The 114033-nt window shown below is 67.4% G+C and carries 105 protein-coding genes, 1 tRNA gene and 4 pseudogenes (1 of these 110 only partly in view); 65 read left to right on the top strand and 45 right to left on the bottom strand.

What is annotated here, in order from left to right:
• Positions 1-86: 86 nt before the first annotated feature.
• Both ABH933_RS39360 and ABH933_RS39365 read right to left on the bottom strand, forming a co-directional pair.
• A pseudogene (locus ABH933_RS39360) lies at positions 87-1178 on the bottom strand (IS1380 family transposase); the annotation flags it as partial.
• Between the two features lie 118 nt (positions 1179-1296).
• Entirely contained in the window at positions 1297-2838 is a 1542-nt protein-coding gene (locus tag ABH933_RS39365; RefSeq protein WP_429426791.1) for an APC family permease, read from the bottom strand.
• 196 nt (positions 2839-3034) lie between these two features.
• Between ABH933_RS39365 and ABH933_RS39370 the strand changes: the two genes are divergently transcribed.
• The 8 genes from ABH933_RS39370 to ABH933_RS39405 all read left to right on the top strand — a co-directional run bounded on the left by ABH933_RS39370 (position 3035) and on the right by ABH933_RS39405 (position 13449).
• The gene (locus ABH933_RS39370) at positions 3035-3628 is read left to right on the top strand and encodes a TetR/AcrR family transcriptional regulator (RefSeq protein WP_429426794.1); all 594 of its coding nucleotides are present in this window, start codon (positions 3035-3037) and stop codon (positions 3626-3628) included.
• Positions 3629-3820: 192 nt separating this feature from the next.
• Entirely contained in the window at positions 3821-5047 is a 1227-nt protein-coding gene (locus tag ABH933_RS39375; RefSeq protein ID WP_429426796.1) for a Glu/Leu/Phe/Val dehydrogenase dimerization domain-containing protein, read from the top strand.
• Positions 5048-5291: 244 nt separating this feature from the next.
• A complete protein-coding gene (locus tag ABH933_RS39380) occupies positions 5292-7340 on the top strand; it encodes an acetate--CoA ligase family protein (protein ID WP_429426798.1) in 2049 nt (682 codons plus the stop codon).
• A 21-nt stretch (positions 7341-7361) separates the two neighbouring features.
• Positions 7362-8174: an SDR family oxidoreductase gene (locus tag ABH933_RS39385; RefSeq protein WP_429426800.1), complete on the top strand. Its 813-nt coding sequence runs from the start codon at positions 7362-7364 to the stop codon at positions 8172-8174.
• A complete protein-coding gene (locus ABH933_RS39390; protein ID WP_429426801.1) occupies positions 8171-9763 on the top strand; it encodes a thiamine pyrophosphate-binding protein in 1593 nt (530 codons plus the stop codon). Before ABH933_RS39385 ends, ABH933_RS39390 begins: the two co-directional genes overlap by 4 nt.
• Before the next feature lie 2 nt (positions 9764-9765).
• Entirely contained in the window at positions 9766-11175 is a 1410-nt protein-coding gene (locus ABH933_RS39395) for an aldehyde dehydrogenase family protein (protein WP_429426803.1), read from the top strand.
• Positions 11176-11254: 79 nt separating this feature from the next.
• On the top strand, positions 11255-12415 hold the full coding sequence (locus ABH933_RS39400; protein WP_429426805.1) for an acyl-CoA dehydrogenase family protein: 1161 nt from the start codon (positions 11255-11257) through the stop codon (positions 12413-12415).
• 23 nt (positions 12416-12438) lie between these two features.
• Positions 12439-13449, top strand: coding sequence for a DMT family transporter (locus ABH933_RS39405; protein ID WP_429426807.1), 1011 nt, complete (start codon positions 12439-12441; stop codon positions 13447-13449).
• 270 nt (positions 13450-13719) lie between these two features.
• Here the strand turns inward: ABH933_RS39405 and ABH933_RS39410 are convergent, their stop codons facing one another.
• The 3 genes from ABH933_RS39410 to ABH933_RS39420 form a co-directional block, all read right to left on the bottom strand.
• On the bottom strand, positions 13720-13944 hold the full coding sequence (locus tag ABH933_RS39410; RefSeq protein ID WP_429455246.1) for a hypothetical protein: 225 nt from the start codon (positions 13942-13944) through the stop codon (positions 13720-13722).
• A 572-nt stretch (positions 13945-14516) separates the two neighbouring features.
• Complete coding sequence (locus ABH933_RS39415; RefSeq protein WP_429426812.1) at positions 14517-15140, bottom strand: Uma2 family endonuclease; 624 nt, start codon at positions 15138-15140, stop codon at positions 14517-14519.
• Positions 15141-15150: 10 nt separating this feature from the next.
• On the bottom strand, positions 15151-15651 hold the full coding sequence (locus tag ABH933_RS39420; RefSeq protein ID WP_429426815.1) for a DUF6194 family protein: 501 nt from the start codon (positions 15649-15651) through the stop codon (positions 15151-15153).
• Between the two features lie 231 nt (positions 15652-15882).
• Between ABH933_RS39420 and ABH933_RS39425 the strand changes: the two genes are divergently transcribed.
• Positions 15883-17235, top strand: coding sequence for a cytochrome P450 (locus tag ABH933_RS39425; RefSeq protein WP_429426817.1), 1353 nt, complete (start codon positions 15883-15885; stop codon positions 17233-17235).
• 114 nt (positions 17236-17349) lie between these two features.
• Here ABH933_RS39425 and ABH933_RS39430 read toward each other — a convergent pair whose 3' ends face one another.
• Entirely contained in the window at positions 17350-17478 is a 129-nt protein-coding gene (locus ABH933_RS39430; protein ID WP_429426819.1) for a hypothetical protein, read from the bottom strand.
• 116 nt (positions 17479-17594) lie between these two features.
• On the opposite strand from ABH933_RS39430, the gene ABH933_RS39435 reads away from it, so the two are divergent.
• Both ABH933_RS39435 and ABH933_RS39440 read left to right on the top strand, forming a co-directional pair.
• Entirely contained in the window at positions 17595-18167 is a 573-nt protein-coding gene (locus tag ABH933_RS39435) for a TetR/AcrR family transcriptional regulator (protein ID WP_429426822.1), read from the top strand.
• Positions 18164-19579 (top strand): MFS transporter, encoded by a 1416-nt coding sequence (locus ABH933_RS39440; RefSeq protein WP_429426824.1) that lies wholly within the window; start codon positions 18164-18166, stop codon positions 19577-19579. The genes ABH933_RS39435 and ABH933_RS39440 overlap by 4 nt, the downstream gene beginning before the upstream one ends.
• Positions 19580-20723: 1144 nt before the next feature.
• Here the strand turns inward: ABH933_RS39440 and ABH933_RS39445 are convergent.
• The gene (locus tag ABH933_RS39445; protein ID WP_429426826.1) at positions 20724-20999 is read right to left on the bottom strand and encodes a hypothetical protein; all 276 of its coding nucleotides are present in this window, start codon (positions 20997-20999) and stop codon (positions 20724-20726) included.
• A gap of 24 nt (positions 21000-21023) precedes the next feature.
• Here ABH933_RS39445 and ABH933_RS39450 point away from each other — a divergent pair, with 24 nt between their 5' ends.
• Entirely contained in the window at positions 21024-21581 is a 558-nt protein-coding gene (locus ABH933_RS39450) for a hypothetical protein (protein WP_429426829.1), read from the top strand.
• A gap of 62 nt (positions 21582-21643) precedes the next feature.
• Here ABH933_RS39450 and ABH933_RS39455 read toward each other — a convergent pair whose 3' ends face one another.
• The 9 genes from ABH933_RS39455 to ABH933_RS39495 all read right to left on the bottom strand — a co-directional run bounded on the left by ABH933_RS39455 (position 21644) and on the right by ABH933_RS39495 (position 30911).
• Positions 21644-22717, bottom strand: a complete 1074-nt coding sequence (locus tag ABH933_RS39455) for a prenyltransferase (RefSeq protein ID WP_429426831.1) — start codon at positions 22715-22717, stop codon at positions 21644-21646.
• Entirely contained in the window at positions 22704-23435 is a 732-nt protein-coding gene (locus ABH933_RS39460; protein WP_429426834.1) for a methyltransferase domain-containing protein, read from the bottom strand. The genes ABH933_RS39455 and ABH933_RS39460 overlap by 14 nt, the downstream gene beginning before the upstream one ends.
• Before the next feature lie 81 nt (positions 23436-23516).
• Positions 23517-24842: a glycosyltransferase family 4 protein gene (locus ABH933_RS39465; protein ID WP_429426836.1), complete on the bottom strand. Its 1326-nt coding sequence runs from the start codon at positions 24840-24842 to the stop codon at positions 23517-23519.
• A 50-nt stretch (positions 24843-24892) separates the two neighbouring features.
• Positions 24893-25741, bottom strand: a complete 849-nt coding sequence (locus ABH933_RS39470; protein WP_429426838.1) for an LLM class F420-dependent oxidoreductase — start codon at positions 25739-25741, stop codon at positions 24893-24895.
• Between the two features lie 15 nt (positions 25742-25756).
• Positions 25757-27229, bottom strand: coding sequence for an FAD-dependent oxidoreductase (locus tag ABH933_RS39475; RefSeq protein WP_429426840.1), 1473 nt, complete (start codon positions 27227-27229; stop codon positions 25757-25759).
• Positions 27230-27311: 82 nt separating this feature from the next.
• Entirely contained in the window at positions 27312-27710 is a 399-nt protein-coding gene (locus ABH933_RS39480; protein WP_429426843.1) for a carboxymuconolactone decarboxylase family protein, read from the bottom strand.
• On the bottom strand, positions 27707-28588 hold the full coding sequence (locus ABH933_RS39485) for an NAD(P)-dependent oxidoreductase (protein ID WP_429426846.1): 882 nt from the start codon (positions 28586-28588) through the stop codon (positions 27707-27709). The genes ABH933_RS39480 and ABH933_RS39485 overlap by 4 nt, the downstream gene beginning before the upstream one ends.
• Before the next feature lie 76 nt (positions 28589-28664).
• Positions 28665-29417 carry an SDR family oxidoreductase gene (locus ABH933_RS39490; protein WP_429426848.1) on the bottom strand — a complete coding sequence of 251 codons (753 nt, stop codon included), beginning with the start codon at positions 29415-29417 and terminating at the stop codon, positions 28665-28667.
• A gap of 24 nt (positions 29418-29441) precedes the next feature.
• Positions 29442-30911 (bottom strand): aldehyde dehydrogenase, encoded by a 1470-nt coding sequence (locus ABH933_RS39495; protein WP_429426851.1) that lies wholly within the window; start codon positions 30909-30911, stop codon positions 29442-29444.
• Between the two features lie 366 nt (positions 30912-31277).
• Between ABH933_RS39495 and ABH933_RS39500 the strand changes: the two genes are divergently transcribed.
• From ABH933_RS39500 to ABH933_RS39535, 8 genes are all read left to right on the top strand, one after another.
• A complete protein-coding gene (locus ABH933_RS39500; RefSeq protein ID WP_429426854.1) occupies positions 31278-32483 on the top strand; it encodes a cytochrome P450 in 1206 nt (401 codons plus the stop codon).
• Positions 32484-32571: 88 nt separating this feature from the next.
• Positions 32572-33396: an SDR family oxidoreductase gene (locus ABH933_RS39505; RefSeq protein ID WP_429426856.1), complete on the top strand. Its 825-nt coding sequence runs from the start codon at positions 32572-32574 to the stop codon at positions 33394-33396.
• Positions 33396-33593: a ferredoxin gene (locus tag ABH933_RS39510; RefSeq protein ID WP_429426859.1), complete on the top strand. Its 198-nt coding sequence runs from the start codon at positions 33396-33398 to the stop codon at positions 33591-33593. Before ABH933_RS39505 ends, ABH933_RS39510 begins: the two co-directional genes overlap by 1 nt.
• A gap of 40 nt (positions 33594-33633) precedes the next feature.
• The gene (locus tag ABH933_RS39515) at positions 33634-34185 is read left to right on the top strand and encodes a nuclear transport factor 2 family protein (protein ID WP_429426862.1); all 552 of its coding nucleotides are present in this window, start codon (positions 33634-33636) and stop codon (positions 34183-34185) included.
• On the top strand, positions 34179-35471 hold the full coding sequence (locus ABH933_RS39520) for a hypothetical protein (protein ID WP_429426865.1): 1293 nt from the start codon (positions 34179-34181) through the stop codon (positions 35469-35471). Before ABH933_RS39515 ends, ABH933_RS39520 begins: the two co-directional genes overlap by 7 nt.
• 34 nt (positions 35472-35505) lie before the next feature.
• Positions 35506-37116, top strand: coding sequence for an acyl-CoA synthetase (locus ABH933_RS39525; protein ID WP_429426868.1), 1611 nt, complete (start codon positions 35506-35508; stop codon positions 37114-37116).
• A 110-nt stretch (positions 37117-37226) separates the two neighbouring features.
• On the top strand, positions 37227-37919 hold the full coding sequence (locus ABH933_RS39530; protein ID WP_429426871.1) for an acetoacetate decarboxylase family protein: 693 nt from the start codon (positions 37227-37229) through the stop codon (positions 37917-37919).
• On the top strand, positions 37916-38683 hold the full coding sequence (locus ABH933_RS39535; protein ID WP_429426873.1) for an SDR family NAD(P)-dependent oxidoreductase: 768 nt from the start codon (positions 37916-37918) through the stop codon (positions 38681-38683). The genes ABH933_RS39530 and ABH933_RS39535 overlap by 4 nt, the downstream gene beginning before the upstream one ends.
• 40 nt (positions 38684-38723) lie before the next feature.
• On the opposite strand, the gene ABH933_RS39540 is transcribed toward ABH933_RS39535, so the two are convergent.
• On the bottom strand, positions 38724-39545 hold the full coding sequence (locus tag ABH933_RS39540) for a crotonase/enoyl-CoA hydratase family protein (RefSeq protein ID WP_215915370.1): 822 nt from the start codon (positions 39543-39545) through the stop codon (positions 38724-38726).
• 135 nt (positions 39546-39680) lie between these two features.
• On the opposite strand from ABH933_RS39540, the gene ABH933_RS39545 reads away from it, so the two are divergent.
• The 4 genes from ABH933_RS39545 (at position 39681) to cutA (ending at position 44546) form a co-directional block, all read left to right on the top strand.
• On the top strand, positions 39681-41279 hold the full coding sequence (locus ABH933_RS39545; RefSeq protein WP_429426875.1) for a succinic semialdehyde dehydrogenase: 1599 nt from the start codon (positions 39681-39683) through the stop codon (positions 41277-41279).
• 238 nt (positions 41280-41517) lie between these two features.
• Positions 41518-43212: an FAD-dependent oxidoreductase gene (locus ABH933_RS39550; protein WP_429426877.1), complete on the top strand. Its 1695-nt coding sequence runs from the start codon at positions 41518-41520 to the stop codon at positions 43210-43212.
• 88 nt (positions 43213-43300) lie between these two features.
• Positions 43301-44134 (top strand): SAM-dependent methyltransferase, encoded by an 834-nt coding sequence (locus ABH933_RS39555; RefSeq protein WP_429426879.1) that lies wholly within the window; start codon positions 43301-43303, stop codon positions 44132-44134.
• 82 nt (positions 44135-44216) lie between these two features.
• Positions 44217-44546, top strand: coding sequence for a divalent-cation tolerance protein CutA (gene cutA, locus ABH933_RS39560; RefSeq protein ID WP_429426881.1), 330 nt, complete (start codon positions 44217-44219; stop codon positions 44544-44546).
• Between the two features lie 49 nt (positions 44547-44595).
• Here the strand turns inward: cutA and ABH933_RS39565 are convergent, their stop codons facing one another.
• On the bottom strand, positions 44596-45318 hold the full coding sequence (locus tag ABH933_RS39565) for a carboxymuconolactone decarboxylase family protein (RefSeq protein ID WP_429426883.1): 723 nt from the start codon (positions 45316-45318) through the stop codon (positions 44596-44598).
• 90 nt (positions 45319-45408) lie between these two features.
• On the opposite strand from ABH933_RS39565, the gene ABH933_RS39570 reads away from it, so the two are divergent.
• Together ABH933_RS39570 and ABH933_RS39575 are read left to right on the top strand one after the other, a co-directional pair.
• Positions 45409-46032, top strand: a complete 624-nt coding sequence (locus ABH933_RS39570) for a TetR/AcrR family transcriptional regulator (protein ID WP_429426885.1) — start codon at positions 45409-45411, stop codon at positions 46030-46032.
• Positions 46033-46117: 85 nt separating this feature from the next.
• On the top strand, positions 46118-46579 hold the full coding sequence (locus ABH933_RS39575; protein ID WP_429426887.1) for a phage tail protein: 462 nt from the start codon (positions 46118-46120) through the stop codon (positions 46577-46579).
• Between the two features lie 233 nt (positions 46580-46812).
• Here ABH933_RS39575 and ABH933_RS39580 read toward each other — a convergent pair whose 3' ends face one another.
• From ABH933_RS39580 to ABH933_RS39615, 8 genes are all read right to left on the bottom strand, one after another.
• Positions 46813-47547 (bottom strand): SDR family oxidoreductase, encoded by a 735-nt coding sequence (locus ABH933_RS39580; protein ID WP_429426888.1) that lies wholly within the window; start codon positions 47545-47547, stop codon positions 46813-46815.
• A gap of 44 nt (positions 47548-47591) precedes the next feature.
• On the bottom strand, positions 47592-48461 hold the full coding sequence (locus ABH933_RS39585) for an ABC transporter substrate-binding protein (protein ID WP_429426890.1): 870 nt from the start codon (positions 48459-48461) through the stop codon (positions 47592-47594).
• Between the two features lie 23 nt (positions 48462-48484).
• Positions 48485-49240 (bottom strand): SDR family NAD(P)-dependent oxidoreductase, encoded by a 756-nt coding sequence (locus ABH933_RS39590; protein WP_429426892.1) that lies wholly within the window; start codon positions 49238-49240, stop codon positions 48485-48487.
• Entirely contained in the window at positions 49237-49809 is a 573-nt protein-coding gene (locus ABH933_RS39595; RefSeq protein ID WP_429426894.1) for a TetR/AcrR family transcriptional regulator, read from the bottom strand. The genes ABH933_RS39590 and ABH933_RS39595 overlap by 4 nt, the downstream gene beginning before the upstream one ends.
• Positions 49810-50003: 194 nt before the next feature.
• Positions 50004-50900 (bottom strand): NAD(P)H-binding protein, encoded by an 897-nt coding sequence (locus ABH933_RS39600; RefSeq protein WP_429426896.1) that lies wholly within the window; start codon positions 50898-50900, stop codon positions 50004-50006.
• A 14-nt stretch (positions 50901-50914) separates the two neighbouring features.
• Complete coding sequence (locus ABH933_RS39605; RefSeq protein WP_429426897.1) at positions 50915-51439, bottom strand: DUF302 domain-containing protein; 525 nt, start codon at positions 51437-51439, stop codon at positions 50915-50917.
• Positions 51436-52194 (bottom strand): hypothetical protein, encoded by a 759-nt coding sequence (locus tag ABH933_RS39610; protein ID WP_429426899.1) that lies wholly within the window; start codon positions 52192-52194, stop codon positions 51436-51438. The genes ABH933_RS39605 and ABH933_RS39610 overlap by 4 nt, the downstream gene beginning before the upstream one ends.
• 261 nt (positions 52195-52455) lie before the next feature.
• Positions 52456-52689, bottom strand: a complete 234-nt coding sequence (locus ABH933_RS39615; RefSeq protein WP_429427018.1) for a nuclear transport factor 2 family protein — start codon at positions 52687-52689, stop codon at positions 52456-52458.
• Between ABH933_RS39615 and ABH933_RS39620 the strand changes: the two genes are divergently transcribed.
• Positions 52675-53037 (top strand): hypothetical protein, encoded by a 363-nt coding sequence (locus ABH933_RS39620; RefSeq protein ID WP_429426901.1) that lies wholly within the window; start codon positions 52675-52677, stop codon positions 53035-53037. The two genes, ABH933_RS39615 and ABH933_RS39620, sit on opposite strands and share 15 nt — an antisense overlap.
• A gap of 9 nt (positions 53038-53046) precedes the next feature.
• Positions 53047-53331 carry a MepB family protein gene (locus ABH933_RS39625; RefSeq protein ID WP_429426903.1) on the top strand — a complete coding sequence of 95 codons (285 nt, stop codon included), beginning with the start codon at positions 53047-53049 and terminating at the stop codon, positions 53329-53331.
• Positions 53332-53353: 22 nt separating this feature from the next.
• Here the strand turns inward: ABH933_RS39625 and ABH933_RS39630 are convergent, their stop codons facing one another.
• A complete protein-coding gene (locus ABH933_RS39630) occupies positions 53354-55663 on the bottom strand; it encodes a LuxR C-terminal-related transcriptional regulator (RefSeq protein ID WP_429426905.1) in 2310 nt (769 codons plus the stop codon).
• 180 nt (positions 55664-55843) lie between these two features.
• Between ABH933_RS39630 and ABH933_RS39635 the strand changes: the two genes are divergently transcribed.
• Positions 55844-56173 carry a hypothetical protein gene (locus ABH933_RS39635; RefSeq protein ID WP_429426906.1) on the top strand — a complete coding sequence of 110 codons (330 nt, stop codon included), beginning with the start codon at positions 55844-55846 and terminating at the stop codon, positions 56171-56173.
• Positions 56174-56471: 298 nt separating this feature from the next.
• Here ABH933_RS39635 and ABH933_RS39640 read toward each other — a convergent pair.
• The 3 genes from ABH933_RS39640 to ABH933_RS39650 all read right to left on the bottom strand — a co-directional run bounded on the left by ABH933_RS39640 (position 56472) and on the right by ABH933_RS39650 (position 59288).
• Positions 56472-56545: transfer RNA gene (locus tag ABH933_RS39640), tRNA-Pro, on the bottom strand.
• Positions 56546-56601: 56 nt separating this feature from the next.
• On the bottom strand, positions 56602-57534 hold the full coding sequence (locus ABH933_RS39645; protein ID WP_429426908.1) for a hypothetical protein: 933 nt from the start codon (positions 57532-57534) through the stop codon (positions 56602-56604).
• Between the two features lie 791 nt (positions 57535-58325).
• Positions 58326-59288 carry a metallophosphoesterase gene (locus ABH933_RS39650; protein WP_429426910.1) on the bottom strand — a complete coding sequence of 321 codons (963 nt, stop codon included), beginning with the start codon at positions 59286-59288 and terminating at the stop codon, positions 58326-58328.
• Positions 59289-59434: 146 nt separating this feature from the next.
• On the opposite strand from ABH933_RS39650, the gene ABH933_RS39655 reads away from it, so the two are divergent.
• Positions 59435-59899, top strand: coding sequence for a GatB/YqeY domain-containing protein (locus ABH933_RS39655; RefSeq protein WP_429426912.1), 465 nt, complete (start codon positions 59435-59437; stop codon positions 59897-59899).
• A gap of 133 nt (positions 59900-60032) precedes the next feature.
• Here ABH933_RS39655 and ABH933_RS39660 read toward each other — a convergent pair whose 3' ends face one another.
• Positions 60033-62396, bottom strand: a complete 2364-nt coding sequence (locus ABH933_RS39660) for a penicillin-binding protein (RefSeq protein ID WP_429426914.1) — start codon at positions 62394-62396, stop codon at positions 60033-60035.
• Between the two features lie 364 nt (positions 62397-62760).
• Between ABH933_RS39660 and ABH933_RS39665 the strand changes: the two genes are divergently transcribed.
• On the top strand, positions 62761-63084 hold the full coding sequence (locus ABH933_RS39665) for a WhiB family transcriptional regulator (RefSeq protein ID WP_153408015.1): 324 nt from the start codon (positions 62761-62763) through the stop codon (positions 63082-63084).
• A 93-nt stretch (positions 63085-63177) separates the two neighbouring features.
• Here the strand turns inward: ABH933_RS39665 and ABH933_RS39670 are convergent, their stop codons facing one another.
• Together ABH933_RS39670 and ABH933_RS39675 are read right to left on the bottom strand one after the other, a co-directional pair.
• On the bottom strand, positions 63178-64347 hold the full coding sequence (locus ABH933_RS39670) for an ArsA family ATPase (protein ID WP_429426916.1): 1170 nt from the start codon (positions 64345-64347) through the stop codon (positions 63178-63180).
• Entirely contained in the window at positions 64347-65393 is a 1047-nt protein-coding gene (locus ABH933_RS39675; RefSeq protein ID WP_429426918.1) for an ArsA-related P-loop ATPase, read from the bottom strand. The genes ABH933_RS39670 and ABH933_RS39675 overlap by 1 nt, the downstream gene beginning before the upstream one ends.
• Positions 65394-65520: 127 nt before the next feature.
• Between ABH933_RS39675 and ABH933_RS39680 the strand changes: the two genes are divergently transcribed.
• The 3 genes from ABH933_RS39680 to ABH933_RS39690 are packed head-to-tail and all read left to right on the top strand — an operon-like array spanning position 65521 to position 66998.
• Positions 65521-65685, top strand: a complete 165-nt coding sequence (locus ABH933_RS39680; RefSeq protein WP_215915397.1) for a DUF4177 domain-containing protein — start codon at positions 65521-65523, stop codon at positions 65683-65685.
• Complete coding sequence (locus ABH933_RS39685; protein ID WP_429426920.1) at positions 65685-66146, top strand: RidA family protein; 462 nt, start codon at positions 65685-65687, stop codon at positions 66144-66146. The genes ABH933_RS39680 and ABH933_RS39685 overlap by 1 nt, the downstream gene beginning before the upstream one ends.
• A 60-nt stretch (positions 66147-66206) precedes the next feature.
• Positions 66207-66998, top strand: a complete 792-nt coding sequence (locus ABH933_RS39690) for an MBL fold metallo-hydrolase (RefSeq protein ID WP_429426922.1) — start codon at positions 66207-66209, stop codon at positions 66996-66998.
• Positions 66999-67109: 111 nt separating this feature from the next.
• Here the strand turns inward: ABH933_RS39690 and ABH933_RS39695 are convergent, their stop codons facing one another.
• Together ABH933_RS39695 and ABH933_RS39700 are read right to left on the bottom strand one after the other, a co-directional pair.
• Entirely contained in the window at positions 67110-67784 is a 675-nt protein-coding gene (locus ABH933_RS39695; RefSeq protein WP_215915400.1) for a Crp/Fnr family transcriptional regulator, read from the bottom strand.
• Positions 67785-68084: 300 nt separating this feature from the next.
• Positions 68085-68327: a hypothetical protein gene (locus tag ABH933_RS39700; protein ID WP_429426924.1), complete on the bottom strand. Its 243-nt coding sequence runs from the start codon at positions 68325-68327 to the stop codon at positions 68085-68087.
• A gap of 286 nt (positions 68328-68613) precedes the next feature.
• Here ABH933_RS39700 and nth point away from each other — a divergent pair, with 286 nt between their 5' ends.
• From nth to ABH933_RS39720, 4 genes are all read left to right on the top strand, one after another.
• On the top strand, positions 68614-69294 hold the full coding sequence (nth, locus tag ABH933_RS39705) for an endonuclease III (protein ID WP_215915907.1): 681 nt from the start codon (positions 68614-68616) through the stop codon (positions 69292-69294).
• Positions 69295-69299: 5 nt separating this feature from the next.
• The gene (locus tag ABH933_RS39710) at positions 69300-69929 is read left to right on the top strand and encodes a TlpA family protein disulfide reductase (RefSeq protein ID WP_429427020.1); all 630 of its coding nucleotides are present in this window, start codon (positions 69300-69302) and stop codon (positions 69927-69929) included.
• A gap of 159 nt (positions 69930-70088) precedes the next feature.
• Positions 70089-70850, top strand: a complete 762-nt coding sequence (locus ABH933_RS39715) for an NUDIX hydrolase (protein ID WP_429426926.1) — start codon at positions 70089-70091, stop codon at positions 70848-70850.
• Positions 70851-70976: 126 nt separating this feature from the next.
• A complete protein-coding gene (locus ABH933_RS39720; protein WP_429426928.1) occupies positions 70977-72170 on the top strand; it encodes a MarP family serine protease in 1194 nt (397 codons plus the stop codon).
• Positions 72171-72398: 228 nt separating this feature from the next.
• On the opposite strand, the gene ABH933_RS39725 is transcribed toward ABH933_RS39720, so the two are convergent.
• The 3 genes from ABH933_RS39725 to acs form a co-directional block, all read right to left on the bottom strand.
• Positions 72399-73343 (bottom strand): alpha/beta fold hydrolase, encoded by a 945-nt coding sequence (locus ABH933_RS39725; RefSeq protein ID WP_429426930.1) that lies wholly within the window; start codon positions 73341-73343, stop codon positions 72399-72401.
• 22 nt (positions 73344-73365) lie between these two features.
• Positions 73366-73872, bottom strand: a complete 507-nt coding sequence (locus ABH933_RS39730; protein WP_429426932.1) for a phage holin family protein — start codon at positions 73870-73872, stop codon at positions 73366-73368.
• Positions 73873-74130: 258 nt separating this feature from the next.
• Positions 74131-76083: an acetate--CoA ligase gene (gene acs / locus ABH933_RS39735; protein ID WP_429426934.1), complete on the bottom strand. Its 1953-nt coding sequence runs from the start codon at positions 76081-76083 to the stop codon at positions 74131-74133.
• 356 nt (positions 76084-76439) lie between these two features.
• Here acs and ABH933_RS39740 point away from each other — a divergent pair, with 356 nt between their 5' ends.
• The 5 genes from ABH933_RS39740 (at position 76440) to ABH933_RS39760 (ending at position 82838) form a co-directional block, all read left to right on the top strand.
• A complete protein-coding gene (locus tag ABH933_RS39740; protein ID WP_429427022.1) occupies positions 76440-78101 on the top strand; it encodes a peptide ABC transporter substrate-binding protein in 1662 nt (553 codons plus the stop codon).
• 75 nt (positions 78102-78176) lie between these two features.
• Positions 78177-79103 carry an ABC transporter permease gene (locus tag ABH933_RS39745; protein WP_429427024.1) on the top strand — a complete coding sequence of 309 codons (927 nt, stop codon included), beginning with the start codon at positions 78177-78179 and terminating at the stop codon, positions 79101-79103.
• A complete protein-coding gene (locus tag ABH933_RS39750) occupies positions 79096-80049 on the top strand; it encodes an ABC transporter permease (RefSeq protein WP_429426936.1) in 954 nt (317 codons plus the stop codon). The genes ABH933_RS39745 and ABH933_RS39750 overlap by 8 nt, the downstream gene beginning before the upstream one ends.
• A gap of 8 nt (positions 80050-80057) precedes the next feature.
• Complete coding sequence (locus ABH933_RS39755) at positions 80058-81818, top strand: dipeptide ABC transporter ATP-binding protein (protein WP_429426938.1); 1761 nt, start codon at positions 80058-80060, stop codon at positions 81816-81818.
• Positions 81819-82097: 279 nt separating this feature from the next.
• A complete protein-coding gene (locus ABH933_RS39760; protein WP_429426940.1) occupies positions 82098-82838 on the top strand; it encodes an oxidoreductase in 741 nt (246 codons plus the stop codon).
• A gap of 534 nt (positions 82839-83372) precedes the next feature.
• On the opposite strand, the gene ABH933_RS39765 is transcribed toward ABH933_RS39760, so the two are convergent.
• Positions 83373-84152, bottom strand: a complete 780-nt coding sequence (locus ABH933_RS39765) for an HAD family hydrolase (protein ID WP_429427027.1) — start codon at positions 84150-84152, stop codon at positions 83373-83375.
• A gap of 488 nt (positions 84153-84640) precedes the next feature.
• Between ABH933_RS39765 and ssd the strand changes: the two genes are divergently transcribed.
• The 7 genes from ssd (at position 84641) to ABH933_RS39800 (ending at position 90654) form a co-directional block, all read left to right on the top strand.
• A complete protein-coding gene (ssd, locus tag ABH933_RS39770) occupies positions 84641-85729 on the top strand; it encodes a septum site-determining protein Ssd (protein ID WP_429426942.1) in 1089 nt (362 codons plus the stop codon).
• Positions 85730-86050: 321 nt separating this feature from the next.
• Positions 86051-87238, top strand: a complete 1188-nt coding sequence (locus tag ABH933_RS39775; RefSeq protein WP_429426944.1) for a TadA family conjugal transfer-associated ATPase — start codon at positions 86051-86053, stop codon at positions 87236-87238.
• Positions 87239-87686: 448 nt separating this feature from the next.
• On the top strand, positions 87687-88478 hold the full coding sequence (locus ABH933_RS39780) for a type II secretion system F family protein (protein ID WP_429427029.1): 792 nt from the start codon (positions 87687-87689) through the stop codon (positions 88476-88478).
• Between the two features lie 561 nt (positions 88479-89039).
• Positions 89040-89630 (top strand): type II secretion system F family protein, encoded by a 591-nt coding sequence (locus tag ABH933_RS39785; RefSeq protein WP_429426946.1) that lies wholly within the window; start codon positions 89040-89042, stop codon positions 89628-89630.
• Positions 89631-89738: 108 nt separating this feature from the next.
• Positions 89739-89894 (top strand): DUF4244 domain-containing protein, encoded by a 156-nt coding sequence (locus tag ABH933_RS39790; protein ID WP_429427031.1) that lies wholly within the window; start codon positions 89739-89741, stop codon positions 89892-89894.
• 23 nt (positions 89895-89917) lie between these two features.
• The gene (locus ABH933_RS39795) at positions 89918-90289 is read left to right on the top strand and encodes a TadE family type IV pilus minor pilin (protein WP_429427033.1); all 372 of its coding nucleotides are present in this window, start codon (positions 89918-89920) and stop codon (positions 90287-90289) included.
• Positions 90286-90654 (top strand): Rv3654c family TadE-like protein, encoded by a 369-nt coding sequence (locus tag ABH933_RS39800; RefSeq protein WP_308166282.1) that lies wholly within the window; start codon positions 90286-90288, stop codon positions 90652-90654. Before ABH933_RS39795 ends, ABH933_RS39800 begins: the two co-directional genes overlap by 4 nt.
• A 306-nt stretch (positions 90655-90960) precedes the next feature.
• On the opposite strand, the gene ABH933_RS39805 is transcribed toward ABH933_RS39800, so the two are convergent.
• Positions 90961-93348 (bottom strand): DEAD/DEAH box helicase, encoded by a 2388-nt coding sequence (locus ABH933_RS39805; protein WP_429426949.1) that lies wholly within the window; start codon positions 93346-93348, stop codon positions 90961-90963.
• A 435-nt stretch (positions 93349-93783) separates the two neighbouring features.
• Between ABH933_RS39805 and ABH933_RS39810 the strand changes: the two genes are divergently transcribed.
• From ABH933_RS39810 to ABH933_RS39820, 3 genes are all read left to right on the top strand, one after another.
• On the top strand, positions 93784-93990 hold the full coding sequence (locus tag ABH933_RS39810) for a cold-shock protein (RefSeq protein WP_011206895.1): 207 nt from the start codon (positions 93784-93786) through the stop codon (positions 93988-93990).
• Positions 93991-94292: 302 nt separating this feature from the next.
• Positions 94293-97169, top strand: coding sequence for a type I DNA topoisomerase (gene topA / locus ABH933_RS39815; RefSeq protein ID WP_429427035.1), 2877 nt, complete (start codon positions 94293-94295; stop codon positions 97167-97169).
• Positions 97170-97257: 88 nt separating this feature from the next.
• Positions 97258-98457: a DNA polymerase III subunit delta' gene (locus ABH933_RS39820; RefSeq protein WP_429426951.1), complete on the top strand. Its 1200-nt coding sequence runs from the start codon at positions 97258-97260 to the stop codon at positions 98455-98457.
• Between the two features lie 526 nt (positions 98458-98983).
• Here the strand turns inward: ABH933_RS39820 and ABH933_RS39825 are convergent.
• The 3 genes and pseudogenes from ABH933_RS39825 to ABH933_RS39835 form a co-directional block, all read right to left on the bottom strand.
• Positions 98984-99382 (bottom strand): annotated as a pseudogene (locus ABH933_RS39825) (MFS transporter); the annotation flags it as partial.
• Between the two features lie 116 nt (positions 99383-99498).
• The gene (locus tag ABH933_RS39830; protein ID WP_429426953.1) at positions 99499-99894 is read right to left on the bottom strand and encodes an NAD(P)H-binding protein; all 396 of its coding nucleotides are present in this window, start codon (positions 99892-99894) and stop codon (positions 99499-99501) included.
• A gap of 90 nt (positions 99895-99984) precedes the next feature.
• The gene (locus ABH933_RS39835; protein WP_429427037.1) at positions 99985-100782 is read right to left on the bottom strand and encodes an NADPH-dependent F420 reductase; all 798 of its coding nucleotides are present in this window, start codon (positions 100780-100782) and stop codon (positions 99985-99987) included.
• A 155-nt stretch (positions 100783-100937) separates the two neighbouring features.
• Between ABH933_RS39835 and mdlC the strand changes: the two genes are divergently transcribed.
• The 9 genes and pseudogenes from mdlC to ABH933_RS39880 all read left to right on the top strand — a co-directional run bounded on the left by mdlC (position 100938) and on the right by ABH933_RS39880 (position 110210).
• Positions 100938-102548 carry a benzoylformate decarboxylase gene (gene mdlC / locus ABH933_RS39840; RefSeq protein WP_429426955.1) on the top strand — a complete coding sequence of 537 codons (1611 nt, stop codon included), beginning with the start codon at positions 100938-100940 and terminating at the stop codon, positions 102546-102548.
• Between the two features lie 46 nt (positions 102549-102594).
• On the top strand, positions 102595-103134 hold the full coding sequence (locus tag ABH933_RS39845) for a cupin domain-containing protein (protein ID WP_429426957.1): 540 nt from the start codon (positions 102595-102597) through the stop codon (positions 103132-103134).
• Positions 103135-103279: 145 nt separating this feature from the next.
• A complete protein-coding gene (locus tag ABH933_RS39850; protein ID WP_429426959.1) occupies positions 103280-103696 on the top strand; it encodes a DoxX family protein in 417 nt (138 codons plus the stop codon).
• Between the two features lie 418 nt (positions 103697-104114).
• Positions 104115-104953: pseudogene (locus tag ABH933_RS39855) on the top strand (thiamine pyrophosphate-binding protein); the annotation flags it as partial.
• An 87-nt stretch (positions 104954-105040) separates the two neighbouring features.
• Positions 105041-105700 (top strand): thiamine pyrophosphate-dependent enzyme, encoded by a 660-nt coding sequence (locus ABH933_RS39860; RefSeq protein WP_429427038.1) that lies wholly within the window; start codon positions 105041-105043, stop codon positions 105698-105700.
• Between the two features lie 42 nt (positions 105701-105742).
• A complete protein-coding gene (locus ABH933_RS39865; protein ID WP_429426961.1) occupies positions 105743-106234 on the top strand; it encodes a hypothetical protein in 492 nt (163 codons plus the stop codon).
• Between the two features lie 163 nt (positions 106235-106397).
• Positions 106398-106748 (top strand): hypothetical protein, encoded by a 351-nt coding sequence (locus ABH933_RS39870; protein WP_429426963.1) that lies wholly within the window; start codon positions 106398-106400, stop codon positions 106746-106748.
• Between the two features lie 367 nt (positions 106749-107115).
• A complete protein-coding gene (locus tag ABH933_RS39875) occupies positions 107116-107859 on the top strand; it encodes an HAD family hydrolase (RefSeq protein WP_429426965.1) in 744 nt (247 codons plus the stop codon).
• Positions 107856-110210: a glycoside hydrolase family 65 protein gene (locus ABH933_RS39880; RefSeq protein WP_429426967.1), complete on the top strand. Its 2355-nt coding sequence runs from the start codon at positions 107856-107858 to the stop codon at positions 110208-110210. Before ABH933_RS39875 ends, ABH933_RS39880 begins: the two co-directional genes overlap by 4 nt.
• A gap of 32 nt (positions 110211-110242) precedes the next feature.
• On the opposite strand, the pseudogene ABH933_RS39885 reads toward ABH933_RS39880, so the two are convergent.
• Positions 110243-110521: pseudogene (locus tag ABH933_RS39885) on the bottom strand (helix-turn-helix domain-containing protein); the annotation flags it as partial.
• Between the two features lie 189 nt (positions 110522-110710).
• Between ABH933_RS39885 and ABH933_RS39890 the strand changes: the two are divergent.
• On the top strand, positions 110711-110890 hold the full coding sequence (locus tag ABH933_RS39890) for a YegP family protein (RefSeq protein WP_429426969.1): 180 nt from the start codon (positions 110711-110713) through the stop codon (positions 110888-110890).
• Between the two features lie 179 nt (positions 110891-111069).
• On the opposite strand, the gene ABH933_RS39895 is transcribed toward ABH933_RS39890, so the two are convergent.
• Complete coding sequence (locus ABH933_RS39895) at positions 111070-111303, bottom strand: hypothetical protein (protein WP_429426971.1); 234 nt, start codon at positions 111301-111303, stop codon at positions 111070-111072.
• Between the two features lie 558 nt (positions 111304-111861).
• Between ABH933_RS39895 and ABH933_RS39900 the strand changes: the two genes are divergently transcribed.
• Both ABH933_RS39900 and ABH933_RS39905 read left to right on the top strand, forming a co-directional pair.
• The gene (locus ABH933_RS39900) at positions 111862-113469 is read left to right on the top strand and encodes a LacI family DNA-binding transcriptional regulator (protein ID WP_429426973.1); all 1608 of its coding nucleotides are present in this window, start codon (positions 111862-111864) and stop codon (positions 113467-113469) included.
• Positions 113470-113824: 355 nt separating this feature from the next.
• Positions 113825-114033: the 5' portion of a WXG100 family type VII secretion target gene (locus ABH933_RS39905; protein WP_429426975.1), read on the top strand. It continues 121 nt past the right edge of the window; only the first 209 of its 330 coding nucleotides appear in the window; its start codon is at positions 113825-113827; the stop codon falls past the right edge of the window.

The raw sequence follows: 114033 nt of genomic DNA on the forward strand, positions 1-114033 counted from the left end.
CTCTGGGCCCTGCTCCGCGACGGACGACACTTCACCGCCACACCGCCAGTTGCCGTGCGAGAGGCCATCCCTGCTTGACATCTTCATTGAGATTCACAGCGGGCGCGGCGGCGGTGGCGCAGCTCCAGATCGGGGAGCTGACCTCGGCTGGTGTTGGTGACGAACGCGGTCAACCGCAACCCGTCACGATCGGTGAACCGCAGCTGAGCACCGGGATGCGGCCTCTCCTTCCTGATGATGAGCCGCATGCCGGGCGGCCATCCGGTCAACTCGGTGATACCGGTAGCTTCGACGACCCGGGCGCCGTCGCGGACCTCGCCGTCGGCGTCGTAGGCCGGTGTCCAGTCCGCAGGCCAGAGGTGAGTGTCGATGGCTGCCACGATGTCGTCGGTGAGGGTGAACCCGCTCGAGTACTGCAACCGGCGGCGGTGGCAGTAGTCGAGGAATTCGTGGGTGCCGCCTCCGGAGTCGGTGCGCACCAGCACTTTCCGTCCGACCCGCCACGCCGGCCGCCACGGCAGCTGGGAGAGGGCATCGTGGAGGACTTGTTTGTGGTCGGCGGCGGTATTACTCCCGGCATTGCCCGGCCGCAACATCGCTGCGGCGGGATCGCCGGTGCCGGTGGCGCCGTGGTCGATGAACGCCCACAACGGGTGGAACCCGAAGCCCCGCTTGAACGTCGGGGCCGCGTTTTCCTTCTCCGAATGCGCGTCGGTCAAAGTGGCATCGAGATCGATGGTCAGCGGATGCTCGGCATCGATACCGTGTCCGGGAGCGTGCTCGGCGGCCAGCGCCCACGCGTGTGCGCGTGCCTCGGCGCGCGCAGAAGCGATGGCCGACAACACCTTCGGCGTGTCAGCCGCCAGAACAGCAACCAGACGCGACACGGTCGGATCCGACGCCACCAGCCCGAAAACGCCCGGATCGGCCCGCAGCACCGCCAGATCCGACGCACAGTCCCCGCCGACCGCCAGCGACGCCGCCAGATCCAGCACGATCTTGCCCGGATCGTGCGTGGCCAACCGCTTACGCCACGGCGCCAACGCCTTCGACAAGCCCTTGACCAAGCCGACCCGCTCAGCGGTACGCACCAGCAGCACCGACCCGGCCTGCGACACCACCCCCGAACCGTCACCGTCCACAGCCAACGCCGGATACGGCGAGATAGACTTCCGCACCGGAAGGGTGCTCCTCACTCGCGATGATTTTTCCCTCAGCAAGAAGAATTATCGCAGGTCGGAGCGCCCTTCTTCATGTCCCGTGCACGCTGTCACCAATTTCGGTGAATCCGTGGTCTTAGTGATGGCTCGTCGCCTCGAACTCCGACCGCTTCTGGTACCGGCCGATCAGGTAGAACACGACACCGATTCCGAGGAAGAGCACAAGCGGCACAACCTGGGTCACCTCGTAGGCCATGCGCTGACTGGTGAAACCGGCAGGAAGCGAATCGTTCGGAGATCCCTGGGATCCGAACCAGCCGACGCCGATCCCCGGCCACACCAGCTGGCAGAACGCAAACATTGCAATCACCGTTGCGAGTGCCGAGGCGACGTATCCGCCGATCGTTCCTCCGGGGATCTCGAAGGGGCGGGGCGTGTTGGGGAACTTCTTGCGTAGCACCGGCAGCGCGGGAAACACGGCCATGTAGGCGATGACCGTCATCGAGATGGCGAGGTTGAGGCCTGCGCTGAAGTACTGGCCGGTGTCTCCCCCGGTGAGGTTCAGTGCGGCGACCATGACGATCGTCGCGAGGATCCCGGACAGCACGTTGATACGGACGGGTGTGCCGAATCGCTTCGAGATGACGCCGAAGTACGCCGGTCCGGTGCCGTCTGCGCAGGCGACCGCCTGAGCGCGGCTCTCGCCGAGCGCCCAAGCCACTCCACTTGTGAACAGGGCGATGATGAGGCCGAGGGCGCAGACAAGGCCGATTGCCTGGCCGGCTCCGGTCAGTTCGGACGTCCCATCAGCGTTCACGTGGCCGCCGTAGATCGTGAACACGGCCTTGCACGCATCGATGAAGCCGCCGAGGTGACTGACCTGTGCCTGCGGAAGAACAACCAGGATGCCGGCGATCGGGGCAGCAACCATGAGGAAGGAGGTGAGGCCCGATCGGAGCACACCCAGTGGGATGCTGCGTTGCGGATTCTCCATCTCTTCGGCTGCCGAACTCGAGACTTCAAAGCCGACGAACGTGAACACAATCAGGGGAACCAGGGCGACGAAGCCGAGGTAGGTCGGGCTGAAGTCTGAGAAGTGCAGCGGCTGAACACCGTTGATGATCCCGTACGCAAATGTGGAGATGAAGAAGAACCCCAGGAGCACGATCCGAGCAATGGCACCGAATGTGGGCACCCATTTGCCGACCTCGAGCGACACCGAGGTCGACAGGATGCCCGCCCAGATGAAGATCAGTCCGGCGATGTACTTCCACGCGCCGGGAAGCGGGTGCACGAATGTCTCGAACGTGGCCATGCTGACCACGCAGAGTGTCCCGCCGACCCACACGGGGTTCGACAGCCAGTAGACCAGCTGGGCGACGCCAGCGACGAACCGGCCGAAGGCCAGTCGCGTCCAGGTGTATTGCCCTCCCTCGATCGGGTACGTCGCGCTCAGCTCCGCAACAATCAATCCGTACGGAACAAAGAACAGTGCGGTAAGGATCAGCAGCCAGGTGAATGCCTCGTGTCCCGCCGCGGCGATTGAGCCGATCGCGTCGAGGCCGACGAGCGAGCACAGCAGGAGGAAGAAGACGTCGAACCGTCTGAGCCCGCGTTTGAGCTTCGCCTTCTCCTCGACAAGTTCCTCAGTGGAATCGATGGTTGCCGTATCGAACACGATGATTCTCCTCGAGATCTAGAACTCGCAATGGTGCAACCGCAAGAAGCACTACCAGCTTCGTCTACGGGACCGGCCGTCGGCTGACTGTGCAATCAGTCAACGTGGCTACTGTGCGACCTGGATCACATCTCTGTCAACCCCCAATCCGGGACACCTCCCACTGAAGGCCTGAACCGGCGCGTAACTTGGCCGTGTGGGAAGCCCGAAGAAAGACACCAGAGACCGGCGGCGCGAGATCCTCGCGACCACCCTAGACCTCGTCACTGCGTCCGGAATCGAGCGTTTGCGAGCGACGGACATCGCGGAGGCGCTGGGCATCAGCACGGGGCTGATCTTTTACCACTTCAAGACGCTCGAGAACGTCGTCATCAGTGCGTTCAAGCTCGCATCCGAGCGCGACCTGGACAACCTCGAGTCCGTTCTGGCCGCTACCGACGGGACCGTCGAGCACCGCCTCCGGATAGTGCTGCACGAGTACGGGCCGACCGGCGTTGCCATCGGCTGGAGTTTGTGGATCGAGGCCTGGTCCGCCTGCCTCCGATTGCCCGCGCTACGTGAGGTGACCCAGCGGCTGGACATGCGGTGGCGGGAGGTGGTCACGGATCTGATTCGAGAAGGTGTGGCCAACGGCGAATTCACCGCAGGCGATCCTCGGGGCGCCGCCTGGCGGCTGACCGCGATGCTCGATGGGCTCGCCGTGCAGCTCGTGGCGCTCGACGGGGCAGTCTCCCGAGAAGACCTCTCCACCTGGATCGATCACGTGATCAAGTCTGAACTGGGTCTCTGACTCCAACCTGTTGGCGGAACGTTCTCCCTCTGCGTCACCCCTGCCCGATCCCGCCGAGCTCGTGGATCCAGCGCCGGATTTCGATGACGGCACGAATCTCTTTGCTGTCACCCCTTGACGGTGGCGGGCGTCACCTCGATACTGACTGAGCAATCAGTTAGATCGGATCGTGAATCGCGACAGGAGCCCGCCATGTCATTGACCCTCCCCAACGCCATCGGATCGACCATCGTCACCAACACCTCTGACGAACCATTCTTCGAGGTCACATGGCATGACCCCGACAGCGAAGCTGTGGGGTACCTGGTGATCGATCGCCTGGTGCGGGGCATCTCCAGCGGCGGCCTCCGAATGCGTGCCGGCTGCTCGCTGAACGAGGTTCGCGGGCTCGCGCGTGGGATGACCCTCAAGGAAGCCATCCACTACGAGGACAGCGCCAAGTACGTGCCGCTCGGCGGCGCCAAGGGCGGCATCGACTTCGACCCCTACCACTCCGACGCCGAGAAGGTGCTCGGCCGCTACTTGAGTGCCATGGCTCCGCTCATCGAGAAGCGCTGGACCATGGGAGAGGACTTCGGTGTTCGTCAGGAGTCGGTCGACCGCGCGATCAGTGAGATCGGGCTCTCGAGCTCCGTACAGGCCGCGTACCAGGTGATCGACGACCCCGCCGCGGCCGATTCCCGGATGAAGACCGCATTCGCCACGATCGTCGACGGCGTCAAACTTGACGAACTGGTCGGAGGATTCGGCGTCGCCGAGGCTGCTCTTGCCGCGATGGAGCGCACGGGCTTGGATCCGAAGTCGACCCGGGCCGTAATCCAGGGCTTCGGATCCATGGGCGGAGCGACGGCGCGATTCCTGGCCCGGGCCGGGGTGCGGATCGTCGGCATCGCCGACGTCCATGGTGTCGTCACGAACCCGAACGGGCTTGACGTCGAAAAGCTCCTCCTCACCCGCGACGCCACTGGTGGTGTGGACCGCACACAGCTCGGTGCCGACGATACGGAACTCTCCAGCGCACAGTGGCTTTCGGTGCCAGCGGAGGTGCTCATTCCCGCCGCCACCTCGTACTGCATCGATGAGTCGAATCACGGTGACGTACAGGCGAAGCTCATCGTCGAGGCCGCGAACATGCCAGTGACGCCCGCGGCCGAGGAAGCGTTGATCGCACGCGGAGTCACCCTCTCGCCCGACTTCCTCGCCAACTCCGCCACCAACTCCTGGTGGTGGTGGGTGCTGTTCGGGGACATCGACGGCACCGCGCAGCAGTCCTTCGACAAGATCAGCGCGCGTATCCGGGACCTCAGTGCGCAGATGTTCGACTACTCCGACCGTCATTGCGTCAGCCCGCGCGCCGCAGCTTTCGCCCTGGCCTCACAGCGGATCGAGCTGATCTCCCTGCAATTTCCCGCACTCTGATCATTGTGGCTGCGGAGTCGCTCAGAAACTAGCCGTTGCGGGTCCACGCACCCGCAACTGACGCCTCGTCGTCGCGTATACATCGGTCCCGCTGACCCTGGACGCGGTCGCCGCGGGCGAAGGGGGGAGCGTCGACGGAAATATCGACGAAGTGGCCGTTCTCCCTGATACCCAAGACAATTCCACGGCTGCCTCCGCCTAGTGCGCACGCCGTCCACCGACATCCACTCAGGAGCTAGTTGCTATGGCATTACCCGTGCCGCCGCAGACCGACACCGATCTGCGGGTCTTTCGAGACCCTGCCTCGGTCGCCGTCGTCGGCGCCACTTCCGACCCGGCCAAATGGGGGTACTGGCTAGCCAAGGGGGCGCTCCGCGGCGGCGACCGCCGCGAGGTATACCTGGTGAACCGGTCGAGGGCCGAGATCCTCGGCGAGGCGAGCCACAGCTCGCTCGGTGAACTCCCCAGTGCGCCCGAGCTTGTCGCTTTGTGTGTGCCGCCGCACCACATCGGTTCGGTTGTCGACGAGGGCTTGGCCCTGGGCGTGCGGGGCTTCCTCGGCATCACCGCCGGGGTACCCGACGAGCGGGCGATCGCGCGACGCATCGCCGACGCCGGCGCACGGGTCGTCGGCATGAACAGCCTGGGCATCTACGACAGCTCCACCGACCTGCAGCTGGCCTGGGGTCAGTTCACTCCCGGCCCGATCGCGGTGATCTCGCAGAGCGGTCAGCTCGGGTCCGAGATCGCGATCCTCGCGGCCCGCGCCGGCCTCGGCGTCTCGCGTTTCGTGTCCATCGGCAACCAGGTGGACGTCACCGCCGACGAGCTACTCGGCGACCTCATAGAGGACGAGCGCACCAGGGTGGTGGCGCTGTACCTGGAAAGCTTCTCCGCGGGAACCGTACTCATCGAGACGCTCACCCGGCTGCGGGAGGCCGGCAAGTACACCATCCTGCTCACCGTCGGTGGCAGCGAGGCCAGCTCACGGCTCGCCCGCTCACACACCGGCTCGCTGACCTCCAACCTGGACGTGGTGGACGCCGCTGCCCGGGCGGCGGGCGTGGTCCGGGTCAACACCCCGAGCGAGCTGGTCGACGTGGCGCGGATGCTTCTTGCGACCTCGCTTCCCGCGGGCAACCGGGTGGCCATCGTCGGCGACAGCGGCGGGCAGACCGGCATCGCCGCGGACGTCGCCGCCGCCGCGACCCTGCGGGTGCCCGCGTTCTCCCCCGAGTTAGAAGCCCAACTCGCGCAACTCCTCCCGGACGGCGCCTCGTGCAGCAATCCGGTGGACCTCGCGGGGTCCGGCGAAAAGGACCTCGCCTCGTACTCCGATGTCGTCTCGCTCCTGCTGTCCTCGGACGAGGTCGACGCCGTGGTACTCACCGGATACTTCGGCACCTACGGCGTGGACACCCCGTCCCTGGCAGACCGGGAACTGGAGATCGTCGACGCGATGGGCACCGCGGTAACCCACACCCGAAAGCCGCTGCTGGTCCACACCATGGTCGACGGAAACCCCGCGACCGAGGCCATGCGGACCCACCTAATCCCCAGCTACGGGAACATCGAGACCGCGATACGGTCGCTGGCCGACGCCGACCGGCTCGCCCACGCCGGTCGCGAGCTGACGAGGCCCGTCGAACGCACCGACCACCTCGGCACCGGATACCTGAACGCCCAGAAGCTGCTGGCGGACGCCGGGATCCGATTCCCCCGAGGTGTTCCGGTGTTGCGCCGCGAGGACCTCGAGACCGCCGACGCGCAGCTCACCGCCCCGTTCGTGCTGAAGGCCAGCTGGCTCGACCACAAGAGTGAGGTTGGCGGCGTCAAGGTCGGACTCAGCGACATCGACACCGTGACCGACGCATTCGACACGATGTACGCGGCTCTCGGCGAGGGCGACTACGTGCTAGAGGAGCTCGACACCCGCCCGCACACCGTGGAGATCCTGCTCGGCGCGCGCCGCGACCCGGACCTCGGCCCCATAGTGGTTGTGGGTGCGGGCGGCACCGAGGCCGAGGTGTACCGGGACGTGGCCGTCGAGATGGCCCCGGTGAGCACCGGCACAGCGCACGCCATGCTCGAGCGCCTCAAATGCGCTCCACTGCTGCAGGGTTGGCGCGGCAGGCCCGCCGTCGACGTCGAGGCGCTCGCTGCCGCGGTCGCCGCGGTGTCCGAGCTGGCCGCGTCCCATCCCCACATCTCCGAGATCGAGATCAATCCGCTGCGCGTCGGCCCGGACGGCGTGCTCGCCGTCGATGCGCTCATCGTCGAAGACCACCGCTGACTCCCCAGACAAGGAATGTTCATGAGAGCACCAGACATCAGGTCCGAGTTCGCCGATCACGTGGCCGTGGTCACCGGCGGCGGCTCCGGCATCGGGCGCGCCATCGCCGTGCGCTGGGCCGCCGCGGGCGGAACCGCGGCCGTGCTGGGGCGACGCGAAGAAGCGCTCAATGAGACCGTGGCCCTGGCCGAGCAGGCGGGCGGCAAGGCGCAGGTGATCACCTGCGACGTCCGCGATCCGGGCGCGGTCGATGCCGCCATCGACTCCGTCGTCGACCGCAACGGCCGCCTGGACGCGCTGGTCAACAACGCGGCAGGCAACTTCGTGGTGCCCGGCGAGAACCTGTCTCCGAACGGCTGGAAGGCCGTGATCGACATCGTTCTCAACGGCAGCTTCTACTGCACCCGCGCGGCGTCGCGGCACATGCTGCCTGCGGGCAAGGGGTCGATCCTCAACGTGATCGCGACCTACGCCTGGCACGGCCATCCCGGCACCGTCCACAGCGCCGCGGCCAAGGCGGGCGTGGTCGCGATGACCCGCACACTGGCCGTCGAGTGGGCTGCACGCGGGGTCCGCCTCAACTGCATCGCCCCCGGACCCACAGAGACAGATGGCGCCGGAGCCGCGCTGTGGCCCACAGAGGAGGCCAGGGCCCGGGTGCTCTCCAGCGTTCCAGCGGGCCGGTTCACCACCCCGGAGGAGGTGTCCGAGTCCGCGGCGTACCTGCTCTCGGACCGTGCCTCCTACGTGACCGGCGACGTGCTCGTCGTCGACGGCGGCCAGTGGCTCGGCAAAGCCATCTATACCGACCCCACCAAGAGAGCCCAAGCATGACAATCGCTTTTCAGTCCGGCGGGCAGGCGCTCGTCGCGGCGCTCGTCGGGCACGGCGTCGACGTCGTCTTCGGCATTCCCGGCACCCACAACCTGCCGATCTATGCGGCCCTCGCCGATTCGGGCGTGGTGCACGTATCGCCCCGCCATGAGCAGGGCGCCGGATACGCCGCGGACGGCTACGCCCGGGTCAGCGGCAAGCCCGGCGTCTGCATCACCACCACCGGCCCGGCGATCCTCAACGCCGCCGCCGCCGCGGCGCAGGCATATTCGGACTCGGTTCCGGTGCTGTTCATCGCGCCGGGTCTGCCCCTCGGGCATCCCAGTAACGGCAACGGCTACCTGCACGAGGTGAAGAACCAGCTCGGTGCAATGGATTCCATTGTGGGGCACAGCCAGCGGGTCACCAGCGTGGAGGAGATCCCGCTCGCCGTGGCACAGTGCTTCGCCGCGATGACCGCGGGACGTCCGCGCCCCGCGTACCTGGAGATCCCACTTGATCTGCTCGATGCCAGCGCGGAGGTGGAGGCGGTCGCCCCCGTTGAGGGCGCCGTCGCCGCGCCCGCCCCGGATGCGCTCCGCCGCGCCGGCGAGCTGATCGCCTCGGCCCAGCGCCCGCTGATCATCGCCGGCGGCGGTTCCTCCGCGGCGGCCACCGAGCTGCGCGTGTTCACCGAACGCCTGGGCGCCCTGGTGATCACGACCGCCAACGGCAAGGGCGTGCTCTCCGAGGACCATCCGCTCTCGCTCGGCGCCGGCCTGCACCATCCGACGGTCGCCGAACTGGTCGCGGACAGCGACGTCGTCATCGCCGTCGGCACCGAGCTGGCCCCGTCGGACCTTTGGATCGGACCGCTGCGCGCCGACGGCAAGCTGATCCGCATAGACATCGATCCGACCTCGGTGTCGACCAATGCCCAGCCGACAGCAGCTCTGGTAAGCGATGCGGCTGAAACTCTCGCCGCGCTGGGTGACTACATCGACCCGTCATCCGGTGGCGGGCAGGAACGGGCCGCCTCCTGGCGCTCGCGGCTGCGGGCCGACGCGCAGCGCGAGGGCAAGCGCTACCTCACGCTGTGCGCCTCGCTGGACAAGGCGCTCGACGAGGGCGCGATCCTCGCCGCGGACAGCGCGATGGCCTGCTACTACGGCGCGCTGTCGAATCTTCCGTTGCACCGGCCCCGTGCATTCCTTTACCCCACCGGCGTCGGAACGCTCGGCTTCGGCCTGCCGGCCGCGATCGGCGCCAAGGTCGCGGCCCCGGACCGCCAGGTCGTCGCGATGCTCGGAGACGGCGGCGTGATGTTCACGATTGCCGAGCTGGCCGCGGCCGCAGAGGCGAGGCTGGCGATCCCAGTCATCATCGTCGACAACGGCGGCTATGGCGAGATCCGCAACGAGATGGTCGACCGCAACGAGGCCGTTCACGCGGTGGAACTCGGCGCACCCGACTTCCCCGCGCTCGCAAGGGCCCTCGGCTGCCACGGCGTTGCACTGGACTCCCCGACTCAGGTGGGGTACGCGGTCACCGCGGCACTGTCCGCGGACCGTCCCACCCTGATCCATGTGCGTGAGGGCGACGAGGAGTAGTAATGAACTGGATGCGTAACACCGTCCTCATCGGCGGTAAATGGCAGGAGTGCCCCGAGGTCATCGCGGTATACAACCCGGCGACCGAGGAGATCATCGGCCAGTCCGCCGCCGGCACCGTGGAGGACGTGGATGCCGCGGTGCGCGGGGCCCGTGCGGCCGGAACCAATTGGGGACGCAGCACTTCCGCCGAACGGGCCGACGTTCTCGATTCGCTGCACACCCGCCTGCGGGCCGACCGGCAGCAGCTGATCGACGCCACCGTGGCCGAGGTCGGCGCGCCGGTGGCCGTGGTCGAGGAGGCGCACGTCGACCTCGCGATCGAGCTGATCGGCTCCTTCGCGAGGATCGCCCGCGAGGATCCCCTGCATACGATCGTCGGTAGCTCGACGGTGCTGCGGCGCCCTGCCGGGGTGATCGGCTGCATCACGCCGTGGAACTACCCGCTCTACCAACTCGCGGCGAAGGTCGGCGCGGCCCTTGCAGCGGGGTGCACCACGGTGATCAAGCCCGCCGAGTTGACCCCGCTGACCACCTACCTGTTCTGCGACGCCGTGCTCGACACCGAGCTGCCGCCCGGTGTGGTCAACCTCGTTCCGGGACGGGGCGCCGTGATCGGATCAGCCATCGTCGCGCATCCGGGCGTCGACGTGGTCTCGTTCACCGGCTCGACGCCGGTCGGCCGCCAGGTGGGCCGGGTCGCGGGCGAGCAGCTCAAGCGTGCATGCCTGGAGCTGGGCGGCAAATCAGCGAGCGTGGTTCTGGACGACGCGGACCTCAACGCCGCCGTCACCGCGAGTGTGGAGTCCGCGATGCTCAACAGCGGTCAGACGTGCAGCGCCTGGACACGACTCCTCGTGCCCCGCAGCCGGTATACCGAGGCAGTCGAGCTGGCCGCGGCACACGCCGACGCGATGGTCGTCGGCGACCCACTGGACCGGGGCACGCAGCTCGGTCCCGTGATCTCCGCCAAGCAGCGACGCTCGATCACGGACGCCGTCGAAGGCGCGGTCACCCGTGGCGCCCGGATCGCGGCGGGTGGCACTGAGCGGATCGCCGAGCGCGGTCACTTCCTGCAGGCCACGGTGCTCGCCGACGTGGACCGCGCGGATCCGGTGGCTCAGGAGGAGATCTTCGGTCCGGTTCTCGTCGTGCTCCCCCACGACGGCGACGAGGACGCGGTCGCCCTGGCCAACGACAGCGTGTACGGCCTCGCCGGCGCAGTGTGGTCGGGAGATCGCGACCGCGCCATCGCCGTCGCGGGCCGAATGGACACCGGTCAGGTTGACATCAACGGTGCCGACTTCAATCCCGTTGCGCCGTTCGGTGGTTGGAAGACCTCCGGGCTGGGCCGCGAACTCGGACGCATGGGCGTCGAGGAGTTCACCGAGCTCACCGCAGTCCAGCTGTGACCTCTACGGGACGCCGCCCGCAGATTCATCGTCCCCTCCCTCGTTGATCAACTAGCTAGCCAACCAAGAAAGGCCCATCATGACTACCACGCAGTACGACCCCTGGCCCCTGACCGCCGAGCAGCGCGAGATCGTCAAGCTGTGCCGCGACTTCGCAGAGAAGGAGATCCGGCCCCGCGGCCGCGAGGTGGACGAAGCCGACGTCGTCACCCCCGTCGACATCTTCAAGAAGGCCGCCCAGGTCGGGATCACCGACTTCATGATCCCCGAGGAGTTCGGCGGCGGCGGTTTCACCGACGTATTCACCCAGTGCCTGGTGCAGGAGGAGCTCTGCTGGGGCGATCCGGGCATCGGGAACCTGATTTGTTCCAACGGCTTCTTCTCCGACCCGGTGATGGCCCTCGGCAGCGACGAGCAGAAAGAGAAGTGGCTGCGCCCGCTCACCGGCACAGACCCGGTGATCACCTCGGTCGCCACCACAGAACCCGGATCCGGATCGGACGCCGCGTCCATCATCACCACCGCGACCAAGGTCGACGGTGGATACAAGATCAACGGCCAGAAGGCATGGATCTCCAATGCCGGCGCCGCCGATCAATACGTGGTTTTCGCCAAGACCGACCGCAACGAGCGCTCGAAGGGCGTCACCGCGTTCCTGCTTCACAAGGACACGCCCGGATTCTCCTGGGGCGAGCCGATGAAGAAGATGGGCCAGCGCGCGATCGTGTGCCGCGAACTGTTCTTCGATGACGTGTTCGTGCCCGAGGAAGACAGGCTCGGCGAGGAGGGTCGGGGCTTCTACGGGTTGATGAAGACCTTCGACATCTCCCGCACCGTCCTCGGCGCTGCGGCCGTCGGTGCCGCCCGCGCCGCGTACGAGTACGCCCTCGACTACGCCCGCACCCGCAAGCAGTTCGGCAAGCCGATCATCGAACATCAGGCCGTCGCATTCCGGCTGGCGGACATGGCAACCCGGATCGAGACCTCCCGACTGATGGTGCTCAACGCGGCCCGTGTCATCGATGGCGGCGGCGACTCAACGGGCTTGGCTGCGATGGCGAAGCTGACCGCCTCGGAGACCGCGACGTTCGTGACCTGGGCGGCAGTGCAGACCCTCGGCGGCTGGGGTTACTCCCGGGAATTCCCCGTCGAGCAGTGGTCGCGCGACGTCCGGCTCGAGGAGATCGAGGAAGGCACCTCCGACATCATGCGACTCGTCATCTCCCGGAACCTCGGGTGACTCGCCGCCCAAGCACCGGTGGGGTGGTACGACCCGACGACCAGCGCGTCGCCGGTGCTTGGGCGAGCGGGGTCGCGTCGGCTGTCGCCTACGGTCTGACACCGACCGTCGCGGTGCTCGCGTACGGCGAGGGAGTATCCCCTGCTGTGCTGGTTACGCTGCGCGGTCTGTTCGGTGCCGTCCTCATCATGTCTTTTGCGGCGGTCACCGGCCGCCTCCGGGATCTCCCACAGCGCGCCGCGCTGGGCCTGACCTTCGTGTGCGGAACCATCTCCGGGCTGCAGATCCTCGCCTACTTCGCTGCGGTGCGCTCCATCGGCGCACAGGTGGCCATCGTGCTCGTGCACATCTATCCGATATTCGTGCTGCTATTCGTGTGGTTGGCCACCAGGAAGCGGATCGGGATGCCGGTGATCGCGTTGTGCGCATCGATGATGAGCGGAATCGCACTGGTCGCCGGGTCCGGCTCGGCCACCATCACCGCCACCGGGGCGGGGATGGCCATGCTCAGCGCGGCCTGCTACGCGGTGTACCTGGTACTCGGCGAGGGCTGGGTGCGCCAGGTCGGCGCGGTCGTCGCCGCTGGGCTGGTGACTGTCGGGTCCACGATCGCGATCGGAATCATCGCGGTCGCAACGCATCAGGACTCCGCGCTGTCCTTCGGCGGTTGGCGCGCGGTGGCGTTGCAGGGCCTGTTCCTGATCCCGATCGGCGTCGGCGGGGCGTTCTACGCCGTACGCCGCCTCGGATCGGTCCCGATGAGCCTCATCGGTCTGCTTGAACCCATCGTCGGCGTCATCACCGCCGCGATCGTGCTGTCCGAGCGGCTTGGCCTGTTGCAATGGGCGGGGGTAGCCGTGATCCTCGCGTCCTGCTCGCTCCTGCCGTGGGCCACGAGATGGCGCAAGAGGCCGCACTCCTCGAATCACACCGAACGCCCAGCTACGGTTCCCATTGACAACACGACACGTCCAAGGACTTGTGATCCCAGCGTTGAAGCTGACACCGAGCTAGATCCTGCAGGCCCGTTGTAAGGTCGTGACCCACTCCGCCAGCGCGGCCAAGGCCAAACGCTGCGACCGTCCTCGAACACACATGTTTGGACTTAGCATCCCGATCCGCGATCGGGTGCTGTAGCTGATGCTGTACGAGACAGCACCACACGCCGATGCGGTACTGGCGTTCAACATCGAGGACTGCGATCTCGACAACCGCCGCGCCAAAATGAACTTCGGTCGGGTCCTCACGCGCTCTTTGTCCACGGTGGAGAACACTCCGCACGACGGGACGCCGCCACCGTTTCCTCATCGGTGGCCAACTTCACCAGTCGGGTGCTGCCAGGCTGCTGGGACACGCCGACCGCCCGTGCACGAAGCATCCACGGCCGTTTCGCCGATGATCCAGTTTTTCGCGGCTAGGGTGTTCGCGCGGACCTGGTTGATCGGGTTGTGGCTGCGTTCGTTGTCGTAGATGTCGGCGATCCGGCCGTCGTCCATCCGCCACAGCCCACTGGGTGCCACCACCAGCACCCGTCCTGGCGGGTATGAAATCCTTTGACCTCCACCGCGATGCAGCGTTGTGGTGTCCAGATCAGCCCGTCGATCTGACGGGTTGACACCTCAGCAGGATGTACACGTGCACATATGCACCCGTTCGACCGGGTGAGGCCGAGGACACCGCTTGAACACGTGAACCAAGGACGTTCTCGTCGACTCCGGTGCGCTGGCGGCGCGGACCAGCGACCTGGAATAGCGTGCGACCCAAACAACCTGGACCTGGTCGGGTGATGCGCTGCCCAGCTGGTAACGTCCTGATGGCCCACTCCTGACCGCGAAATATCGAGGCTAATACCTGTCCGGCCGGGCGAAGCATGCGGAGCATCCCGTCACGATAACGGCCTCGGCCGCGCTGCGATGCCCGATCTCGGGGACCCGCGTGTGTATTCGGTTGTCGGCGAACAGGGTCGGGTCCCCCTGGGTATGGCATGCCGAAACCGCATGGCGCTGCAGCAATCCGACGACACCAATCTGCGCTACCCGTCATCAGGAGGGCCTCCTGAACGACGCTCGTGCCGGCCGCGGGCGTGCGACCGAAGGGCGAACTACAGCACGAGATCGGTCAACTGATCCCAGTCGATGTGGATGCGGATCGGGAGGTCAACGGCGAATGCGGTGCCGGACTTGAGCACGCGAGCGAGTCGGTAGTGGCCGACGCTGTGATCGAGTCCATAGGTCTCGATCGAGGTCACATCGGTGTCCGACACGCTGACCAGCCAGTACCACGGAATTCCGGCTGCGGCGTACTCGCCCATCTTCTCGAGCCGATCCGTCTTCACGTTGCTCGGTGAGATGATCTCGACCGCGATCTTCAGATGGTGCGCAGGCACCGGACGTACTTCCGGTGGCACGCACTCGAACAGTGCGACATCGGGGCGCCGGATGGTCGCGCGCGGCACCTCCCACAGCACCACATCGAAGTCCTGGTTGGTATCCAGGCAGGCAGACGGATCTTCGGCCATGTACTCCCGAGCCGCCGCTTCCAGCATGCCGTGCAGGCGGAGCGCGGCCTTCTGGTGTGCGCGACTCGGCGATTCACATCGAACGGCGTCCCCGTTGACCACCTCGACCAGACGGCAGAACTCCTCGGGGAGTTCGCGCCAGATGTCGAGGGTGATCGGCTCCGGCTGAACGTTCTCCGGGCGCGCCCAATCGAAGATCGGTGACATGCGTCGAATTCTAGAGGTCGCCACGTCGGATGGGCTGAGAGTTACCGCTTGCGGATCCGCGGGCGGCTCGGTGGCGGGCGCGGTCGTGGGCGATGCGGAGCAGGTCGCGGGTTGCCGCTTCGGATTCGAGGCCCGGGTTGACCACCGCGAGCCATCCGGCTGAGGCGTAGGTCGGATGGGGGAGGACGGTGTCGTCCCGGGCGTGATCGATGTCGGCGTGGGCTGCCTCCCGCGGGGTGCGTCCGGTGCGGCGGGCGAATTCCGTTGTGCCCGCGGCGATGTTCACGCGGAAAGTGCCGGGGCGGTCCAGGCGTGAGGCGGTGTCGTCGGGGTAGTTCTTGGTCACGATCGTGGCGAAGGGCTGGGCGGCGCTCGGGGTGGCGCCGTCGGCCGTGTAGTAGAAGAAGGTGTCGCCCCAGGCGATCTCCGGGGAGCCGTCGCCCGGCTGCGGGCGCATGACGAGGACGTCGCCGAGGCCGGCGACGAATTCGATGATGTTATCCATGGTCATGGTTCCAGACTGTCATTGAGTCACCCAGTGAGGCTTGCAGCTCATCTCTCGCCTACTCGAGATGAAACCCTCAATCCTTGGTTGGGCCCGACTCGTCAGCGTCACCCAACCCGGCCGCCCTTCGGTGCCGTCGGTGACCGGTCGGAGTGCCCTTGCCACGATTCTCCCTCCGTAGTACCGTCCAGACAGATGTCCATACGGGTGGATACCGTAGTGCGGAAGGGTTGTGCGATGACGCTGGTCAAGCCGCGGCAGGTGTCCGGGGGAGGGCACGAGCACGGGCATCTGGAGGAATTCCGCACCGATCCGATCGCCCTGATGCGGCGGGTGCGCGAGGAATGCGGGGATGTCGGCTCGTTCCGGCTGGCCGACAAGGACGTCATCCTGCTCACCGGGGCCGAGGCGAACGAATTCTTCTTCCGCGCAGGCGATTCCGATCTGGATCAGGCCGCGGCCTATCCGTTCATGAAGCCGATCTTCGGCGACGGCGTGGTGTTCGACGCCAGCCCCGAGCGCCGCAAGGAGATGCTGCACAACCAGGCGCTGCGCGGCGAGCACATGCGCGGGCACGCGGAAACCATTGCACGCGAGGTCGATTCGATGCTCGCCCGCTGGGGCGAGGAGGGCGAGATCGACTTGCTGGAATTCTTCGCCGAGCTGACCATCTACACCTCCTCGGCCTGCCTGATCGGCAAGAAGTTCCGCGACGAGCTCGACGGCCGCTTCGCGCACCTGTACCACGAGCTCGAACAGGGCACCGACGCGTTGTGCTACGTCGACCCGTACGCGCCCATCGAGAGCTTCCGCCGCCGCGACGCGGCCCGCGCCCAGCTGGTCGAGCTGGTGCAGGAGATCATGGACGGCCGCATCGCGAATCCGCCGCAGGGCGAACAGGATCGGGACATGCTCGACGTGCTGGTCTCGATCCGCGACGAGGCCGGGCAGCTACGCTTCTCGGCCAGCGAGATCACCGGCATCTTCATCTCGATGATGTTCGCCGGGCACCACACCACCTCGGGCACCGCGGCCTGGACGGTGATCGAACTGCTGAGCCACCCCGAGCAGATGGCGGACGTGGTCGCCGAGCTCGACGAGCTCTATTCCGACGGTCAGAGCGTGAGTTTCCATGCGCTGCGCCAGATTCCGCGCCTCGAGGCGACGCTGAAGGAGACGCTGCGGCTGCATCCGCCGCTGATCATCCTGATGCGGGTGGCCCGCGACGAATTCGAGGTGTGCGGAAACCGCATCGCGCCAGGCGATCTCGTGGCGACCACGCCCGCGATCTCGAACCGCATCGCGACGGATTTCCCCGATCCGGACCACTTCGATCCGGGGCGCTACATCGATCCGAACCAGCAGGATTTACTCAACCGCTGGACCTGGATCCCCTTCGGCGCGGGCCGGCACCGCTGCGTCGGCGCGGCCTTCGCGACGATGCAGCTGCAGGCGATCTTCTCGATCTTGTTGCGGGACTGGGAGTTCGAGATGGCGCAGCCCTCGGGCAGCTACCGCAACGACCACTCCAAGATGGTGGTGCAGCTGCGGCAGCCCTGCGCCGTGCGCTATCGCCGCCGCAGGCGCTAGGCATCGGCTCTGGCGGTGCCGCCCCAATACCGACCCAGTGATGCCGAGGGTGAGTCACCGTTGGGGATCTGGCGCAAATGCACGCGTACCCCCGGAATGCTCTCGGAGCGGGGGTTACGGTCCGGTGTCCGGGCGGTGCTCGTCGGCTTCGTCGTGTCGGCCGAGGGCGTCGAGGATGTCAGCGAGGGTGGTGCGGACGGCGTTCAGGTCAGCGGCGAATGCGGCGGGGTGAGCGTCGTGCAACCTCCACTCCCGACAGCCGGAGGCCGAGGTTGTTCAGCGATCGGGCGAGGTCGGGTTCATAGGGGTGGATCTAGATCACATTGGTTTAGTAGTTAGTAACTAGTAACTTATCGACCGTGGCTGAACGGATGAGCGGAACCGAACGACGCGCCCAGGTACGGGCGATCGCGGCGAAGGAGTTCGCGGAACACGGGTTGCATGGGGCCTCGACGGAGGCGATCGCGCGAGCGGCGGGGATCACGCAGGCGTACGTCTTCCGGATGTTCGGGACGAAGAAAGCCCTGTTCCTGGAGTTGGTCCGGGCGGCGTTCGAGCGTGTCGGCGACGGCATGCGAGATGCGGGCGCGGGGAAGGACAACCTGGACGCGCTCTCGGCAATGGGAGCCCAGTACTTCGACCTGCTGGCCGATCGCGTCGGGTTGTTGTTGCAGTTGCAAGGCTTCGCCGCCTGTGGAGACCCGGAAGTGCGGGACACGGTGCGGTCGTGCTTCGGACGGATGTGGGGGACGGTCGAGGACGGCACCGGACTCGAACCGGTGACGGTGAAGACGTTCCTGGCCTTCGGAATGCTGCTGAACGCCGGCGCCGCGATGGACGTCGAGCAGGTCGAGGAGGCATGGGCCGAGGGTGTTCGCACCCGGATCCAGTCCGGTCTCTTCGCGCACATCACCGCCGAGGTGAACCGATGAACACCCGTATTGATCCCCGCGACGACGTCTCCGCGCAGCGGGACGGACGGCTGAGCCTCGCGCTGGTGTGCACGGCGTTGGCGGGAGCGGTGATCGGAAGTGTCGGAGCGCCTCTCATCACCGCGGTCGCCACGGGCATGCACGTGTCGCTGGCCGCCGCGCAGTGGACCTTGACGGTGACCCTGTTTACCGGTGCTATCGCGGGCCCGGTGCTGGGCCGGCTCGGCAGCGGTCCATACCGCCGTGTCACGATCCTGGTCACGCTCGCCCTGGTCGCGGCGGGTGGGCTGCTCACGGTGCTCCCGCTGCCGTTCGCGGTGTTGCTGATCGGACGCGGTTTGCAGGGGCTCGCGGTCGCGGTCGGGGCGCTGCTGATGAGCGTCGCCCGCACACACCTGCCATCCGAGCGTTCGGCATCGACGATCGCCGCGTTGTCCGTCGCGACGACAGTAGGAATCGGAGTCGGCTACCCGGCGATCAGCCTGCTCGACCAGCTCGCGGGCCTGCGCGCCGCGTACGGACTGGGAGTCCTGGTGTCCGCCGCCGCGCTCGTCATCGCCTGGCGGACACTGCCTTTCGAGACGCCCGGTGACCTACCCCGGATCGACGTCACGGGCGCGTTGCTGCTCGCTGTCGGTACCCTCGGGATCCTCCTGGTCGTCGCCGAACCCTCGATATGGGCGACCCCGTGGCTGGCCGGTGGCCTCCTCGCCGGGTCCGCCGCGGTGCTGGCCGCCTGGGCATTCATCGAACTGCGCGCCACGGCGCCATTGGTGGACCTTCGGTTACTCGGTCAAGCGCCCGTCCTGCGCGCCAACCTGGCGATACTCGTCGCCGGAACAGGCTTGTACCTGCTGTTCAGCCTGTTCACCCGCTACGTGCAGACCCCCGCCGGCGCCCGCTACGGATTCGCACTTCCCGGCGTCGCCGCGGGTGCGGCGCTGATCCCCTTCTCGCTGCTCGGGTTCGTCGCCGGAAAATCGATGCCGCGACTCGTCGCGCGCATCACGGAACGGTGGACATTCGGGCTCTCGATCACGATCGCCGTCGGCAGCGCACTGCTGTTCGCGGCCGACAACCGATCGCTTCTGGCGGTACTCGCGGCGATTGCCCTCCTGGGCTTCGCCGTCGGCGGGGTCTTCGCGGTGATGCCCAAGCTCGTCCTCGTCGGTGTGCCCCAACAGGAAACAGCTAGTGTGCTCTCCATCAACCAGATCGCTCGCAGCATCGGAATGGCCGTCGGCAGTGCACTCGCCGGGTTCCTGCTCGCCGCCACCACCCCGAGCGGGGCGATGCTCCCCGCGCGGGACGGCTACATCACCGCCGCATTGTGGGCGCTACCGCCACTCGTCCTCAGCGCACTCATCATCGCTACCAACCGATCTGAACGTCGAGGGTCGACAACGTCCTGATCCGCAACAACCGGACTGCACAGCGCCGGGGTGCCTCCCGCTATCACCGGTCACCCCGGCGCTGTGACCGAACTACCTTGTCGTACATGCACTTCCGGACACCATCTCGATCCCGCCAGAGCGTCGAGCCGGCGTCGGAATCTGCTGCCTCGGCCTGATGGGTTGTGCCGGAGCCGATGTAGTCACTGTCGCCGATGAGTGTTACCGCCCGTATAGGGAGGCGGTAGTGCCCGGCGCGGTCAGGGAGCAAAGTCCACAGCGGGCCTGGGCGGGCGGCCCACCGCATTACTCGGGCCTCGGTTCAGCCGGAGGCTTCGGCCTGGTCGGCAACCCTCTGCTGGTAGTCGGCGAGCGCGACTCCATCGACCGCGACGAGGTCGGGCGAATGTTCGTGCTCGAAGGCGCGGTAGGTGCTGAGCGAGTCTGTGGTCGACGAGCGATATGGGCGTGGTGGGCGGGGACAACGACGGCCGACAGGTCGCCGCCTGTATCAGCCGGCGGTAGCATGTGCGGCGGTTCTGTTCGGCTGAACAGTGCCGATCGTTGGTGTGGAGGGGGAGCAGTGGGTTATCTGAACAATCAGCCCGGAGTGCCAGAACAACCAGGAATGCAAGGTGCCGGCCACCCACAGCCCGGCTATCCGAATCCAGCGGCGCCGCAGTCCGGTTATCCACAGCCCGGCTATCCACAGCAGGTCGGCCCACAGCCCGGAATGCCACAGCCCGGTTATCCGAATCCCGATGCGCCACAGCAGGCTTATCCCCAGCCCGGCTATTCACAGCCTGGTGCGCCACAGTATGGCGGTCCCCAGCAGAACGCCCCACAGCCCGGAATGCCGCAGCCGGGGTTTCCACGACCGAGCGGTTCACAACCGGGATATCCCCAGCCGGTCATGCCACGGCTTGATAGTCCACAGTCCGGGTATGCACATCCCGAGGCGGCGTCGTTCGGTGCGTCACAGCCTGGGCATGCGAATCCAGCTGTGCCACAGCAGGGTTATCCCCAGCCGGGTTCTTCACAGCCAGACGCTCCACAGTTCGGCGATCCCCAGGGTGCGATGCCGGAGGCTGATCATCCACAATCCGACTATGCACATCCCGGAGCGCCGTCGCCGGGAGCCTCACAGCCCGGCTATCCGAATCCTTCAGCCCTGCAACAGGGTTATCCGCAGCCCGATGGTCCACAGCTTGGCTATCCCCAACAGAACGGTTCGCAGGCTGGGTATCCCGGGCAGAACGTTCCGCAGTCCGGCTATCCCCAGCAGGGTGCTCCACAGGTTGGTTATCTGCAGCAGAATGGTTCGCAGCCAGGGTATCCCCAGCCAGGCCTTCCGCAGCCGGGCTATCCCGAGCAGAGTTCTCCGCAGCGGGGATATCAACAGCCCGGGGTGCCGCAGTTCGGTAATCCACAAGTCAGCCAATACCCAGCAGGTCACTCATACCCGATGGGCCCACAGGCCGGCCTCGCGCAACCTCCTGCGCCGCAGCGCGGTTATTCATTGCCGCCCAAGAGGGCGACGGCGCTGACGGCCGGAATATTGGCGCTCGTGCTGGCCGCCATTACCGGCTTTGTCGCTGTGGAGACCCTTTTGAGGGGGAACAACTACGGCCACCCGCACTATCTGCACAGCTGGACTGTTGCGGTTCGGGTTGGCGGCGGTTGTGAGGCGTTAGTCGCGCTGGCGCTGCTTATCGGTGGTGTTCTGCTGCTCAGCCGAAAGAGCATCGGCCTGATCATGCTGAACATTGCCGGGGCTGTTGCCCTGTTGGTCGGATTGCAGTTGTCCCTCGGGATGGTCGTTCCGTCGGCCGTGTTCAGCTGGGAGCCCATGCCGGTTCGCAGCGCTCTCTACGCAGCTCCGCTGGACGCGGCGATTCCGGGAGCGGTTGTGGCACTGGCACTGCTCATCTTCGCCAATGTCCGATCGACCCGGCTCTGGGTTGCGGCCACCACGCCGAAGCATGGCCCGGACTACGGGCGGCCGCCGTATCCGCACGGGTGAGTGTCTGCTGAACTTTTGCAACGGACGTGCCCGGCTCGCGTTGTTGTCCAGATGGGCTGGGCTCAGGCCCTTGAAACCACACAGTTGCAGGCGAATCCGATGGTGACATCGATCGGCACGGCCAGATCCCGGAAGATGCCATTGCCGGGTGTGGTGCGGGAGAGTGCATCCGCAGCCAGGATCATCGCCGCCCCGGTCCAGGTAGTGCGCTCCTCGGGCCAGCGTTTGCCGTCGGCGAAAACCAGGCCGGTCCAATAGGATCCGTCTTCCTCGCGTAGGTGCTGCATGGACGCGAGAAGGCGGTGGGCGCGGTTATGGTCGCCGACAGCATCCAGAGCAAGGACCAGTTCGCAGGTTTCGGCGCCCGTCACCCAGGGGCGGTCGCCGACGCAGCGGATGCCGAGGTCGCCGACGACGAAATCGTCCCAGCGCGAATGGATTCGGACCATCGCGTCGGGGCCCTCGTAGGCGCCGCACAGGACCGGGTAGTACCAGTCCATCGAGTAGCGGTCCTTCTCGGCGAACGCCTCCGGGTGATGCCGGATCGCGTGGCCCAGGCGTAGTGCGGCGACTTCCCATTCGGGCTGGGCGATGCCCAGCAGCCCGGCCAGGGCCAGGGCGCAGCGGATGCTGTGGAACATGCTGGCGCAACCGGTCAGCAGCGCCTCGGGGACCACGCCACTTCCGTCGCGCAGCCAGAAGATCTCGCCGTTTCGGCCGCGCTGCATCGACACGACGTAGTCGATCGCGGCGCGCACGGTCGGCCACAGCCGCGCACCGAAGGCGCGGTCGCCGGTGCTGCACACGTAATGCCAAACGCCGGTGGCGATGTAGGCGCAGAAGTTCGTGTCGGTCTCGGGATGTTCGACCGCACCCGAACGAAACTGCTTGGGCCAGGAACCATCCCGCCGCTGAGTGCGCGCCGACCAGGCATAGGCCGCGCGCGTCTGCTCGTACAGGCCCGCAACCGTCAGCGCCATCGCATTCTCGATGTGATCCCACGGATCGGTGTGCCCGCCGGCGAACCAGGGCAGCGCACCATCGGATTCCTGCTGTGCGGCAATGGATTCAGCGGTCCGCCGGATCTGCGCCGCACTCACCGCACCAGGCACCGAGGGCAGTTCAGAATGCCGCACGCCGCACCGCGGGCTTGGTGAAGTACAGCGCCACGCTTTTGCCGATCAGCGGATCCAGCGCGGATTCCGCGAATCGAGTGAGCCAGGGCCGCTTCATCATGTCCCACACCAGCATTCGGTGATATCCCGACACCACGGGGTGGTTCTCGTTCGAGACGCCGACCAGGCACTTGAGCCACCAGTACGGCGAATGCAGCGCGTGAGTGTGCGCGCTGTGCACGAAACGCATGCCCCGCCCGGCGATCTTGGTGCGCAGCGCATCGGCCTGGTAGATCCGCACGTGCCCGCCCTCGTTGGCGTGGTATTCGTCCGAGAGCAGCCAGCAGATCCGCTCGGGCAGCCAGCGCGGCACGGTCACCACCAGCGCGCCGCCCGGCGCGGTTATCCGTACCAGCTCGGCAATCGCGCGCTCGTCGGAGGGAATGTGCTCGAGGATTTCCGAGGCGATGACGACGTCGAATTCGCCGTCCTGATACGGCAGCGCGAGCGCATCGCCCTGCACGGCCTCGGCGGTGGCGTGCTCGGGCGCCTCACCCGCCTCGGCCATCGCGCCGAACATGATCTTGACCTGTGCCAGATCGTCGGCATTCTGGTCGAACGCGACGACGTCCGCACCGCGGCGGTAGGCCTCGAACGAGTGCCGCCCGAGGCCGCAGCCCACGTCGATCACGCGGGTGCCGGGACCGACGCCCAGGCGGTCGAAGTCGACTGTCAACATGTGTGAATCTCCTCGTATTGTGCGCCATCTGTTGTGGATCGCCCGGCCGCCTGTTCTGCTCGGCCCTGCCAAGTGAGGTGGTCAGCCCGCCTCGCGGTGTGCGGCCGGGCCTTCGGCTGACGACTCGAGGGCGCGGGAGAAGCTCGCGCGGCGTTGTCCCCGCACGCCCTGCGGCACTCCCGAATCCGCCGCATGCCGGTGGATGGCCCGCTCGTATACCGAAATGGTCTGTGCGGCAACGGCTTCCCAGCTGTAGACCGACAATGCCCGCCCGCGCCCGGCGGTCTCGAGCTCTCGCCGCAGCGTGGGGGTGTCCAGCAGCCGCCGCAGCGCGGCGGTCAGTTCGTCGACATTGCCGGGCTCGACGAGATGCGCGCAGTCGGCGACGACCTCGGGCAGGGCCCCCGCACGGCTGGCGACCAGCGCGGTTCCGCTGGCCATAGCCTCCACCGCCGGGAGCGAGAAGCCCTCGTACATCGAGGGAATGCAGGCGATCTGCGCCGAGGCCAGCAACTCGGCCAGCTCAGCATCGCTCAGACCGCTACTGGCGGTGACGATATCGGACAGGCCGAGCTCGGCGATCAGCTTCTCGGTGGGGCCGTTCGGCTCGAGCTTGGCGACCAAACGCAATTCCAGTGGTCCACCCGAAAGTCGCAGCCGCGCAACGGCGTGCAGCAGATGCGAGATGCCCTTGAGCGGCTTGTCGGCGCTGGCCACCGCGACGATCCGGCCCGGCACCCGCTCCCCGCGTGGACGGAACAGCTCCGTATCGACGCCCAGCGGCACCACCCGAAGCTGTTCCGGCGCAACGCCGAAGTCCTCGGCGATATCGGTGGCCGACGACGAGGACACCGTGATCAGATCCGGAATGGTCCGCGCCACCTTCTTCTGCATCCCCAGGAATCCGTACCAGCGGCGCACGAACGGCCGCCGCCGCCACGGCGCGGCCGCCAGATCCACCGCGCGGTCCCGGGTGATCGGATGGTGGATGGTCGCGACCAACGGCAACCGCCGGGCGATGTCCAGCAGCCCGTAGCCCAGGCACTGGTTGTCGTGCACCACATCGAAATCCGCCGCGCGCGTGCGCAACAGCCGCGCCGCCCGCAGGCTGAACGTGCGCGGCTCGGGGAAGCCCGCGGTCCACATGGTGCCCAGCTCCAGCAGATCGATCCGGTCGCGGATCTCCCCGGGCCGCGGCGTCCGGAACGGATCCTCGTCCCGGTACAGGTCCAGGCTGGGCACCTCGGTCAGCCGCACGCGCGGGTCCAGCAGCTCCGGATACGGCTGGCCCGACAGCACTTCCACCTCGTGCCCCAGCTCGGCCAGCCCGGCGCTGAGATAGCGGACGTACACCCCCTGCCCCCCACAGTGGGTCTTACTGCGGTAGGACAGCAGGGCGATACGCACGCTCTCGGCTCACTCTCGAGTGGTCGAACAACACTGGGGGACAGGGCGACTCAGGAACGCAGGCCGATCTTGACGGAAAGCCGGTCCAGATAGGCCAGCACATCGGCCTCCGGCTTGTCCGGCAGGCCGAACAGCACATCGGTCACCCCGGCCGCGTCCCAGTCGGACAGCTGCTGCGGATCCGGCTTGCCTGCCAGCGCCACGACCCGCGGCGCGCCCTCGCGGCCCTCCTCCTGCCACACCTTGCGCAGCAGCTGCAGACGCTCGAGCAGCGTGTGCATCTCGTAGGGGGTGGTGATCCAGCCGTCGGCCGATTTCGCGATCCAGCGGAAACCCTGCTCGGTCCCCGCGGTGCCGATGAGCACCGGCACCTCGTGGGCGGGCTTGGGCCAGGCCCAGCTGGGCCCGAACTTCACGAATTCGCCGTCGTAGGAGGCCTCCTCCTGGTTCCACAACGCCCGCATGGCCTCGAGATACTCGCGCAGCGCGGTGCGGCGCCGCTTACCGGGAATGCCGTGGTCGGCGAGTTCATCGGTGTTCCAGCCGAATCCGGCGCCGAGGCTGACCCGCCCGCCCGAGAGGTGATCGAGCGAGGCGATGGTCTTGGCCAGCGTGATCGGGTCGTGCTCGGTGGGAAGCGCCACCGCCGTGGACAATTCGATGCGCTCGGTGACCGCCGCGGCCATGCCGAGAGATACCCAGGGATCCAGGGTGCGCATGTAGCGGTCGTCGGGCAGGCTGGCATCGCCCGTCAGCGGATGTGCCGCTTCGCGTTTCACCGGAATATGGGTGTGTTCGGGCACGAAGAACGACGCGAAACCGCGGTCCTCCGCGGCCCTTGCCGCCGTGGCGGGGGTGATGCCGCGATCACTGGTGAACAGTACGATGCCGAAACGCATGTGCGAGTATTCCTTTCAGTCGTTGGCGGCTGCGGCCTTACCCGCGCGCCGCCCGTAGAAGCTGCCGTCGCCGAGCGAGGTGCCGCTGGCGTAGCCGCCGGTGCACACGCCCGAGGTGCACCGGCCCGCGGCGTACAGCCCCGCGATCGGTTCCCCGGACACGTGCAGCACCCGCGAGTCGAGATCGGTCTTCAGCCCGCCGAGGGTGAAACCGCCGGTCATCTCGCGCAGATCGAAGCCCGCCAGCGGAGTCGCGATGGGCTTGACCCACTCGGTCTTCTTGCCCAGCAGCGGATCCCGGCCCTGCTCGGCGTGGCGGTTGTAGACCTCGAGGGTGGTCTGCAGCGCGCCCGCGGGCAGGCCCATCTCCGATTCGAGCTCTTCGACCGTCTCGGCCACCCACTTGGGCGGCTGGCGGAAGAAGCTGACGGTGCTCTCGGTGGCGTTCGCCGCGTCGATGGCGGGCTCGTCCATGATCAGGAAGGCCTTGTTGTCCTGCTGATTCAGGGTCGCCTGCCCGACGCGGCCGCAGTAGGTGTCCTCGTTGATGTAGCGCTGGCCGCGCCCGTTGACCAGGATGCCGCGCGCGACCATCTGCGGGTCGGCGAAGAACGCCACCTCGGCGGCGTCCATGTGAGCGACCTGCGCGCCCAGGGCCTGGGCGACCCGGATGCCGATGCCGTCGTGCTGTTCGATCGAGGCGGCCGGGCGGTTCAGCAGCCGCGGCACGTAGGTCTCGATCATTTCCTGGTTGTACGCGAAACTGCCGGTGGCCAACACGACTCCGCGCCGGGCGCGGATATTCACCTGCTTGCCATAGCGTTTGGCGACGACACCGGCGACGCGGTCGGCGTCGTCGACGATCAGGCACTGGATGCGAATGTCGTATTCGGCACGCACGCCGAGGCTTTCGGCGGTGTCACTCAGCGGCTTCATCAGCATGTAGCCGCCGCCCTGCTCGCCGGTGCGCTTGTTCTGCATCTGCGGCAGGTGCCCGCGCGGGGCGGGCGGGATGGTGTCCTTGAAGGGCGCGGAGTTCTCGCCGCCGGAGTACATCAGGCCCTCGTCGTGCGCGGGCTCCCAGCCCGGCTCGCCCCAGAACTCCTCCTTGAACGGAACCCCCTGGGCGACAAGCCAATCGAAGTGCTCGACGCTGCCCTGGCAGTAGTCGTGCACCTTGGCGGCGTCCACGCCGGGGCCCAGGGCCGCCACCATGAACTTCTCCATGTTCTCCGGGGTGTCCTCGAAGCCCAGCGCCTGCTGCAGCGCGGTGCCGCCGCCGAGGTAGATGAATCCGCCCGACATCGACGCGGCCCCGCCCCAGCCGCCGGTGCGCTCGAGCACCAGCACATCGGCGCCGCCGCGCGCGGCCTCGATGGCGGCACAGGCGCCCGCGACGCCGTATCCGGCGATCACGACGTCGGCCTCGAGATCCCACTCGGTGATCGTGCTCGCGCGCTGCGGTCGGACTGTGGTGTTTTCGGTCATCGTCTGCGGTTTCCTGTCTGGTTCGCTGCCGGTAGGGGCCGTTTCATAGTTGCTCGCGGGAGCGCGGCATGCGCTCAGCGTTTCACTCGGTGGGACTCGCTGCTGCTCGCGCGGCCTTCCTGCGCTGCGAGGCCACCTTGCCGACCACTCCGTCCAGTGTGGTGCCGGCGGGCCAGCCCACGTAGTGGCACAGGAACAGCGCGATCTCGTGCAGCTGCTCCTCGGTGAGTTCCTCGTTGCCCAGGGCCGCGCCGATCTGGATCTCCGCGATATCGAACAGCCCCTGCGCGGTGAGCGCGCCGAGTAGCAGCAACCGCCGGTCCCGCAGGCTCAGCCCCGGGCGGGACCAGATGCCGGCGAACAGGTGATCGGCGGTGACCGCGAAGTGCTCGCCCGGGCCGTCGCTGAACTCCCAGCCGTACACCTCGCTCATCTTGGCCAGCCCGCGGGCGCGGCGCTGTGCAGCGGTTTCGTCGGTCATGACTGCTCCTTTGCGGTGTCGCCGGACCCGACGCCCAGCCCCCGACCGAGGTTATCCAGCGCGAGCCGCGCGAGCGGTAGCGAAACGTCGAAGCGTTCGCCCACCCCCAGTGCCAGCGACAGATCCTTCTCGCCGAGATCGCGCACGTGGCTCAGGATCGGGAACCAGAAATCGTCGGGCGCGACGGGTGCGGTGGTGTCGCGCAGCATGATCGCGCCCGGGCCGCCGGTGATCGCGTCCGAATGGCGGACCACCTTGCCCAGCGCGGTGATATCGAGTCCCGCGGCCTCGGCCAGCCGCTGTGCCTCGGCGGCCGCGGTGAAGGCGACGAAGTGCAAGAGGTTGCGCGCCAACTTCATTCGCGTGCCCGCGCCGACATCGCCCGCGTGCACGACCATTTCGGCAAATCGGCCGAACGGTTCGCGAACTTTCTCGAAGGCGTCGCTACTGCTGCCGACCATGATCGCGAGCCTCCCCTCCTTGGCCCCGCCCGCGCCGCCGCTGATCGGCGCATCGACGAATTCCACACCGTGCTCGGCGCATTCGGCCGCGAGCGCGACGGCGGTCTCATCGCTGATGGTCGAGTGCACGGCAACGACGGTGCCCGCCTTCGCAGTGCGCAGAATCCCGTCCGGCCCGGTGAGCACGGAGCGCACCTGGGCGTCGTCGACGACCACAATCGAAATCACCGACGCCCGCTCGGCGACCTCGGCCGCCGTTGCCGCGCGCTGTGCCCCGGCGGCGACGAACTTCTCCATCGCCTCGGCCCGCATGTCGCAGACCACCAGACCGCCGGGCCAGGACAGCAGCCGGTCGGCCATCGGTGCGCCGATATTGCCCAATCCGATGAAGCCCAGGGGAGTGTCGTCGTCGCTCATGACTCCACCTCGCCGGCGCTCGGCTCCGTCATGCCCGACGGGTCGGCTGTGCCTATTGATCGCTCGCTGCGCTCGCTCATGACCGGAAGATCTGTCCGCCGTCGACATTGAGGATGTGCCCGGTCACCCAGCTCGCCTCGTCCGAGAGCAGATACAGGCAGGCGCCGACCAGATCCTGCGGGGTTCCCATGCGCTGCAGGGGAAGTCGCTTCACCATGTCCTGCACGATGGTGCCGGGGGTGACGGTCTTGGTGGCCTCGGTGTCGATCGGGCCCGGGGCGATCGCGTTGATCCGGATCTTGGAGCCGCCCAGTTCGGTAGCCAGCTGCTGGGTCAGGCCGTTGATGCCCACCTTGGCCAGCCCGTAGAAACCGGAGTACACCCAGGCCGCCGTGGAGGACTGATTCACGATCGAACCGCCACCACCCTTGGACATCGGCTGCCACACCGCGCGGGTCATGTTCAGCGCGCCGTCGAGGTTCACGCTCATGAACTTCTTGTAGTAGTCCCACGGCACGGTGAGCAGCAGGTCGAGCTTCATCTCGCCGTAGATGGCCGCGTTGTTGACCAGGTGGTCGATGCCGCCGAATTCGGCGATGGTGAATTCGGCCAGGGCCGTGGCGGATTCGGGATCCGACACGTCGACGCGGTGGAACGCGGCGGTGCCGCCGTCGGCGGTGATCTGCTTGGCGACCTCCTCGCCCTTCTCGGCGTTGAGGTCCGCGACGACGACCTTCGCGCCCTCGGCGGCCAGCGCCTTGGCGTAGGCCTCGCCGATGCCCTGGGCGGCGCCGGTGACGATCGCGGATCGTCCGGTGAAGCGTGCCATGATGAAAACTCCTCTGCGGGAAGGTTATTCAGCGGTCGCGATCAGCTTGGTTTCCAGGTACTCCTCGAATCCGAGGACGCCGAGCTCGCGTCCGTTCCCGGATTGCTTGTAGCCCCCGAAGGGCGCGTCGGCGCTGTACCAGACTCCGCCGTTCACGCTCAGCGTGCCGGTGCGCACGCCCTGCACCACGCTCCGGATCCGGTCGGGGTCGGTGCCCCAGACCGCGCCGGACAGGCCGTAGGGCGATTCGTTGGCGATGCGGATAGCGTCCTCGTCGCCGTCGTGCGGAATCACGACCAGGACCGGTCCGAAGATCTCCTCCTGCGCCACCCTGGCGGTGTTGGGCAGGCCCGTGATGAGTGTGGGCTGCACGAAGTAGCCGCGCGCGGCATCCTCGGGTCGCCCGCCGCCGGTGACGACGGTGCCGCCCTCGGCGCGAGCGAGGTCGAGGTAGTGTTCCACCCGGGCGCGCTGCCGTTCGGAAATCAGTGGGCCGCAGACGGTTCCGGCATTTCCGGGATCACCGGGGACGATGCCCGACATGGTCTTGGCCGCCGCCCGCACCGCCTCGTCGTAGGACTCGCGCGGCACCAGCAACCGGGTCGTGAGCGCACACCCCTGTCCGGCGTGCACGCAGACCGAGAAGGCCGCATAGCTGCTGGCGGCGGCGATATTCGCGTCGTCGAGCACCACGAAGGCCGACTTGCCGCCGAGTTCGAGGAATACCTTCTTCAGGCTCGCCGCCGCGCCGACCATGATGCCGCGCCCGGTCTGCGTGGAGCCTGTGAAGGAGATCATGTCCACGCGCGGATCGGTCACCAGCTGGGCGCCCAGGCCGTGATCGTCGGAGGTGACGATATTGACCACGCCCGCCGGGATGTCGGTCTCCTCCGCGATGACCTTGCCGACCAGTGCCGCGCACCACGGGGTGTCGGGCGCGGGCTTGAGCACGACGGTCGCGCCGGCGGCCAGGGCTGGGCCGATCTTGGCGAAGTTGATCTGATGCGGGAAATTCCACGGGGTGATCGCGCCGACCACCCCGACCGGCTCGCGGCGCAGCGTCCGCCCGGACTTGATGCCCATGGGCGCGGCGGAGCCGAGATCCGTTTCCCAGAAGTAGTTTTCGGCCAGCTCGGCAAAGTATCCGAGGTCGCCGATCGGGCCCTCGAGCTGCGGTCCGCTCGTCAGCATGCGGGGCGCGCCGGCCTCGGCGATGGTGATCTCCCGCAGCTCCTCGATGTGCCCGCGCAGGGCGTCGCGCAGCTGGCGCAGGCAGCGCGCCCGGAAGGCGGGATCGGCGGACCAGGATCCGGCATCGAAGGCGGTGCGGGCCGCGGCGATGGCGGCGTCCATATCGGCCGCGTCGCCGTTGGCCGCCTGGCCGAGCACCTCCTCGGTCGCGGGGTTGGCAGTGGCGAACGTCCCGGCCCCGCCGGGGACCAGCTTGCCGCCGATCAGCAGTTGTGAGCCGTCGGGGGTGACGAGCGCGCTCATCAGTAACTCCCATGCTGTCTGGACACGTGTACGGACTATATGTTCGCGATCGTTGCCAGCGCAAGAACCTGTTGCAGTTGGCGTATCCGTCCCCGGTGGGGTCGAGATTTCCGCGGGATCCGGGCGTGACGACGGCGCGGCGGCGGACCGGGAGGGCATCGGCGGGCGGCCGTCGTGCCGGAGAACCTGCCCGAGCAGGCGTGAAATCGCTGACCAACTCCGGCTCGCCTGCAAAAATGGAGGAATGCATTGTCCGCCGCGCGGGGCGATGGTACGGTCCAGACACATGTCCAGCTACGTGTCTTCCATGACGGCTGCGCGCCGTCTTCGGAGACTGAACACGTTCTCGAACCGGAGGTGAACACGGTGACTACCGCTTCCCTCGAACCGCTCACCTTCGATCCGTACGACTACGGCATCCACGACGATCCCTACCCCCTGTATCGGCGGCTGCGCGCCGAGGCCCCGCTCTATCACAATCCCGAGCTCGGGTTCTGGGCGCTGTCGCGGCACGCCGACGTCACCGCCGGATTCCGGGACAACGTGCGCCTGTCGAGCGCCAACGGCGTCTCGCTGGATCCGGCGGCCTGGGGGCCGCACGCCCACAAGATGATGTCCTTTCTCGCACTGGATGATCCGCGGCATCTGCGGCTGCGCCAGCTCGTCTACAAGGGCTTCACCCCGCGCAGGGTCACCGAGATGGCCGATCGCATCCGGGAATTGACGCTGCGAAAGCTGGAACCCGCACTGGCGCAGGGCAGTTTCGACTGGATCGAGGCCGTCGCGGGCACCGTGCCGATGGACGTCATCTCCGAACTGATGGGCGTGCCGGAGCCGGATCGCGCCGAGATCCGCCGGCTCGCCGATCTGGTGGTGCACCGCGAGGACGGCGTGCTCGACGTGCCCGAGGGCGCGGTGCATGCCACGCTCGAGCTGGTCGGCTACTACGCCGACATGATCGCCCAGCGCCGTCGTGCCCGCACCGGCGATCTCACCTCCGCCCTGCTGGATGCGGAGGCGGACGGGGACCACCTGTCCGACGAGGAGATCCTCAGCTTCATGTTCCTGATGGTGATCGCCGGGAACGAGACGACGACCAAGCTGCTGGGCAATGCGCTGTATTGGGGCGCACGCGATCCCGCGCAGTACGCCAAGGTGGCGGGGAATCCCGAGCTGGTGCCCGACTGGATCGAGGAGACGTTGCGCTACGACACCTCGACTCAGATCCTCGCCCGCACCGCCGCGGTCGACCTCGAATACCACGGCGACACGGTGCCCGCGGGCTCGAAGGTGCTGCTGCTGATCGGGTCCGCGAACCGGGACGAGGCCGTATTCACCGATCCGGAGATCTACGACATCGAACGCCCGGACAAGGGTGGGCTGGTGAGCTTCGGCCGGGGCGTGCACTTCTGCCTCGGTGCACACCTGGCGCGGCTGGAGGCCGGAATCGTGTTGCGGGAGTTCGCCGATCGAGTCCGCGAGTACGGCGTCGACACCGCGGGCATCGAGCGCGTGCACTCCACGAACGTCCGCGGTTTCGCCAAACTCCCTGTGACGGTGCGTGTTCGATGACACGCGACCACGGGGATGGCAAGGCGGCGGAGCGTGCGGAGCCGACGGGGCGGGTAGACACTGTGACGATTGCCGAGGTGACCGACTGATGCCGAGATTCGAACCCAATCCGCAGCGACGACCGGCGCTGATCGCCGGCGCCTCCTCCGGGATCGGAGCGGCCACCGCGGTCGCGCTGGCCGAGCTCGGGCATCCGGTCGCGCTGGGGGCACGGCGTGTGGACACCTGTGTACAACTCGCCGAGAAGATCCGTGCCGACGGCGGCGAGGCCGTGGCGCTGCGCCTGGATGTGACCGAGGCAGACTCGGTCGAGGAGTTCGTCACCGCCGCCGAGGCGGCCCTCGGGCCCGCGGAGATCGTGCTGTCCGGCGCCGGGGATCTCGAGTTCGCCCTCGCGCACGAGATGGACTCGGAGCAGTTCCTGCGGCAGGTGCAGGTGCATCTCGTCGGCGCGCAGCGCCTGGCGCATCGCGTGTTTCCCGGGATGGTCTCCCGGCGCCGCGGCGATTTCGTCTTCATCGGCTCGGACTGCGCCGACAGTCCGCGGCCCCGGATGGGTGCGTACAACGCCGCCAAGGCCGGCCTCGAGGCGATGGCCCGGCAGATGCGAATGGAGTTGGAGGGCACCGGGGTTCGCGCCTCGGTCGTGCGTCCGGGTCCCACCCGGACCGGGATGGGGATGACCGCCTCGCCCGAGGTGGTGGGCCCGCTGCTGGACGACTGGGCCCGCTGGGGTTTCGCCCGCCACCCGTACTTCCTGCGGGCCTCCGATATCGCGGCCGCGGTGGTCGCGGTGGTCAGCGCGCCGCGCGGCGCGCATCTGGTGCTGGTCGAGGTGCAGCCGGAAGCGCCACTGGCCGAGCGTGAGCCGAAGGATTCCCGCGCTTGCGAGGATGCGAAGGGCGGCCGGTGATGCGCATCGTGGTGGACACCGATCTGTGCCAGGGGCATGCGGTCTGCCAGGACGAGGCGCCCGCGCTGTTCACGGTGCCCAAGAACGGCACCGTGCAGATCCAGCGGGCCGATCCCGGCGGGGATCTCGAGGCCGCCCGCGCCGCGGTCCGCTACTGCCCGACCCGGGCGCTCTCGATCGTCGACGACGACGAATAGCGCCGACAGCCAACAGTCCTGATAGCGAAGGAATTTCACAATGGCCGGATATTCCCGCGACGAACTAGACGAGATGATCGAGCGCTGGGTCGAAGAGAACAAACGCTGTGAGGCCCAGGGGGATTGGCGTCCCCTCGCCCAGATGTACACCCCCGACGCGACCTACGGCTGGAATTACGGTCCGCAGCAGGAATTCATGGCCGTCGGGCGCGAGGAGATCCGCGAGCTGGCGCTGGGCCAGGAGATGGACGGCCTGGAGGGCTGGACCTATCCCTATCAGGAGTTCGTCGTCGACGAGCGCAGCGGCAGCGTGATCGGCTTCTGGAAGCAGATCAACGAGGCCACCCGGCCCGACGGGCGCAACTACAGCCCCGAGGGGCTCGGCGGCAGCTGGTTCCGCTACGGCGGCGACTTCCAATGGTCCTGGCAGCGCGACTTTTTCGACTTCGGCAATGTGGCGGCGCTTTTCGTGGAGATGATGTCCGCCAACGCGCTGTCCGACGGCATGCAGAAGAGGATCGCCCGCTCGATGTCCGCCGAGCCGTTGCCGGGGTGGTATCCGGTCGGCCAGTCCCCGGTCCCGCTGTGGTGAATGCGTTGTCCGGCAGCCGATTCGACGAGTTGACCCGGGACCGGCTCGCGGCCCTGGTGCCCGAGCTGCTGCTCTGCGGGCACCTGATCGACCGCTCCGGGATGGCGCATTCCATCGCGGCGTTCGGCCGCGAGGGGATGGCGCAGGTGGCGATCGAGGAGTGGCAGCTGGCCAGCCCGGTCTACACCCGCCGCATGCGCACGGCCCTGGGCATTGCGGGGGACGGTGTGGACACCATCTTCAAGGGCCTGCAGCTCGATATCGGCGCGCCGCCGCAATTCATGGACTTCCGATTCCGGGTCACCGATCACGACCATGGCGAATTCTGGCTCGACCACTGCGGCGCCCTGGCCGACGTCGAGCCGATGGGCGAGGATTTCGTGGTCGCGATGTGCCACACCATCGAGGACCCGACGTTCGATGCGACCGCGCTGGCGACGAATGTGCATGCACAGGTGCGGCCCATCCACCGGCCGCCACGTCATCCGGCGGATCGAGTCCCGGTGTGCGCGTGGACCGTGGTCATCGATCCCTCGCACGAGCCGCCGCCGGTACCGGTGCACGCGGCGCGGATCGAGGGATCCGAGGCGGCGCGAATCGTGCTGGAGCCCATAGATTCCGGCGATGAAGGCCGGGGCGACTATGCTGGGCCGCTGCTGAGCGACATCCGGTTCGAGGACTTCTCGAAGTCGGCGCTGGTGCGCATCGCCGACGAGGTGTGCCTGCAACAACACCTGCTGACGCTGGGTTTCATGGTTGCTGTTCGCGAGCGCGCCGGAGTGACCAAGGACGCTTCCAGGGTGAGGGAGGCCGCGGCAGAGACACAGGCGGTCGAGATCGCCCGGAAGCAGTTCACCGGCATCGCGGGCCTGACTTCCGAGCGCCTGCGCCGGGTGCTCGGTCTCGATGACACCCCGGCCGCGCTGGCCCGGGTGCTGCGCTGCCACCCGGCATGGAATCCGCTGCCCTACATCGACATCGATATCACCGCGTACCACGACACCGTCGTGCTGCGGCTGCGCCGCGACTGTCCCGGCGTGCGCGACGGCGGCTGGCCCGCGCTGCTGGACGCGGATCACCTCGCGCCGCTCAATGCGATGGCACGGGGTGTGAATCCGCGCTTCGACGTCCGAGTCCGTGCCGCGGATGAGGCTGAGATCGTGTTCGAGATCGCCACCGCGCCAACCGCATTCCGCGAGCTGCCGGAGGTGGCGATCACCCGCTTCAGCACCGGAGCGGGATTCACCTTCACCGAGCGGCGGTCGCTGCCGCTGACCGTCGTGTAGACCCGCGGGGTCGAATTCTGCGAGAGGCACGGATATGCCCAATAATTTCGCCGACCTGTTCGAGCACTCCGTGGACGCCATGCCCGACCGCATTGCCGTGGTGCAGGGCGAGCGCCGCAGCACGTTTGCGGACCTGGAGCGCCGGGCCAATCAGCTGGCCCACCATCTGAATTCGGCCGGGATCGGTGCGGGGGCGCACGTCGGATTCCAGATGCACAATTCCATCGAAACCCTCGAGACGCTCGTCGCCTGCTTCAAGCTGCGGGCGGTGCCGATCAATATCAACTATCGGTACGGGCCCGAGGAACTGCGCTACATCTTCGACAATGCCGATCTCGAGGCCCTGATACATCACCGTTGCTATGCCGCGGCGATCGAGAAGGCTCGCGCGTCGGTGCCCTCGATCCGCTACGCCCTCGTCGTCGAGGACGATCAGGGCGGGACCGAGCTGCCCAGTACTGCCACGCCCTACGAGGTGGCCTTCGAAAATACCTCGACCGCACGGGATTTCGGTGAGCGCAGCCCCGACGATCTGTTCATGATGTACACCGGTGGCACCACGGGGCTGCCCAAGGGCGTCATGTGGCGGCAGGAGGACATGTGGCGGGTGCTGGGTGGCGGTATCGACTTCTATTCCGGTGAGCCGGTTGCCGACGAATTCCAGCAGTCGCGCACCGGCGCCCAGGGCGATCCGGCGCTGTGGTTCGTGCTGCCGCCCCTGATCCACGCCGCCGCGATGATGCCGACCTTCACCGCGCTGTGGTCCGGCAGCGGTGTGGTGTTCGAGCCGCGCTTCGACGCCGCCCGGATCTGGCGGGTGCTGGCGGAGGTGCGGCCCGCGATCGTGGTCATCACCGGGGATGCGATGGCCCGCCCGCTGATCGACGCCTATCGGGCCGCGCCCGTCGACACCGGCTCCATGATCGCCATCGGATCGGGCGCGGCGCTGCTGTCACAGCCGGTGAAAAACGAACTGCTGGAACTGTTCCCGCACACCATCATCACCGACTCCATCGGCTCCTCCGAAACCGGTTTCGGTGGCATCGGTTTCGCCCAGAAGGACGATGATCCGGGGCGCGGCCCGCGGGTGCAGACCGGACGTGGTGCGCTGGTGGTGGACGATGAGGGCCATCCGGTCGGGCCCGGCCGGGAGGGATGGGTCGCCAAGACCGGATCCGTGCCGATCGGCTACTACAAGGATCCGGTCAAGTCCGCCACGCTCTTCCAGACCGTGGACGGCGCCCGCATGGTCGTCACCGACGACCGCGCCCGCGTCGAGGACGACGGCTCCGTCACGCTGCTGGGCCGGGGCAACATGGTGATCAACACCGGCGGCGAGAAGGTCTTCACCGAGGAGGTGGAGGCGGTCGTGAAGGCGCACGCCGGCGTCTACGACGTCGTGGTGATCGGTGTCCCGCACGAGCGCTGGGGGCAGCAGGTCGCGGCCGTGGTCTCCGCGAGCGGCCCCGGTCGCATCGACTTCGAGGACCTGGCCCGCCATGTGCGCGCCCATCTCGCGGGCTACAAGCTGCCGCGCAAGATCTGGGTGGCCGAATTGGTCGGGCGCACCCCCAGCGGTAAACCCGACTATCGCTGGGCGAAGGAGTACGCCGAAGGTCGCGAGCCCGATCACGAAGTCCGCTGACCAGGCGGTGCAGGCGCCCCGGGAGATCGCGGGGCGCGACGTCCCGCTCACCGGGATCACTCACCCGATTTTCGCCTCCGAATCAAATAAGAACGTGTTCTACTTGGGAGATGTCAGCCGTGCACACTGTCCTCGGTGAAAAGGTCACGATGCCGGTCGAGATCCGCGACGCCGACGCGGCCTCGGCCATGTTTCTCGCGGACGCGGAGGCCGCGCGAAAGATACTGGCGGGCACCGGATTGGAGGCCGTAGTCGTCGCGGGCCGGGCGATCTGCTCGCTGGCCTTCGTGCGGTACGTCGACGGCGATCTGGGCCCGTATCACGAATTCGCCTTCGCCCTGCTCGCGCGCCTGCCGGGCGACCCGTCCAGTGTCGGGGTCTACATCCCGTGGCTGCCGGTGAATCAGAGCTTCACCTGCGCGGCAGGTCGCGAGATCTGGGGATTCCCCAAGGAGGTCGCCGACATCCGGATCGCCCGGCGCGGGCGCGGCAAGCGCTGCGAGGTGCGGGTGCACGGGCGCGTGGTGGTCACCATGCAGACCAGCGGCGGCATACCCGTGCCGTCGCGGTTCGGTGGCGCCTCGATCGCGGCCTACACCAACCTCGACGGTATGCTGCGCAGCACGCCGTGGGTGATGAATCCTGCGGATGTGCGAATGCGGGTGGGCGGCTGCAAGGTCGAACTCGGCGACCATCCGATCGCCCGGCAGATGCGGACGCTCGGACTGCCGAGCCGGGCGCTGTTCACCAGCGAGATCGGCTCGCTGCGAATGACTTTCGAGGATGCTGAGGAGATCAAATGACCAAGACAGCCCTGGTGACCGGCGCAGCGAGCGGTATGGGCCGGATGGCCGCGCAGCGCCTGGCCGCCGCCGGATATCGGGTGGCCGCGGTCGACCTCAACGAGGCCGGCCTGGCCGAAACCGCCCAGCACTCACCGAATATGAGCACGTACACCTGCGATGTCTCCGATCCCGCCGCGGTCGGCGCGGTGGTGGAGAAGGTGCGCGCCGAGCTCGGTCCGATCGAGCACCTGGTGCACGCCGCGGCGCTGTGCCGGGTGGGTTCGGCGCTCACCCATGACGTCGCGGAGATGCGCAGGGTCATGGAGGTGAACTACCTGGGCACGATCAACCTGTGCCAGGCCGTGATTCCGGCCATGAAGGCGGCGGGATCGGGCACGGTGGTGCTGTTCGCCTCGGTAGCGGGCTGGGTGCCCTCGCCCGGGCTGGGCGCGTATGCGGCCTCGAAATTCGCAGTCGTCTGTTACTCCGACGTGCTGGCCCAGGAACTGGCCGGCAGCGGCATCCGGTTCCTGTCGATCTGCCCGCCGCACGTGGAAACCCCACTGCTGACCGGGATTCGCGACGCCGACCCGGCGGTCGTCGCCGGTCTGAAGGGCATGGCCCCGGAGAAGGTCCTCGATGCCATGGAGCGGGCGCTGGCCAAGCCGAAGAACCCGATCTTCATCTTCCCGGGGCAGGCGCTGCCGCTGCTGCTGGCTCGCCGCTTCGTCCCGAACCTGCTGCGCAAACAGATCTCTCGCTTGATCAAGCCCACCGTGTAGGGACTCGCCTCGGCGCCGGGTGGCCGGCGCCGAGGGCTGCTCAACGTCCCTTGAACTCCGGCTTGCGCTTCTGCGCGAACGCCTTCGGGCCCTCCTTGGCGTCCTCGCTCGCGAACACCGCCAGGCCCACCTTCGCGTCGATCTTGAAGGCCTCCTCCTCGTGCATGCCCTCGGTGTCGCGGATGGTCTTCATGATCGCCTGCACGGCCAGTGGGCCGTTGTTGTTGATCATCTCGGCCAGCTCGAGGGCCTTGTCCAGCGCGGTGCCGTCCGGGACGACGTGGCCGATCAGCCCGATCTCCTTGGCCTCGGCCGCGGTGATGTGGCGGCCGGTCAGCAGGATGTCCATGGCGACGGTGTGCGGGATCTGGCGCGGCAGCCGCACGGCCGAGCCGCCCATCGGGTACAGGCTCCAACGCGCCTCGGACACACCGAATTTCGCGCTCTCGCCCGCGACGCGGATATCGGTGCCCTGCAGGATCTCGGTGCCGCCGGCGATGGCCGCGCCCTCGACCGCCGCGATCAGCGGCTTGCTCACCCGGTAGCCCTTGAGCAGGCCGGGGATGCGGGTCGGGTCGAACTTGGTGCCCTCACCCATGTTCTTGCTCGGGTCGTTGCGGCTCATCGCCTTGAGGTCCGCGCCGGCGCAGAACGCACCGCCCGCGCCGGTGAGGATGCAGGAGCGGATCTCGGGATCCTCGTCGACCCGCTTCCACGCCTCGACCATGATGTCCATCATTTCGCCGGTCAGCGCGTTGCGGGCGGCCGGGCGATTCATGGTGATGATGAGCGTGGCGCCGCGCTGCTCGACCAGTGCGTGGGGCTCGGTGGTGCTACCCGTTTCAGTTGCTGCCGTCGTCATTCGCCGACCCTCTTTTCCTGGTGATACTCGCGTGTCGGGAAGGAAGTTACCCCGGACCGTTGTCCACAACAATAACGTGTTCTAGTTTAGAGGATGGTGACAGCCGTCACGGCGGCGGCAACTTAGGGAGACTCGATGGAGACAACCACGCAGAGCGGCGCGACCACGCTGCCGCCGCGGATCATGAAGACGCTGATCGACCGGCTGACCGCGATGGTGACCGCGGGCACCGCCGGCGAGAAGCGCGAGCCCTTCGAGATGATCGAGGTGTACACCGGCGGCGTCGTCGGCGAGCTACCGCAGTCCTCGCCCGAGGACGTCGTCGCGGCCGTCGCCCAGGCTCGCGCCGCGCAGCGCGAGTGGGCCTCCTGGTCGGTGGATCGCCGCGTGGCGGTGTTCCAGCGCTGGCACGAGCTGCTGCTGACCGAGATCGAGACCATCGCGGACCTCATCCAGATCGGCTCCGGCAAGGCCCGGCGCATGGCCATCGAGGAGGCCTGCGACCCGGCGATGGTGGCCAGCCACTACATCAAGACCGCCAAGCGGGTGCTGAAGCCGGTGCAGCGCGGCGGCTACATGCCGGTCATCTCCGCCTCGACCGAGCAGCACCGGCCCAAGGGCGTCGTCGCGGTGATCGCGCCGTGGAACTTCCCGTTCGCGATCGCGATGTCCGATTCGACCCCGGCGCTGATCGCGGGCAACGGCGTGGTACTCAAGCCCGACAACAAGACCGCGCTGTGCACGCTGTTCGGCGTCGAGCTGCTGTACCAGGCGGGCCTGCCGCGCGGGCTGATGCAGGTCGTGTGCGGCGGCGGCCCCGACGTCGGCCCGACGCTCATCGAGAACTCCGACTACGTCATGTTCACCGGCTCCACCGCGACCGGCCGGACCATCGGCGAGCTGGCCGGGCGCAACCTGATCGGCTGCAGCCTGGAGCTGGGCGGCAAGAATCCGATGCTGGTGCTGGACGACGCCAATCTCGACGACGTGATCCCGGGCGCGGTCTTCGCCGTGTTCGGCAACACCGGCCAGGCGTGCATGCACATCGAGCGGATCTACGTGCACGACAAGGTATATGACGAGTTCGTGCGCCGATTCGTCGCCGCCGCAGCGGAATTGGGCGCCACCGCCGGGGCCTCCTACGGCACCGATCCGGAGATGGGTTCGCTGGTTTCGGTCGATCACATGGAGAAGGTGGCCTCGCACGTCGAGGACGCGCGCGCGAAGGGCGCCACCGTGCTGACCGGCGGCAAGGCCCGCCCGGATCTGGGCCCGGCGTTCTACGAGCCGACGATCCTGACCGGGGTGACCCCCGAGATGACGCACGCGACCATGGAGACCTTCGGCCCCGTGGTCACCGTATACCGCTTCAGCGACGAGAACGACGCCGTCGAGCAGGCCAACGCCACCACCTACGGCCTCAACGCCAGCGTATGGAGCCGGGATCTGGCCCACGCCAAGCGGATTGCCGATCGGATCGAAGCGGGCAACGTCAACGTCAACGACGGCTTCGTGGTCAGCTACTCCTCGAAGATGACGCCGTCGGGCGGGATCAAGCAGTCCGGCGTCGGCAGCCGGCACGGAGATTCGGGTCTGCTCAAATACACCGACACCGTGCACATCGGGGTGCAGAAGCGGCAGGTGATGGCGGCGCGGGCGGCGATGCCGTATGCCAAGCAGCTGCGGACCACGCTGCTGACGCTGCGGATGATGCGGAAGTTGGGTATTCGCTGAGCGGGCGTAAACGATTCGCCCGCTGGTGATTTCGTCGCCGCGGCCCTGCCCTTCGGGGCGGGGCCGCTGCGCTGTCCGGCTGCGGCGGATTCGCGTGCGCAAGCCGGTGGGCCCGCCGGAGCGTCGGTGGTCCGGGGCGGGAATCCGTCGATGCAGGGGGCGGCGCTGGCCGGATATCTCGATTTTCTGGCCGCTAGGCTCTCTCGCCCCAGCGCCGGAATACCTACCGTGATCAGCTATGACGCATTACGACGTGCTGATCGTCGGCTCCGGATTCGGTGGCAGCGTGAGCGCGCTGCGGCTCACCGAGAAGGGGTATCGGGTCGGCGTGCTCGAGACCGGACGCCGCTTCGCCGACGACGAGTTCGCGAAGAACTCCTGGCATCTGCGCGAATACCTGTGGGCGCCCAGGCTGGGCTGCTACGGGATTCAGCGGATGACGCTGCTGAAGGACACCTTCATCATGAGCGGGTCCGGGGTCGGCGGCGGGTCGCTGGTGTACGCCAACACGCTGTACGAGGCGCCCGAGCAGTTCTACCGGGACAAGCAGTGGGCGCACATCACCGACTGGCGGGCCGAGCTGGCTCCGCACTTCGACCAGGCCAGGCGCATGCTCGGCGTGGCGGAGAATCCGGCGACGACGCCCGCGGACCGGGTGCTGCGGGAGGTCGCCGAGGACATGGGTATCGGCGAAACCTATCGGCGCACGCCGGTAGGAGTATTGTTCGCGGACAAGGATTCCCGGGCGGGTGGCGAGGTATCCGATCCCTACTTCGGTGGGGTGGGGCCCGAGCGGCGCACGTGCACGCACTGCGGTGAATGCATGACCGGATGTCGGCACGGGGCGAAGAACACCCTGGTCAAGAACTACCTGTACCTGGCCGAGAAGGCGGGCGCCACAGTGCATCCCCTGACCACAGCCGTGACGGTGCGGCCGCTGCCCGGCGGCGGATACGCGGTCGACACCGTCCGCACCGGGCGCTGGATTCGCAAGGGACTCACGAGGTTCACCGCCGATCAGGTGATCCTCTCCGCAGCCGCCCTGGGTACCCTGCAACTCCTGCACAGCCTGCGCGATCGCGGTGTGCTGCCGAATATTTCGCCCCGGCTCGGGCATCTGGCGCGCACCAATTCCGAGGCGGTGCTCGCGGCGCGGTCCCGGCGCAAGGACACCGATTTCACCAAGGGGGTGGCGATCACCTCGTCGATCCACCCCAACGACCACACGCACATCGAGCCGGTGCGCTACGGCAAGGGCAGCAATGCCATGAGCCTGCTGACGACGGTGATGGTCGACGGCGAGGAGGGCAGGAGGCGCTGGGTGCTCGGGCTGCGGGAGCTGGTGCGCCGCCGCCGGGACCTGCTCTTTCTGCACAACCCGCGGCGCTGGTCGGAGCGAATGGTCGGCGTGCTGGTCATGCAGAATGTGGACAATTCGATTGTCACATATACCAAACGCGGGCTGTGGGGACGCAGGATGACCACGAGGCCCGGCACAGGCCAGGCCCCACCGGCGTGGATTCCCGAGGGCAACGACGTCACGCGCCGCATTGCGGAGAAGATCGGCGGTGTCGCACAGGGGAGTTGGACCGAGCTGGCGAACATCCCCATCACCGGACACTTCATCGGTGGCTGCGCCATCGGCGACTCGCCCGAGACCGGGGTGGTCGATCCGTATCAGCGGCTGTACGGCCACGAGGGCCTCCACATTGTGGACGGCTCCACCATCTCCGCCAACCTCGGTGTCAACCCGTCGCTGACCATCACCGCGCAGGCCGAGCGTGCAATCGCGTTGTGGCCCAACAAGGGTGAGCCCGACCCGCGGCCCGCACCGGGCGAGCCGTATCGTCGGATCGCGCCCGTCGCGCCGCGGTCTCCGGTGGTTCCACCGACCGCGCCCGCGGCCTTGCGCCTGCCGATTACACCTGTATGAAATCGCACCGACCCACCGCAGGACGCGCGCAAATGCGGGAAACTCGGCAGTGATCGAAGCGAATCGCACAACGCCAGGGAGTCCAACGATGTCTCAGCCCTCCGCTGCCTACCCGAGCGCGGTACCGGTCGGGGTCGACACCGCTCGCGCCAGCATCGCGCGGGTCTACGATGCCGCCCTCAACGGCAAGGACAACTTCGAGGTCGATCGCGAGGTGCTGGACCAGGTTCGCACGGTGGCACCGGGGGTAGCCGAATTAGCCTGGGCCAACCGGGATTTCCTCATCAGAGCCTGCCGCTTCCTGGCCGGGCACGCCGGCATCGACCAGTACCTGGATCTCGGTTCGGGCCTGCCGACCGCCGAAAACACCCACCAGGTCGTGCAGCGCATCGTGCCCGATGCCCGGGTGGTCTATGTGGACAACGACCCGATGGTGCTGGCCCACGCCCGCGCGCTGCTCGGGGACAATCCCCAGACCACCATCGTCAGCTCGGATATCTTCCAGCCGTTCGAGATCCTGACGAATTCCGTGATCCGGGACGAACTCGATTTCGACCGTCCCATCGCCCTCATCCACAACGGCACCCTGCATCACTATCTGGGCGAGGACGTCGCCGAAATCATGCAGAACTTCATCGACGCCCTGCCCGCGGGTTCCTACGTGGCCCTGTGCCACTTCTTCAATCCCGAAACCCCGGAACTCACCAGCCTGGCCGAAAGGATGGAAGAGAAATTCATCCACAGCCCCATGAGCAGCGGCCGATTCCGCACCCGCGCCGAAATCCAGGCCCTGTTCGGAAACCTGGAAATGGTCGAGCCCGGCCTGGTCGTCGCGGATGAATGGTGGCCCGACGGGCCGTTTATCGAGCCTCTCTCGGATGTTCGCAGGTGCATTGCCGCGGGTGTCGGTCGTAAGAAGTAGTCGAGAGGCTCCCGGTTCATCGCGCCGGGAGCCGATCGGGATGCGGCGCTTGTCGCCATGTCACCGCAATTATGGTGGCTGAATGACATCAGCGAGAGTGTGGTCGGTTACCTCCACGACGTCCGGCGAGGACGACGCGCGGACGATCGCGCGCGCCGTGGTCGCCGAGCGGCTCGCGGCCGGGGCCGAAATCACCGGTCCCGCAACATCGGTCTTCTGGCACCTCGGCGAGGTCGGCGAGGGCAAGGAATGGCGAGTAACGATGCGCACCACCGCCGCGGTCCGCGATCGGCTCGCGGCGCGCATCGCCCAATTGCATCCGTGGACCAGACCCGAGATCACCGCGACGCCGATCGAATGGTGCCCGGACGCTTACGCCGAATGGGTCGAGAGCTCTACCGGGCCGCAATAGGCCCGATACGCGTGCCGATCGCCTACAGCCACTAGGCATTCCGCGGCCCTCAACCGAGATTCCATCCGGCCTCGGCGGCGTGCGAGTGAAATGCCTTCCACGCCTGCCAGACTCGCGTCGCCCCGAATTGCGCGTTGAACCGCAACACATCCCGGACATCGTCCAGGCTCGCGCCGCCACCGAGCGCGCGCTGGATATGGATGCGGAACGTATCCTCGAGCGTCTGGTAGTGGATGTCGATACTCATTGAGGTGAAGGCTCTTTCGCGGACGGTCAGCGTGTCCGGGCCCGAGGGGGAGCGCATCCGGGACTGCAGGTCGAAGTAGTCCAGGAAGTACGGGTCCAGCTCGGCCAGGATGGCGCGCGCCGATTCGGGCAGGGGTGAGGGCGGGGCGTCGGGGCCGCTGGTCAGCAGCTCGGCCGGGAGTTCCGCGGTATTCGGCCGTGCCAGGCCCAAGACGGTTTCCAACTCGACGAGTCGGTCGAGTGCGGCCAGGGCCGTGTGGTAGCCGCTGTCGAAGGAGATCAGGCGCAGCAGGGCGCGCACGTCGGCCGTGGTTACACCCAGGCGCAGGCCGATGCGCAGATGCACCTCGAAGGGCAGGCCGAGGGCCTGGTCGCAGACGTCCGCGGTCAGGCGCAGCAGCACCTTTTCCCGGTCGGTCAGCCCGGATACCGCGTTGCAGTGGCGGGCGGACGCGGTGACCATCTGCGCGAAGATCGGATCGAGTGCGCCGATATCGACGCCGGTGGGCGGGGTGATTGCGGTCATGACGACCACTCCTAGCTCTATGTACAAATGTCGCGCTACAGCTGTAGCGCTATGAATGTAGCGCAATGGCCGTACGCTTACAATGCCGTTATGGAGGAGACTTCGGCCCCGCGCCGCCGCCCGAACGCCCGCGGACGTGGTGAGGTGTTGCGCGAGGAGATCGTCGAAACCGCCATGGCGATGCTCGACGAGCTGGCCGACGACGAGGCGCTGTCGCTGCGTGCGGTCGCGCGCTCGGTGGGCATCGCCGCCACCTCGGTGTATCTGCACTTCCCCGACCGGGATTCGCTGGTGCTCGCGGTGGCTGGGCGCTTCCACGAGGAACTGGTCGGCCGCGGCGACGCTGCCGACGCCGCGGAATCCGATCCGGGCCGCGGCCTGCGCGCGCGCATGCTGGCCCAGATGGCTTGGGCGCGAGAGCATCCCGGCCTCTACAAGGTGCTGCACGAGAGCTCGGTGCACCGCCGGCTGGGCATGCCGTTCAAGGAGGTGATGGTCGAGCGCACCGTCGATGCGGTGCGGCGCTGCATGGATGCGGGCGTCGCGCCCACGGGCGACGCGAAGACCGTCGCCATCGACCTGCGCACCGCCGTGAACGGCATGCTCTCCCAGCGCATCAACGAACCCGACATGCCCTGGCCCCCCGCAGAAGACCAGCTCGACCGGTTCCTGGCCAAACTCGTCGGCCTCGGGCAGTCGCCGGCTCGCGAATAACCGAGGTGCACGCTCCCGTGTCGACCACCGCGGGAGCCTCGTTTGCCTGCGATGATGGGCAAATCCACCGTGATCAGGAGGGTCTATGCCGTACGCCGTCGAGTTCGACAACGTCTCCACGACCGGCTTGGAATCATCCCCGGTCGCAGCCGCCCTCGCGGGCCTGCGGGCTAACGAGGCGCGCTACTTCAAGAACAAGTACAACCACGTCTTCACGGTCGTCCCCGCGGCCGAGGAGCCGCAAGCCCTCGAGTGGGTGACCCGCATCCTGTCCGACGAACGCGGCATCGTCATCGCCTCGCCCGCGCTCGAGGTGACCTCGTTCGAGGTCGAGGGCATCCGCATGGCGTACGTCTTCTACCGGTCCGGCCTGTCCATCAACGTGATGTACACGATCGCGGACGCCGGAAAGCGCGCGGTGGGCTTCAAGCTCTCCGAGGGGATGGAAGTCCCGGAAGAGTTGTCGGCGTTCAAGTTCGCGCGCCAGAAGTCGAAGCTGGCGGGCGTGATTCGCGGTTCCTACTTCGTGATCAAGGGCGAGTACTGAGCCCGAAACTCCCTGGGCGCCTGGGTGACTCGGCTTCTCTCACGGCACGATTTCGACTTCAGGTGGAGGTCGCGGTGCCGGTCACTCGGACGGATGCGGACGCCTGCTCGCTGCGGCCCGCCACCGAATACATGACCATTGAGGAACGCGGCACTAGCGGCGAGCGAGCGGGAGAATCAAGCCGGTGTCGTTGCAGCCGGCGCATCCGGATCACCGAAGACGCTCGGGGCGGGTCAATGTGACCGTAACCAGTCGCGGTAGTGGGTGGTGGTCAGGTGAGTGCCTTCGGGTGCGGTGAGCACGTCACCTTTGACCAGGGCGAACAGGCCAGCGGTGGGGTCAGTGACGACGTGGCGGTGGTCGCCGGTGGCCTCCAGCGTGATGCGGCCCAGTTCGTCGAGCGTGAAGACATCGGGGCCGGCGATGTTGCGGGTGCCGCGCAGCGGGGCATTTGTGGCGACGTCGGCGACTTCGGCGGCCACCTCGACGGAGCTGATGGGCTGGATCGGGGTGGCGGGCAGGCGGACGACGTCGCCGTCGGTGGTCCATTCCATCGTCGGCGCGACGAATTCCATGAACTGGGTGGCGCGCACGATCGAGTACGGGATCGGACCGATCTTGACCAGATCCTCCTGCAGCGTCTTCGCCCGGTAGTAGGCCATGTCGGGGACCTGGTCCACGCCGACGATCGACAGCGTCACGATATGCCCTACGCCCGCGGCCTGCGCGGCCGCCAGCAGGGTGGTCACCGAGGTGCGGAAGAACTCGAGTGAAGCGTCGTCGAAGGTGGGCGAGTTGGTCACGTTCACCACGACCTCGGCGCCACGTACCGCCTCGTCGATTCCGTCGCCGGTGAGCAGATCGACGCCGGTCGAGCGGGAGTGCCCGGTCGCGTCGTGTCCGGTAGTGGTCAGGTCACTGATCACCTGCGAGCCGATGAGTCCGGTGCCAAAGACAGAGATCCTCATAAGATGTTCCTTCCCTTTCCCTTTCGCGGATTCTGGCGGAATTGTCAGGGTGTGGTGCGGTAGAACTCGGCTGCCGTCAGGGTCGCGGGCACGCCGAGTTCGGCGGCGACCGCCGTGATCGCACTGTTCCCGACGGTGAGGTCGGCCTGGCCGTCGGTCGTGAAATACGGTGCGATGAACGTCTCGTAGTGGGCGCGGACCTCGGCCGCGGTGTGCCGGCCGAGAAATGCCCGAAGGTGCCGCACCGTGGTGTCGGGATCTTTGTGGATCACCTGCAGGGCTCGTCGGTGGGCTCGCACGACGGCCTGCACCACGGGTGCGTCCGGCCGGATGTGTGTGGGGTCGACGGCAACGCCCACGGTGGGGATCTGGAAATGGTCTCCGACCCAGGCCAGTACACGCCAGCCGTACTCGGCCGCGATCGCCTCCGGAGCCATGGTGCTGCCGACGAACGCGGCATCGATCTCACCGTCGTGAAGTCGGCGCAGGTCCATGCCGTAGTCCCCGGGTGGGCGCACGACGCACTGGATGTCTCGGTCCGGATCGAGACCGGCGCCGCGCAGCACGATGCGGGCGAAACATCCTGGCGCGGTGTGCGGTTCGTGTACTGCGAGCCGCCGCCCGGCCAGATCGGCCAGGGAGCTCACGTCCGGGTGGGCAAGGAACCAGAACAGTGGGCGCTGGGTGTTGACGGTGAGTGCGACCCAGGGGACGCCATCGGTCAGCCGGGACAACAGCGCCCGGCCGAGCCCGATGGTGGCGACCCGACGCAGCCGCTGCTCGTCCCAGGCGCACCCGTCCCGCAGCGCGACGTGTACGTTCTCGTCGACGTAGAAATCCTCCTGGTCGGCGATGTAGGCGACCAGTTCCTCGTGCAGGCCCCGCCCGACGAAGGCGAGATCGATGGTGTGCATGACCGTTCCTTTCGAACCTTCGTTCAGTACATGGCCATTCCGCCGTTGACCGCGGCGGTGGTGCCGGTCATGAAGGAGTTGTCCTCGCCGGCGTAGAAGGCGACCACCTGGGCGACGTCGTCCGGGAGTGCCAAGCGGCCCAGCGGTGTGGCGGCAATCTGGCGCCGCGTCTGCTCCTCGTCGAGTACATGCGAGATCTTGGTTTCGGCGACGGGGCCGGGCTCGACGACGTTCACGGTGATGCCCGCCGGGCCCAGTTCCTGGGCCAGATACCGGGCGAACTGGGTGAGCGCGGCCTTGGCCGTACCCAGCGCGATCATGCCTTCCCGGGGCCGGCTGCTCAGGCCGGTGCCCAGGTAGATCAGTCGTCCCCAGCCCTGATCGGTCATCGCGGGCAGCACGGCCTTGGTGACGACGAAAGCCGCGCGCATCTCGTCATCGAGCTTGCCGCCCAGCTCTGCCCAGGCCATCTCCCGGAACGGTTTGATCGTGTACGGGGTCAGTGCGTTGTGCACCAGCACATCGACCTCTCCCCACGCCGCCCGGACGTTTTCGATGAGGGCATCGACCGCCGCCACTTCACACACGTCGGCCTGTACGGCCATGGCCTGGCCGCCCCTGGCTTCGATGTCCGCCACCACCTCTTCGGCGGCCGCCTCGCTGTGCAGGTAGTTGACCACCACGCGCAGTCCGCGCCCGGCCAGCAGTCGTGCTGTGGCCGCGCCGATTCCGCTGCTGGAACCGGTTACCAGAGCGACCCGGCTGGTTGTCTCGGTCATGAGTAAGCCCTCCTGTCGCTGCCGGGGCGGATCGCCCCGTAGAGCACTGTGTCCACGGTCGCGCGGAGCAGATCGGCTGCGGTGTAGTCGAGTTCGCGCGGTAGCCGCGAGTTCAGTAGCCGCTCCACCGCGCCGCGAGTGATCTCCCCGAGCAGTTCGGGCGGCGCCGACAGCACACCACGTCCATGCCCGTCCCGGAACAGCTCGTCGAGCCGCTGGTAGACGATCGTGTCGATGCGTTGCTCCACATGCCGGCGCAGCACCGCCTCGCCGCGCCCGGTGGCGAGCTGAGCCGCGCCGATCCGTTCGAACTCACCGCACGCCGCGAGCAGGAACCGCTGCATCCGCTCGCCGAACGACGTGCCTTCCTCATTGTCCAACGCCGCGCTCAGCGTGCGCTCGACAACGTCGAATTGCCGGTCCAGCACCGCGGTCAGCAGGCTGTTCTTGTCGGGAAAGTGACGGTAGATCGTCTTTTTGCTCATCCCCAGCGCACGGGCGAGATCGTCCATACTCACCCGCCCCGGACCCGGCGCGAGGAACAGCCGACCGGCCGCCTCCGCGATCACCTCTGCCCGCGCCGAAAACGACGTCGACGCCGCCGTGGCGTACGGTTAGTTGCGCGGCAAGACGTCCCGTCGCGTGTGGGTCGGCGACCTCGAGCAGTTCCCCCGCGAACTGTCGCGCCGCCGGCGGGCAGCGCCGCGACGGCTTCGTTGACGCGGTCGAGACTGCGGCCGGTGAGCTAGACGACGCTGCGATGTCATCGCTTGTCCCCGAACATATCTCGGTGTGCGCGCAGGTAGTCGTCGACGGTTTGGGCGCGGCGGCCGGTGAGTTGCTCGACGGTGTCGGTCGATCGGTTGTATCGGTCGTCGCGATGGAGTCGTGCCATCGTCTCGAGGTGCTGGCGCACATGAGGCGGCAGTGGTTCGGCATCCATGCGCGCGGACCACTCACTCTCGGACGGGGTTTCGGCCACGATCGTGCGGCCGAGGGCGCGCGTATAGCGCTGGGCGAGCTGGTCGAGGTCCAGTGTTTCCGGGCCGGTGAGTTCATACACCTTGCCCACGTGCGGATTCGAGTCGAGCAGCACGGTGGCGACGACCGCGGCGACGTCGTCGGCGGCGACCGGGGACGTCTTGCCCTTGCCGAACGGCAGTGCCAGCGTGTCGTGGTCGCGGACGGACTGCGCGGCGAACATCGTGAACAGTGGGTTCTCCAACAGGATCGTCGGCCTGATGTGCACCGCCGGCAGCGTGCTCCAGTCGACGACCTGTTCGGCGAGCCACTGCAGGCGTTGCTGGTGAGATTCGTCGGTGCTGGTCGCAGTCATCTGGGACACCGTCATCTGGGACATGTTGACCAGTACCTGTAGGTCCGGGTTCATGCGCAGCACCGAGCACACGACCGCGGTGGCCTCGACGTATTGGGTGGAGACGCTCATGTTGAAGAACACCCGGTCGGCCGATTCGGCGGCGGCCGCCACATCGGCGGGATTGGTCAGGTCACCGACGACGACGTCGGCGCCGAGTGTGCGCAGGGCGTCGGCACGGGCGTCGTCGGTGTGGACCATCGCCCGCACCGAGGCACCGTGGCCGAGCAGCTTGTCGACGACCAGCCTGCTGATGCCGGCGACGCCGCCGGCGGCGCCGGTCACGAGATACTGGATAGTCAGGGTTTTCCTCCGTTCGACAGCTCGGCGGGTGCCTTCCCGCCGAGCGTGGTGGCGAGTGCGGCCAGCAACGCGTCGAGTTCCCGGCCGACCTCGGCGATGCCGGGGTCGGCGTAGCTGGCGAACAGCAGGCTGGGTTGGTCGACAACGAGTTTCGTGTCGCCGTCGGGGTCGGCGTACAGCACCGTTCGCAGGGGTGCGTGCAGCATCACCGCCGGGTCGTGGCGGAACATTCGCTCGGCGATCGTGTGGTTGCCCATGAGGTATTGAGTGGTCTTCCACATCGACGCCGAGCCGGCCATGGCGGCGGTGATGTCGCTGCGGTAATAGCGCATGAATCCGTGCGGGGCGTTGATCTCGGCGAGTTCGAGGGTGGCCTGCCAGGACGCCATCTGCGCGAACCGTGCCGCATCGATTGCGGGAACCAGGGTTTCGTAGCGCGTGCGGGCTTCATCGTAGGGCTGCGGCAAGGCGATCACCAGCCGTCGGCTGAGGTGATCGATCGAGGTGGGTGTGTTGGTCATGGCTGTACCTGTCCGGCGTCGCCGTGGATCAACTCCACGTCGTGGATGTCGAGGGTGATCGATGGCAGATTGAGGTTCACGGTGTTGTCGGGGTTGCGTCGGAAGACGCGTCGGCGGGTGGCGATCCGCAATCCGTCGAAGGATTGGTAGCGGCTGGTGTAGTGCCCGACGAGGGTGCTGCCGTTGATCTCGACGATGTAGTCCATGCGTCGCTGCAGTCCCTCGGCGTCGAAATAGAAGATCTGTTCGGGGTTGTGGGTGGTGATGGTGGATGGAAACCGCACCAGCAGCCGGCGCCAGAGTTGGCCCGCCTCCTCCCACGGCTCGATCTCGCGGGCTTCCACGCCCGGGTATTCGAATACGAATGGGGTGACGAAGTAGTTCCAGCACGCGTAACCGAGGAAGTAGCCCAGATGCGCTGCGTCCCAAGCACTGTTGCGGAGCAGTCCCTTGAAGCCGGCCCTGGCGGGGGACAGTTCCTGGACCGATTCCCCCGTCAGCGTCTGCATCTGGACGGTGTCGGTGGCCGCGTCGAACACCATGCGCTGGTCGTCGCGGGTGAACGGGGTGAACACGATGTGTTCGGCCCGGGTGTCCAATGTCAGAATCTGGTCGAAAGTGCGTCCCGGCGGCCAGCCCTTCAGCGCCCAGATCGGGCCGCCGATAGAGATGTCGATCCGCAGGCCCCGCACGGTGTTCCACAGCGCGCGGCCGCCGGTCGTGGAGATCGCGAGCTCGAGAAGATCGTTTTCCATGGTGGTGGATCCGATTCGTCGACGAACGTGGTGATAGCTGCAGACCGTCCCGGTAGTCGTTACCGTACCTGCCCGACCAGTTGCGACGCCGCATTGGGCGGCGGTGCGGCCGTGCTCGTGTCAGCGTTCTGCCACGAATGGCTCCGCGCGGCCCGGATACGCCCCGGACCCGCGTAGCAGATGTTCCAACTGCTCACCTCCTCGTACAACGGCAGCCCCCTGTGGATGCGGATCTGGTGCGGCCGGAGATGCCGGCGAAGCTCACGGCGTGGCGGAACCGGCGGCGTCGAGGATGATCTGTCGGTCGCCTTCCTCCCAGTTCCAGTTCATGTACACGCCGTCGATGAGCCAGGTGCCGCTTGTGCGGGTGAGAGTGGTGCGGTAGGTGCCGTACAGGGTCCAGGTGCCGCGATCGCGCTGACCGTGCATCGCACGGAATGAGGCCGTGTAGGTGGCGGTGTCGCCGTCGACCCTGACGAGGTGATTGCCGAGCAGGTGCTAGCCGCCGCCACGGCGGCGCAGCTACGGGTGACCGCCGCTCGGTATCCGGCGGACGACGGACTGGTCGTACTGCTGGACGAGTTGGCGGGCAGCCCGGAGTTCCGAATGTTCTGGGCGCGTAGCGATGTCGAGGTCCGGACGCACGGGGCGAAGAGTTTCCGGGTTCCGGGTGTCGGAGTGTTGACCCTCACCTACGAGAACCTGGAAGTAGCCGGAGCGCCCCGGCAGCGTCTCGTCGCGTTGTGCGTCAACCACCGCAGGGCCTGTCGTCACCGAAGATTCCGTGCACTGAACCAGCCTCAGGCACTGGTTGGATGTTGTAGGAGAGAGTCGGTTCAGTGAGGAGTTGGATTGGTTTCCGCTGGTGTGCATCCCGATGTCGCCGAGGCGAGGCATCTTGTGCGCCGTCTGGGTTTGGAGCTTTCGGATGCGGTTCCGGAGACGGAGAACGCTGAGTACGGGGCGTTCGTCTCCCGCGTGGGTCGCGGGTCGGTCAGGTTCCGGGTGGGCAAGCTGACGCCGGCGAAGGTGGGTCAGTTCGTGTTCCCCAAGACCGCATTGATCGAGCACGGCATCGTGTCCGTGGCGGGTCGGGGCTACGACATGGCGCATGCGGTGTCGGCGCCGCAGCCGTAACGGCGTACCAGGGCCGGTCGGGCTACCGCACCGACGACGACCGCGCTGTCCAGGCGGCGACCTGCGTCCGCGACGAGAAGCCGAGTTTGCCGAGGATGTTTTCGAGGTGCCGGTCGACGGTGCGCGGTGAGACCACGAGCCGTTGCGCGATCTGCCGGTTGCTGAGGCCCTGTGCGACGAGTTCGGCCACCTGCTGCTCGCGCGCGGTCAGTACGGTGTCGTGCTGCTTCACGGTGTCGTGCTGCTGCGCGGGTTCGGCGGCACGCTCGCGACGATCGAGTGCATAGGCGATCGCCTGGTCGTGATCGAGGCTTTCGCCGCGGGCGCGCTCCGAACGCAGCACCGCCTCGGGCAACGCCGCGGCAATGGTTCGCTCGCAGGTGGCGTGCAGTTTTCCCAGGTAGGGGCCGAATGCCGTCATCGATGTATTGATGTGCTGCCATTCCGATCCGACTGCTCCCAGCAGCCGCGCCGCATGCCGGTGTTCGCCGCGGGCGGCGGCGATCCAGGCCAGCAGTTCGATCATTAGTGCCGTGGCCGCGCGGGCGTTGAACTCGGTCTGGATCTCCAGTGCGGCACGGGTACTAGTGACGGCCTCGTCGTATTCGCCGTGGAGGTGCCGGTCGAAGCCGAGTGCTAACAGGGCAAACGACTTGCTCCATTGTTCGCCGCACTTGTCGGCCAGGGCGATCGCCTCCCGGGCTGTCTTCGCCGCTCTGTCGTCGCGGGCGTGTGCTTGCGCCATGGCGAGCTGGAACAGGGTCAGCCGGGCCAGGTTGTCGTTGTCGGGGGAATCCGCGAGGACGCGCTCGAAGATCGCGATGGCTTCCGCGAGGCGGCCGCGGAACAGCGCTGAAGTGCCGCGGAGACTGTCCGCGTAGGCGATGACGCGGCGGTCGGCGACGGCGGCCGCACGGGCCGTGCACTCGTCGAGTGCCTGGTCGGCCTGGTCGTGATCGCCTTGCAGCACCATTATCCAGGCCGCGACCCACAGCGCCGGGATCCGTTTGGGGCTGTCCGGGTCGGAGTTGTGCAGCGCTCGCTCGGTCCACCGTCGTCCGTCGCCGAGGAAGGTGTCGGCGCACCAGTGGTAGCGAAGCGCTATGACGAGGGTCAGGGCTTCGGGTGCGGCGGCCGGCTCGTTGGTCGCCCAGTCGAGTGCCGCTTGCAGGTTGTCGTGTTCTGCGCGCAACTCGGCCAGACCGGCCGCCTGGCCGGGCCCGTCCCAGACCTCGGCGGTCCGCTGGGCGAGCGCGCGGAAGAAATCGCAATGCCGCTTGCGGAGGGCGCCGGTCTCACCCAGTTCGGTCAGCCGCTGCCCCCCGTACTCCCGGATCGTTTCCAGCATCCGGTACCGCGGCGGGCCGTCGGTCGGGGCGAGCAGCAGGATCGACTGCAAGATCAAGTGGTCGATCAGGTCCACAATCTCCTCGCGCGGCAGGTCGGGACCGGCGCACACGCCCTCCGCGGCGGCCAAGGTGAATTCTCCGGCGAAAACCGACAGGCGCGCCCACAGCAGCCGCTCCGCCGGTCGGCTCAGCCCGTAGCTCCAGTCGATCAGCGCCCGCAGCGTCCGCTGCCGCGGCACCGTGGCCCGCGTGTCGATGTTCAGCAGGGTGAACCGGTCGTCGAGTCGTTCCAGCAGGCCCTGCATCGTCAGTGACCGTAGCCGGGATGCGGCGAGTTCGATGGCGAGCGGGATGCCGTCCAGCCGGTGGCAGACCCGCGTAATCGCTTCTGTGTCACCTTCGGTCACAGTGAAATCCGGACGCACTGCCCGGGCGCGTTCCAGTAGCAGTGCCGGCGCTTCGAAAGCGGTCAGTGCCGTCAGTGTGATCGCCGTGCCCGCGGCGGGCATCGACAGCGGCAGGACCGGGTATACGTGCTCGCCCACCAGCCCGAGCGCCTCCCGGCTGGTGGCCAGAATCTGCAGCTCGGCACATGATTTCAGTAGGTGCTCGCACAGCGCGCCAGACCTTTCCAGCAGGTGCTCGCAGTTGTCCAGCACGAGCAGGGTGTGCCTGGCGGCGAGGTGGTCGACGAGCTGCTCCTCGGGGCTTCGGTTCGACATATCGTTGATTCCCAGGACGGTCATCACCGCCCGTGCCACCAGATCCGCGTCGCCGACGCGGGCCAGATCCACCAGCCACACCCCATCCGGAAACAACTGGCCGACCGCGGCCGCGACCTCGGTGGCCAGGCGGGTCTTTCCGACTCCGCCCGCACCGGTGAGCGTGACCAGCCGGGCAGTAGCGAGCAGCTTCCGGACTTCGCGGATATCCCGTTCTCGTCCGACGAAGCTGGTGATCGCGAACGGCATGTTGCCAGCCACGCGAGCAGGCTTGCGTCTCGCCACAAGACCAATCTAGCCGCGCCGATGTACCGGGGTCCCGGCGACTCACCCACCCGGCTGGGTAGGGAAATGTGTAGATCTACCGATCCGGCCACCGCGCGCAGCGGACGAGAATCGCAGGGCAAGCGACAGATGTGCCAACCGAGATCGGACCATCCGATGACCCACTTATTGCCTCTTGCCTACGGATACTTACGCGCCGATATGCTCCGTGACCGCGACCCGGATTCGGGCGCGGACCGACTGCGGGCCGCCGCCGAGTCATTCGGATACGCGCTGGGCACCGTCTTCTATGAGCCCGCGCCCCAGCATGGGATATTGCCACCGGCGTTCGTCGAGCTCGTTCAGGAATGTCGTCGGACCGAAGCGCGCGCGGTGCTGACGTTGCGCGGGCACCTCTCGGGTATGACCGCGTGCCGGACGATCCTCATGGGGATCCTCGGAGTGCGCACCGATGCCGCGATCCGGGAACTCGAGCCGAATGGGTGAGAGCCGCTGGATGTGGCTATTGGGACGGATCACGGCGGTGGTGACAGCGCGGCCTCGTGCGTTGCGGATGTCGTAGCCCAGGCGCCAGCTGGCCGAATACGAAGCCACGTATTACCCTCAACAACCACCACGCCGACCGGCGCTGGTCTAACACCGAAGCCGGTCCCTTACCCGTGACGATTCATTTTTCCCAGCTTTTCCCATTCTGGGTGCGTCGGTGGCTTCGCTGATGCTGTCACGAGTAAGGCCCCCAACCAGATGTACTGGTCAGGGGCCCTGTCGTGTCTCCACACACGAGTCGGGGTGACAGGATTTGAACCTGCGACCTCTTCGTCCCGAACGAAGCGCGCTACCAAGCTGCGCCACACCCCGTGATGTGAACCTGCAGTAGCTTACAACAAGGAGGGCTCCGGAGTTAAATCCGCAGGTCACTTGTCCGGGAGGGGGCGGATGCTGGCGAGGATGCGCTGGGCGGTGGGGCGGTCGATGGCGCGGTCCACGCCGGTGTCGGCGGCGATGGTCATGACGAAGTTGCCGTTCTCGCCGGGGAAGGCGAACGTGTAAACGGCGAAGGAGCCGGCGCAGCCGGGGGCCGGGGGTGGGAAGGTGCCGTCGACCTCGGCGAACGAGCCGTGCAGCTCGCCGTCCAGGGAGGTGAGCGGTACGGCCTTGCCCGGGGTGGTGCCGGTGGCGGTGGACCAGCCGATCTTGGCCAGGTGGGCGCCGACGTCCGTGGCCGCCGCGGTCGGGTCCGGCTTCGCGGACATGGTCAGAAAGGCGCTGGTGCGCACGTAGTTCGGGCAGTAGCCCTTGCCGTCCTGCGCGAGCCCGGCGATCTCGACGGTGTCGGGCGCAGTGCCCCAGACGGTGGAACTCGCCGGGTCCACCTGCCAGTTCCGGGGCACGTCGAAGGCCGCGCCGCGGGACGGGACCTGGACCACCTGGTAGCCGGGGATCAGCGGGGCCAGATTGGCGATCGTGGCGGGCGCGGTCGTCGATGGTGCGGCGCTGGGCGGCGAACTCTTGGCCGAGGTCAGCGCGCTGACCAAGGAGCCGGAATCGGCCGAGGATGCGGAATTGCCGGAGCCACCAACTGTGAGGAGAGTCACGCCGATGCCCAGCGCTACCACCACCGCGGCCCCGATCCCGGCGAAGAGCCAGGTCTTGCGCTCGCGGGCACTCAGCGGTCGATCCTTGTGGCGGGACTTGTACGGGCCCGCGTCCGGTGGCGTCGGGTCCGAGTCCACCGGATGGGCGGCGGTCCGCGCGTCCCACGGCTGCGCTGCTGCGGGCGCGTCGTGCGGCTGTGCGCCACCGAAGGTCTGGGCGGAATCGCGAATCTCGGCCGAGGCGGATCCCATCGGCTGCGGCGCCCCGGACGGATGCTGTGGCGTCCCAGGGGGATAGGGTGCGCCGGGCAGTGAAGGCATTATGCCTCTAGAGGCGCCCGGAGCATGTGCAGTTCGCGATACACCCTGGACGCCAACCGATTTCGCCGACTGATCCGAATTCTGTTGTAGTGCTGCATGATCCGGTCCACCGAGCTGCCATGCCTCCTCCGGCTTCGGCACGTTCGAACTCGAGGGTTGTTGTTGTGCAGCGGGATCGGGGGCACCGCCGCGAGGTGAGGTTCCCGGCTGCGCGCGGCCCTCGGCCGCAGACGGCGACGCAGGTGAAATTGCCTGCTGCGGAATAGGATTAGTGCGCGGATCGGAGCCGACGAGCCCGAGATGATCGGTCCGCCCGTCGCGCGCGGCGTGCTCGAGATCGGGTGTGACCGACACCGATTGAGACGGGGACCCACCCTGCCCGAAGCTCACCTGCGCAATCCGATCCGTGGGCGCGGCCTGCTGCGCCCAGGCATCGGGACGTGCGGGCACCGCGGCATCCACGACCGGGATCTTCTCGGTCCTGGCGGGCCCGGCCGGACGAAAATCGATCGCCTCGGTATCGGTGGTGTCCGCCGGAGAGGTCGGATGTGGCAGGTTCAAACCGCGCAGATGCGCGGCGTGCTGCGGGTGCGATCGATTGTCGGCGGCCGGCCGATCGCCGGATTCACCGCTGATCGGCTCGTTGCTCACCCTCGTCCCCTGCCTGACGTGTCGGATCGACGAGCGACCCTGTGTTCACCCACCTCGCGGCCTACCGTCCCCTACCGGGCCACGACCTCCGACGCCGACACGCCGTGGCCGCTGGCGGCAGCGGGGCGCTGCGGCGGGGCAGCGACCAGCGTCAGCAGGGTCGCCTCCGGGCGACAGCAGAACCGGTACGGCGCCCACGGCGAGGTACCGAGCCCGGCCGAGACGTGCAACCGGGTGTGTGCACCCCAGCGCGAGGGCCCCTTCACCCGGGAACGGTCGATGCCGCAGTTGGTGACCAGCGCGCCGAAGCCCGGCAGGCACAGCTGCCCGCCGTGGGTGTGACCCGCCAGCACCAGGTCGTAGCCGTCGGTGGAGAACCGGTCGAGCACGCGCGGCTCGGGGGAGTGGGTCAGGCCGATGCTCAGCTCCGCCAGCGGATTCGGGGCGCCGGCGATGGTGTCGTAGCGGTCGCGCTTCAGGTGCGGATCGTCGACCCCGGCGGTCGCGATCTTGATTCCGGCCACCTCGACGTCGCGCCGCACGTGGGTCAGGTCGTGCCAGCCGCGCTCGGAGAACGCCGCCCGCAGATCCTGCCAGGGCAGCGGGTCGCCGTGGACTCGCTTGTGGTCCTTCTTGAAGTACTTCAGCGGATTCTTCGGCACCGGCGCGAAATAGTCGTTGCTGCCGAAGACGAACAGGCCCGGCCGCGACAGCAGCCCCGACAGCGCCTGCACCACCGCGGGCACCGCCTTGGGATGGGCCAGATTGTCACCGGTGTCGACCACCAGATCCGGTTCGAGTCGTGCCAGCTCCCGCACCCAGTTCTGCTTGAGCTTCTGCCCGGGCATCATGTGCAGATCGGACAGGTGCAGCACCCGCAGGCTCGCCGACCCCGGCTGTAGCACCGGTAGGGTCGCCTCACGCAGGACGAACGCATTGCGTTCGATCAGCGAGGCGTAGCCGATACCGGCCACTGCGGCTCCGGCGGCGCCCAACGCGGCTCGTTGGACTGCGGGAGACGAGAGTACGGGCATTCGATCAGGATAGGCGACGGATGTGACGAACACCGAGTGTGATTCGGCACAAGTCCAGATCGCGCCAGCGTGCGAGCACGGGACGGGGTGCGGCGCGGGGGCAAAACGACTGGGGCAAGGCGTCCGGACCGGTTACCGTGAGCATTATGTCGGAACTCAAATCGAAGCTGCGGGCCGATCTGACCACGTCCATGAAGGCCAAGGACGCGCTGCGCACCAATACCCTGCGCATGCTGCTGGCCGCCATCCAGACCGCCGAGGTGGCCGGGGCGCAGGCGCGCGAGCTGTCCGATGCCGACGTGATCGCGGTGCTGGCCAAGGAGGCCAAGAAGCGCAACGAGGCGGCGGTGGTCTACGAGCAGGCGGGCCGCGGCGAACTCGCGGCCAACGAGCGCGCCGAGAACGAGATCATCGACGAGTACCTGCCGACCCCGCTCACCGATGCGGAGGTCGCCGACCTCGTCGACACCGCCATCGCCCAGGTCGCCGAGCAGAACGGTGAGCGCCCGGGCATGCGGCAGATGGGGCAGGTCATGAAGATCGCCACCACCCTGGCCCACGGCCGCGCCGACGGTTCGCGCATCTCGGCCGCGGTGAAGGCCCGCCTGTAGATCACGCGCGGCCCGGAATCGGCGGGCGCGCAAGGGGATCCCGACGAACGCGCCAGTCTGTCCGAATCGCGCAAGCATGGCGCAGATACGCCGGAGCCCCGCTGAAGATTGATCCAGCGGGGCTCCGGTGTGTCTAGCGGGGTAGCGGTATCGGTATGGGAATCGGTGGCAGCCGCGGAATCTGCGGCAGGCCAGGCAGATTCACCGGGGGTGCGTCCGGCAGCGGGGCATCGCGCACGGTGCCGTCGCTGATGGACAGCGTGATCACCGAACCCGGGATGGCCGACCCGTTGGGCGTGGTGCCCTGCACCGTCCCCTTGGCCGCGGAGCCCGGCTGCGTCACCGCCGACACCTGGAAGCCCGCGCCCACCAGGGTCGCGGTGGCCTCGGCCTGGGGCTTGCCGATCACGTCGGGAATCTGTGAATTGTTGGATCCGCGCACGTATTTGTCGTCCAACGGCGGTAGCTGGGTGGGCGGGAAGTTGCCCAGCACCGGATTGATGCCCATGAACCAGCTGCGCGCGGGTTCATTACCACCGAACAGGTTGCCGCTCGAGCAGTTGCGCAGCGGGAACGAGCAGATCTGGTCCGGGGTCGGCGAGTCGCCGTAGATGTAGGCCGCGCCGGCCATCGAGTTGGTGAAGCCGAGGAAGGCCGAGGACCGGTTGGTCTCGGTGGTTCCGGTCTTCGAGGCCACCGGGACGTGCCATCCGGCCGCACGTGCGGATCCGGCCGCGGTGCCGCCGGTGGCGTCCTGGCCCAGCGCGTTGGCCAGCGTGTTGGCCAGGCCGGGATCGATGACCTGCTGGCAGGCCTGCTGGGTCAGCGAGACCGGCTTGCCGTTGCGGTCCAGCACCTGCTTGATCGGGGAGGGCGGGCACCACTTGCCGCCCGAGGCCAGGGTCGCCGCCACGTTCGACAGCTCCAGGGGGTTGACCGCGACCGGGCCGAGGGTGAACGAACCCAGGTTCTGCTGCTTGAACATGTCGGCCATGCTCGTGTTGCCGTGTCCGGAGGTGCCGGGCTTGGTGTAGGACCGCAGGCCCAGCCGGATCGCCATGTCGACGGTCGGGGTCACCCCGACAGCCTGAATGAGCTTGACGAACGCGGTGTTCGGCGACTGCGCGAGCGCCTCGGTCACCGACATCGGCGAGCGGTAGTTACCGGCGTTCTTGACGCAGTAGGTCATCTCCGGGCAGCCGGGAGTGCCGCTCGAGCCCATGCCCTTGGCCGCGTAGAACGACGGCACGTCGAGATTGGCGCTGGTGCCCAGGCCCTTCTCCATCGCCGCGGCCGTGGTGAAGATCTTGAAGATCGAGCCGGCGCCGTCGCCGACCATCGAGAACGGCTGCGGCTGTACCGTCTGGTGGATGCTCGCGTCCAGGCCGTAGGTGCGGCTGGACACCATCGCCAGCACGTTGTGGGAGTCCTGGCCGGGCGCGATGATGGTCGACACCTCGGCGATGTCGTCCAGATTGGCCGGCGTCATCGCGTTGACCGCGGCCTTCATCGAGTTCTGCACCGTCGGGTCCAGGGTGGTGCGGATCAGGTAGCCGCCCTTGTTGATCTGATCGGTGCTCAGTCCCGCGTCGTTCAGGTACTGCAGGGCGTAGTCGCAGAAGTAGCCGCGGTCGATGGCTGCGATGCAGCCGTTGGACAGGCCCTGCGGCTCGGGCTGCACGTCGAGCGGGGTGGCCTTGGCCGCCTGGAATTCGGCCGCGCGGCTCGGGATGTTCTGGACCATGGTGTCCAGCACGATGTTCCGGCGGTCGAGCACGGCCTTCGGGTTGGTGTACGGGTTGAACTTGGAGGTGCTCTGCACCATGCCGGCCAGCATCGCGGCCTGCTGGACGTTCAGGTCCTTGGCGTCGACCTTGAAGTAGGTCTGGGCGGCGTCCTGGATGCCGTAGGCGCCGTTTCCGAAGTACACCAGGTTGAGGTAGCGGGTGAGGATCTCGTCCTTGGAGAGTTGCTTGTCCAGCGTCAGGGCCAGGCGGATCTCGCGCAGCTTGCGCGCGGGGGTGGTCTCGATCGCGGCCCGGCGCTCGGCGTCGGTCTTGGCGACGACCAGCAGCTGGAAGTTCTTCACATACTGCTGGTCGATGGTCGAGCCACCCTGCTGCACCTCGCCGCTCGAGGTGTTGCGCAGGAACGCGCGGAAGGTGCCCTGCCAGTCGACGCCGTGATGGTTCAGGAAGCGGCGGTCCTCGATGGAGATCTGCGCCAGCTTCATGTCGTTGGAGATCTTGTCGCTGGGCACCTCGAAGCGCCGTTGCTGGTACAGGTAGGCGATCGGTGCCCCGGTCGCATCGACCATGGTGGACACCGCCGGTACGGTGCCCTCCAACACTTCGGCGGAGACGTTGTCGACGGCATCGGCGGCGCGGTTCGACACGTACCCGAAACCACCGGCGAGCGGGAACAACAGCCCGGCGATGAGGGCGGCCGCCAGGATGCACGCCCCGGCCAGTCTGGCGAGCGTTTGTGAGATCGGCACGCCACCAGACTAAAGGCAGCCCTCGCGCGCGGGCGGTCGCGGTGCGAGACTCGAATTACGTGTACGGTCCGGACGTGGGAACCATCACATCTCGGCGGGTCCTGTCATAGAAACCCGGGCGTGTCGGCCGTTTGGTTCAGACTGCCCGGTTTTTTGTCGCATTTGCATGGACGGGCGTACCAGAAAATCTCGAGACGGTCTTGCGCTGGCCCCATACCTTTACCTAGATTGAGAACCCAGTGTGATAGAGCTAACACTCAAAGTGGAATGTGGTGCAGGCCGCAGCGGGGTTGGGTTGCTGCGGACTGCTCGTGATTCCGGAGCGCCGTTGACCCGGTGTTCGGACTGCAAAGGGGCACACCAAATGCATATGACTACCCCCATCGCTCGATTGGACGTGGAGCAGGCCGAAGCAAGGATCGCCTGGGTCTCCCAGGCCCGATGCAAGGAAGTGGACCCCGACCAGCTGTTCGTCCGCGGCGCCGCCCAGCGCAAGGCGGCGACGATATGCCGGCACTGCCCCGTGCTGATGGAGTGCGGCGCCGACGCCCTGGACAATCGAGTCGAGTTCGGTGTGTGGGGTGGTATGACCGAGCGCCAGCGGCGTGCGCTGCTGAAACAGCATCCCGAGGTGACCTCGTGGGCGGAGTTCTTCCGCGCCCAGCGGAACCAGAAGGTGGCGATCTGAGTCGATAACCGACGGCGGTCCGAGTCCGGCTAGACGCGGGCTCGGGCCGTTTTCGGTTCCTCGCCGATTATTCCCGTCCGCCAAGGGGGCTTGTCAGGCGATGGGGGTGGCGGCGGGCGACCCGGTCAGCTGATCGGCGACCGCGCGCAGCGCGTCCAGATCCGACACATCGAACGGCAGCGCCGTCACCGCGACGATCGGCACCCGCGGATGCGCGCCGGTGAAGCGGTGCAGCAGATGCTCCTCGCGCCGGGCGGTGGTGGCCCGGTGCGCGTGGATGCGCAGCACCTCCGCCGTCAACGCCAGCGGGTCGGACTCGGGATCCTGGGTCGAGCCGTCCGGAACCAGGCGGTCCGCGGCCGCGGTGGACTGCTCCGGGGACAGCGCGCACAGCACCGGGTGGGTGCGGTTGAGCACCAGCCCGGCCAGCGGCATGTTGTCGGTGGAGAGCCGGTCCACGAAGAACGACGCCTCACGCAGCGCATCCGGTTCGGCGGCGGCCACCACGAGGAAGTGCGTGCCCGGCCGGGACAGCATCGCGTAGGTGCGATCGGCCCGATCCTGGAAGCCGCCGAACATGGATTCGAGCGACTGCAGGAACAGCGAGGCGTCCTTGAGCATCTGGCCCCCCACGATCGTCGACACCCCGCGTACAGCCAGACTCATCGCGCCCGTCACGAAGCGGCCCACGCCCCGGCCCGGCGCCATGATGACGCGAATCATGCGGCCGTTCAGGAAGGTGCCGAGTCGTTTCGGCGCGTCGAGGAAGTCCAGCGCGTTGCGCGAGGGCGGGGTGTCCACGATGACCAGGTCCCACTGCTTCTTCCCGACCAGCTGCCCCAGCTTCTCCATCGCCATGTACTCCTGCGTCCCGCCGAAGGAGGAGGCGACCGTCTGATAGAAGGGGTTGGCGAAGATCTGCTCGGCCTTGTCCGGCGTGGTGTGCTCGAGCACCATATCGTCGAAGGTGCGGCGCATGTTCAGCATCATCGCGTGCAGCTCGCCCCGGGTCTCGGGACTCAGCGGCACCCGCTGCGGGGTATTGCCCAGATCGCTGACGCCCAGCGACTGCGCCAGCCGCCGCGCCGGGTCGATGGTCAGCACGACCACCTTGCGCCCTACCTCGGCGGCGCGCAGCGCGAGCGCCGCCGCCGTGGTCGTCTTCCCGACGCCGCCGCTGCCGCAGCAGACCACCACCCGCGCCGCCGGATCGGACAGAATCGCCGAGATATCCAGCGGGAAAGCGGTGGTCGGAACGGTCATCAGCGAACTCCCTGTGTGCTCAGATGTTCGGATAGCTCATAGAGTCCGCCCAGGTCCATGCCGTCGGGCAGGGTCGGCAGGTACAGCCGGTTGATGTCGACCTTGGCCAGTTCGGCCGCGCTGTCGTCCTGGGCCTGCAGGATGGCGCTGTGCTGCATGGTCTCCTCGAGCAGGCCCTGGAAATCGTTGTCGGACAGGTCGATTCCCGCAGCACCCAGTCCGGCGCGCAGGGCGTCGGCATCGATGTCGCCGCCCGCGGCCCGCCGGCGCAGCGACGCGGGCAGGAACCCCTCGGTGGCCCGGTTGACGATCACCGTGCCGATGCGGAAGTCGGCCTCGGTCAGCTCCGCGACAGCGTCGGCGGTCTCCTGCACCGGCAGCGCCTCGAGCAGGGTCACCAGGTGCACGATGGTCTGCTCGGAATGCAGCAGATTCGACACGCCCACGGCCTGCGAGGCGATCGGCCCGCCCTTGGCGACGTCGGCCATCGCCTTGGTGACGTCCAGGAATCCGGCGATGCGGCCGGTCGGCGGCGCGTCCACCACGATCTCGTCATAGACCGGACGGGTCACACCACCTGATTTCTCGGTCCGCACAACGCATTCCTTGATCTTGCCGGTAAGGATGACGTCCTTCAGGCCCGGCGCGATCGTGGTGACGAACTCGATGGCGCCCATCCGGCGCATCGCCCGCCCGGCGAAGCCGAGGTTGTAGAACATGTCCAGGTATTCGAGGAACGCGTACTCGATGTCCAGGGCCAGTGCCATCACCTCGCCGCCGCCGTCGGCGGTGGCGATCTTCGTCTCGGTCGGGGGCAGCGGCGGCAGATCGAACAGCTGGGCGATCGATTGACGCCCCTCCACCTCGACCAGCAGCACCCGTCGCCCGCCCGCGGCCAGGGCCAGGGCCAAAGCCGCGGCGACCGTGGACTTTCCGGTGCCGCCCTTCCCGGAGACGTAGTGCAGCCGGGCCTTGTCCGCCCGCTCCGGCCATCCCAGCTCCGGCCCCTCCTCGGTGGAAACGGGCGCCGCTATCGGTACTCCCACGTTCGCGAGCCTATAGCCCGTTGCGAAAACCCCGGCACGGGATACGCCGACTGTCTGCTAGGCCACATGCGGATCCGGTCGAGCCCAACGGTTCGCAAGACCGCGTAACCCCGATACGCTCGGGCACATGAGTGATCTGACCCTGTGGGAATACGCGACAGTCCCGTTGCTGACGCATGCGACCAAGCAGATTCTGGACCAGTGGGGCGCCGACGGCTGGGAACTGGTGACCGTCCTGCCCGGGCCGACCGGCGAACAGCACGTCGCCTACCTGAAGCGGGTGAAGGGCTGATGAGCGAGATCTGGCGCAAGAACCTCGAGCGGCTCGGCCTGGAGCTGCCCGGCGTGGCTGCCCCGGCGGGCGCCTACATTCCGGCGCTGCGCAGCGGCCAGCTGGTGTACACCTCCGGTCAGCTGCCGTTCGTGGACGGCAAGCTGTTCGCCGAGGGCAAGGTCGGCGCGGAGGTCACCCCGGAGCAGGCCAAGGAGGCCGCCAAGCTGTGCGCGCTCAACGCGCTCGCCGCGGTCCACGACGTGGCCGGACTCGATGCGGTCGTGCGGATCGTGAAGGTCGTCGGATTCGTGGCCTCCGCACCGGGATTCAACGATCAGCCGCTGGTGATCAACGGCGCCTCGGAATTGCTCGGCGAGGTGTTCGGCGACGCCGGCAAGCACGCGCGTTCCGCGGTCGGCGTCTTCGAGCTGCCCCGGAACACCCCGGTCGAGGTGGAGATCATCGTCGAGATCGCGTAAATCTGGAAGTTGGTGGTGGGTCGTGGAACCTGTTACCGCACTGCGCGTTAGGACACTGTCATGACCCTCACCCATCCCGCGTATGGGCAATTGCGGCCGGTCACACCTACCGCATCGGTACTGCTGGCGGACAATCCGAACCAGATGACCCTGCAGGGCACCAACACCTGGATTCTGCGCGCCCCGGGCCGGTCCGACTGCGTCGTGATCGACCCGGGGCCCAAGGACCGCGCGCACAGCGAGGCGATCGCGCGCGAGACCAACGGAAATATCGCCCTCACCCTGATCACGCACCACCATCACGACCACACCGGCGGCATCGACCGGCTGACGAAGCTGACCGGCACGTCCGTGCGTGCGGTGGAGCGCGAGTTCCTGCGCGGTTCGGTCACGCCGCTGGCCGACGGCGAGGTCATCGAGGCGGCGGGGGTGCGCATCACGGTGCTGGCAACCCCCGGGCACACGCAGGACTCGGTCAGCTTCGTGCTCGAGGATGCCGTGCTGACCGGTGACACCGTGCTCGGCAGCGGCACCACGGTGCTGGAATCACGCGACGGCGCGCTGGGCGACTACCTGGCCTCGATGGACAAGCTGGCCGCGGTGGCCCCGGGCAGGGCCCTGCTGCCCGCGCACGGACCCGATCACCCCGAGGCCGAGCCCGTCGTCCGGTATTACATCCAGCATCGCCAGGAGCGGCTGGAGCAGGTGCGCGCGGCGCTGCGGGAACTGGGCCCCGACGCCAAGCCTTTGCAGATCGTCGCGAAGGTCTACGCCGACGTCGACAAGAAGCTCTGGCCCGCTGCGCGCAGCTCGGTGCAGGCGCAGCTGGCGTATCTGCGCAGCCAGAACTAGACGAAACTGCCCCCGGGACACGTCATCCCGGCATGCAATTGGCCGGGATCCATGCGCTGGATCCCGGCCACGAGCACGCCGGGATGACGAGTTCGGTTGTGGTGGCGCGGCTCAGCGAGCGCGGCGGGCTAGACGCTCCGAGTCGGAGATCAGCACGCTCTTGCCCTCGAGCCGCAGCCAGCCGCGGTGCGCGAAGTCGGCCAGGGCCTTGTTCACGGTCTCGCGGGAGGCGCCGACCAGCTGGGCGATCTCCTCCTGGGTGAGGTCGTGCGTGACGCGCAGCGCGCCGGCCTCCTGGGTGCCGAACCGCTGGGCCAGCGTCAGCAGCGCCTTGGCAACGCGGCCGGGGACGTCGGTGAAGATGAGGTCGGCCAGGTTGTTGTTGGTGCGGCGCAGGCGGCGGGCCAGCACACGCAGCAGCTGCTCGGCGATCTCCGGGCGCTGATCGATCCACGACTTGAGCGCATCGCGGTCCATCGTCACGGCGCGGACCTCGGTCACGGTGGTGGCCGTGGAGGTGCGCGGGCCCGGGTCGAAGATCGAGAGCTCGCCGAACATGTCCGACGGGCCCATGATGGTCAGCAGGTTCTCCCGGCCATCGGGGGAGCGGCGGCCGATCTTCACCTTGCCCGATGTGATGATGTACAGCCGGTCGCCCGGCTCACCCTCGTTGAAGATGATGTGACCGCGAGGAAAGTCGACAGGCTGTAGTTGTTTGGCGAGAGCGGCCACCGCGGTGGGCTCGACGCCTTGGAAGATGCCTGCTCTGGCGAGGGCCTCGTCCACGAATGTGCTCCTTATGGGATTGACGGTGTACTAGCGGCAGCGGGCCACAACGTGGTGACGACGCAAGCTGCCGCTTGCGGGCCCGTCGCTGTCGCCCCGGGTCCTGGCCGGACCGAAGCGAACGGCCGACAGTGCAGTCTACTTTGCATTCGGGCAGCGTAGTGACCGACACCACGTTATGTGCGGTTGGTGAAACGACCGCGATGTCCGAAAGGTTCCCGCGATCGCGGCGTTGTCCCCACCCCGCCGACTCACCGACCCCGTTCGCGGGTATCGGCCAACACCGTATCGAACGCTGTGTCAGCTGGCCTGGGCGACGTCCAATTCGTCGCCGCGTGCGCGGCGCGGACCCATCCGGGTCGCGGCGGCGGGCACGCCGAGTTTGGCCAGCTCGTTCACCTCTGCATTGCTGGCACGGTCGAGGTATTGCTGGACCTCTTCTTCCGGTTCGAGCAGTTTGCGAAGCCGATTTTCGACGCGTTCCATGAACAGCGCGAACAGCATCAGCACCACCGGGAAGAGCACCACAGCGAGTCCTTGCATACGGAGGAGTAAACACTGAGAAGGTCTCGGATGGAACACGGGAGGTCATCTGGGAGGGTCACACCCGGTGGCGTCTTCGGGTCCGCGACGGCCCCGACGGGGGCTCGGTGTCGGTGTGTATCCGTAAGGTGGACTCGTGCCTGAACCCAGACTCAGCGCCACGCCCGGGAGCGACGGGGCCGCGTCGAAGACTGTCGAAACTCCGCGGCGGCGGAACGCATCCGCCGTGCGTGCGGCCAAGTTCGCCGCCGAAACGCGCCTGAGCCTGGTGCGCCGCGCGCGCCGCATGAATCGCACGCTGACCCTGGCGTTCCCGGATGCGCACTGCGAACTGGATTTCACCACCCCGCTCGAATTGGCCGTGGCGACAATTCTTTCCGCGCAGTGCACCGATGTCCGCGTGAATTTGACCACCCCCGCGCTGTTCGCCCGCTACCGCGACGCCCGCGCCTATGCCGAGGCCGATCGCACCGAACTCGAGGAATACATCCGCCCGACCGGTTTCTACCGCAACAAGACCAACTCGCTCATCGGGCTGGGTCAGGCGCTGCTGGAGCGGTACGACGGAGAATTGCCCGGCAGCCTGGAGGAATTGGTCACGCTGCCGGGAATCGGCCGTAAAACCGCCAACGTTATCCTCGGTAATGCGTTCGATGTGCCGGGTATCACAGTCGACACCCATTTCGGGCGGCTGGTGCGCCGCTGGGGCTGGACTACAGAAGAAGATCCGGTCAAGGTCGAGCACGCGGTGGGCGAGCTGATCGAGCGCAAGGACTGGACGATGCTCTCGCACCGGGTGATCTTCCACGGCCGCCGGGTGTGTCATGCCCGCAAACCCGCCTGCGGCGCGTGCCTGCTGGCCAAGGACTGCCCCTCCTTCGGGGAGGGCCCGACCGATCCGGCCGCCGCGGCCGCGCTGATCAAGGGACCCGAGGCCGAACATCTGCTCGAATTGGCCGGCCGGTGAGGTCGATTCCCGCGGCCTGGCGCTGGACCTTCGTCGGGCTGATCGCGGTCGTCGCGCTGGCGGTCGCGCTGTGGCCGCGCGCGCAGCGGCCCGGCCCTGCCGCCTCGCCGACGGCATCGGCGCAACAGTCCGATTCCGGCGTCACGGCCGCCGCGCGCGCGGCGGCCGCGCTGGCGGACTGCCCGCGGCCCACGGGCGCCGCGGCGGCGGGTTCGCTGGCCGGGATCACCCTCGACTGCCTGAACGACGGCCATCCGGTCGACCTGGCCGCCGCGCTGGCCGGGCGGCCCGCGCTGGTGAATCTGTGGGCGTACTGGTGCCAGCCGTGCGCACAGGAACTGCCGGCCCTGCAGCAGTTCGCCGACCGGGCCGGGCCGGCGGTCACCGTGCTGACCGTGCACAGCGATCCCGCCGAGGCGAAGGCCCTGGCGCGCCTGCACGACCTGGATGTACACCTGCCGGGTGTGCAGGACGGCGCGGCGAAGGTCCGCACCGCGGTCGGCGCGCCCTCGGTGCTCCCGGTTTCGGTGCTGGTCCGCGCCGATGGTTCGATCGCCAAGGTGATCGTGCGACCGTTCGGCAATGCGGGCGATATCGCCGAAACCGTCGCGGCGGACCTCGGGGTCCGGGTATGACTACTGGTCGAGATCCGAGTCGTCGCCGAGCGCTCGGCCGGGGTTGCGATTACCGTGCAAACGAGCGGTCCGGTGTACGCACGCCCGGCGGCTCGACCGGGGGTGGTGAATGCCGCGCCGTCGGTAGCGAATACGGCGACGAGGCCGCAAGGAGGCAGTGTGCGTGAGGGCGAGGGCCACGACGGGTTCCGGGCCAGACCGGGCCTGGTAACCGAGGGCATCCCGCAATGGCTACGCGGCGTCGTCGAGCGCAAGCCCGCCGATCCCGACGGCATCAACCCGGTGCTGAACCGAACCGCTATGAAGCAGGTTGCCGCGGCGGCGCTGCGGCCCCGTCAGGCCGCGGTGCTCGTACTGTTCGGCGGCGCCGTCGCATCCGATCCGGGCGCGCCGGGCGGGCTGCCGCGCGATGCGGACGTGCTGCTCACTCAGCGCGCGGCCACGCTACGCGAACACCGCGGGCAGGTCGCATTTCCCGGCGGTGGAGTGGAGCCGGGCGATCACGGACCCATCGACACGGCGCTGCGCGAGGCCTGGGAGGAGACCGGCCTCGAGCGCGCGGGCGTCGACCCGATCGCGGTGCTGCCCAAGATCTTCGTGCCGCCCTCGCGCTTCGATGTGACGCCGGTGGTCGCGTATTGGCGCACCCCCGGCCCGGTGCGAGTGGTCAGCGAGGCCGAGGCGGCGCGCGTGGCGCGGGTGCCGCTCGCGGATCTGGTCGACCCGGCCAATCGGTTCGTGGTCCGGCATCCGCTGGGATACATGGGCCCGGCGTTCGCGGTCGACGGCATGCTCGTGTGGGGTTTCACCGCGGGCGTGCTGGCCGGGCTGCTTGCGGTCTCGGGCTGGGAACGGGAGTGGGACTACCACGATGTGCGTGATCTGCAGTCTTCGCTGGCGGCAGTGGGGATGACGCTGTGAACGGAGCGAAGCGGAGTGAGCCAATAGGCCAGCCCGCCGAAGGCACGACGGAGCCGAGCGCAGCGAGGGAACCATGACACAGCCCTTCTCGGGCACGACGGAGCCGAGCGCCAGCGAGGTGCAGTCGTGACCGCATCGGACTGGCTCGACATCGCCGTCGTGATCATCGCGCTGCTGGCCGCATCCTCGGGATGGCGGCAGGGCGCGGTCGCCTCGGCCCTGGCGTTTCTGGGCGTGATCCTGGGCGCGGTCGCCGGGATCCTGATCGCGCCGCACATCCTGGTTCACATCAGCGAGGGCCGCAAACGCGTCCTGGTCGGCGTGGTGCTGATCGTGGCGCTGGTCATCGTCGGCGAGGTGGCCGGCATGGTGCTGGGGCGCGCGGCGCGCAGCGGCATGCGAAATCCCTTCGTCCGCAGTGTCGACAGCGTCGTGGGCGCGGGCCTGCAGGCGGTCGCGGTGCTGGCCACCGCGTGGCTGCTGGCGCTGCCGCTGGCCTCCTCCTCGCAGCCCGGTATCGCCGCGGCGGTGAACGGCTCGCGGGTGCTCTCGAACGTCAACAAGGTCGCGCCGAGCTGGTTGCGCCGGGTGCCCAACGAATTCTCCAAGCTGCTCAACACCTCCGGGCTGCCGGACGTCATCGGGCCGTTCAGCCGCGCGCCGATCGCCGCGGTGGCGCCGCCGGATCCGAGCGTGCTGGACAGCCCCGTCGCGTTGAACCTGCAGCACAGCGTGCTGCGCATCCGCGGTGTCGCGTCGAGCTGCCAGCGCATGCTGGAGGGGTCGGGCTTCGTGGTCGCACCCGAGCGGATCATGACCAACGCACATGTGGTCGCGGGTACCAACAGCCTGCAGGTCGATACCGCCCGGGGCCCGCTGAATGCCACCGTGGCGCTGTTCGATCCGTCCAAAGACGTTGCGATACTGGCTGTTCCGGGCCTGCAGGCGCCGGTCGTGCCGCTCGCCCCGGCCGCCGCCAAATCGGGTGAGAGCTCGATCGTGCTCGGCTATCCCGGCGGCGGCAACTACACCGCCAGCGCCGCCCGCGTACGCGAGACCCTGGATCTGACCGGTCCGAACATCTACAAGAGCGCGACCGTCGAGCGTGAGGTCTACACCGTGCGCGGGCAGGTCCGCGCGGGCAATTCCGGTGGGCCGCTGGTGGATACGAAGGGTGAGGTGCTCGGCGTGGTGTTCGGTGCGGCCGTCACCGACGACGACACCGGATACGTGCTGACCCTCGCGGAGGTGCAGTCGGATCTCAACGTGGCGGCGGGGTCGACCAACGCGGTGCCGACCGGGGGGTGCGTGCTGAGCTAGACCGTCGACAATGAGCGAAATTCCTTGCGACCGTGAGCTCCTCGTGATTGTGACTTCCCCGGAAGTCATCTGGGGACAATCGGGGAGGGGACACGATGAGAAGACTGTTCATTGTCGGTGCGATGGCACTCGGTGGTGGATTGAGACGAAGTACGGTCGGCGCAACTTCGGCCCGAACGAAATGATCGACGGTGGCCACTTGATCGTCACCCGCATCTACTGCTCTTCCTAGCCGATCAGTTTGGCGATCTCGGCGGTCACGGACGAGGGGTTCTCCTGATGCGCGAAATGTCCGGCGTCCGGGATGGATACGAGTCGGCGGCCGGGGGAGAGATGCCGCCCCCGGCGCACGGTCGAGGCCAGGATGTAGGCATCCTGCTCGCCGTGCAGGCAGAGCACCGGGATGCGGACCGGCTCGCGCATCATCGTCATGAACCGGTGACCGTCGGGGCGCCACTGGCTACGGAATGCCCAGCGCTGATATTCCAGCGCGCAGTGCGCGGTGCCGGAGATCCGGATCGCCGCGCGCATCCGGTTGGCCGTGTCGACGAATTCGGCAGAGCCGGTCCACTGTCCACCGGCTCGCTGCCGCAGCAGCCGTTCCACCTCGAAACCGTCGCGCCGGGTCAGCAGGCGCTCGCCGGTGCGGGGCGGCTGGTAGCGCAGGAAGTTCGGCAGCCAGGCACGGCGCTGGTGCCGATCGCGGAGCACCGCCTGCTTCAGCGCCACCGGGTGCGGGGAGCTCACCACCGCGATCGAACGCACCAGCCGCGGATGCAGCACGGCGGTCGCCCAGCACACCAGCCCACCCTCGGCATGACCGACCAGGACGGCATCGGTGTGTCCCAGTGCGCGAATCAGCCCGGCGACGTCGCCGGCCAGAGTCCAGCCATCGTAGCCGCGCGGGGGCTTGTCCGAGTCACCGTAGCCGCGCAGGTCGACCGCGACCGCGCGCAGGCCCAGCCCGGCCAGGCCGGTCAGTTGATGCCGCCACGACCACCAGAAGTCGCCGAATCCGTGCAACAACAGCACCAACGGCGCGTCCGGGGCCACGCCGGATTCGGGTGCGGCCTCGGCGACGTGGAATCGAATGCCGTTGGCATGCACGTCCTTGTGGGTCCATGGTCCGTCGTAGCGCACGCTCGACGGATCCGGACTCGGGTTCAACGACACGCCCGAAAGCGTAGTTGGCCGATCAGCTGGCGGACTTGTCGACCACGTCGACGTCCTCCGGCGCGGCGTGCGACCCCAGCCCCTGCGGCAGCACCGTGCGCGCCGATTTCAGCGATTCGATGGTCTTGGCCGGGGCCCGCAACTTACGCACCTTCAGATATCCCAGCAGCGCCAGGAAGATGGTCGCCGCGAGCATGATGCCGAAGACGATCAGGAATGCGGCCCAGCGGTACAGCCACACATCCAGCAGTTCGGCCAGGAAGAAGAAAAAGAAGAACGTGGAATACAGCAGGACGACCAGCGCGGCGATGAAGTAGACGCTGCCCATCAGGCCCTTGCGGATTTCCCCGGTGACCTCGGCCTTGGCCAGCGCGACCTCCGCACGGACCAGGGTCGACATCTGCTCGGTGGCATCGCGGACCAGGTCGCCGACGCTGGCATTGCGGGTCGTGTCGACCTCGGACAGCGGAATAGAGGTAATGGTCCGGCCGCGATCGGCGCCCTGCCCGTTACCGCCCTGTGTACTCAATTGCTCGACCTCTCCCTGTCCGTGCTGTCCGGCTCGGCCGCCGGTGATTCGGTGACCGCGGCGGCCTGTCTCGGGCCTGTGGTGGCAACGTTATCCGTCGGCGCGAGTTCTTTCCGTTAGAGGCTAGCGGTGAACGGGACCGCGCCCAGTACCGACGTGGGAAACGCGCCGCGCGAGCTGTATTCGCGCGGCTCGGAGAGTGGCATCGAGCCCGGGCGCGGGTGTGCGCCCGGGCTTTCGTCGGCTACCGGTGGTCGCCTACCAGTTCGTCTTCTGGGTGCGGATGGCCTCGAAGACGTTGGGATCCACCAGGGTCGAGGTGTCGCCGAGTTCGCGGCCCTCGGCGACGTCGCGCAGCAGGCGCCGCATGATCTTGCCCGACCGCGTCTTGGGCAGCTCTGGCACGATGTGGATCTCGCGGGGGCGGGCGATCGGGCTGATCTCGCGCGAGACCTCGGCCTTGAGCTCGGCGACCAGATCCTGGCCGGTGTTCTTCGCCTCGGCGGTCAGGATGACGAACGCGACGATGCCCTGTCCGGTGGTGTCGTCACTGGCGCCGACCACCGCGGCCTCGGCGACGCCGGAGTGCCCGACGAGTGCGGATTCGACCTCGGCGGTGGAGATCCGGTGTCCGGAGACGTTCATGACGTCGTCCACCCGGCCCAGCACCCACAGGTCGCCGTCCTTGTCGAGCTTGGCGCCGTCACCGGCGAAGTACCAGCCCTTGTCGCCGTAGCGATCCCAGTAGGTCGCCTGGTAGCGCTCCGGATCACCCCAGATGCCGCGCAGCATCGAGGGCCACGGCTGATCCAGGACCAGGTACCCGTTGGCCTCGGTCTCGCCGAGCCGCACCGGATTTCCCTCCTCGTCGACGACCTTCGCCGAGATGCCGGGCAGCGGCGTCATGGCGGCGCCGGGCTTGGCGGCGGTCGCGCCGGGCAGCGGTGAGATCATGATCGAGCCGGTCTCGGTCTGCCACCAGGTGTCCACGATCGGCGCCGAATTCGACCCGATGACCTCGCGGTACCAGCGCCAGGCCTCGGGATTGATGGGCTCGCCCACGCTGCCCAGCACCCGGATCGAGGACAGGTCGTGCGCGTCCGGGATCTCCCGGCCCCATTTCATGAAGGTCCGCACCAGCGTGGGGGCGGTGTAATAGATTGTGACGCCGTACTTTTCGATGATCTGCCAGTGCCGGTGCTCGTCGGGGAAGTTCGGGGTGCCCTCGTAGACGACCTGGGTGGCGCGGTTGGCCAGCGGGCCGTAGACGATGTAGCTGTGCCCGGTCACCCAGCCGATGTCGGCGGTGCACCAGTACACGTCCTGGCCGGCCTTGTGGTCGAAGACGTTGTGATGGGTGTAGGAGTTCTGGGTGAGGTAGCCGCCGGAGGTGTGCAGGATGCCCTTGGGCTTGCCGGTGGTGCCGGAGGTGTACAGGATGAACAGCGGGTGCTCGGCGTCGAACGCCTGCGCCTCGTGCTCGGCCGACGCCTCGGCCACGGTCTCGTGCCACCACACGTCGCGCCCGTCGGTCCACGGCACCTCGATCTCGGTGCGGCGCACCACCAGAACGTGTTCGACACTGTGCGAGCCGCCGATCAGCGCCTCGTCGACGGCCTCCTTCAGCGGGGCCGCCTTGCCCCGGCGCCACTGCCCGTCGGTGGTGATCACCAGCCGGGCCTGCGCGTCGTCCACGCGCTGGCGCAGGGCGCTGGGGGAGAAGCCCGCGAAGACCACCGAATGGGTCAGGCCCAGGCGGGCACAGGCCAGCATCGAGACGATCGCTTCGGGCACCATCGGCATGTAGATCGCGACCCGGTCGCCGGCCACCAGGCCGAGCGAGGTCAGGTAGTTCGCCGCCCGGGACACCTCGGCCAGCAGCTGGGCGTAGGTGATGTCGCGGGAATCGCCGGGCTCGCCCTCCCAGTGGACGGCGACCTGCTCACCGTGGCCATCCAGGACGTGCCGATCCACGCAGTTGTAGGCGACGTTGAGCTTGCCGTCCGCGAACCAGCGAGCGACGGGGGCGTCGTCCCAGTCCAGGACGCGACTGAAGGGTTCGTGCCAATGCAACCGGTTCGCCTGCTCGGCCCAGAACGCGTCGCGATCGGCGACGGCCCGGTCGTACATGGACGCGTCGGCGTTGGCCGCGGCGGCGAATTGCGCGGTCGGAGGGTACGCGTTCATGTGATCAGCGGTGTTCTCGGTCATCTCGCCTCTTCTTTCGCATGCGCTTCGGCCGGGGGGTGAGCGCGGCCACGTTCCGACAGTAACGGAGTCCGACCTGCGCCGTGGTCAGGTCTCGGTGGCCGGAGGAGCGCCGTGCATTACGGTCCCGTCCGCTCCGATGTTTCTTGACTGGCCGGTCACCATGTCCCCGATCGCCTGCCTGGCACGATGTCCACTCGATTGTGCAGAGTGTTACCCGAATTCGCGGTTATGCGTCACAAATGTTGCCACTTTGCTAACAAGGCGGATCAACCCGACTCGATCCGCTGACAACAACCGGTCGGATGGCTACTGTCCGATTCACCTATGGCGAACGTCAGGCTCGTGCGGGAGACCCCATGCACGCCGCCGGTCGGCTCGCTCGTCCTGGAGTTCGGGAGTATGCGTTGAGAGTCAAGACGATTACCGCGCTGGCCGCGGCAGTATTGTTGAGCAGCAGCCTGGCGTTGACCGCCTGCTCGTCCGGGGGCGGAGGTGCGGGCGGCGGGATCGCGACGGTCAACGCCGGCGAGCCGCAGAATCCGCTGGTTCCGACCAACACCAATGAGAACATGGGCGGCCGCGTGGTCGACCGGCTGTGGGCCGGGTTGAAGTACTACGACGCGGATGGCAATGCACACAACGAGGTTGCGCAGTCGATCGAGTCGACGGATCGACAGCACTACAAGATCACCCTCAAGCCGGACTGGAAGTTCACCAACGGCGAGGCGGTGACGGCCAAATCGTTCGTCGACGCCTGGAACTACGGCGCACTCGCCACCAACGCGCAGGTGCAGAACTGGGTGTTCGCGCCGATCGCCGGCTACGACGACGTGTCCGCGACTCCGCCCAAGGCGCAGGCGATGTCGGGCCTGAAGATCGTCGACGACCACACCTTCACCGTCGATCTCATCCATCCGTCGATCGACTTCGAGCTCGAGATGGGTTTCGCGCCGTTCTATCCGCTGCCCTCGGTCGCCTACAAGGACATGAAGGCGTACGGCGCGAACCCGATCGGCAACGGCCCCTACAAGATGGCGGCCTCCGACGCCTGGAAGCACAACGTCTCGATCGATGTGGTGCCGAATCCGGACTATCACGGTGGCCGCCCGCCCAAGAACAAGGGCCTGAAGTTCGTGATGTACCAGTCCTACGAGACCGCCTACAACGATCTGCTGGCCGGTAATCTCGATGCGCTGGACACCATTCCGGACAATGCCCTGACCACGTACAAGAAGGATCTCGGCGATCGGGCCATCTCGAAGCCGACCGCGCAGGACCAGCACCTCGGCATTCAGCAGAACGTGCCACACTTCGGCGGCCCGGAGGGCGTACTGCGCCGCCAGGCCGTCTCGATGGCGATCAACCGCAAGGAGATCGCCGACAATATCTGGCACGGCACCAAGAACCCGGCACGTGATTTCGCCACCGCCTCCCTGCCCGGATTCACCGCGGACCTGCCCGGTGAGGACATGCTGCAGTACAACCCCGACAAGGCCAAGCAGCTGTGGGCGCAGGCGAATGCGATCTCACCCTGGTCGGGCACATTCGAAATCGCCTACAACTCCGATGGTGGCCACCAGGCGTGGATCGATGCCACGGCCAACAGCATCAAGAACACTCTCGGCATCGAGGCGATCGGGAAGCCGTCCCCGACCTTCAAGCAGATTCGTGATCAGGTCCACAACAAGACCATCGGTGCGGCCTTCCGTTATGGCTGGCAGGCGGACTATCCGTCCATCCTGGAATTCCTGAGCTCCCAGTACACCTGTGGTTCGGATACCAACGACGTCGCCTACTGCAACCCTGACTTCGACGCGCTTCTCAACAAGGCGGAGGCGGCGCCGACCGCGAATGAGGAGTTCACGTTTGCCGCTCAGGCTCAGGCCGTTCTGATCAAGGATATGGCCGATATCCCGGTGCTCGACTACATAGCCAACGGTGGCCGCTCCGAGAATGTGCAGGCGGCGCCGATGACCTATTCCGGCCTGTTCGATTTCGAGAACATCGTCAAGAAGTAATGGCAGACAACCGGGGCCGTGCCCATCGTCCGGCGGGCGATGGGCACGGCCCTGGTCCACGACCGCGGAGGCATCATGGCCTGGTTCATCGTGCGGCGTCTGCTCCAGATGATTCCCGTTTTTCTCGGGGCGACGCTGCTCATCTACGGAATGGTCTTCCTGATCCCGGGTGACCCGATTCAAGCGCTGGCCGGCGACAAGCCGCTCACCCCGGCGGTGGCCGCCACGCTGCGCGCCCGGTATCACCTGGATCAGCCGTTCATCATCCAATACCTCGACTATCTGAAAGGCATCTTCACCCTCGACTTCGGAACCTCGTTCTCCGGGCGGCCGGTACGCGAGGAACTCGCCCGGGCCTTCCCGATCACGTTCCGGCTCAGCGTGATTGCGCTGGTTGTGGAGGGCGTCTTCGGCGTGACGTTCGGCGTGATCGCCGGGCTGCGCAAGGGCAGACTGTTCGACTCGACCCTGCTCGTGGTCAGTCTGGTGCTCATTGCGGTGCCGATCTTCGTGGTCGGATTTCTCGCGCAGTTTCTGCTGGGCGTGAAGTGGGGTATCGCGCCGGTGACGGTGACAGGCGACGCCCCCTGGGGGAAGCTGGTACTTCCGGGCTTCGTCCTGGGGTCGTTGTCCTTCGCCTACGTGTTACGCCTGACCCGAAACTCGGTGGCGGAGAACATGACCGCCGATTTCGTGCGGACCGCGACCGCGAAGGGGCTGAGCCGGCGCCGCGTGGTCGTCGTCCATATCCTGCGCAATTCGATGGTCCCGGTGGTGACCTTCCTCGGCACCGATCTCGGTGCGCTGATGGCCGGTGCGGTGGTCACCGAGGGGATCTTCAATATCCCCGGTGTGGGCGGCACCCTCTACCAGGCGGTCATTCGTGGCGAGGCGCCGACGGTCGTGTCGTTCGTGACGGTGATGATCGTGGTCTTCCTGCTGTCGAACCTCGTTGTCGACCTGCTCTACGCCGCCCTCGACCCACGGATCCGCTATGCCTGACACCGAATACAGCGCCCCACGGCGCACCCAGGAATATTTTGTCGCACCGCCCGACGAGGTGGAGGTGCTGGCCATCGACCGGGTCCAGGACGCCGGATCGCCGACCAGTATCTGGCGAGACGCGTGGAAACAGTTGCGGCGCAACCCGATCTTCATTCTCTCGGTGTTGCTGATCCTGTTCGTGCTGCTTGTCGTGGCGTGGCCGCAGCTGTTCACCGGCCTGGATCCGCATTACTGCGATACCGCGCAGAGCATGGCGCCGAGCCGCTCCGGGCATCCGTTCGGGTTCGACCGACAGGGTTGTGATGTCTTCGCCAGGACCGTCTACGGCACCCGGGCCTCGGTGGCCTGCGGTATCGGGGCCACCGTGTTGTTCGTCCTCGTGGGTGGCGTTCTCGGTTCGCTGTCCGGATTCTATGGCGGGATACTCGATGTGGTGATCTCCCGGGTGGCCGAGATCTTCTTTGCGCTGCCGTTGATCCTGGCCGGAATCGTGATCATGCAGCTGCTCAATTCGCGCACCATCTGGACGGTCATCCTGGTGCTGGGCGCGTTCACCTGGCCCCAGGCCGCCCGCATCGCCCGTGGTGCGGTCATACAGGCCAAGAACAGTGAATATGTCACGGCAGCAAAGGCATTGGGGGTATCGCCAGGGCGAATACTGATGCGCCACGTATTGCCGAATGCGGCCGGTCCGCTGATCGTGGTGTCCACCATCTGGCTCGGCGTCTTCATCGTGACCGAGGCGACACTGTCGTACCTCGGTGTCGGTCTGCCTCAAACGCTGGTGTCGTGGGGTATCGATATCGCCGCGGATCAGAAGTCGATCCGTACCTCGGGGATCCTGTTCTACCCCGCAACGGCACTGGCGTTGACGGTGCTGAGTTTCATCATGCTCGGCGATGCGGTGCGCGATGCGCTGGATCCCAAGGCCCGCAGGAGGTGAGCGCGGATATGTCCGAGACCATAAAGAAAAAGGCCACAAAGGAATCCGGTGCCGTAGTCGATGCGGGCGGCGGCTCGACCGATGCGCCACTGCTCGAAATCCAGGACCTGAATGTCTGTTTCACCTCCGACGGTAAGAAGGTCCCCGCCGTCCGCGATGTGAGCCTGTCGGTGTATCCGGGGCAGACGGTGGCCATCGTCGGCGAATCGGGGTCGGGCAAGTCGACGACCGCGCACGCGGTCATTGATCTCCTGCCCGGCACCGGAAGGGTGACCTCCGGCCGAATTCTGTTCGACGGCAAGGATCTTGCGGCCGCATCCAAGCGGGACGTGATTGCGGTGCGGGGCAACGGCATCGGATTCGTCCCGCAGGACCCGATGACCAATCTGGACCCTGTCTGGAAGGTCGGATTCCAGGTGCGGGAAACGCTGGTGGCCAACGGAATCGCCAAGGGGGCGGAGGCGAAGGCGAAGGCGATCGAGCTGCTCGAACAGGCGGGCATGTCGGATGCCGCCAAGCACATGAACCAGTATCCGCACGAGTTCTCCGGCGGTATGGCCCAGCGTGCGTTGATCGCGATCGGGCTGGCCTGCCGGCCGAAACTGCTCATCGCGGACGAGCCGACCTCGGCGCTCGACGTCACTGTGCAGCGCCGGATCCTCGACCACCTGGCTGAGCTGACCAGCGACCTGGGCACGGCCGTGCTGCTCATCACCCACGATCTCGGGCTGGCCGCCGAACGGGCCGAGCATTTGGTGGTGATGTACCGCGGCAATGTGGTGGAATCCGGTCCGGCACTGCAGATTCTGCGTGAACCCCAGCATCTGTACACCAAGCGGCTGGTCAATTCGGCGCCGTCGCTGGCCTCGCAGCGGCTGTCCTCGTCCCGGCACCGCGCCGGGATCCGGGAACAGGCGGTCCGGGTGGCCGAGGAGATGGCCGCCGCCGACACCGAGATCGCCGCTGTCTCCGACGATGTGATGGTCGTCGAAAACCTCACCAAGGTGTACAAGGTGCGCGGCAGCGTGCCGTGGAAGTCGACGGATTTCCTTGCTGTGGATGATGTTTCGTTCCGGCTCAAACGCGGCACCACCACCGCGATCGTCGGTGAGTCCGGTTCCGGCAAGTCGACGGTTGCCAAGATGGTGCTGGCTCTGCTCGAACCTACCTCGGGCACGGTCACTTTCGAGAACAGGGATGTCACGAAGCTGGACCGCAAGGGTGCCATGGCCTTTCGCCGCCGGGTGCAGCCGGTCTTCCAGAATCCGTACGGATCCCTGGACCCGATGTACTCGATCTACCGCACCATCGAGGAGCCGCTGCGCACCCACCACATAGGTGACTCCGCGCAGCGCGAGGCCACCGTCCGGGATCTGCTGGACAAGGTCGCGCTGCCCGCCTCGGTCATGCGGCGCTACCCGAACGAGCTCTCCGGCGGCCAGCGTCAGCGCGTCGCCATCGCTCGGGCGCTGGCGCTCTCGCCCGAGGTCGTCGTCTGCGACGAGGCCGTCTCGGCCCTGGACGTGCTGGTGCAGGCGCAGATCCTCAAACTGCTGAACGATCTGCAGGCCGAACTCGGGTTGTCGTATCTGTTCATCACCCACGACCTGGCGGTGGTGCGGCAGATCGCCGACGACGTTGTGGTGATGGAGCAGGGCAGGATCGTGGAGGCCGCCACCGCCACCGAGGTCTTCGACAATCCGCAGCAGGAGTACACCCGCAAGTTGCTGGAGGCGATTCCGGGCCGGGACCTGCTCGATACGGCGTAGGACCGGGCGCCGCACCGCGTGTGACCGACGCACGCGGTGCTGCGCTCTCGTCGGTTGGAAGATGTGATTCGGTCGGTGTCGGCCGGTTGCGTGCGCTGGTCGTTGTCCGCATCTGGTCGGGGTCGGGGTCGGGGTCGGGGTCGGCTGGCGGGTGGGTTGCGCTGGTCGGTGTCGGGCCTGTGGTTCGGGTCGGGGCCGGCTGGTGAGGAACTGGGCCGCGCACGAGCTCGGGGTCCGGCGTGCGAGGCGTGCTGTGCCGCTCGAGTACCGTGGACGCCTGTGAACGATGTCCTGCAGCCCCTGGTCGACCTGCCTGGTGTGCGCGACGCGGCCGATCGGGCCCGCGACGCGCTCGCCGAGGTGCACCGGCACAAGGCGAACCGGCGGGGGTGGCCGACCACGGCTGCGGAGGCCGCGGTGCGTGCGGCGCGGTCGTCCGCGGCGATCGACGGGGGTCGCACGGAGCTGCCCGAGCCGGGCACCGTCGGCGATCCGATCCTGACCGGCGCGCTGCGCGTCGGCCAGGCCCTCGACGGCGAGGCATTGCAGAACCTGGTCGGCGTCTGGCAGCGGGCGCCGCTGCAGGCGCTGGCCCGCCTGCACCTGCTGGCCGCCGCCGATCTGGTCGCCGATTCCGAGCAGCTGGGCCGCCCGCGTGCCGGGGACGACGTCGCCGCGCGGCTGGACCTGCTCGCGCAGACCGTGCTGACCTCGAATGCGCCCGCCCCGGTCGTCGCCGCGGTGGTGCACGGCGAGCTGCTGGCGCTGCGGCCCTTCGGTGCCGGTGACGGCGTCGTCGCGCGCGGGGCGTCAAGGCTGGTAGCGGTGTCGAGTGGGCTGGACCCGCACAGTCTGGGGGTGCCGGAGGTGTTCTGGTTGCGCCGCCGTCAGGCCTACCTGGACGCGGCGGCGGCCTTCGGGGCCGGCACGGCCGAGGGCGTCGGCGGGTGGGTGCTGTTCTGCTGCGGGGCCTTCGAGGACGGGGCCCGCGAGGCGCGTTCGATCGCGGATGCCGCCTAGGCGTACCTCCGCATTCGCTCCGGCCGTGCGCGGTCTGCGGACGGCTTCGCCGGCAGCGCCCATTTAGGGTGTACACACCAAAGCGGGCGGCGTTGTCGTTGAACGACCTCACCGCCCGCTAGCACGGACTACCGGGTTACCAGGCGTGCTTTGTCGGTTGTGTTCTGCGGCCTCGGCGATCCTTCGCGCTCCGGCGGTTCATCCCCGCAACCTGTGCGAAGTCTCGCCGACGGATGCCCGAATCTCGCAGGCCCACAACGCTCTTGCCCTTGTCGCGGCGCGCTCCGCGTGGGTGCCTGGTGCCCGTGCTGGGAAGGGTGGGATGGGAGAGCCGGAGCTTCTCTTCGCTTCGATCTAGGCCTTCCGTCCTTCCGTGAATCCATTGTTGCCTGTGAGCGGCCTCACAGCAAGACCTGCGGAAACTTTCTCGTAACCGGCGTGTCGCCCGGCGTTTCGTGGTTGCATTGATAGGTTTCGCATCCGGTCCGCATCTCACCGCGGCAGCCGTGCCCGCCGGGCCGCTGGATCTGCCCCTCAGGGGCGCCGGCGCAGCAGCCGGTAGCTGATCGCACCGGCGACCACGGCGCTCAGACCTACCAGCACCGTCGCGGCGACGGTCGTCGACGAGGGCGCCGGAATGCGTGCCCAGAGCGATACCGGGTTCGAGAAGGTCAGAATCGGCCAGCCGCGAGTTGTGACCTCCCGCCGCAGATTTCGGTCCGGATTGACCGCCGTCGGGTGACCGACCGCGGACAGCATCGGCAGATCGGTGATCGAATCGGAGTACGCGTAACAGCGCGACAGATCGTAACCCTCTGCGGCACTGAGTCGTTCGATCGCCTCGACCTTGCCCTTGCCGTAGCAGTAGAACTCGACTTCGCCTGTGTACTTGCCGTTTTCGACGACCATCCGGGTGGCCGCGGTGTGAGTGGCGCCGAGTGCTGCCGCGATGGGCGCGACGATCTCCTCGCCGGAGGCCGACACGATGACCACGTCGTGGCCGCGGATCTTGTGGTCGGCGATCAGGTCGGCCGCCTCGGCGTAGATCAGCGGATCCACCAGCTCATGCAGGGTCTCGGCCACCACGGCCCGGACCTGCGCGACGTCCCAGCCCGCGCACATCTTCGTCAGGTGCTCGCGCATCCGCTCCATCTGGTCGTGATCGGCGCCCGAGAGCAGGAACAAGAAGTGGGCATAGCTGCTCTCCAGCACCGTCCGGCGATCGATCAGGCCCTGATCGAAGAACGGCTTGCTGAACACGAAGGCGCTGGACTTGGCGATCACCGTCTTGTCCAGATCGAAGAAAGCGGCCACCCGTGCGGGTCGTGCGCCCGCTCGCCGTCCGCCGGTATTCGTCGCAGTCGCCGGGTTTTCCGCAGCCGTCTGGTCGCCCTCCACTGTCACGCGGTCCAGGATAGGGAAAAATCCACCGCGTCGGATGGTCGGGTGCGGCGGGTTTGCTGCCCTGCCGCCGGGGTGGCCGGAAAAAACTTCCCCGGCCGGTGGACTTGCGTTTCCGCCCGGGCCTGGGTGTAGTATTGCTGGCACCTGGACATAGTCCAGGCGCGTTCAGCCCGACCCCCCGGGGCTGAACCCCGACGGCCCCAGCCTCCTCCCCCCCCGGCTGGGGCCGTCCTCTATTTCCGGACACCTCGTCCCGCTGCCGCTGCGCGTTCCTGTCGGACTCCCTTGTGTCCGTTGGGCGTAACTCGCAGTTCTGATGTTGTGCACACCCCCGGAGTTATCCACAACCCGGCGGTAACCGCTGGTGCCGTGACGGCATTCGGGCCACGCTGACCTGCATGAATTCAGATGCAACGGGCCCGCCGCCGGTATTGGTGCTCGTCACCGATCCCCGGTTGCGCGAGGAGGTTCGCCGTATCGCGGCTGCTGCCGACTGTCGCCTGGCCGAGCACTCGATGCCGGTCGGCCGATACGCGTGGTCCGAGGCCGCCCTGGTGATCCTCGACACCGCCGCCGCTCGCGACTGTGTCGTTGCAGGGTATCCCCGCCGGCCCGGCACGATCCTGGTCAGTGAGGGGGAGCCCGGGGTGGCGCAGTGGGAGGCGGCCGTCGCCGGCGGTGCCGAATCGGTGCTCGGTTTGCCGGCCGCTGCCGATCGGCTGATCGAGGCATTCGCCGAGCCGGTCCGGCACACCGCGGGCGGCGGAACCGTTGTCGCGGTCGTCGGGGCGGGCGGCGGCGCCGGGGCGTCGATCCTCGCCTGTGCCGTCGCGCTGACCGCCGCCGCGGCCCGATTCCGTTCCGGCACACTCCTCGTCGACGGCGATCCACTCGGCGGTGGCCTGGACCTGTTGCTCGGGGTCGAGTCTGTGGCGGGGCTGCGCTGGCCGGATCTGGTCATCGAGGACGGCCGGGTGAGCGCGTCCACCCTGCGCGACGCGCTACCGTCCGCGGCGCCGGGCCTGTGCGTACTGGCCTCCGGACGGCCCACCGCCGATGCGGCGCCCGAGGAGATCGGCCCGGGCGCGGTGCGAGCGGTGCTCGAGGCCGGGCGGGCCGGTGCCAACCTGGTGGTCTGCGATGTCTCGCGCGAGCGCGGGCCGCATGCGGATCAGATGCTCGACGATGCCGATCTCGTCGTGCTCGTCGCCTCGGCGCGGCTGCATTCGATCGCCGCGGCCCGCGCGGCCGCGGCTCGAATCCGCAGCCGAAACCCGAACCAGGGCTTGATCGTTCGCGGACCGGCGCCTGGCGGTGTGCGGGGTGCGGAGGTCGCCGAGGCACTGGGCCTGCCGCTGCTGGCCGCGGTGCGAGCCCAGCCCGGGCTCGCCGGGCAACTCGAGCGCACCGGCCTGGCGGTCCCGCGCGGTCCGTTGCGCACGGCCGCCGAGGCCGTGCTCGCCGTTCTGCCCGGTGGCAGGGCGTGAGCGTGGGGTCGGCGATGAATACGGCGGTAGGCCATGTCCGAGGGGGCGGCGATGAATTCAGGGGAAGTCGATGGCGCTGGGTCGGCGATGCGTATGGAGGGTGGGCGTGTGCGCGGGGCGAGCGGTGCGTGCGGAGGGCCGACGGTGAGCTCGAAGGACGGGTGATGTGTGCGAAGGGCGGGCGGTGCGTCGGAGGCCAAGCGGTTCGTACGGAGGGTCGGCGGTGTGCGCGGGGCGAGCGGTGCGTGCGGACGGTCGGCGGTGAGCTCGAAGGACGGGTGATGTGTGCGAAGGGCGGGCGATGAGCGAGAGGTGCCGGCAATGAGCGCGGTGGTGACGGGTGAGCTGCTGGATCGGGTGCGGGAGCGGCTGGCGGTGGAGTCCGGGGATCCGGATCCGGCGAGGGTGGCGGCCGCTATTCGGGCCGAGGCGGGCGGGGTGCTCGGCGACACCGACCTGCTGCGAGTGCTGCGGCAACTGCAGACCGAGCTGACCGGTGCCGGTGTGCTGGAGCCGCTGCTGCACGACCCGCAGGTATCCGATGTGCTTGTGACAGCGCCGGATTCGGTCTGGGTCGACCGAGGCCACGGACTGCGGCGCACGTCGGTGGTCTTCCACGACGAGGCCGCGGTCCGCCGGCTGGCCCAGCGACTGGCGCTGGCCGCGGGCCGCCGGCTCGACGACGCACAGCCCTGGGTGGACGGCCGGCTGCCGGAAAGTACCGGGGTACTGGGGGATTCGTTCGGCGTGCGGTTGCATGCGGTACTGGCGCCCATCGCCCCCGCCGGTACCTGCCTGGCCCTGCGCGTGCTGCGCCCCGCAAGTCAGGGCCTGGACGCGCTGGCCGCCTCCGGCTCGGTCCCCGCCGAAGCAAAGACGCTGCTGGAAGCCATCATTCGCGCACGCCTGGCCTTTCTGGTGGTGGGCGGCACGGGCGCGGGGAAGACCACGCTTCTGTCGGGCCTGCTCGCCACGGTCGATGCGAGCGAGCGCATCGTTTGTGTCGAGGACGCGGCCGAACTCGCTCCGCCGCACCCACATGTCGTGCGCCTGGTGGCCCGTCCGCCGAACGTCGAGGGCGCCGGGGAGGTGACGGTCCGCGACCTCGTCCGCCAGGCGCTGCGAATGCGCCCCGACCGCATCGTCATCGGCGAGGTACGCGGCGCCGAGGTGGTGGATCTGCTCACCGCACTCAACACCGGCCACGAGGGCGGTGCCGGAACCGTGCACGCGAACTCCCCGCGCGAGGTCCCGGCCCGGCTGGAGGCTCTCGCCGCACTGGGCGGCCTCAACCGCGCCGCCCTGCACAGCCAACTCGCCGCGGCCATACAGGTGATCGTGCACGTCCACCGTCGCCCCGACGGCGCCCGTGCTCTTTCCGAGATCGGCCTGGTGGTCCGCGATCGAGACGGCCAGGTCCACATCGAGGCCGCCTGGCGCGCCGATACCGCACCCTGCCCGGCCGCCGGGGCGCTGCATCGGCTGCTCGAGGAGCGGAATGTCCGATGAAGCAGCTCATGGAACAACCGAAATCGCGGCACGAGTCCTGGGCCGATACCACCCACTGTCTGGCTGCCGGGGCGCTGCATCGGCTGTTCGAAGAACGGAATGTCCGATGAAACAGCCGATGGCACAGCTGAAGTCGCGGCATGAGTCTCGTGCCGACGCTGCAGCCTGCCGGACCGCCGGGGCACTGCATCGACTGCTCGAGGAACGGAATATTCGATGAAACAGTCGATGGAACAACCGAAATCGTGGAATGAGTCTCGTGTTGACACCGCGGCCTGTCCGGCTGCCGAGGTGCTGCGCCGACTGTTCGGCGATCGGAATATTCGATGAAACAGCCGATGGAACAACCGAAATCGTGGAATGAGTCCGGTGTGGGCGCGCGGGTCGACCGCCGCCGGGTCGTTCGTGCCCGGGCGGTGTCCGGGAGCTCGGTATGAGAAGTGCGGATATGAGTGTGGTCGTGGGGTGTTTGGCGGCCGCGTTGTTGGCCTGGCCGCAGGCTGGAGTCCGGCGGCGTTGTCTTGCGGTGCTCGGCGACCTGGATCGCCCGCGAAAAATACTGTGGCGTTCCATATTTCGGGTTGGCCTCGGGATCGGTGTCGCCGCATCGGCCGTGCTGGGGCCGGGGGTGCTGGTCGCGGTCTTGCTCATGGTGGTGACGGTCGGGGTGCGCGTGCGGCGTGCGCGTGCGGTTCGGCTCCGCGCAGTCGAATGCGGTGCGCTGCTCGAGGGGCTGGAGACGGTGATCGGGGAGCTGCGGGTTGGTGCGCATCCGAGTGCGGCCGCGGCGGTGGCCTCCGGGGAGATCGAGGGCATCGCGGCGCGCGCATTTGCGATGAGTTCCGCTCGCAGCAGGCTCGGTGGCTCCGCCGCCGCCGGACTACGCGCCCCCGGGACGATCATCTCCGCCGAACTGTCCCGGATCGCCGACGCCTGGCAGGTGGCGGACCGGCACGGGCTAGCTCTCGCCGAATTGCTCACCGCAGCCCGCGCGGATCTACTCGGCCGCATACGTTTTCGTGAGCGCACCGCCGCGGCACTCGCCGGCGCCCGCGCCAGCGCCGTCGTGCTCTCGACCCTGCCGCTGCTCGGACTCGCCCTCGGCCAGCTGATGGGTGCGGCCCCGCTACACGTCCTACTGAGCCGCGGCGCGGGCGCAGTCCTGCTCCCGGTAGGCACGGCCCTGATCTCCCTCGGCTTGCTGTGGACAGATGCGATCACCGCACCGGTGTCGTCATGAGAGGGCTGTCACGGGCCGCCACTGGCTGCGGTGTGTCCTCCATTCGTTGGACACAGCGTCGCGTGGGCACGCTCGTGCTCCCCGCGGGCACAAACCCTGATCCCCTGGGCCTGCCGTGGACAGATGCGATCACGGCACCGGAGTCGTCATGAACGGGTCATCACGAGATCCCGGCGAGGACGCGTTCTCCAGGCGTCGGGCGGAACTTCGCCCGCCTACCTCGGGAGCGTTCGGCAAGGTGGGTGTGGCTGTGCCGCCGCAGGATTCGTGGAGCACCGGGCTCATTGCGTCCCGGCGGAGAAGTGCAGAGCCTTGCGGGCCGACGTTGCGCGCGGTCGGTGGGTTTTGTGCGGTCGGACAGCCAGGTCGGCAGTCGGATCTCGATCTTGTCGTGTTCCCGGGATGTTGTGCCGAGCTGTGCACTCACCCCAGCAGCGATTGGAGAGGTGGGTGTGGCTGTGTCGTCCAGGGGGATCGCACTCCGCAAGTCGGTGCCGAGGTGGTCGGCGAGGTAGGTGTGGCCGTGTCGTCACGCCTACTCGTGTGGGCTGGAGGGATCCGGTGAGCGAGGGTGCGTTGGTACTGCTGGCGATTGCGCTGTTGCTCGTGCCGGGCGATATCTCCGCGGGGGCGCGGCGGATGGCGGTATTCGGTGGGCGGCAGCGGGTTTCGCGGGAGCGGGTGCGGGCGGTGGGGGCTGATCCGTATGCGATTGCGTCCGCGCTGGATCTGCTGGCCGCGTGCTTGCGGGCGGGGCTGCCGGTTGCTGGGGCCGCGCGTGCGGCGGCGCCAGTGGCTCCGGCGGCGCTCGGTGCGGCGCTGTGCCGGGCAGCGGATCTGCTGGCGCTGGGCGCCGATCCACCGGTTGCGTGGCGGCGGGCTGCCCGGGCGTCCGGATCCGCCGATGTGGAGGCGCTGGCCCGGCTGGCGGGGCGGTCGGCGCGTTCGGGGGCCGCGCTGGCCGGGGCGGTGGCGGAGCTTGCGGGGCAATGCCGCGATGGCGCGGCCGACGCCGCCGCGGCTCGGGCGGAGCGGGCCGCGGTGTTGATCGGTGGGCCGCTCGGGCTGTGCTTTCTGCCCGCCTTCGTGTGCCTGGGCATCGTGCCTGTCGTCATCGGTCTGGCCACGCGGGTGCTGGACGGTGGGTTGTGAGAGATGTCCGGTGCGGATCGGCCGCGCCGGGGCGAGAGGAAGGGGAGAACGGTGCGGTTGGCAGTTCGATCGGCGGTGCTGGAAGTACGGGCCCGCCTGCTGGGGGCGATGCTCGCCGACGACGGGATGAGCACCGCGGAGTACGCGATCGGCACGATCGCGGCGGCGGCGTTCGGGGCGGTCTTGTACACGGTGGTGACCGGCGACTCGATTGTGAATGCGTTGACCAGGATCATCGACAAGGCGCTGAAGACCTCGGTATGAGTCGCCAGCGCGCCGGTCGCCGGATGCGCGTCGCCACACGGGTTTACGCTCCGCGGCGTGGCTCCGGCGAGCGGGGCGCGGTGACCGTGGAGGCGGCGATTGCGCTGGCGGCCCTGATCGTGGTGGTGGTGCTGTGTCTGGGTGCGCTGCTGGCGGCGGTGGCGCAGGTGCGGTGTGTCGACGCCGCTCGCGAGGCGGCCCGGCTCGCCGCCCGCGGCGCGAACGGCGATGCGCAGCCCGCGGCGCTGCGGGTCGCCCCGCCCGGCGCGACCGTCTCGATTCGCGCCGCCGGGGACCGTGTGATCGCCGTCGTGTCCGCGCGGGTGCCACTGTTGCCGTTGCTGCGATTGCATGCTGAGGCGGTCGCGGCTCGGGAGCCCGGGGAGTCCGAATGATGGGGTGGCGAGACGAGCGTGGTGCGGCGACCGTGGCGGCGTGTCTGGCGCTGACCGCGCTACTCGCCGTGACGGTGCTGATCGGCCAGGTCGGCGCGGTGATCGTCGCGCGGCACCGGGCGCAGGCGGCCGCGGATCTCGGTGCGCTGGCGGCTGCGGGCGCCCTGTCGACCGGGTCCGGTGACGCCTGCGCGCAGGCCCGGGACATCGGACGGCGGATGGGTGCCCGGGTGCCGGCCTGCACGGTCGCGGACTGGGATGTGACGGTGGTTGCCGAGATCACCGCGTCGTTCGGACCATTCGGTAGACGGGCTGTCGGCGCGACCGCACGAGCGGGTCCCGGGGATACCCGGACGGACGATTGAAGACTGATCGGTTGGTATTTAAAGAATGCGTGACGGTAGACACAGCGCATCCCGCGACGGATGGGAGATTCGCTAAATGCGATACGGAATATTCTGATCAGTCGAATTCCAATTGATTGTTGAAGTGTCATTGACGTGATTCCTGAGCGGCAGCTAAGAGCTAAGGGGCAACGCGACAGTTAACAAGAGCGCTTTCCGCTTTATTAATGCAGCGGGTGCGCAGAACGTGATGCCCATCGCACGGCCCGTCACACCCGAGCTGCCGGGCCACTGTCGCGGCCCGATCTCCTCGCGATGACTACGGCGTCACGGTCCGGACTCGCCCTCGTCATCATCGGGCAGCTCGGCCACCACCGCCCCGAGCAGGGCCGCGGCGCCGGCCTTGTCCAGTGGATGGTTGCCGTTGCCGCACTTGGGTGACTGCACACACGACGGGCACCCGCCCGGGCACCCACACGATTCGATGACTGCCCGGGTGGCTGTCAACCAGGTGCGCAGCCGCGCGAACCCGCGTTCGGCGAAGCCTGCGCCCCCGGCATGGCCGTCGTAGACGAAGACCGTGGGCAGCCCGGTATCGGGATGGTCGGCCGTGGACACCCCGCCGATGTCCCAGCGATCGCAGCTCGCGACCAGCGGCAGCATCCCGATCGCGGCATGCTCGGCGGCGTGCAGGGCACCCGGCGCGCGCCGGGCGTCGATACCGGCGCGGGCCAGCAGCGCGGGTGTCACCGTATAGAGCACCGCACGGGTGGGAAGCGTCTGCTCGGGCAGCTCGAGGTCGACCATGTCCAAGACCTCGCCGGTGGGGAGGGTCCGCAAATAGCCCACGACCTGGCGGGTCACCCGTACGCGGGCGAGGGCGGCGGTCACCGCGCCGTGCGGTCGCTCGGTGCTCATCTCGTCGATCGAGATCGAGGTGAGCGCCCGCGCGCTGGTGGTCCAGCCCGGCTGATCGGCGTGCACGAAGGCCACGCCGCCCTCGAGGTCCAGCTCGTCGACCACGTAGGTCTCGCCCTGGTGCAGATGCACCGCGCCCGGATGCAGGGTCGCAGGGGCACGGCCCGCGTCGGTGGTGCCGAGCAGCCGGCCCGTCTCCTCGTCGACGATGGCGATCGTCGTGCCGATCCCGCCCCGCACGTCGACCGCGTCGTGCGGCTGGGCCGCGGCCGTCACATGCCAGCGCGCGGGACCCTTCGCGGGCACCCGCCGCCGGATCAGGCCCTGGTCGGCGAGTTCGGCGAGCACTTCGGCGGCCCCGAACTCGTGCACCTCGGCATCGGTCAGCGGACTTTCCGTGGCCGCGCACAACAGATGCGGTCCCAGGACATAGGGATTGCCCGGGTCGGTGATCGTCGCCTCCACCGGGCGGCCCAGCAGTGCCCGGGGGTGATGCACCAGATAGGTGTCCAACGGATCGTCCCGCGCCACCAGCATCACCAGGGAGCCCTGTGTGCGGCGCCCGGCCCGGCCCGCCTGCTGCCAGAAGGAGGCGACCGTCCCGGGAAACCCCGCGATGACGACGGCGTCGAGCCCGGCGATATCGACGCCGAGCTCGAGTGCGTTGGTGGTCGCGGCGCCGAGCAGCGAGCCGTCGGACAGCGCCGATTCCAGCTCGCGCCGGTCCTCTGCGAGGTATCCGGCCCGGTAGGCGGCCACCCGGGCGCCGAGCCCGGGGTCCACCTCCGCGAGCATCCGGCGGGTCTCCATCGCGACGACCTCGGCCGCACGCCGGGACCTGACGAAGGTGAGCGTCCGGGCGCCCTCGACCACCAGGTCCGTCATGATCCGGGCCGCCTCGGCGGTGGCGGCGCGCCGCACCGGTGCGCCGTTCTCGCCGGTGACGGTGGTCAGCAGCGCCGGCTCCCACAGCGCCACGGTCCGCGCGCCGTGCGGCGACCCGTCCTCGGTGATCGCCTCGCAGGGCGCGCCGATCAGCCGCGACGCCGCGGCGGCCGGGTCGGCGGTGGTGGCCGAGCACAGGATGAACACCGGATCGGCGCCGTACTGCGCGGCCAGCCGGCGCAACCGCCGCAGCACCAGCGCCACGTGCGAGCCGAATATCCCGCGGTAGGCGTGGCATTCGTCGACGACGACATAGCGCAGCCGCCGCAACAGCCGGGCCCACCGCTGGTGCGAGCGCAGGATGCCCACGTGCAGCATGTCGGGATTGGTGAAGACCCACCGTCCATTGGCCCGCACCCACTGGCGGATCTCGGCGGGGGTGTCGCCGTCGTAGGCCGCGGGATGGATACCGCCCAGCGGTCCCTCGTGGGTGAGCGCGCCGGTCGCCCGCAGCTGATCCGCACCCAGGGCCTTGGTGGGGGATATATAGAGGGCGGTCGCGCGCGGATCCTGTTGCAGCGCGGTCAGCACGGGCAGTTGATAGCCGAGCGATTTACCGGAGGCCGTTCCGGTGCACACCACGACGTGTTTGCCTGCCGCGGCGAGTTCGGCGGTCCGGGTCTGATGCACCCAGGGCGCCTCGATTCCCTGCGAGCGAAACGCGGCGATCAATTCCGGTGATGTCCAGGATGGCCAGGTCGTGACCTGGGCCGCCCGCGCGGGTAGCTCGGTGACGTGCGATAAACGAGCCGAACTATCGGGAAGCCCGATTTGGACACGATTCAGCAACGATCGACCGTAGCTCGTTTCGGCGCCGGGCGATCCGGGGGCCGTGAGGTCCGCCGGATTCATCGCGTCGAGACCGCGACACGCGGCAGAAGTGTGAAAGGTGTGTGTTGCACGGGGCCGACCTGCCATTTCACTACCGAGTAGCGATCTGCGTCACAGCCCGTTTGCCGGACATCCGCTCGGTTATCGAGCGGCAAACCTACCTCGAGTACGGATTTGGCCATTGTGCCCCGTACCTGCACATTCGCAAGATCATCTTTTTTGCAAATTGTCGGTAACCCGACTGTTGAATTGCTCGAAGACATGGTTCACTGGTTCCTGGTCGCAAGCTTCTGTGTTCGAGGGAACGGATCAAAGGTCCAAACCATCAGCAGGATCGATGTTGCGAACGGTGTGCTTGGTGCTTCCTGCAGGGGGAACAGAGTACAACGGTCGGAACGGACCCGGTGGACGAACCTACCTTGTCCGCCGTTCCGGTATGGAAAGAGAAGGAACAGAATGGCACAGGGAACTGTGAAGTGGTTCAACGCGGAGAAGGGGTTCGGCTTCATCGCGCCCGAGGACGGCTCCGCTGACGTCTTCGTCCACTACTCCGAGATCCAGGGTTCGGGCTTCCGCACCCTCGAGGAGAACCAGAAGGTCGAATTCGAGGTTGGTCAGGGCACCAAAGGCCCCCAGGCCACCGGTGTTCGCGCGCTCAGCTGAGCACGCAACCCCCAGCCAAAACCGATAGCTCGTCCCTCACCGCCCACGCGGTGAGGGACGAGCTGTTTCTCCTGGCAAGTACACTCGACCACGATATGGGGCCATCGAAACGCCGGTAGGCGCTCGCCGCACGCGTGGGGGTGAGCCCTACCCAGGGTATAAACGTTTCTGGCAGGGGGCTCAGCCGAGCTGAGTCGTGCGGGTCGACAGGAAAGGTGTGTTCGCCGGTGGCAACACGAGACCGCGGTGCAACGCCGAAGAGCGAGGCGGGGGCCGATACGGGCCGCCCGTTGCGTCGTCTCGTGATCGTCGAGTCACCGACCAAGGCCCGCAAGATCGCCCCATACCTCGGTCACGGGTATGTGGTCGAGGCATCGGTGGGCCATATCCGCGACCTTCCCGCCAAGGCGGCCGAGGTGCCCGCCGAGTACACCGGCGCTGCCCGGCGCCTCGGTGTCGACGTCGACCACGACTTCAAGCCCATCTACATCGTCAACTCGGACAAGCGGACCAAGGTGTCCGAGCTCAAGAGTCTGCTCAAGGACGCCGACGAGCTCTACCTGGCCACCGACCCCGACCGCGAGGGCGAGGCCATCGCCTGGCACCTGCTCGAGACGCTCAAGCCCAAGGTGCCGGTCCGGCGAATGGTCTTCCACGAGATCACCGAATCGGCCATTAGGGCGGCCGCCGCGGACACCCGCGAGCTGGACAACGACCTGGTCGACGCGCAGGAGACCAGGCGCATTCTGGACCGGCTCGTGGGCTACGAGGTCAGCCCGGTGCTGTGGAAAAAGGTCATGCGGAACCTTTCGGCGGGCCGGGTGCAGTCGGTCGCCGTCCGCATGATTGTCCAGCGGGAGCGCGAGCGCATGGCGTTCCGCTCCGCCGAGTACTGGGACATCGCGGCCAAGTTCGACGCGGAAACCGGCGCCGCAGGTGCCGACGCGGCCAACCCGCGCACCTTCGGTGCCCGCCTGGTCAACCTCGACGGTGCCCGGGTGGCAAGTGGACGCGACTTCGGCTCCGATGGACAGCTCAAGACGGCGAACGGTGTCGTAGTGCTGGACGAGGGCCACGCCCGCCGTCTGGCCGATGCGCTCGAGGGGGCGGACTTCCAGGTCAGCTCCGTCGAGTCCAAGCCTTACACGCGCAAGCCCTACGCGCCGTTCATGACCTCGACGCTGCAGCAGGAGGCGGCGCGAAAGCTGCGGTTCACCTCCGAGCGCACCATGAGTGTGGCGCAGCGGCTGTACGAGAACGGCTACATCACCTACATGCGAACCGACTCGACCACGCTGTCGGAGTCGGCGATCGCGGCAGCCCGTGCACAGGCCACCCAGCTCTACGGCACCGAGTACGTCTCGCCCACGCCGCGCCAGTACAACCGCAAGGTCAAGAACGCACAGGAGGCGCACGAGGCGATCCGTCCCTCGGGTGACACCTTCACCACCCCAGGCCAGCTGCATGCCCGGCTCGATCAGGACGAGTTCCGGCTCTACGAGCTGATCTGGCAACGCACCGTCGCCTCGCAGATGGCCGACGCGCGCGGCACCACGATGACCGTGCGGATCACCGGCCGCGCCGGCACCGGCGAGCAGTGTGTCTTCTCCACCTCCGGCCGCACCATCACCTTCCCGGGCTTCCTCAAGGCGTATGTGGAGAGCGTCGACGAGGAATCCGGTGGCCAGTCCGACGACGCCGAGTCGCGGCTGCCGGCGCTCACCGAGGGCCAGGGCGTCGCCGCGGCCGAGCTGACGCCCGACGGACACTCCACCAATCCGCCGGCGCGATACACCGAAGCCTCGCTGGTCAAGGCCATGGAAGAGCTGGGCATCGGGCGCCCGTCCACCTACGCCTCGATCATCAACACGATCACCAAGGAACGCGGACGAGAACGCGGCTATGTGTACAAGCGCGGCAGCGCGCTGGTGCCGTCGTGGGTGTCCTTCGCGGTGATCGGCCTGCTGGAGGCGTACTTCGGCCGACTGGTCGATCTCGACTTCACCGCGGCCATGGAGGACGATCTCGACGCCATCGCCGGCGGGCGTGAGCAGCGCGGAAACTGGTTGTCCAGCTTCTATTTCGGCGGCGATCACGGCGCCGAGGCGTCGGTCGCGCGCAGCGGCGGCCTGAAGAAGATGGTCGACGGTCAGATGGACGACATCGATGCCCGGTCGGTGAACTCGATCAGGCTGTTCGCCGACGATGAGGGCCGCGACGTCGTGGTCCGGGTCGGGAAGTTCGGGCCGTACCTGGAACGCATGGTGATCAATCCGGACGATCCCGATGGCGAGCTGATTTCGCAGCGGGCCAACCTGCTGGATGAACTGGCTCCGGACGAGCTGACCCTCGAGGTGGCCGAAAAGCTGTTCGCCACACCGCAGGAGGGCCGGACGCTCGGCGTCGACCCCGAGACCGGACACCGAATCGTGGCGAAGGAGGGCCGATTCGGGCCTTACGTCACCGAGGTGCTGCCGAAATCCCCAGACGAGGACGAGCCCAAGAAGGGCGCGAAGAAGGCCGAAGCGCCGAAGGCGCGCACCGGATCGCTGTTCAAATTCATGGACCCGGCCACGGTCACCCTCGCGGAGGCGCTGCAGCTGTTGTCGCTGCCGCGCGTGGTCGGCAACGATCCCGAATCCGGCGAGGAGATCACCGCGCAGAACGGCCGGTACGGCCCATATCTGAAGAAGGGCAACGATTCCCGGTCGCTGGCCACCGAGGATCAGTTGTTCACGGTGACCCTGGACGAGGCGCTGAAGCTGTACGCCGAGCCCAAGCGCCGGGGCCGTCAGGCCGCGAGTACGGCGCCGCTGCGGGAACTCGGCAACGACTCGGCCACGGGTAAGCCGATGGTGATCAAGGACGGCCGGTTCGGGCCCTACGTCACCGACGGCGAGACCAACGCCAGCCTGCGCAAGGGCGATGAAGTCGAGTCGATCACCGACGAGCGGGCCTCGGAGCTGCTGGCCGATCGTCGCGCCAAGGCGCCGGTGAAGAAGGCGGCCAAGAAGACCGCGAAGAAGACCGCGGCGAAGAAGACCACCGCGGCCAAGGCGACCGCCACCAAGACCGCGGCCAAGGCGACCGCGAAGAAGACGGTGGCCAAGAAGACGGTGGCCAAGAAGACGGTGGCCAAGAAGGCCCCGGCGAAGAAGGCGACCACGACCAAGTCGTAGCCGAGTCGTGGCGCTGTCCTCTCGGCGTGACGGCTCCCCGACCGGAGCTCTTCCGGCTCTGTCGGTGGCGGCGGCTAGGGTGTGTGTCGTGGCGGGTGTCTTCGATCGGCTGGTCGGCCAGAATGCGGTCGAGTCCGAACTGACCGCTGCCGCGGTCGCCGCGCGCAGCGGGGTCTCCTCATCGGCGATGACACACTCGTGGCTGTTCACCGGGCCGCCGGGCTCCGGCAGATCCATTGCGGCACTGTGCTTTGCGGCTGCGCTGCAGTGCACCGATCCGGGCACGCCCGGCTGCGGTCGATGCCACGCCTGCACCACCACGATGGCGGGTACACACGGCGATGTCCGGCGGGTGATCCCGGAGGGCCTGAGCATCGGCACCAAGGAGATGCGCGAGATCGTGCAGGTCGCCGCCCGCCGCCCCAGCACCGGCCGCTGGCAGGTGGTGTTGATCGAGGACGCCGACCGGTTGACCGAGGCGGCGGGCAATGTGCTGCTCAAGGTGGTGGAGGAGCCGCCCGAGCGGACGGTATTCCTGCTGTGTGCGCCGTCGGTCGACCCGGAGGACATCTCGGTGACCCTGCGGTCCCGGTGCCGGCACATGCACCTGGTCACCCCGTCCGTCGAGGCCATCGCCCAGGTGCTGCGCGAGCGCGACGGGCTCGATGCCGAGACCGCCTCCTGGGCCGCCTCGGTGAGCGGTGGTCACGTCGGCCGCGCGCGCCGGCTGGCCACCGACGCGGAGGCACGGACCAGGCGCACCCGGGCCCTGGCGCTGGTCTCGGCCACCGCGCGCCCGGCCGTGGCCTACGCCGCGGCGGATGAACTGGTGAAGTCCGCGGAGGAGGAGGCCAAGCAGCTCAGCGCGACCCGCGACGAGCGTGAGCGCGAGGAGCTTGCCACGGCCCTCGGTGCCGGTGGAACCGGCAAGGGCACCGCCTCGGCCACCCGCGGCTCGGCGGGCGTGCTCAAGGATCTCGAGCGCCGCCAGAAGTCCCGCGCCACCCGCACCAGCCGCGACGCGCTCGACCGCGCCCTGATCGACGTCGCCGGCTTCTACCGCGACGCCCTGACCGTCGGCCTCGGCACGCCCGCCGACTCGGTCACCTTGACCCACCCCGACCAGCGCAAGGAAATCCGCACCCTCGCCAGCGAGGTTCGCCCCGAGGGCCTGCTCCGCTCGATCGAGGCCGTCCTGCACTGCCGCGAGGCCCTGGACACCAACGTCAAGCCGCGCTTCGCCGTCGCCGCGATGGTTGCGGGCCTGATCGCCGCGCGATCCTTCTGAATGTCGGTGGGGCCGGGCCTCGGCACTCAGGGGTCGCCGGAGGTCCGCTCTGCTCGATCGCGGTGGTACTGCACTACTTGTGAGGTCGCCAGAGGACCTCGCGACCGGGTTCTGCTCGATCACGGTCGTAGTTGCATGACCGCGAGGCCCTGGGCATCAACGTCGAGCTGCGCTTCGCCGTAGCGGCTATGGCCGCGGGCTTGCTCACCTTCTGCATGTTCCGAATGCCGGCATGGTCGCCGCCAAGGTCCGCTGGTGGCCTCCACGGCTCGGTCGAGTTCGTACCGAATTGCGGTGGGGCCCAGGATGTCAACGTCGAGGTAGCCGCGCCTCGTCGTCCCCGAACTGCGCCGCCGCGGCAGGGTCCCGGACCGGAACGAACCGACGACTCTGCGCGAAAAGCTCGGCGGCAGGGCAGCTTTCCTGGCACCTGACCATCCCGGGGCGGCCTACCGATGGCCCGCCTCCACAGCGGCGGATCGGCGCTGAGCCAGCCGCCGCCGAATTGTCACGGCTGCAGGGGAATTCAGCGCTCCGGCTCCAACGGCACACGGTCGGTCTCGGCAAGCGCGCCCGGAGTAGCCCTGCCGCCCCGGACGAACAAGGCTGAGGCGATCACGCCGATGAGCAGGATGGCGGCGGGCAGGTACATCGACTGGCTCAGCGCGGTACCGAACGGGTGCACGACGAACGACGGGAGCTTCCCCATGCCGGAGCCCTCCTCGGCGAACCTGCCGTACAGATGTTGTGCGGCAATCCGATTGGAGATCAGCGCGCTGATCGCCGCGCTGCCCAGCGGCCGGGTGGTGTTGTAGACCCCCGCTCCCGCGCCGGCCTGCTGGATCGGTAGATCGCGTGTGGCGGTCGAGGCCAAGGGTGCCCAGATGCACGAGTTGGAAAGGCTCGCAACGACACCGATCGCGAGGAACGCCGGAATCGAGCCGCCGGGCTTCGGCAGGGCGGCGAATCCGATACCGGCACACCTACGCCACGAAGGCCGAACTCGTTGTCTCGGTTGCAGTCGACCACGTGCTCGGCCAGTCAGTGCAAGCGCTGCTGGCGAGATTCCCCGACGCTGGTTGTGCTCATCTGCGAGACCGTCATCTGCGACATGTTCACCAACACTTCCAAACCGTCCAGTTCCTTCGCGGCCAGGCACATCAGTGCCGCCGCTTCCAGATACTCCGCCGAGACGCTCATGTTGAAGAACACCCGCGAGATACCGAACAGCGCCGACCCGACATCCAGCGGATCGGTGAGGTCACCGACGATCACCTCGGCACCCGACTCGCGCAGCGCGTCCGCACGCGAGTCCTGGCGATGCACCAATGCTCGCACCACTTCGCCACGGCCCAGCACTTGCCGCACCACCCGTGTGCTGACACTGCCGACGCCGCCGGCAGCGCCGGTGATGAGGTACGTCCCAGTCGTGGTCATCGGAACTCCTTGTTTTCGGAGAGCAGTTTCGGAAGCGCATCTGGGCAGGCACGTCACGACCGGCCGAGTCGACCGGGAGGATCAGGGGCGTCAACCGACATCCTGCAGCAGGAAGTGCTTCGCGTTGAGCGGACCGTCCAACTGCATCAGCTGTCCGCCTGCCCGCAGACCACCGAGATCCAGCGCGGCGAACCCGAATTCGCCCAGCAGCGCGGCCACTTCGGCTTTCGCGTCGGCATCGTCGCCCGCGTAGAAGACCACCTGCCGCCCCTCGGCATGCCGGGGGTCCGCGGCGATGAACGCGGCGAACAACGTGTTGAACGCTTTCACGATCCGCGCTCCGGCAAGGTGTTCGGCGACCCACTCGCTGCCCGTGCGGTCGCCCACGTCGTAGCGGCCCTGCCAGGGATTAGCCGTGGCGAACTGATTTGTCGTGTCGACGACGATCTTCCCGGCCCAATCGGTCAGCCCGGTCAGATCCGGCACGGCGAAGAACGGTACCGCGAGGAATACGAGATCCGGCTGCGCCGCTTCCTGAGCTGTGACCGCGTGAGCCTTCGGCCCCAACTGCCGCACCACGGCCCGGAGCGTCTGCGGGCCCCGGCTGTTGCCGATGAGTACCTCATGGCCATGACGGACCGCCTTGTCCGCGACCGCCTGACCGATATTTCCCGCCCCGAGAATGCCGATGGTGTTATCGAGCATGGAAACCGACTCCTCTGTCCGCATCGAATCACGTCTCGAGCCGTTGCCGGACCGTCGCCATGGGATTGCGCGGCGCGTCCTCGCCGATGGTAGCTGTTGCGCCGCGAGGTGCGCGGAACAGTCGCTGAATGGTTGCTGTAGGTGGCTGATGCTGTTCAGAATTGTGCTCCGAGTGGGTACTATCGATCTTCGTCATAGCGCTACACCCCGCAGTCGGCAGTCTGTAGTGGATTGTGTGGCATTCCTGGCCGACAAGGTCGTTGGCATCATTCCCGTGCGCACACGGACACTTCTGGCTCGATCGCCGGCGCCAACTGGCGAAGGAGTGACTGATCATCATGACCGTGAAATCGTCCGTGCAGAGCGTCACTTACGATTTGCTGAGGTCGCTACGCATGACCACGATCTTCGGTAATCCGGGGTCGACCGAAGAGACGTTTCTCAAGAACTTCCCGGATGACTTCACCTACGTTCTGGGGTTGCAGGAGGCATCCGTCATCGCCATGGCGGATGCCTTCGCCCAGACCACGCGGCGTCCGGCGCTGGTGAACCTGCACTCCTCGGCGGGGCTGGGCAACAGCATCGGCAATCTGGTCGCGGCCTATCACGGGCATACGCCGTTGATTGTCATGGCTGGTCAGCAGCATCGCGAACTGTTGATCGGTGACCCGTACCTGAGTAACCGCGATGCGGTGGCGATGCCGCGGCCGTGGGTGAAGTGGTCCTACGAGCCCGCGCGTGCCGAGGCCGTGCCCGAGGCGTTCATGCGTGCCTATGCGATGGCCGTGCAGCCTCCGGCCGGGCCGGTGTTCCTGTCCGTTCCGCTCGATGACTGGGATCAGCCGTTGGAAGGCCCTGCGGTGGTGCGGGATGTCAGTACGAGGTATGCGCCCGACCTGGAGCGGCTGCGGATCTTCGCCGAGCGCATCACCGCGAGCCGGCGGCCGGCGCTGATTCTCGGGCCGGATGTGGACCGTGCCCGCGGGTGGGACGCCGGGGTCGCGCTGGCGGAGAAAATGCGGGCCGCGGTGTACGCACCTCCGCTGCCGGATCGTGCCGCCTTCCCCGAGGACCACCCGTTGTTCCAGGGCTCGGTCGGCATGTCGGTCAAGGCCATCGGCGAGCGCCTGGCCGGACACGATCTCGTCGTGGTGATCGGGGCCGAGGTCTTCCGCTACTATCCGTACGTACCCGGCGAGATCCTTTCTGCCGGAACCGAATTGCTGCAGATCACCGACGACCCGACAGTTGCCGCGGCCGCCCGCGTCGGTGACAGCCTCCTCGGTGATGCGCGGCTGTCGATCGAGCTTCTCACCGGACTGGTCGGCGACGGGGGAGGCCGTGAGATGCCCAAGCCGATGTCGCGCCGCCGGAGTCTGCCGGAGACGTCGAACAGGACGCTGACTCCTGACGAGGTGTACGCGGCGCTGAGTGAGGTCCGTCCCGAACATGCTGTGTTCGTGAACGAGTCCACCTCGACCATGACCCAGCACGCCGAGTGGCTGCCCACCGTGGAGCCGGATTCGATGTTCGCCACTGCCAGCGGCGGTATCGGCTGGGCCGCTCCGGCGGCGGTCGGGGTCGCGCTGGGCGACCGTGACCGTGGTGTCTCGCGTCCGGTGATCGGCCTGATCGGGGACGGCTCGTTCCAGTACTCGGTCCAGTCGCTGTGGACGGCGGTACAACACGATGTGCCGATCGTGTACGTCGTGATGCGCAATCACGAGTACTCCATCCTCAAATCCTTCGCCGATCTGGAACAGACGCCGGGCGTACCCGGGCTGGACCTGCCCGGCCTCGATATCGCTTCGGTGGCACGAGGATTGGGCTGCCACGCCGTCGACGTCACCTCCGCCGGAGACCTCGAGAAGGAGTTCCGGCTCGCGCTGGAATCCGGCGCCACCACCGTCATCGTGGTGACCACCCAACCGGAGAAGACCACACTGTGACCGATCGAGAATTCCGCATGCGGCATCGACATTCAGGGGGCCTGGCATGACGGCCGATCACCCGTATGTTTTCCATTTCTCCGAGTCCGAGCCGGACAGATTCGACGGCGGCGAACTGCGGGGCGTACACGAGCAGAACTTTCCGGTCCTGCGAAATCAGAAGGGATCGGTCTATCTGATCCACCTCGAGCCCGGCGGGATCCGCGAACCGCACTGGCATCCCTCGGCGTGGGAGCTGAACTTCGTCATCTCCGGACAGGCCCGATGGGCCATGCTCGGTCCGCACCCGGACGGCAGCTACCACAACGACCTGTTCGAGGTCGGCGAACACGACCTGGTGTTCGCCCCGCAGGGATTCTTTCACTACTTTGAAAATCCCAGTGAGACAGACGGTCTGGATGTCCTGGTGGTATTCAACACCAGCACCCGGGAACCCGAAGACGATATCGGGATCGTGGGCACACTCAACAGCCTGCCGCGGGCGGTACTCGCCGCATCGTTCGGCGTTCCGGTATCGGCGTTCGACCAGATCCCGAACGAGGTCAAACCGGTCGTGATCACTCGCCACCACACCGGCACGGAATAGCGCGGGTGTAGCCCGGATTGTGCCCGTGGACCGCGGCGATCGCCATCTTCGTTCTGCTGGAGCAGACGATCCTATTCGGTGACATGGGTGGATTCGCGGGTATGGCGATGATGACCGGTCGGATAAAACAGTAAGGAGCGCAATCATGAACGTCGTGGTACTCATCGGACGCATCGTGTTCGCCGCACTGTTCCTCGGCTCCGCGTTCGGGCACTTCACCCAGCGCAAGCAGATGGCGGAATACGCCGGATACAAGGGAGTCCCTGTTCCCGAGTTGTCGGTTCTGGCCTCCGGTGTGCTCCTGCTCGCGGGTGGACTGAGCGTGCTGTTGGGTGTGTGGGCCGATCTGGGCTCGCTGCTGCTGGTCGTATTCCTCGTCCCGGCCGCCCTGCTCATGCATGCCTTCTGGAAGGAATCCGATCCACAGGTCAAGCAGCAGGAGATGATCAACTTCAACAAGGACATCGGGCTGGCGGGCGCTGCCCTGATGCTGTTCGCGTTCTTCTCGCACCTCGGTGCCGACCTCGGGCTGACCCTCACCGGACCGCTGTTCCACATCTGAGCCGCGTGTAGCCCGGGCAGGTCCGGCGGCGGCTCGGGTTTCAGGGGCCACCACTGTGATTCGGCCGGACAAGAGCACTCGACCCTCATACTTACGCGTGTGCGAAGAGTTAGCTGTAGAATTCTGACTCTGGTTCAGCTATCGAAACCACTTGTTACTGGCGAATATGCGCCCCCGCGGGCAATGTTTGCCGGTGTGAACGGCCTGCGAAGTGTGGGAGTCGTCTCCGACCGAGGGGCGTCGATCGAACCGCACGTTCCAGCCGATGGGCCGAACGCCTTCGATGCGAAGGGAAAGGTCGTGATCCATCGAGCACGGCGTGGGCGGTTCGGCAGGATCGGCGGGTTCGAGAAGACCGTGACGTCATCGTCGACGATTCGAACAGGAGCACACGATGTCCATGCGTGAGGCTCGGCGGATGACGATCGGCGAGTTTCTGTTGCGCCGTCTGGCGGAGGCTGGGATCAGTCACTTGTTCGGCGTTCCCGGTGATTACAACCTCGAGTTGCTCCAACAACTCGAGGAGCCGTGGGTGCGATGAGTGCGATCAATGGGGTTGCCGGCTGCTACGCGGAGCACGTTCCCGTGGTCTGCATCTGTGGATCGATTCCGCTGCGGTCCATCGACCGCGGCCTGGGGATGCACCACACGATGGCCGACGGAACCTGGGACCGGTTCCTCGGCGCCTTCGCGCAGGTTACCGCTGCGCAGGCCAGGCTGACCCCCACCAACGCGACTATCGAGATCGACAGGCTGATCCTCACCGCGTGGCGGGAGAAGCTGCCGGTGTACATGGAGTTGCCCTCCGACATCGCCTATCTCGATATCGAGGTTCCGGCCGAGCCGCTGGTGCTCGAACAACCGTCCAGCGACCCCGAACGGTTGGTGTCGTGCATTACCGCTGTCGCGGATCACCTGTCCGCCGCCACCTCACCGGCAATTCTGGTGGATCTGGACGTGGACCGGTTCGGTGTCGCCGCCGAGGTCATGGAACTGGCCGGGAAGATGCATATTCCGGTCGCGGTGAGCAGCACTGCGAAGGCCGTGATCGACGAGACGTTCCCGTATTACGTCGGCGTCTACAACGGCAAGGCCAGTGCGCAGCAGACTCTCGACGCGATGGAAACCAGCGACTGCCTGATCTGCGTCGGCTACCGGCCGATCGAAGTGACTACGGGCGACTTCACGTTCGCATTGCCCTTCGACACGATCCACCTGCGGGGACACTCGGTCGACGTCGGCGATGCCAACTACCAGGCAGTCACGCTCGCGGAAGTTCTTCGCGGCGTCATCGATGCAGTGCCTCCAGCCGGTGACAGCGCCACCCACGCCGCACCCCGACCCATGGAAACCGCGCCCGCCGCCCCGATCGACAACTCGGCCGAGCTGACTCAGGCCGGGTACTGGCAGGCCATCCAGAACTACATCCGGCCCGGGGATGTGCTGCTGGTCGACAACGGCACTTCGTACGCCCTGTTCGGCCTGCAGCTGCCGCCGGGCTGCACCTTTGTGGGATCGGTCAACTGGGGGTCGATCGGCTACTCGGTCGCGGCCCTGCTCGGGACGCTGACCGCAGCACCGGACCGGCGACACCTGCTGTTCGTCGGTGACGGCTCGTTCCAGCTGACCGCGCAGGAACTCTCGACCATCCTGCGACACGACCACAAACCGGTGATCTTCCTGATCAACAACGGGGGATACACCATCGAGCGCGGCTACCTCGGCAAGAGCGAGTCCTACAACGACATCGCCACCTGGGCCTACGCGGACCTGCCCAGGGTGCTCCGCCCCGACACGACGGCACGCACGTTCGTCGCCCAGACTCCGGCGGACCTGCGCGACGCCCTGGCCGCACCCAATGACCGGCTGATCTTCGTCGAGTCGATCATGGATCGCTTCGATTCCCCCGCGCCGGTCACCGCCAGCAGCAACAGAGGCGCCGAACTGGACTACGGGCCTCGCGGCCCACAACACCAGGAAGGCGCCCAGCTCCGGCCCACGTGACCGGGAACGACAACGGCCCGAACTCGACTCAGGGAGTACACGATGTCCACCATCCACCTCACGCACACAACCACCTCGACACCGGAGCAGTTCCTCGCCGCCCTCACCGACTTCGGTCCGGGTCGGTCGCAATTGTTCGGCAACAGCACCGACGAGTACCTCCGCGTACACGGGCGGGACTCCACCCACGCCGATGTCACCGAAGGGTCGGGCCGCATCTGGGAGCGCCTGCGCTACGACTGGACCGACCCGCACCACATCGTGATGACGACCACCGACTCCAACATGTGGGGCGGCGCATCCGGCCACACCTACACACTCACACCGCTGCCCGACGGGACCACCGAAGTCGATGCCGTCGTGGTCCGCGACGGCAAGAACTTCACAGGACACGTACTCGGGGCGGTGATAGGCACCGTCGGCAAAAGCGTCCTGGACAAAGAGCTCGTCAAGACCATCCACGCCATCGAAGCCCGCAATGCCGGCGGGCCATCGACCAACCTGGCTCAGGGCCCGCACGATTCGCATTCCTGACGACACCACCCTTCGTCGATGAGTCACCCAGACCTCTCGGATGCTGGTCCGGGAAGGACTACAAGCTGGTTATGAACCAGCGCGTTGTCGCCGAGGTCGACGAAATGGCAATGCGAGGAGGTACCGGATGACGTATATGGGAAATCCCTAATACCCGCTGTGGTTGGACAACCTGGCCGACGATGTCACCCTCGAGGCTGCGGCGATGGACGGCACTGCCTGCGGCGCCGACGACGTCGGACTCATCTTGGCGAAAGCCCGCGAACAGTATGAGCACCAGGAATTCAATTATGCCGACCCGTGCGGCGAAAACGGTTTCCTCGAGGACTACTCCAGCTCGATTCGTGGCATGCCTACCTACGTTGTCGTGCTGGTCAGCTTCAACGCCGGCGGGCAGACCCAGCACGTGGTAGTGAATCACCGGCCGCGCCGCGCGATGCTGCAGTTTTCCCGCGTGATGCTGGAGACATTCTCCGGGACCCCGCACGCGAAGTACTGGGAAGGCACCCCATAAGAGGAGATAGGAAGAGCGACATGGCATCGACCTATATGGGAAAGCCTTACTATCCGGCGTGGCTGGACAACCTCGCCGATGACGTAACCGGGGATGCCGCTCTCTGTCATCGTTCTGGTCGTCTTCAATGCCGCAGGGAAAGCCCAGCGCCTTGTGGTGAATCACCGGCCGCGCAGTTCTGTGCTGGTGCTGTCCCGCGCGATGCTCGAGAGGTTCGCCGGTACGCCGCTTGCTGAACATTGGGAAGGCGCGCCTCGAGCAGCAATGCGCGATCTACTCGAGGCCGCCATCGTGGTAGGGCCGCATCCACGGCACGATCCCACCGCCCGGCTGACCGGGCGTACTCGAAGAGAGGCCGGAGGCCCCGATGCCGGATCGGATTTCGTTGCCCTCGACGACTACCGCGTGCCTGTTCGATCTCGACGGGGTGCTGACCCGCACCGCGACCGTGCACGCCGCCGCGTGGAAGCAGGCCTTCGATCCACTGCTCGCGCAGGAGACCGAACCGCAGCGCCCCTTCGATGCGGTCGCTGATTACGACACCTACGTCGACGGCCGTCCCCGTGAGGACGGTGTGCGCACTTTCCTGGCTTCCCGCGGGATCACGCTGGCCGACGGTGGGCCCGGCGATCCACCGGACGCGCGAACCGCGTATGCGCTGGCCGCGCGCAAAGATGCGATTTTCCTGCGCCTGCTGGCCGAGGACGGTGTGCATGCCTACCCGGAGTCGGTGCGGTTCGTGCGAGCGGTCCGCGCGGCGGGTCTGCATCGCGCGGTGGTGTCCTCGAGTGTGCATTGCGCACAGGTACTGTCGGCGGCCGGGATAGCTGACCTGTTCGAGGTGCGCATCGACGGAATCGTCGCTGCGCGAGATCATCTGGCCGGTAAACCGCACCCCGGCACCTACCTGGCCGCCGCGCGGGCGCTGGGTGTGCAGGCGGCCGACGCGGCTGTCTTCGAAGACGCGTTGGCAGGAATGGACGCCGGGCGCTCGGGCGGGTTCGGCTACGTCGTCGGCGTCGACCGGGTGGACCAGGCCGAGGCGTTGCGTGCTCATGGCGCCGATGTCGTAGTGACCGAGCTGAGCCAGTTGCTGGAGGTCGTGCCATGATCACGGATCCGGCCTTCGTGTGCGAACCGTGGCGAGTGCGGGAGACGCGGCTGCAGCTGGATGTGCTGGCGCAGAGTGAATCGGTGTTCGCCTTGTCCAACGGGCACCTCGGCTGGCGTGGAAATCTCGACGAAGGCGAACCGCACGGCATGCCGGGCAGCTACCTCAACGGCTACTACGAGTTGCGTCCGCTGCCGTATGCCGAAGCCGGGTACGGCTATCCGGAATCGGATCAGTCGATCGTGAACGTCACCAACGGCAAGATCATCCGGCTGCTGGTCGACGACGAACCGTTCGACCTGCGTTATGGGCACCTGCACGCACACCAGCGAATCCTGGATCTGCGCACCGGGCTGTTGTCGCGTGAGGTGGATTGGACCTCGCCGGCGGGGAGGCGGGTTCGTATCCGCGCCATCCGGCTGGTCTCCCTGACCCAACGAGCGGTGGGGGGTATCCGTTACGAGGTCGAACCCATCGACGGGACGGCGCGGGTGGTGGTCCAGTCCGAACTGGTCGCCAATGAACCGGTGCCCGCGACCAGCGGCGATCCGCGTGTGGCCGCAGCGCTGGAGGCGCCGTTGCTGGCCGAGGAGGACCACGCGCACGGTAGCCGCCTGCGGCTGATACATCGCACCCGCGTCAGTGGACTGCGCGTCGGAGTGGCTGCCCACCACCACATCCACGCTCCCGTGCACACCACCACGTCTGTCGAATCGGATCCGGACCTGGCGCGTCTCACCCTGACCTGCGTGCTGGCTGCCGGGCAGCGGTTGCGCGTGGACAAGACGGTGGCCTACGGCTGGTCGGGGCACCGCTCACTGCCGGCTGTCCGCGATCAGGTCGATGCGGCGTTGGCGGCTGCCGAGGACAGTGGATGGTCCGGACTGGTCGAGGATCAGCGTGGATACCTAGATGAGTTCTGGTCGCGGACCGATGTCGAGGTCGAGGGTGATCCACAGTTGCAGCAGGCGGTGCGGTTCGGGTTGTTCCAGGTGCTGCAGTCCGGTGCTCGCGTCGAGGAGCGCGGCGTGCCCGCCAAGGGGCTCACCGGCCCCGGATACGACGGCCACAGCTTCTGGGACACAGAGACTTTCGTGTTGCCGCTGATCACCCACACCACACCGCGCGCCGCGCAAGATGTGCTGCGGTGGCGGCACAGCACGTTACCCGAGGCCCGCGCCCGCGCCGCCCAACTCGGATTGCGTGGGGCCGCGTTCGCGTGGCGCACGATAGCCGGTGCGGAGTGCTCCGGGTACTGGCCGGCGGGCATCGCGGCGTTCCATCTCAATGCCGCCATCGCCGATGCGGTCGTCCGCTATGTCCGCGTCGCGGCCGACACCGACTTCGAATGCGGCGTCGGCGCCGACCTTCTGGTCGAAACCGCCCGACTATGGGAGTCGCTGGGCTATCACGGCGCCGACGGCCGTTTCCACATCGACGGGGTCACCGGGCCGGACGAATACAGTGCCATCGCCGATGACAACGTCTACACCAACCTCATGGCTCAGGCGAACCTGCGCGCCGCCGCCGATGTTGCTGGACGTCACGCCCAGGTCGCGGAACGCCTCGGCGTGGACGACGGCGAATGCGAGCGGTGGCGGGCAGCCGCCGAGGCCATGGCCGTGCCCTATGACGACGATCTGAAGGTTCACCAGCAGGCCGCCGGTTTCACCCGCCGGGCCGTGTGGTCGTTCGACACCACCGGCCCGGACCGATATCCGCTGATGCTGCACTTCCCGTACTTCGACCTCTACCGCAAACAGGTCGTCAAACAAGCCGATCTCGTCCTAGCGATGCATCTGTGCGGTGCCGCGTTCAGCGATGAGGACAAGGCACGCAACTTTGCCTACTACGAAGCGATCACCGTCCGCGACTCCTCCCTGTCGGCGCCTTGCCAGGCGGTCATCGCCGCCGAAACCGGGCACACCGAGCTGGCCTACGACTATCTCCGCGAGACCGCGCTGTTGGATCTGGCGGACCTACAGCACAACACCCGCGACGGCCTGCACATCGCCGCGCTGGCCAGCTCCTGGACTGCGTTGATCGCCGGATTCGGCGGAATGCGTCACGACACGGGCACACTCTGCTTCGCACCGCGCCTGCCCACCCAACTGTCCCGGCTCGCTTTCCGGCTGCACTATCGTCACCGCGCGCTCCACATCGAGATCACCCCGGGCCAAGCTCGATATGAGCTCCTGGACGGCTCGCCGCTGACCCTCGAACACCACCGCAGGCCCTTCGACCTCGCGCCCGGGGACACCGTCACCCACCCCATCCCGCCGCCGATCTCCGCACCCCGCCCACACCAGCCATCCGGCCGAGAACCCAACCCGCGCAGCGAGATCGGCTGATCGGGCAGTGGGTGTAGGTGGCCGTCTTGGTAACGCGCAAGGTACATGCGGATCTTGTCCGGTCCGAAGTGGTAGTGCTGGCGCAGGTGGATGATCTTCTCGACGACCTCGGCGCGGGTCGCGGTCGGGCTGGTCCGCGGCCGGCCCGACCGCTTGCGCAGGCCGTCGACCCCTCCGCTCTCATACCGGTGCAGCCACGTGTAGTAGGTGGGACGGCTGATACCGAAGTACCGACAGGTCATCGCGACGTTGCAGGTGACTTCCTCGACATGACGAAGGACCGCCAGGCGCCGACGCACCTCACGGTCCATAACGGGCTCACTCACCCGAATCTCCCTACGGTTCAAGGGATCCGAATGTCAAGCATCTCCGTCAGTTTTATATCGACAGTTGGGGCAGGTGGTCCCGAGAAGGCGTCTGTCCTGGCCGCAGCACGAAGATCTACAGTCGATTTCGGACCGAAGCATTATCCGTGTTCGACGTGGAGACGAGGTAATCGCGTGGCTGCCAAGTTCGAGCTATACAGGGACAGCGCCGGCAAATTCCGGTTCAGGCTCAAGGCGGGCAACGGCGAGATCATCGCGCAGGGGCAGGCCTACGAGAGCAAGACCGCCGCCCTCAACGGCATCGAGTCGGTCATGAAGTATGCGCCAGTGTCCGAGACCGACGACCAGACCTAACCCACTGTGCTGATTCCTCCCCGCCGCCCTGCCTCGCATCGATCGGCCGGACCGAGGCAGGGGCGGGTCCGGACCCTAATGTGCCGGGGAGAAATGCCGGGCGCGGAGGCCGAGTTGCGTTGCGGCCGCGGCGATCAGGGCGGCCAACTCGTCCGGGTGCTCACGCAGCAATGGGGGCATCAGGCCAGCATGCCCGATACCTGCAGGTCCTCGCCAAGCCGTTGCATGTTCTCGCGCAGAGCCGGGGAGCGCTCACCTTTGGCTGCAGCGGTGAGCGTGCGCCATCGCACCCGGCCGGTCGAGACCGCCTGGCCGACCGCGCCCGCGAATGCGGACCAGCCCTCATCGACAGTCGTCTCCCAATCACCACGCAGTAATTCGAGAGTGGCGATCTCCAGCCACGTCAACCCCACCCTCTTCAGGTTATTGCGTCGCGACACCTTCACCCCGGGCACCGGATTAGCAGTGTGACCTGTGTTTTGTGTGTTCTACCAGCGAAGATATATCAGTCCAGCGGCGAGTCAGGCGGGCGGAGTGTGTTCGAGGTCGCTGTGATGTGTCGGTCTGGTTCGGTGGGTTTCGCTCGGATTCGGTCGGTTTCGGCGGGGAAGTTTTAACCGAGATCTTCCCGGCTGCCGTAGAGCCGATCGGCCAGTTTCGGGGTTCGCTGGTTACTGGTCAGCGATGGTGATGGGTACTGGACGGAAAATTGTTGGTATTCACGGCGTGTCGTGCACCGTGTCGCGGGGTGTGCCGAGGGGTGTGAGTCGCTGTCGGCGAAGACTGTTGCCCGGCAGTGGATCACGTGGTTATTCTGTCCTGGCTATCTGCGCTGTCGATGTATCCATCGCAGTCGCGTCGGGGGCTTGACCAGCGTGTGATTCGGGACGACTGCTGCCCTTTTCGGCATGTTGTTGTCGCCGTCCGCTCGCCGCGCACGTGCGCGCATGACGCCAGGAGTGCTTACCTCAATGCCTGCAATCAATCGCGGCACGTACTTCGAAGCCAGATTCAAGACCAGCCCGGGGAAGTACCGGACGATCTACGACGAGAACGGCAAGCCGCGCCGGTACCCGACCAAGGAGCTCGCCGAAACCGCCTGCAAGGAAGAGGAAATCGTTCATCGGGTACTGAGCAGCCGGTCCATCACCGTTGCGGGGGCTGTCGAGAGTCGTAGTGCGACTTACGAGGTCGCGCCGGTGCCCGAGCGGGCAGTGGATCCTGGCGAGCTGAGGTTCGAGGACTATGTCGAGGAGTGGCTGGATGATCAGGATCTGGCCGACAGCACGGTTGCCGCCTATGAGAGTCACATTCAGTGTCATCTGCTGCCGCTGTTCGGGCCGATGCCGCTACGGGACATCGCCCGCCGGACGGTCGCCGATTGGGAGAAATCGCTACGCGCGGCAGGGTACAGCGCCGATAGCATCAACTCCTATCATGCTGTCCTGCATGTGATTCTGGAGGACGCGGTCGAGGCCAAGAAGATCCCGGCCAACCCGGCACGGCGTAAACGCAATCGAGGACGTCGTGTCGGTCGCAAGTCCCGACGTGCTCCGCGCAAGGTGATCACCGACACTCGCGGTGCGTTGTTGATCGCCGAACGGATGGCGCTGCTGTCAGGGCGTGACGACGAGTTCGTGGCGATGGTCCTGAAGTACTTCACCGGCATCCGGATCGGTGAGCTGATTGGATTGGAAACCAAGAGTGTGACCAGAGGCCGGCTGCGTGTGGAGTGGCAGTTGAGCGAGGTCGGGGGCAAGCTGATCAAGTGTGAACCGAAGTGTGGGTCGTACCGTGACATCGATCTGCCCGAGTTTCTGTCGCGGATGCTCGATTCGTTTATCGCGCAATCCAATCCACGACCCTGCCAGTGCCACGGGAATACCTATGTGTTCCGTGGGCAGGCCAAGCGGCGCAGCCGGGGCAGCGCCAGCGGGATCACACAGCGGGATATTGCCGAGCATGCCGGGGTGACCGTGAGTACGGTGTCCGCGGCGCTGCGCGGCTGCCGCAACGTCTCCGAGCTGAGTCGTCAGCGAGTCCTGCGGGCGGCGAGCGAATTGGGATACACCAAGCCCATAGTCGGAGAAGGAGCCGCGCACTGGCGACGGTCCGGGTTCTACGCCTGGTTGTACACCCCCGCGGTGTCGGGCTGGTATCCATCGAGAGGAAAGCGCGCGCCGGCCCGGGCAGTCCCGGTCAGCACGACTGCTTTCCCTGGGGTTCCGGTACGGGGTAGCAACGCCCATGCTCGTGCTGATGCGTGCTGGATGCCGATCGCGAAAGGTATGACACCGCATGGGAATCGGCACTCTCACCGGACTCTGTTGGAGGAGCTGGGAACACCGCAGAAGTTGATCAACGAAAGGATCGGCCACGAAGACTGGACCGTGCAGAGCCGTTACACCCAGGTCACCGACGTGATGGTGAAGAAGTTGATGGCCGACCTGGCTCGCGAGTGGCATGAAGCGCTGGACTGGCGGCTGGAACTCTGCCCGACCTCGCCGGTTACGATGCTGAACAGGCTGCTGCGCCTGCGTGCTGAAGAACTGCAGCACAGTCGGGAGGTAGCCGCGTAAGCACCTTCCTACGAGTTCGCTGCCCGTCGGTCCTATCACCGCGAGCGCGGTTCAGGCATGATCGTCGCATCAGCCAAAAACCCACCGTCCCAGCCCAACCGGGCCGAAAGACGAGCCATTACCGTGGAGCCATCCTGCAGACGGGCTCACTTCGCCGACAGGAGTTGCCGACTCCGGTTCAGCAACCCAGTACGCCCGTTGAGGTTCGCAGTCAACCATGAGGTTGGGCGCTACCGCTGCTGATCGTCGACTGTGACGTGTCCGACAAGAGCTCGAGGATGGACCGAAGCGATCCCACCAGCGTCCTATAGTCAAGCGTGCGCGGTTACGCCGTCGAGAAGGGGGGAGGCAAACTATGGCGGATCATGTCGATGTCGGTCCCGATACATTGCGGGCCGCCGCGGATTGGCTGGACAGGCAGGCCGAGGATCTGGTCAACGCAGTGGACACCCACATGCGTGCGATTCACGCATTCCTCGGAAGCGACTGGCAGGGCACCGCGGCCAATTCTCACGAGAGTCCCTGGTCCGAGTGGGAGGACGGCGCGCGCCGGGTCATTGCCTC

The organism is Nocardia sp. GP40 (genome assembly GCF_050434125.1).
In the GTDB taxonomy this organism is placed as follows: domain Bacteria; phylum Actinomycetota; class Actinomycetes; order Mycobacteriales; family Mycobacteriaceae; genus Nocardia; species Nocardia albiluteola.

Excerpts from the sequence above, each read along its gene's own strand:
- ABH933_RS39860 (WP_429427038.1), top strand. The coding sequence starts at position 105,041 with ATGGAAACCGCGCCCGCCGCCCCGATCGACAACTCGGCCGAGCTGACT.
- ABH933_RS39580 (WP_429426888.1), bottom strand. The coding sequence starts at position 47,547 with ATGAGGATCTCTGTCTTTGGCACCGGACTCATCGGCTCGCAGGTGATC.
- ABH933_RS39645 (WP_429426908.1), bottom strand. The coding sequence starts at position 57,534 with ATGGGATCCGCCTCGGCCGAGATTCGCGATTCCGCCCAGACCTTCGGT.
- ABH933_RS39700 (WP_429426924.1), bottom strand. The coding sequence starts at position 68,327 with ATGCAAGGACTCGCTGTGGTGCTCTTCCCGGTGGTGCTGATGCTGTTC.
- ABH933_RS39515 (WP_429426862.1), top strand. The coding sequence starts at position 33,634 with ATGGCCGGATATTCCCGCGACGAACTAGACGAGATGATCGAGCGCTGG.
- ABH933_RS39670 (WP_429426916.1), bottom strand. The coding sequence starts at position 64,347 with ATGACCGTTCCGACCACCGCTTTCCCGCTGGATATCTCGGCGATTCTG.
- ABH933_RS39795 (WP_429427033.1), top strand. The coding sequence starts at position 89,918 with ATGCGCGTCGCCACACGGGTTTACGCTCCGCGGCGTGGCTCCGGCGAG.
- ABH933_RS39805 (WP_429426949.1), bottom strand. The coding sequence starts at position 93,348 with ATGAATCCGGCGGACCTCACGGCCCCCGGATCGCCCGGCGCCGAAACG.
- ABH933_RS39460 (WP_429426834.1), bottom strand. The coding sequence starts at position 23,435 with ATGTTGACAGTCGACTTCGACCGCCTGGGCGTCGGTCCCGGCACCCGC.
- ABH933_RS39650 (WP_429426910.1), bottom strand. The coding sequence starts at position 59,288 with ATGCCCGTACTCTCGTCTCCCGCAGTCCAACGAGCCGCGTTGGGCGCC.
- ABH933_RS39480 (WP_429426843.1), bottom strand. The coding sequence starts at position 27,710 with ATGACCGACGAAACCGCTGCACAGCGCCGCGCCCGCGGGCTGGCCAAG.
- ABH933_RS39570 (WP_429426885.1), top strand. The coding sequence starts at position 45,409 with ATGGAGGAGACTTCGGCCCCGCGCCGCCGCCCGAACGCCCGCGGACGT.
- ABH933_RS39655 (WP_429426912.1), top strand. The coding sequence starts at position 59,435 with ATGTCGGAACTCAAATCGAAGCTGCGGGCCGATCTGACCACGTCCATG.
- ABH933_RS39665 (WP_153408015.1), top strand. The coding sequence starts at position 62,761 with ATGCATATGACTACCCCCATCGCTCGATTGGACGTGGAGCAGGCCGAA.
- ABH933_RS39470 (WP_429426838.1), bottom strand. The coding sequence starts at position 25,741 with ATGCGTTTCGGCATCGTACTGTTCACCAGTGATCGCGGCATCACCCCC.
- ABH933_RS39850 (WP_429426959.1), top strand. The coding sequence starts at position 103,280 with ATGAACGTCGTGGTACTCATCGGACGCATCGTGTTCGCCGCACTGTTC.
- ABH933_RS39590 (WP_429426892.1), bottom strand. The coding sequence starts at position 49,240 with ATGACCGAGACAACCAGCCGGGTCGCTCTGGTAACCGGTTCCAGCAGC.
- ABH933_RS39545 (WP_429426875.1), top strand. The coding sequence starts at position 39,681 with ATGGAGACAACCACGCAGAGCGGCGCGACCACGCTGCCGCCGCGGATC.
- ABH933_RS39415 (WP_429426812.1), bottom strand. The coding sequence starts at position 15,140 with ATGTCACCGATCTTCGATTGGGCGCGCCCGGAGAACGTTCAGCCGGAG.
- mdlC (WP_429426955.1), top strand. The coding sequence starts at position 100,938 with ATGACCGTGAAATCGTCCGTGCAGAGCGTCACTTACGATTTGCTGAGG.
- ABH933_RS39685 (WP_429426920.1), top strand. The coding sequence starts at position 65,685 with ATGAGCGAGATCTGGCGCAAGAACCTCGAGCGGCTCGGCCTGGAGCTG.
- ABH933_RS39690 (WP_429426922.1), top strand. The coding sequence starts at position 66,207 with ATGACCCTCACCCATCCCGCGTATGGGCAATTGCGGCCGGTCACACCT.
- ABH933_RS39880 (WP_429426967.1), top strand. The coding sequence starts at position 107,856 with ATGATCACGGATCCGGCCTTCGTGTGCGAACCGTGGCGAGTGCGGGAG.
- ssd (WP_429426942.1), top strand. The coding sequence starts at position 84,641 with ATGAATTCAGATGCAACGGGCCCGCCGCCGGTATTGGTGCTCGTCACC.
- ABH933_RS39745 (WP_429427024.1), top strand. The coding sequence starts at position 78,177 with ATGGCCTGGTTCATCGTGCGGCGTCTGCTCCAGATGATTCCCGTTTTT.
- ABH933_RS39450 (WP_429426829.1), top strand. The coding sequence starts at position 21,024 with ATGGGCCCACAGGCCGGCCTCGCGCAACCTCCTGCGCCGCAGCGCGGT.
- ABH933_RS39575 (WP_429426887.1), top strand. The coding sequence starts at position 46,118 with ATGCCGTACGCCGTCGAGTTCGACAACGTCTCCACGACCGGCTTGGAA.
- ABH933_RS39485 (WP_429426846.1), bottom strand. The coding sequence starts at position 28,588 with ATGAGCGACGACGACACTCCCCTGGGCTTCATCGGATTGGGCAATATC.
- ABH933_RS39635 (WP_429426906.1), top strand. The coding sequence starts at position 55,844 with ATGACCCACTTATTGCCTCTTGCCTACGGATACTTACGCGCCGATATG.
- ABH933_RS39540 (WP_215915370.1), bottom strand. The coding sequence starts at position 39,545 with ATGACGACGGCAGCAACTGAAACGGGTAGCACCACCGAGCCCCACGCA.
- ABH933_RS39900 (WP_429426973.1), top strand. The coding sequence starts at position 111,862 with ATGCCTGCAATCAATCGCGGCACGTACTTCGAAGCCAGATTCAAGACC.
- ABH933_RS39605 (WP_429426897.1), bottom strand. The coding sequence starts at position 51,439 with ATGACCAACACACCCACCTCGATCGATCACCTCAGCCGACGGCTGGTG.
- cutA (WP_429426881.1), top strand. The coding sequence starts at position 44,217 with ATGACATCAGCGAGAGTGTGGTCGGTTACCTCCACGACGTCCGGCGAG.
- ABH933_RS39490 (WP_429426848.1), bottom strand. The coding sequence starts at position 29,417 with ATGGCACGCTTCACCGGACGATCCGCGATCGTCACCGGCGCCGCCCAG.
- ABH933_RS39400 (WP_429426805.1), top strand. The coding sequence starts at position 11,255 with ATGACTACCACGCAGTACGACCCCTGGCCCCTGACCGCCGAGCAGCGC.
- ABH933_RS39775 (WP_429426944.1), top strand. The coding sequence starts at position 86,051 with ATGAGCGCGGTGGTGACGGGTGAGCTGCTGGATCGGGTGCGGGAGCGG.
- acs (WP_429426934.1), bottom strand. The coding sequence starts at position 76,083 with ATGACCGAGAACACCGCTGATCACATGAACGCGTACCCTCCGACCGCG.
- ABH933_RS39525 (WP_429426868.1), top strand. The coding sequence starts at position 35,506 with ATGCCCAATAATTTCGCCGACCTGTTCGAGCACTCCGTGGACGCCATG.
- ABH933_RS39810 (WP_011206895.1), top strand. The coding sequence starts at position 93,784 with ATGGCACAGGGAACTGTGAAGTGGTTCAACGCGGAGAAGGGGTTCGGC.
- ABH933_RS39555 (WP_429426879.1), top strand. The coding sequence starts at position 43,301 with ATGTCTCAGCCCTCCGCTGCCTACCCGAGCGCGGTACCGGTCGGGGTC.
- ABH933_RS39585 (WP_429426890.1), bottom strand. The coding sequence starts at position 48,461 with ATGCACACCATCGATCTCGCCTTCGTCGGGCGGGGCCTGCACGAGGAA.
- ABH933_RS39875 (WP_429426965.1), top strand. The coding sequence starts at position 107,116 with ATGCCGGATCGGATTTCGTTGCCCTCGACGACTACCGCGTGCCTGTTC.
- ABH933_RS39565 (WP_429426883.1), bottom strand. The coding sequence starts at position 45,318 with ATGACCGCAATCACCCCGCCCACCGGCGTCGATATCGGCGCACTCGAT.
- ABH933_RS39390 (WP_429426801.1), top strand. The coding sequence starts at position 8,171 with ATGACAATCGCTTTTCAGTCCGGCGGGCAGGCGCTCGTCGCGGCGCTC.
- ABH933_RS39530 (WP_429426871.1), top strand. The coding sequence starts at position 37,227 with ATGTCAGCCGTGCACACTGTCCTCGGTGAAAAGGTCACGATGCCGGTC.
- nth (WP_215915907.1), top strand. The coding sequence starts at position 68,614 with ATGAATCGCACGCTGACCCTGGCGTTCCCGGATGCGCACTGCGAACTG.
- ABH933_RS39505 (WP_429426856.1), top strand. The coding sequence starts at position 32,572 with ATGCCGAGATTCGAACCCAATCCGCAGCGACGACCGGCGCTGATCGCC.
- ABH933_RS39865 (WP_429426961.1), top strand. The coding sequence starts at position 105,743 with ATGTCCACCATCCACCTCACGCACACAACCACCTCGACACCGGAGCAG.
- ABH933_RS39790 (WP_429427031.1), top strand. The coding sequence starts at position 89,739 with ATGCTCGCCGACGACGGGATGAGCACCGCGGAGTACGCGATCGGCACG.
- ABH933_RS39425 (WP_429426817.1), top strand. The coding sequence starts at position 15,883 with ATGACGCTGGTCAAGCCGCGGCAGGTGTCCGGGGGAGGGCACGAGCAC.
- ABH933_RS39845 (WP_429426957.1), top strand. The coding sequence starts at position 102,595 with ATGACGGCCGATCACCCGTATGTTTTCCATTTCTCCGAGTCCGAGCCG.
- ABH933_RS39750 (WP_429426936.1), top strand. The coding sequence starts at position 79,096 with ATGCCTGACACCGAATACAGCGCCCCACGGCGCACCCAGGAATATTTT.
- ABH933_RS39780 (WP_429427029.1), top strand. The coding sequence starts at position 87,687 with ATGAGTGTGGTCGTGGGGTGTTTGGCGGCCGCGTTGTTGGCCTGGCCG.
- ABH933_RS39385 (WP_429426800.1), top strand. The coding sequence starts at position 7,362 with ATGAGAGCACCAGACATCAGGTCCGAGTTCGCCGATCACGTGGCCGTG.
- ABH933_RS39830 (WP_429426953.1), bottom strand. The coding sequence starts at position 99,894 with ATGACCACGACTGGGACGTACCTCATCACCGGCGCTGCCGGCGGCGTC.
- ABH933_RS39380 (WP_429426798.1), top strand. The coding sequence starts at position 5,292 with ATGGCATTACCCGTGCCGCCGCAGACCGACACCGATCTGCGGGTCTTT.
- ABH933_RS39475 (WP_429426840.1), bottom strand. The coding sequence starts at position 27,229 with ATGACCGAAAACACCACAGTCCGACCGCAGCGCGCGAGCACGATCACC.
- ABH933_RS39535 (WP_429426873.1), top strand. The coding sequence starts at position 37,916 with ATGACCAAGACAGCCCTGGTGACCGGCGCAGCGAGCGGTATGGGCCGG.
- ABH933_RS39610 (WP_429426899.1), bottom strand. The coding sequence starts at position 52,194 with ATGGAAAACGATCTTCTCGAGCTCGCGATCTCCACGACCGGCGGCCGC.
- ABH933_RS39510 (WP_429426859.1), top strand. The coding sequence starts at position 33,396 with ATGCGCATCGTGGTGGACACCGATCTGTGCCAGGGGCATGCGGTCTGC.
- ABH933_RS39375 (WP_429426796.1), top strand. The coding sequence starts at position 3,821 with ATGTCATTGACCCTCCCCAACGCCATCGGATCGACCATCGTCACCAAC.
- ABH933_RS39800 (WP_308166282.1), top strand. The coding sequence starts at position 90,286 with ATGATGGGGTGGCGAGACGAGCGTGGTGCGGCGACCGTGGCGGCGTGT.
- ABH933_RS39395 (WP_429426803.1), top strand. The coding sequence starts at position 9,766 with ATGAACTGGATGCGTAACACCGTCCTCATCGGCGGTAAATGGCAGGAG.
- ABH933_RS39495 (WP_429426851.1), bottom strand. The coding sequence starts at position 30,911 with ATGAGCGCGCTCGTCACCCCCGACGGCTCACAACTGCTGATCGGCGGC.
- ABH933_RS39755 (WP_429426938.1), top strand. The coding sequence starts at position 80,058 with ATGTCCGAGACCATAAAGAAAAAGGCCACAAAGGAATCCGGTGCCGTA.
- ABH933_RS39740 (WP_429427022.1), top strand. The coding sequence starts at position 76,440 with ATGCACGCCGCCGGTCGGCTCGCTCGTCCTGGAGTTCGGGAGTATGCG.
- ABH933_RS39550 (WP_429426877.1), top strand. The coding sequence starts at position 41,518 with ATGACGCATTACGACGTGCTGATCGTCGGCTCCGGATTCGGTGGCAGC.
- ABH933_RS39440 (WP_429426824.1), top strand. The coding sequence starts at position 18,164 with ATGAACACCCGTATTGATCCCCGCGACGACGTCTCCGCGCAGCGGGAC.
- ABH933_RS39680 (WP_215915397.1), top strand. The coding sequence starts at position 65,521 with ATGAGTGATCTGACCCTGTGGGAATACGCGACAGTCCCGTTGCTGACG.
- ABH933_RS39420 (WP_429426815.1), bottom strand. The coding sequence starts at position 15,651 with ATGACCATGGATAACATCATCGAATTCGTCGCCGGCCTCGGCGACGTC.